We start from the raw sequence: 115,343 nt of genomic DNA, 5'->3' as shown, positions 1-115,343 counted from the left end.
CAGCACCGGTTATAACGGCAGCCCCACAGGATTGAGTCACTGTGCTCAAAAAGGCTGCCTCAGAATGCAGCTGGGTATTCCTTCCGGAGAACGGACGGAGATTTGCCGGGCGGTCCATGCGGAGCAAAATGCTTTGGTTCAAGCAGCCAAGCATGGGGTTTCTATTAATGGGGCGGATATCTATACCACATTTCAGCCCTGTGTGCTTTGCACGAAGCTTCTCATTAATGCCGGTATAAAACGGGTCTTTTTCCTTTATTCCTACCCGGATCCATTGGCTTTAGAGATGGCGGCTGAGGCTGAATTGGAGCTTATTCAGCTGGAATTTCCCAATTCAATATAATGCAGAAAAGGGCTAGGGATTTCCCTAGCCCTGTCAGCATATTTTAGTATTGAAAGGATCTGAAAGCTGATTCTCCAGGATTTTGTTTTACACCGGTCGCTTCATAAGCTGCGCGGACAAAACTACCGCTCAAGTCCTCCGCTCCGAAAGGTACCCCGCCAAATCGCTCCTGCTCAATGGCGGGTTGGAAACGTCCTGTTTCCAACCTTTCTCCGCTGCGTGCTTTTCGCGAAGTTTTGTTTCCGCTCGCTTAAAGTCGCTTCCCTTGTGTAAAACAAAATCCTTGGGCTGGTTTTCGAGTTTAAGCGGTACGGATGCTAGGCAGTTATCTGACCTAGCTCTGGAGCTATTGAGTACGTGAGATCTGATGTTAGAAAGCCTCTGGTGGAGGGTTTCAGGATCTCACGCCCGAAGGTACGTTGTGTGCAAAGCTACAAGACCCAGATATAAAGAAAGCTACTTTAAAGGCAAAGGAGCGTATTCAAGTGGAAGGTAAAAAGGTTATGGTAGTCTTCGGGACACGGCCTGAAGCGATTAAGATGGCTCCCGTTGTTCAAGCTCTGAAAAGAACGTCTCTGCACTGTGAGATTGCTGTGACTGCCCAGCATCGGGAAATGCTGGATCAGGTGCTGGAGCTGTTTCAGATTAAGCCGGATTATGACTTGAATCTTATGCAGGCGGGACAGACTTTAACGGATATTACAACCCGCGCCCTCCAGGGTCTGAAGGATGTGCTGGAACAAGCCAAGCCTGATCTGGTCCTGGTCCACGGAGATACCACAACCACCTTTGTGGCGGCTTTGGCAGCCTTTTATGCTCAAATTCCCGTAGGTCATGTGGAAGCGGGATTGCGTACAGGCCATAAATATTCTCCTTTCCCGGAGGAAATGAACCGCAAACTGGCCGGAGTTTTAACGGATTTGCATTTTTCGCCTACGGAAACATCGAAAAGAAATTTATTGGCTGAAGGGGTTCCGGAAGAGAAAATATATGTCACAGGCAATACGGTGATCGACGCCTTGCTGACTACCGTAAAAAAGGATTATACCTTCTCCGATGCCGCCTTAAGGGAAATACTGGGTCAGAGTGCAGGACAGCGCATGATTCTTGTCACCACTCATCGCCGGGAAAACCTCGGTGAGCCCATGCGGCAGATCTATCGGGCTTTAGCAGAGGTTTTGGAGCATTATCCGGATACCTATGTGGTGTTTCCTGTGCATAAAAACCCCTCTGTCCGCCAAGTCGTCAATGAAGTTCTGGGCCATAATCCCCGGGTCCATATGATTGAGCCTCTGGACTATGAACCCTTTGTCAACCTTCAGGCTCAAGCCAATATTATTCTGACCGATTCCGGAGGAATTCAGGAAGAAGCCCCTTCCCTTGGAATCCCTGTGCTGGTGGTCCGGGATACCACCGAGCGGCCCGAAGCGGTGGAGGCGGGGACCGTATCTTTAGTGGGAACCAGCTATGAAAAAGTTCTTCAGGAACTGAGCCGCCTCCTGGGTAATCAGGAAGCTTATGAGAATATGGCTCATGCTGTTAACCCCTATGGTGATGGCCGAGCGGCAAGCCGGATCGCGAAGATTACTGAAGATTTTCTTCAAGCATAGAGAGCTTTGGAAAAGACGACTAGAGAATGTTAGAGACCGTTGAAGCTTGTTGTGGGCTGTATTATTCGGGAGCGGCCTTCTTGCTTTCCTTAACTGGTGCGGCGAGGGCCTTTTCCTCCAGGCTTGATAAATAGTTCTTTGCTTCATCGTAGAGTCTGTCTGCCAGTTCAACGAACATGTTATAGCTAAAGACTAATTGCACATATTTAGGTAAAAGCTGATACCCCTTTTCCACCACGAAGCCGAATTTCTCTTCCCCGGTCTGCAGCGCATACTCCTCAGCCTGCTTCTCCAGCCTCAGCATCAGCGAGAGCACAATCTTCCCCGCCTTTGTCCTTCCCTGGCTGATTAGATAAATAATAAAGACTGCCACAACAAGCAGCAGCCCCCAAAAGTTCTGGATATAACCTAATGCGGTTTCCATGGCCGATCTCTCCTTACAATCCTAATTTCGCAGTCTCTATCCGGTCACTTCCGGCATAGTAGTAATTTCTGTTGCCGTTTATTCCTTGCACTCCAACCCAGTGCTTATGCTTGGCCTGGATTTTCTCTGCAAAGGCTTTATGGACCATCGGGCATTTCAGCTTAAAGCTGAGCAAAAGTGCAGCTCCGACATCTCCATCGGCATAGATTACGAGGTGATCCACGTCATGCTCTCCCTTCAAATCAGTAAATAACTCTGCCCAGGGAAACTTAGCCCCTGGGCAGTTTGGTCTGTTTATACTGTCAATTCTGTAATGACCAATGATATGCCGGTTATCAATGGCGATGGCTGGGTACTTGGCGATGAGCTGCTTGTGGAGCCATAGGGTGGACTGATACTGAGCTTCTGTCAGCTCATCTCCAGGCATTCCTTCGTGTTCAATGCCGATGGTATAGTAGTTGGGATTCGTTCCATCATACAGGTTCCAATCGGGTTTGCTCACTATGCCTGCATGCCAGGCTGTGTTTTCATCTTTGACCAGCTGCAGTATGCGGCCGTTTCTTAAAACCAAATAATGTGCACTTGCCTGGGAGCCAGGATGCTGCATCCAGTCTAAGCAGCCCGGATAATAACCGGCGGTGATATGATTGACAATGGCCAAGGGTTGGAGGCCGTTGCGACCATATCTAAAGTTGGGGGTACCTACCCATTCGATTTGCGGCATACTTACTCTTCTTTCTGCTCGATGCGGTCAATCCGCTTGTGAGCTTGTTTTGATGACTCTTCAACCCGGGTAAGGCGTTCACCCATAGCATCTACGCGCTGCCCCTGGGTACGCTGTTCAAGCCGGATATCATCTACCCCGCGCTTAAGATACTCCATATCTGTGCGGAGGGCGGTGTCGACTGCGGCATCTTTTCTGACTTCTTTCTCTGCTTCCTTAGCTCTTGCCGTCCAGCCTAAGATGATTCCGGACAAAGCAGCCGCTACCCCAAGGAGGGTTGTAATAAGTGTAAAGTCCAAGGGCTATCACCTACCTCTTTTGAAGATGAACCTTAAGACCGCAACCCGCCGTTTCCGGCGGGTTGCGAGTGTGAGAAACGCTCTATGTGGCGTTATGTGTTTATTCTTCGTAGGCTCGGCGCTGCGAAATAGACCGGGTTATCTATACTGGCTTTATTGGTCTGCACAAACACTTGAGGTCTTTTATTCTCACCCTGCCAACGAAATTCTATGGTAAACAGCCGCCAGTCATTGTTTATCTCTCGCGTGCCATCCTCGGAGCCTAGAACGTAGTCATAGCTCCCACCATCGTACGGAATAATAAAGCGCGCCTCAACATCACTAAATTCTGTTCCGTCTTTTCTTGTGTAATAAGATACCCGGTACATCTCTCCTGGTATCAATTCTGTAGTCGTTGTGCCTCTTAGCCACAGCCATGGCTGTGGCATTTTAAGCACCTGGCCTCCGCATTGAATTTGCTCTAAAATTTCAACCCCGGATTGACCTGGATCAAGTGAGGACCAAGTAAGTGGGGTGGGGTAGATGTTTGGCCCCTGCGCGCCTAAGATTATATCGCGCAAAAAGTCATCTACAGTCCCGGTATTTCCTTGCGTCAGCCAAAGATCATAGGCGGAGGCTCCTGCCGGACCAGGCTCTCCCTGAGGACCTTGCTTTCCTTCTACATTTTGCACATCAGCGATCAGCTGCTGCAAAATGGGAATTTCGTCCATGCTTTCAATCGCCTCGTCGTTTAAAAGAGCTTTTCGAACGTCAAAGGCAAAACGAGGAGTAGAAAGTAGTTTTTCCCCTGCCAACAGCCTTACCTCAGCATGCACCTTGCCGGCCACCGCGATCGTGTTTGTTTTTAGAGTACAGGTGATTTTTCCATTGGCGGCGTCCGTGATGGTTACCCCGTTGGCCAGATCCTGAATAACAGTTGTGCCGTCAGGTTTTGCGAAAACAATTTCGACGGTCAGCTCTGATAGGTCTACAGGATCATTCATCTCTCTAATTGAGATATCCAGAGCACAGGTTCCGATATCCCCCTGCACAAATTCCATAACAGGCGCGTGCATAGCCTTTTCACGCTTTATATCCAGAGAAAGTCCGTATTTTTTTAACAACATTTTTATTCTCCTTCCAAATAAAAATAACGCCCTTTAGGCGTTCGCGGTACTGCGCAAAAGGGGTCTATTGCGCATCAATAATCTTCTCCAGTTATCTCCTTATACTGCCCAGCCGTGATAACCCTGCCTACGGCAAGCTTCACCATTTGTTTTGTCCATAATCCCTTTTCATAGTTGCTCTTAATAATTTCAAATGACATAGCTTATTCCTCCTTTATTCCATCGGTATCATCATCATAGACTGAAATTCCATTGCCGCGGCTATACGCTCTTCCGCCGATGGCCCTGAAGCAGGTGGATTTTCTTCGAAGTAGGTAATTGCATCTAATACCTCTTGGTCAGTCATTTCATCAGTAATAGATGTACCCTGTTTCCTATAAAGTTCTTTTGTTGCTTCAAACTCCATAAACACTGTCATATTAACTGGTTGGTTAGCAATAACATATTTCATATTAGACAATCTTGAAGCTGGAAACTGATTGAATACTTCCTGTGGACTTAAAACTTCACCAATAGGTGTTATTAGTGTTTCTTGCTTATCCCAAATTTTGTACTTCATAATATTAACCTCCTATTATTTTGAAATAATTCCCTTTTTGTATTTTACATAACCAGTTACTCTTCCCGGATAGATCAATGTTGTATTTACATTGGCTACCTGTTCACTGCTCTCTGTAAATTTATATTTACTACCTTTGGTTACCAATATATTAGCTGTAAAATCACTTAAATAAGTATCTATATTTGAGTAATCTGAATTATACACAGGAAACAAAGTATATCCTCCAACATATGCATTTGAGAGATTACTGCCATTTTGCGATAGTAACAATGTACTAGGAGCAGTTCTAACAAGGGATGAATCATAAATATCTACTACGTTTGTTTGCTGATTGCCATACCAATCTATATACCCTCCAACAAACATAGCGTAACCGTACTCAGAGGCTCCTGAGGTATAATATCTGTTTTTTGATAGTGGTGGGGCAACAATACGAGTAAGAGACGTATTATAAGCATCTACCACATTATAGAGATCATTTGAATATTTTCCCCCAGTAAACAAAGCATAGCTACCATTTGAAGCTCCCGCAAAGTAATCTCTTTGTTGAGATAATTCAGCAGGAGAAGTTCTGACAAGGGATTGGTTGTAAGCATTTACCGCCTTTGTCTGAGCAAGTAAAACATAATCTCCTACGTTTGCTCTTGCTACTGTGTACCTTACTGTATTATCAATATTAAGAATAGTTCTAACAAGAGATTGATCGTACGCCTCAATTGTGTCATAACTTCCTCCCAAAAATAAGGCATAATTGCCTATCCTTGCTCCCATTAAATACCTCTTTTCTTGAGACAATACTGTAGGAGAAGTTCTGATAAGAGACGTATTGTAAGCATCAACTACGTTTGAGGAACTACTACTGTTAAGTCGTCCCCCAGCAAACAAAGCATAGCTACCATTTGAAGCTCCCGCTATCCCCTCCCTTGGTTGAGACAATACTGTAGGAGAAGTTCTGATAAGAGACGTATTGTAAGCATCAACTACGTCTGAGAGACTACTACTACCGCTAATTGCTCCCCCCGCAAACAAAGCATAGCTGTCATTTGAAGCTCCCGCTGCACCAGATCTTGCTTGAGATAACTTTATAGGAGAAGCCTTATTTATACCATTTACACTAGAATAATAGTTTACAAAGTCAACCTGTGCATATCCCCCCCCTCCGCTACGCAAGATAAAAGACGTGCCGTTGTATACAGCCTGATAAAAACCCACAGGGAGATCCCCAGCAGTTAACACTGAGCCTTCCGAAGACAGCAATGATTTAACTCCTGTGCCGTCTGCGTTGATTGTACAGGCTCCAGTGTTGACCGCGGTTTGTTGCCATTCCACCGCTGCCCCAGTAACTAACGCAAAACCAGGATTTGCAACAACAATTGCATTCACAGAGCCAGTGTTTGGTTTGTACATAAGCCTTGAGTTGAGGGCCTGGGCAACACGCTGCGCCGTAAATGCCCTGGCCGTTGTGGCGGTTAACGCTTCGGCCTCTGCTTGGCTGATAACCGTGCTACTGAGCTTTTTGTCTAATTCAACCTTTAGTCCAGCTGGGGTCACGGCTCTTTGGTTGTCTGTGCCTGCGGTTACCTCTGCAGCAGTAGCAATCTCAATGTGTCCGGCCTTGGTTTCCGTCGCATTTTCCGCAAAGTGCGTAGCAAGGGTATCTCCTTCGGCGTTAACCAATACATTCTCGGCAGTGGTAATCGGCAAAACGGAATCCCAGCCATTGTTCGTTGCATTGCGCTTTTTTATAACTGTGTTGTATGTGGCCATTTTAAGCCCTCCTAAATAATTGCATACCATAAGTCTCCACTGGAGGGAGACTCCGGTTCGGTGACATTTACTGTTATACTAGGCAACCCGTCGAGTTTTGATTTATCCACGCCGCTCATCAGACCAGCATTACCGCCTGCTGCGGCACCTGGAATTACGTCGGCACCACCCGTGATATGTGTTGCTCCGTGGGCAGAGGGTGTACCTGACGCGTGTGAGTGTGAAGATATCACTCCTGTAAGTTTGGCCTCAATCTCGGCTTTGGTGATGTCACTATTTTTCTGAGCATTAGCTGGAGCATGGGCGGATTGGCTATGATCGTAAGCTGTTTTTCCACGGTCACCGCGATAGGCTGTACTTGACGTTTCACCCAAGGCCAGTGAAGCACTAATTTCAACATAACCAGTACCACCCCAGCGATAGGTTTTATTCGTATCTATTGCGATATAGATTTTCCCAGTTTCGCCGCTCGAGGGAAATGCGGCCTGATTTGCGTATTCTAAAACATCGTCTACATAGGATGGCAATTGCGATGCAGGCACTTTGCCGCTTGCATCGAGTTCAGGATACCCGTTAGCCGTTCCTTTTTTACTCGCATTTTCCGGTGTAAAACCCAGAGCAGTTTGCTTACCATTCCACGATGCTTTTTCAGTATCTGACACAAACCTTTTAGCTGCGGATTCGGTTACGTTCTCGGCTTTTGTCTTCGGGTAGAGATTATCCCAAATTTCTCCGTTTCTTTGTTTGATTTGGACGTTTATATCTGCCATGGTATTGCCCACTCTTCCTTTATTAACCTTTTATAGGCTCAAACCAATAACCATCGGTTTCCGGTGGAGTAGTGCTGGTTTGAGCATTTGCAATATTTACTCCACCGCCATCAAAATTTACTTCAGATCCTATTGCAAACCACAGTGTTTTATGGTTCACTGCTGATGGCTCCTCTTCTTGCAAATATATACTTTCCGCCTTATGCGCAGCAAGTGCGCTCGCCACGGCCCCTGCTGCAGAGCCAGCGGCATCCGCGTAGGACTTGGCAGTAGCCTCCGCCGCATCGGCTTTGGCTTGAGCTCCGGCGATAGTTTCCGCATGATCATCCACAGCCTGAAGCATTTCTCTGATGGCTTGCCTTGAAACATTTTCATTTCCTAAGGGTAAGGGTATTCCTAATCGTGCTGATTGTTCTGGCATCAGCTAAGCACCTCCAGTTCATTCCAGGTAAGACCTTGAGCATCGAACTGAGCCCAAGTCCAGTTTTTAGCATCAAGCTCATACCACACCAGATAAGTAAATTCATAGATGGCTTTCAGATGAGCCGGTTTTATTTCCTCGATCGCATCTTTAAGATCATCCAGATTGGGCGGTATTCCTTTGGCCCCCACAAATTTCACAGTAAATTGATACTTGGCGTTATCTTCGGCAATTTCTACTTCCCCATTGCTGAAGCTTTCCGCAGCATTTTTAATCATCGCGCTTGTCGTTGAACCTTGGCCGCGTATCTTGCTTAATAGTCTGGTTCTGCGGTAGTCATAAGATTTTGAGACATCTGTTTTAAGTCCATAGGCCTGCTCCCAGTAGCTTAGTCCCCAGGTAGCTGTGTTGGCATCCAGTTGCTTAAACACATCGGCTTTAGCCGCCTCTGCAGCCGCAATCTGATTTCCCAAAGCCGCCTGCAGTTCTACGACTTCCTGACTGTTCTTGTAATTGGCCGGCAATAACTCAAGCAGCTCCGCCATCAACTGATCACCACCATTCCTGCAACAGGGACCTCATTAGCGGCGATGGTAATATTTGATGTTCCGCCATTGACGGTTAGATCTGTATAGTCAATGACCCCTTCGATATCCAGGAGCATAAAAGCAAGGCGATTGTAAATCAGTTCATACTTTTCAAAAGCAATGCTCTGCAAATAAGCGTTCAAGCTGTTCGCAAAAGCTTCCTTCACCGCGGACTTGGTGGTTGTACTTTCAATAGTAATCGTTGCCTCTACATTAATCGTAAGCGCCGAAGCACTTTCTACGGTCACCGTCGCTCCAATGGGCCTATTCTGTTGGATATGGTCAGCGCAACGGGTCACAACCTCTTGATCCACAGGAGCTTTAGCAGGGCTAACGATCAGGACCTTAACCGTGCCCGGTCCATTCCAGAGGGGAGCTACCTTTACCCCTCCCACACCATCAACAGCTAAAGCCCATTGTTCATAATGATAAACATTGCCGCTGGTTGTCGGCTTGCGAAGATAGGCATAGAGCCTTTCGACCAGGCTTTTATCGCTTTCCGGGTCTGTGCCCCCGACGGCAGCTTCATTGGTTACGCCGGTAAGTCCTGAGATGCTGACAATCTGCTGAGTAATGCTGCCGCCGGGAACATTGTAGGCTTCGCCTGTTTCAGCCGCTATGGCTGTGGTGCTGGCTGCTCCGGCGGTGAGCGTAACCGCCGACTCAGTGACAAATTCCAGGCCGTCACCTGTTAGAAAAACCGTCCCTTTAGGAACCGCCTTACCGTCGATTCCTGTGAAGCGCAGCACTGCGGAAGCCTTTGTACCGGATTTTCTGATGATCCCATAATGGGCAGCCTTTTTGTCAATATATACCCCAGAGGTTTCATCCACATAGACCATGGGGATAAGGGCATTCAAGCTGTCGTAAAGCTTCCAGATTGCTAAAGCAGTCGGGTTGACAAGATTATTCGTATAGCTTCCTTCCCGGACATCTACCAGCGCAAGTTCATTTAGGATATTTTCTTTGATACTTTCAGGCGTAATAGCTTCAAACATTGATATTCACCTCCCCATAAACCGTGATTATTCTGCAGCCAACCTTTACTGTTTCATTGGCAAAGTTAACTGTTATATCGGCTACATCTGTAATATATGGATTGATTAACAGGCATTCCCTTACAAATCGGGTTACCTCAGAACGTTTGAGGTCATCCGTAAAAGGCTGGCCAATCAACTGCTCCACTTCGTTGCCATAATTCCAAGTGTAGATCTCATACCGGTACCTGGGGGTATGGAGAGCATTCCATGCCCAAACCAAAACGGCCCGTGCCCCGTTGACAAAAGAGGGTGAGCCGTTTTTATAGATCGGTATATCCAGTTCAAAGTCCCAGTCCACTTCTCGGCAGAGGGGTAACGCTGTTTCAACCCTTGCCGCCCCCGGCTGAATCATCGGGAAAAGGCTCATAGGCTCACCACCTTGCAGAGTACGATAAATTTCTGATTATCCTCAAGGGAGAGCAGTAAAACACTGTCATCTTCAGCTAAGCTGCCCTCTATGCCGGCGGTAGCCGACATACTGCCGCCACTGATCGCCAGATTCCCTGTATCACCATGAAAAGTTCCGGTAAGATTTCCGGATAGTTCCGACATGGATAGGGCTTTAGTACGCCGCGCAATTCCCCCATTGATCAGCAGATCGTCCCCGGACAAAATGATGCCTGATGTACTTACTTTAAGGGGATTAACGTTAACGACTTTCCCTAAGCGATAAGATGTGGGCAGTTGTTCTTTAGCTTCACCGCGCATAGTCTCCAAAAGTCTAGTGTAAGGGTTATCTTCCATAGTTAAGTGTCATTCCTTTCGCTGCACTCAAGACCCAGAATTGAATGAAGGTCTTCAACCGGCTGCCTTTTCGCCGCTTTGGTTCGGCAATGTACCCACTTCCTTTTCGTCCATGATGTTCTTAAAATTGATAACCAGCTTGTTGAGATAAAGACCATTCTTCCAGGTATGAGTGTCACTATCGATGTAGAACAGTCCGTAAAGCCCGGTGTAGGGTTCCCGGACCACTACGGTGCCCCCGGAGACATTGGCCGCATTGCCGAGATTATTGATGGTAATCTTCTGTTGCAGGCCATTGTCATCCAGCATGTCCTGAGCTCTCTTTCCGGCATTCTCATCATCTGGCTGCCGGATATAGTCTTGCAGCAATCCGTACAGCCCAATGGATTCATCATTTTTGACACGGCGGATCAAATTGTCATCTTTATCGTAGATCGCAATTTGGTTGATCAGGCTCCTTATACTTTCTGAGGTGCTGGCCTCCATGAGATTGGAGCCGCCCTCAATCACCAGAGTCTCATCGGTAACCTTTTTTTCCAGGACATAAAGCTTTGGCCCTTTAAAGACCAGGTAGTATTTCTTCTTGGTCTGGTAAGAGGCCAGGGTGTAGGCAGTTTGGATGATATCATACAGTGTCGAACCAAGGAAATTACGGCTGATTTTAACTCCTGTATCAATGATTTCCCCGATTTCGATGTCAAAATCGGCACAGATCCTTTTGGCAATCGCCTCCGGAGCTTGATTTGTGAATTTATATGAGGTTTTGTTGCGTTTGAGATAGATTCCCCGGTCAAAGCAGGTAATATCAATAGTACTGCTTCCTGTATTCTTGGTGCGCTCAAATATATAGCCTTCGAATAATGTGTTGTTGTCCTGTATGAGCAGGATAGAATGGCCCAGGTTGCATGGGATCGTGGGTATATGCTTGTCGAGGGGAGAGGACAGCAGGCTGAAATCCAAGGTTCTGGCACATTGCTGATAGTCTCCGGACCACGTTATCTGGGGGACCAGCTGGCTTATATCGAATGTTCCCTCCGTGTTTTTCAAAAGCAGTTTAACCACTCTGACTGGTCACCTCCCCGATACCAATTGGCTTTTATCCGGCATGTTGAGTATTTGTTCGGGAAATATCAAATGCGGATTCGTTAGGCCATTGGCGTCAGCCACTTGGGGATAGAGACTGGCGTCCCCATAAAACTTTCGGCAGATGGAGCTCAGAGTATCTCCGCTTTCGACTGTATACGCTGTGGGCTTGTCGATGGCTGCGGCGGCAGGTCGGGGTTGGTTCTCAGTTCCGCTTTGCTCAACTTTTACGGCATTTAATTGCCGGTATTCGCGCAGAGTAAGGGTAGCGTAAACATCATGGGTCCCGTCCCGCTCTGAGTAAGCAATGGACTCCACTAAAACAGGGAGATTGACGGGGGTGTTCGGGATAACAAAGCGAATCACTTTGCGTTTATCGCAGAATTTTTGAAAGGTCTTCACATAGGTATAAGGATTCTCATCGGTAAGGGAAAAGGGGTAGGGTTGGGCAGGGAAGAGACAGTCTATTTTGATAGCGGCAAGGGTCCCATAGCCCGCTATATTAACATCACCAAGAGTATGAATATGGATGGTCTCTATCTTTATACCATGGGTAATCGTAAAGGACGGGGGCGTAACGGGAAGCAGGAGTTCCCGGTTTCCATCCTTGAAGATGAATTTTCGCAAACAATTCGCCTCCTTTTTGGGGTAGAAAAAAAGCACCCCCATTGTAGAGCGCTTGTAGGATAAGGACATTCACCTGTTCCTGAAGAGTGGCATAGACTATAGTGTATGCTTGGTTCAAAGTAATTTCTCTCAATAGGATTAGTGAAATTCCCAAGCGCTTGGGAATTTGGAATGAGAAAAGGCAGCCCAAAATCAAATGGCCAGTGCAGAGGCCCTCGTCAGGTTCCTGGCCAGTTCACGGGCTACTTTGCCAATATCTGCCTCTTCCCTGATGATGAAGCTGTTGCCGGTGATGCTTATAGTGCTTGCCCCGGAACCTTTTAAGGCCCGTGCCTCGCTGGCGGTCAGAACCCGCTCCCCTTCGTGGAGCAGCGCCGGGAAATTATCATAGGGTACATAGCTTAGGCCATAGGCTTGCTTGTCACCAGCAAAGAGTTTATTGAGCATATCTTCGCGCGTCGCCCCCCCGATTGGCGATCCTGTGCTTGGTGTGTTTGTGCTCGATCTCTGTGCGCTTGGTTCCCAAATGCTTGGCCTGCCTGTGCTTGATGTATTCGTGCTAGATGCTTTTATTTTTGAATTCTCAGCTATTGCAGACTCTATGCCCTTCGAAAACACAAGCCCCATCTCATACCCGGCATTATGATATTCAGCTCTTAAGGCCGCATCGTTTCTGATTCTGCCTACAAGCTTTTTATTCGAATCTATCATTAATTGCGCCCCATCGCTGGCGTTATACTCATCCTGCGCTATTGCCTGGGCTTCGGCAAGCAGCCCTCCCATCTTAGCTCCGGCTTCGTCAGAGTTGCTTGAGGCATATTCGGTGTATTCTTCATACAAGCCCATAAGTCTGTTTTTAATGTCGTCGCTAAAAATAGAGCTTATATCACCTGTCATAACTGCAGTTACCGCATCTCTTTCATATTGTTCAGATAAATTTTCTAATGACGCCCGCCACTCCCCGATCATGTGGTTAGCTTCTTTTAATTTCTCGCCACTCTCCCCCTCAAAGTAATCCGTCTGGGCTTGTAAGCCTTTTTTCCGTTCCTCTGCAAAACCCTCCCCCATGGCTGCATCCATATTATCTCGAGCATTCTCTAAGTTGCTCGAAAGTCCTTGGTAGCTTTGATTCAGTTTGTCCATATTCCCGGCATACTCTGCGCCCATATAATCGGCGATTGCTTTAGCGGCTTCGACACCGGAGATTTTCCCTGTGGAGACCATTTCCTGTACCTCAGATTCGGTTACAGTTTCAGTTACACTGAATGCCTTGGCAAGGGATTCCCACACCGGGATACGTCTTTCAAGCAAGGGATTCAGGAGCGCCTGTGTGGTTTGCTCGCTGGACCGCAGACGCCCCAAACTGGCGGCTACGTAGTTCATGTCCTCACTGCTCATACCCAAGGCCGTTCCGGCATCTCCGATTTTGGTAAGTTCCTCAAATAATTCGTCCTGCTTATAGCCGTTCTCGATCATCGTCTTGCTTATAGCGGCGAGCTGATCATAGTCAAAGGGTGTGGCTACGGTAAAGCCCGCCATCTCCGCCAGGAAATCCTTAGCAGCTTCATCACTGCCTAAGAGGGTTCCAAAGGATAGCTGTTTTTGTTCGCGGTTTCCTGCAATGCCTATTCCACGGGCAAGTGTATCTTCCTGGGATTGTTTAATGGTACTATACTGTTCCTGCACATAATTTTTAAAGGCATCGTCCTTTTTATTTTTGATGGATGTTGTCCCATTTAGCAGACCTAATCCTAAACCTGCAGCTGCTCCGGCGACTGTTCCAATAACCGGGGAACCAACCACTGATCCTATCGCCGCGCCTGAAATCACTCCACTTAGCGCATTTTGAAACATAGTACCTGCATCTGAGCCATATGCACTGGTGGCATACGCATTCGCAATATGTGTCACGGTATCTTCTAAAAGCTTTCCTGCCCCTGCCGTCGCCAACTCGCCTAGCAAACTTTTGCCAGCGCTCCCTCCGGCCCCTGCCCGGTTTTCGCTTTTGCTTATTGCACCGTATAGGCTAAGGATATCTTTCTCTGCTTGACGGGCACTATCTGCGACTAAACCGAAGTTTCTTCTGGCATTCTCATAATTCGCATTGTTTACTTCCATTTGTATTTTGTCAGCAGCATTTCTAGTTAAGGAAAATTGTTTTTCTGCTTCTTGTAAGGCTTGTTTTGCCTTGCCCATGTCGACCTTAAGACTGATTTTTGTTTTATTTAAAGCATCCAGTTTAAACGAAAGACCCATAAGATCCTTACTAAAGGACTGGTTAGCATTGCGTATCGTGGTAATCGCCTGAGTATAGTTATCCTGAGCTGAAATGTTTATACTAATATCACGAGACATATTTGGTATCCCCCTATTGTTTTACGTAGATGGGAAAATGGTACAATAAATTTATTTCTCCGACCTTTGTTCCATGTGTTTTTCAAAGAAGGCTCTTATCATCACCTTTTCCCCTGGAGGCAGGTTGTAATAAGAGCCTGGTGTTATGTTCTTTTCGATAAACAAATAATACATAAGCTGGATCTCAGGATCCGACTCTATTTTTTTTAACCTCTTCTACCGTAGTAACCCGATAGCCGCTCAGTTTCTCGATTTCCCGGGAAATATCCTCGATTTCGCCCGGAAGAAGCATGGTTTTGATCATTTCCAAGGGCGTAACCGCATTATATTTTTGCTTAAGATCCTCGGACTTCAGATCGGGGGAGATCACACCGGCCAAGAGAATGTGAACTTCCATATCGCCGCCGGCATGGCTGTTTTTAATCTCAGCCACCCGGTTGAAGCTGAGGGCCCGCAACCGGAAGATGATATCCCCGCCGCAGGCTTTGCTCAACCGCTTTAATTTAATCTCTTTCTCCGGCATATTGGGCCGCTCCCCTTTAAGCAACAGCTCTAAGGTATCCATTATCTCGCCTCCACAGCGTCAAGAAGTTCATAATCCGTAAAGGAAAAGGGAGCCTCGATCTTTCCGTTGGTGGCTACTTCCCAATCGGCCAGAGTCAGATCGTCGAAGCTTACATTTTTCAGTACAACCCGCTCAGCGCCATAGGCATCCGGGTCATTCAGCTTGGAGATCACCACAAAACGCAAATCTTTGCCGTTGCGGATCGAGGCGCCAATAGCGTTAGCCATCCGGCTGGAGACCTTGTGCATCCGCAAGGAGCCTGTGCAGCTGATACTGGAGACTTTCTTATCCGTAGCCATCCGACCGCAAATTTGCACATCTTCTTTATTAAAGCTTACTTTAGCCTGCATGCCATAGCATTCACCCACATAGGCGTTATCCAGCCAAACTTCCAATATGTTATCCTGCGGGCTGCTTTATCCCACAGTTCTATATGTTTCCACATAGTTCAGACTATATCTTCACCCGTTAAGGGTGGCGGGTACTCGTGTTGGGCTTATTGGTTGCCTTCCTCACCCATTAGTCGTTGCACCTTCCAGGCTACTTTCGGGCTTCGCCTGGCTCGGCTCAGAGTTGCCATAGCATAACAAAAGAAGTGCTCATAAAGCACTCCTTAGAATCAAATTTATCTCATCAATTTGAGTGTATGGTATTCTTAATAATGCAATGCCGTAACGAGAGCAGAATTCGTCCTTTATTTTCTCACTTCTTTTAATTGATGCAAGTTTTTCTTGGGCATTGACCCATCTTCCAACTTTATAATGCAATTCTCCATCGTATTCTATTAACAGTTTCAGTTCTCCCTTATCATTGAATACGGCGAAGTCAAAAGGTAAATAACTTTTATGTTTGCAACGTTCATCTCGATATTCTCTTACAAAGTTATAACTATGTTCGACTAAAAAGTCATAAATTCTTTTTTCACCTTTTGATTCAGCGCAGTGTGGGCATCTTACTCCTTGCAGAAAGTTGCCAGCTCGCATACTAAATTCTCGACCACAAAAGACATGTTCAAACTTAATGTGCACGGCATCACCTTTATATTTCCCCAAGACCTTATATTCATCTTCGACCAAGGATTTAACCTCTTCAACATATTGCTCGTGGGTCTTTTTCCTTAGGTCTCCAATTCGGCCATATCCACATATCGGACAGGTATGACCAGCTAAAACGTGTTTTGGTGAAGCTTCAAAAGTATGTCCGCAGTTTATATTCCTAAATAGCACCTTTTTACTGTTGTTTACATAGTCGCTTAAAGCGACACAGGCACCGTTTGTTTTATCTTTTAACCGGTTAACAAACTCCCTGTGCGAGTTAGCATTACATCTACCGATATGGTGGTGCGCGCAAATAAAGCATCTTCTCCCCCCTTGGAATGAATTCCATGTGGCTTGATAGATATGCCCTTTATTGCATTTAATGTCGAGCTTAGTATGCGCATTGATGTAATCCGCAGAGAGTAATTCGTACCCTTCAAGATGGAAATATGCACGCAACTCTGCTACAATTTTCTTTTTTGACATTGAAACAGCACCTCCGAAAGTGCGTTCGATAATTAAATTGTAGGAAGAAGGCTCGGAAAACCTTCTTTTTCAATGGGATTCGCGATTCCTATATGTTTATAATACCATACTTTTGTTGCTATACCTTAGGTTTTCTCTGAATTCTCCCGCTTTATTACCTGATTATTACTAATCAGGAGGGCAAAGTTTCACCCCATGTACCAGACATTACTCTTTTCGCACTATCCACTTGTCCATTCCTCCTTAAATCACAATATCCAGATCGATATCCTCAATAGCATCCAGGATCTTGATGCTGGCTTTGAGGTAGACCTTATCCCCGGTGTTGGCCTCTTTGATGTCCTGTTCGGACAGGGCGGAGGTATCCACTCCCGCGGACTGCAGATAAGCTTCCTGAGCTTCGGTATCGATACCTACCGAGCTGGTTCCTGGCTGCAGGATTCCGTCCAGCTCCAATTGAGCGAAATAGCCGCTGATCGCTGTGATCAGCAGGCATTTGTTATCGTAACTATTGGCATATTTGCCGATATAGTTATCCTGAGCGGTCATCTTAATATCGTTGCGGATCATATCCACAGCTTCCACAATCTTGATCTTCTTAAATATTTCGCTTTTGTCAGGGTTAGTCGTTTGCAGGCTATTCACTCCCCGCCCGACTTTAACTTTCTCACCATCGTGGAAAATAATAAACTCACCACGGTCAATTGCTGTATCCATGTCCGCTTTGGCTAGTCTGGTCACATCGGTAACCTCAGGCAGTGGAGCATAAGTGCAGCTGATGGTCATGGGAGTACCGGCAATCAGCCCGGCAATCCGGGAGCAGTAGCCCGAGGCGTCGTAAGTAGCTGTTCCCACTTGAATGCCGGAAGTTGTGAAGTTTATAATTGCTTGACTATCTTCAGCCTTGTGGGGCAGCACGGTTTTAGGTGTCAATCCGTTGGCGCGTTGAGCGGCTACCCATGAGGCAATCTCTGTCGCCTCGGCAGCATCACAGTCCGGGGGACCGACGACATAATCGAAAGTCTGCGTAGCTAAATAGCTTAAAGCGGCGGCAAGGTTTTCAGCCGTATCAGGCAGTACATAGACAAGCACCTTACGCGGCGGGTGCACATAGCCCAAAAACGAGCGACTGATATAATCCTTATTCAGTGTTCCCAGAGCTGCGGGGATCTGGGTCACATTGGTCAGTACATGCATCCCTTGAGCGGTCGTAGCAGCGTCCTTTAAAATAATGGCAACGGTTCCCTTTTGCGAACGCTTAATAGCAGCAGCAGCCGTTGTCTTAAATTCAATATTGATATTTGGGAGTCCCAATGTTTATTCCTCCTTTATGGCCGTATAGACCTCTTTCATTAATGGTGTGATATCCTGCCCATCTGAACAATCCTCAAAGTATTCAAACTGCAGATCCACATAGGCTTGATCAGCGTTGCGGCCTCCTGGGCTGGCGGCGACAGAGATTTTTCTGTCTTGGACGGATAGATACCCGGCGCGGAAAAGATCAAGCACACTTTGCTGGGTCAATAAGAGATTGGCTGTATTGTCAGGCTCATCACCCGTGATATCAAAGCAGGTAATAGTAAAATAGACTGCCTCATGGACGGTCCTGCAATTCACCGGGGAACGGTCCGCTGTCACAAGTTCAATCATGAAGCTGGGGCGCGCCAAGGGCTCAGGATGGAGATCCATGTAGATCGTATGGTCAGGGTAGCTCTCAGCCAAAAGCTGCTGGATCCCAGCCATAATGTGAATATTGTTTAAAATGTTGATCCCCCCTCAATGCGCTTTCCTATATTCTCCGCAAATTTTTGAGCTAAACGGAGCGCTTTGGCTTCGATAATAATTGGGGAGGTGTGTTCGCCTGCTTCTTCCGTCAGTTTCTCCAGATCTTCAAGAAGTTTATGGTGAGCTTGAGGCAATTCCCTGTGTAACTGATATAGGTCATTTGTGAAAGCGGCAAATTCTTTCTCATTCACGCTCACACCTTGTCTCGCCTCCTTTTTTTGATCTCTGAAATAATATTTAGCCGTCTTTCTCTACCTTGGGCCCTTTGGCCGGCCTTATGCCGACTTCGCCGGAGCTATTCGTCTGTACTCAACGGTCCATATGAAGTTGCCAAAGAACAAGGGATTTTAAAAAGAGCTTAGGCATTGACATGCGTCTGAAAATATTCTAATATTAGAGCGTGAAACAAACGCAAAAGTTGGTTGAGCGACCGGACTTTTCAATAACCCAAGCTGTTGGGACCATAATATCTGAAAATAAAACGTAAGTCAATAGTAAATCTGAATATTTTACGTAAATATTTTTCTGGAGGTGCTCTTTTTTGTTAGAAAAGATTCAGAGTTTATGTAAGACTCACAAGATAACCTTAACTCAGCTGGAAAGAGAGCTTGGCTTTGGGCGGGGCGCCCTATACAAATGGACCAAAAGCTTTCCTACGGCAGACAACCTTCAGAAAGTGGCCGATTTCTTTAAGGTATCTACGGATTATTTGTTGGGAATCTCTCCCTTCACCAATGCCAAAGAAGCGGGATGCTCGATTCGTGTTGCCGGAATGAAAGCAGCCCTTGATAGTCCTCAAAATAAGAAGCTTATCTGGGATGCAGCCAGGATTAATATTGATTCAGGTTTTTGGTTCAAAGACAGCACAAGAAAATACATAGAAAGTCTGCTCAAAAAAGAAGCGTTTACCGATGTTGAATATTACGACCTAAGCCTTTTTGTTGTTTGGGAGCTGATCTTACCCCCTGATTTCAGGGAGAATGCTCCGGTTGTTTTTGTCCTCTGGGGGCAAAGTATTACTTTCTATCTTGATTACTGGTCTATCCCCAAACTCACCATTGAGGATAAAGAAAGTAAGATCTTCTACAAAGAAGGTCCCGACGATGTTAATGGAGAAGTTTCTACTGAGTACATTCTGTCCGGATTCACTGACGATGGTGAGCAGTACTCAGCCGCGGAAAGTGTAAAAGAGCAAGACGCTTTGACCGGTAGTTACGAACCTGAAACCATAGCCGCTCATCACGACGGGGAGGAGTGGACCGACGAGGAATTAGCGGAAATCGAGAGGTTCAAGGAATTTGTGCGCTCTAAAAAGCGGGATAAATAGAGGTGAAGATATGACTTTGTACGAAACCCTTTGCGCTGAGCTGGCTCAACAGGAAGTTGGAGTTTATGAAGTCTCTCTGCTGCCCAAAATCAAAGGCTTATATTGCGATAAAATAATCTGGCTTAACCGCAATATCGAGACAGAACGGGAAAAAGCCTGTACCCTTGCTGAAGAGCAGGCCCATTACCTTACTTCGGTGGGAGATATTCTGGACCAGCATAAAGTGAGGAATCGGAAGCAGGAGCGATTGGCCAGACGCATGGCCTATGAAAAATTAATCCCCCTCCAGAGCTTTGTGGGGGCTTCCAGAGAGGGGATCAGGAGCAGATATGAATTTGCTGAATATATGGACGTGACGGAAGGCTTCCTGGAAGATGCTTTAGCTTATTACAAGGAAAAGTACGGTCCGCACGTTGAGTGGGCGAACTACCTGATCTGCTTTGAGCCGCTGGAGGTTGTGACGCTATTTGATGAAAGATAGTCATTCATCATTATTTTTTTCAATCGGTTTCCTGTGATTTATTAATTGCTTATTTCGAACTCGCTTATTGCGATAAGCATAAAAAATTGTTATGATAGGGAAGAGGAAAAAATAAATATTTAGAAAACGGCGTTATTATTTATATCAGGCATAAATTTTTACTATTTCCAATTCTTCGAAACACTCATTGGAGTCAGAAGGGAAGTAAAATGGGCGACAATCGCATGACCGTACTTAAGGCGATGGCTTTCGGGACAAGTATTGCGACCACTCTGGCCGGACTGGTCGGGGGAGGATTTCTGCTGGGGCGTTTTCTTGATCAGCGATTCGGCACTCAGCCTTGGCTTTCACTTCTCTTGATGATTTTAGGTTTAGGATTGGGAGGATGTTATTTGGTTGTTACACTGAGAAAGTTTGGCGTTACGGATGACAAAAAATAATTTAATCCTCCTGCTGGTAGGAACCTCTTTCATTCTTATGGGAGTGGCAGTGACAGGCAATTCCAATCTCTTAGGTGCGCTCCTGGGCTATGTACTAGGTTTTTTGCTTACTTTTTGGTTACATAGGGATACTCTGCGCAGCGTGGATGACGAAGTGGTTATCGCGATTAAACGCATGCGTCGGAGTTTTTTTGCGCGTTTGGGCATGGTAACTTTGGCGGTTGTTGCAGTGGGTCGGTTCCAAGCGGCCTGGCTGTTTCCTTTGGCTCTGGGTATAGCCCTGGGTCTTGCAATCTCTCTCATGGCAAGCATAAAGAACATTTTAAGCAGTGGAAAGGGGTGAATTGATAGACAATGCATGAAACGATATTGTGGGAAATCGGGGGCATGACACTCCATGGCAAAACCCTGATCATGACTTGGATAGTTATGGCAATTATCATAGTTTTTGTACTTTCAGGGGCTCGGCATCTGACCAGTGGTAAACCGGGAAAAATGCAAAATGTCCTGGAGTGGATGGTTGATTTTGTTCGCAAGCTCATCTCAGACAATATGGACTATGAAAAAGGTAAGCCTCTTCTTGGCTACTTAGTTACTTTGATTTTATTCGTCTTTGCCTCCAATATGTTTGGCTTGATTCCGAACTTTACTTTTGGCCTTTTGCATAATGTGGAGTTCGCCAAGTTGAACGAAATCTTCCATGGGGCTGCGCTGATGTCGCCAACCGCCGACATCAATACCACGATGGCTTTAGCGCTCATGACCATGGGTTTGGTCATCTCTATGGGAATAAAACATAAAGGATCTCATTATTTTCATCATTTTTTAGAGCCTTATAAGATATTTGCGGTGATTCACGTCATCGACTTATTGTCCAAGCCAATGACCTTAGCCTTTCGTCTTTTTGGAAATATCTATGCCGGTGAGGTCCTCATCTCTGTGATCCTGATGCTTCCCGGTATTTGGGTATTGGGAGGAATCCTGCCTGATGCCATTTGGCTGGCCTTCAGCGTCTTTATCGGGGCGATCCAAGCCTTCGTCTTTACGGTCTTGACCACAGCCTATGTGGCTCAAGCAGTGGCTGAGGATTAAGAATTTGTATCCATTCTTCGTTTATTTTCAGTGCTGAAACAGGCACTGAGGAATAATACTTAAAATTTTATTGGGGAAATAAGAAAGGAGGAAACTCTGTGGACGTATCTGCTGCTGCTGCACTGGGTGCAGGGATTGCTGCTGGATTAGCAGCCCTCGGAGCTTCACTTGGTAATGGTAGTGTTATCACGAAAACTGTGGAAGGTATTGCCCGTCAGCCTGAAGCTAAAGGGGCTCTGCAATCCACCATGTTTATCGGTGTCGGTCTGATCGAGGCTTTGCCTCTTCTGACCTGGGTACTTGCCTTACTTCTCATGTTCACAAAGTAGTCTGCAATACATGGGCGAGATCTTAAGTCCCAGCCCGTCAAGAACAAGGGGGAACAGTAAGTTCCCCCTTGAAAAAATCATCGCTGGACAAGACTTGAGAGGGGGGTAAATATTGAATCCCATACATTTTGATTTAACATTGGTCGTCCAGGTCTTATCTTTTTTGCTCTTGGTTTATATTCTCAGACGATTCGCTTGGAATCCCCTCATCACGATGATGGAGGAGCGCCGCAATCAAATTGAGGCTAACATCGCCAATGCAGAAAAAGAGCGCCTGCAGGCTGAACAAATAAAGCGCGAATATCAGGAAGAAATGCGCAAAGCCCGTCAAGAAGCTCAGGAAGTCATTGCCAAAGCAACCAAACTGAGCGAGCAGCGAGCTGCCGAGATTCTCGCGGCTGCCCATGGCGAAGCCGAAAAGATTAAACAGTCGGCTTTGGCTGATATTGAACGGGAACGGGATCGGGCCATTGCTCAGGTCCAGGCACAAGTCGCCGATTTATCTGTGGCTGTCGCTGAAAAAATTATTCGTAAGAACCTGGATGTCAGAGGCCAGGAAGATATGATTGAGCAATTTATTCAAGAAGTAGGGGAATTGCCATGTTAAAGGGAGCGATAGCTCAGCGGTATGCCCAAGCCTTGTTTGAACTTGCCGTCCAGGAAAACCTGGACGCTATCGAGGCTGAACTTCAGGAGCTGACACAGTGTATTGAACAGAATGCTGAGGTAGCCCACGTCCTTTATCATCCGCATATTTCTCTTTCCGAGAAGAAAGATCTGATGAATAAGATTTTCGCCGGCCAATTAAGTGTTACGGTGCGAAATTTCCTCAACCTGCTGATCGATCGCAGACGGCAAAACTATCTTTTGGAGATTGCCCGGGTCTTTGCACACCTTGCCGACGAAGCCCGCAATATTGTGGAAGCCAAAGTCTACAGTGCAATTCCCCTGAGTGAGACTCAAGAGCAGCGTTTGCATCAGGAATTGGTCCGCATGACCGGAAAGAATGTACGGATGGTTAAGGAAGTGCGCCCGGAGCTGATCGGCGGTGTCATGATTCAGATCGGGGACCGTGTGATGGATGGAACCGTGGCCTTTAAATTACAGAGGATTCGCCAAAGCCTCAGCCACGCATAAAAGGGTCGAGAGAACCTCAAAAAATAGGGGTGAATAGACGAAGATGAATTTACGTCCAGAAGAAATCAGTTCAATTATCAAACAGCAAATTGAACGTTATGATAGTGCAGTGGAGGTAGTGGATGTAGGTACCGTAATCCAAGTTGGGGACGGAATTGCCCGGGTTCATGGTCTGGAAAAGGCTATGTCCGGCGAGCTTCTGGAATTCCCCGGCGGCATTTACGGGATGGCCATGAACCTTGAGGAAGATAACATTGGCTGCATTATCCTCGGTAAATTTACTGAGATCAGAGAAGGGGACCAAGTGAAGCGGACAGGCCGTATTGTGGAAGTTCCGGTAGGGGAAGCCATGATTGGCCGCGTCGTCAATGCCCTCGGTCAGCCCATTGACGGAAAAGGCGAAATCAAAACCGACAAATTCCGTCCCATTGAAAGCACTGCCCCGGGAGTCGTTTATCGGAAATCCGTTCATGAACCACTCCAAACGGGACTCAAATCCATTGATGCCATCGTTCCTATCGGCCGCGGCCAGCGGGAGCTGATCATCGGTGACCGGCAAACCGGTAAAACAGCGGTAGCCGTGGATACCATCATTAATCAAAAAGGCAAGGATGTTATCTGTATCTATGTCGCTGTAGGACAAAAAGCCTCCACAGTGGCCGGGGTGGTAAAAACCCTGGCAGATCATGGCGCCATGGATTACAGCATCGTGGTTTCGGCCACGGCCTCCGAGCCTGCTCCCATGCTTTATATCGCACCCTATTCCGGATGCGCCATGGGTGAAGAATTCATGTACAACGGCAAGCACGTTCTGATCATCTATGATGACTTAACCAAACAAGCGGCCGCTTATCGTGAACTGTCCCTGCTTTTGAAACGTCCTCCCGGCCGTGAAGCTTATCCCGGAGACGTCTTCTATCTCCATTCCCGTCTATTGGAACGGGCAGCCAAACTCTCTCCGGATTTGGGCAGCGGTTCCATGACCGCCCTTCCCATCATTGAAACCCAGGCGGGAGACGTTTCGGCTTACATTCCCACCAACGTTATTTCCATCACCGACGGCCAGATCTTCTTAGAGACTGACCTTTTCAACGCCGGTTTCCGCCCGGCCATTAACGTGGGGATCTCCGTATCCCGGGTTGGCGGCTCCGCTCAGATTAAGGCGATGAAACAGGTGGCCGGACAATTGCGCTTGGATTTGGCTCAGTATCGTGAGCTGGCGGCTTTTGCCCAGTTTGGCTCCGATTTGGATAAGATCACCCAAATGCGCCTCACTCGCGGAGAGCGCATGATGGAAATTCTTAAGCAAAAACAATATGAACCCATGGTCGTCGAAGAGCAGGTCGTTGTACTTTATGCAGCGGTCAAAGGCTTCCTGGACGATATCCCGGTGGATAAAATTAAGAGCTTTGAAGAAGAATATCTGCGCACCATGCGCACCACTAAAGCTGATCTCCTCGCGAAAATCCGCACGGAAAAAGCCCTTAACGATGAGCTGAATGCTGAGATTGAAAAGGCTATCACTGAGGTTAAGGAAGGTTTCTTAGGGTAATTTTGCCCATAAAGTTTTTCATGCGGAATAACGAATAAAGGGGGTAGGTGAACCAGGTGGCAAGTGCACGTGATATACGACGCAGGATTCGTGGCGTACGGAATATGCAGCAGATTACCAAAGCCATGAAAATGGTGGCTGCATCCAAATTACGTAAAGCTCAGGAAAAGGTCATCGCTGCCCGCCCTTATGCCCGCCAATTACAGGAAGTTCTGGCACGTCTTGCTCAGGATCAAGCGGATGTAACCCATCCTCTCCTTATGGAGCGTCCTGTGCAGCGGGTAGGCTATATCATCATTACATCGGATCGAGGCCTCTGCGGAGGGTATAATACGAACCTGATTCGGATGACCAATAGTAGTATTGCAGAAGAAACTCACGACGTAAGACTCGTTGCCGTTGGACGCAAAGGGCGAGATTTCTACCGTCGTGGCAAAATTGAGACCATTGCCGAATTCGTAGGGCTAGGCGATAACCCATCCTATGGACAGGCTAAGGAAATTGCTCAAGAAGTGATCGGTCTTTATGAAAGTGGAGAATTGGATGAAGTCTATCTCCTCTATAATGAATTCGTCAGTGCAATTTCCCAACGTCCCACCCGGATCAAGCTTCTTCCCATTGAAAAGCCTAAGCAGGTTTCCAACACGGAGTATATTTTTGAACCTTCCGCCGAGGAGATTCTAACCACTCTCCTTCCTAAATATGTGGAGACTCAGGTATTCCGCACCTTGCTCGAAGGCAAAGCCAGTGAGATGGGAGCAAAGATGACCGCGATGGGGGCTGCAACGGACAACGCTAAAGAGGCTATCGAGCGGCTGACCCTGCAGTTGAATCGTGCTCGCCAAGCGGCGATTACCACGGAAATTTCCGAAATTGTCGGGGGCGCCAGCGCTCTCGAATAGTCCAAGGCCAAAACGCAAAAAGGAGGTTTCTCGCCTGTGAATATCGGCAAAATTGTGCAAATCATGGGAGCGGTAGTTGACGTTGAGTTTGCTTCCGAGGCACTGCCAGAGATTTATAGTGCTGTTAAAGTCACGGTTCCCGAGAAGAAGATCGATCTCACTCTTGAGGTCGCTCAGCACTTGGGCAACAATACAGTACGCTGTGTGGCCATGTCTTCTACCGACGGCCTGCAGCGGGGCATGGCAGCTCTCAATACCGGAGCTCCCATTACCGTCCCTGTAGGACCGGCGACTTTAGGGCGTATTTTTAATGTACTGGGAAAGGCCATTGATAATGGGGAAGAAGTCCACACGGACACCTCTTATCCCATCCATAGACCTGCTCCAGCCTTTGTGGATCAAGATCCATCAACGGTCATGCTGGAAACAGGGATTAAAGTTATCGACTTATTAGCCCCTTACTCCAAAGGGGGTAAGATCGGACTCTTCGGTGGTGCGGGTGTAGGTAAAACCGTATTGATCCAGGAGCTGATCAATAACATCGCCATGGAGCACGGCGGTCTCTCTGTTTTCGCCGGCGTCGGCGAGCGGACCCGTGAAGGAAACGACCTTTGGAACGAGATGAGAGAGTCCGGGGTTATCGACAAAATGGCCATGGTTTTTGGTCAGATGAATGAACCCCCCGGTGCCCGTTTGCGGGTAGGACTGACCGGATTGACCATGGCGGAATACTTCCGTGATGTGCAAAATCAAGACGTGCTGCTCTTTATCGATAATATCTTCCGCTTTACCCAAGCGGGTTCTGAGGTTTCCGCCCTCTTGGGACGGATGCCGTCTGCGGTGGGTTACCAACCTACCCTGGCCACCGAAATGGGTGCCCTTCAGGAGCGGATTACGTCCACCCGGAACGGCTCCATCACCTCCGTACAGGCCATTTACGTGCCTGCAGATGACTTGACTGACCCTGCTCCGGCTACGGCCTTTGCTCACTTGGATGCGACCACGGTTCTTAACCGTGCCATCTCTGAGAAAGGGATTTATCCTGCGGTTGACCCCTTGGATTCCAACTCGCGAATTCTTTCCCCGCAGATTATTGGTGAAGAGCATTATAAAGTGGCCCGCGATGTCCAGCAGATTCTGCAAAAGTATAAAGAACTTCAGGATATTATCGCCATTCTCGGTATGGATGAGCTTTCGGAAGATGAGAAACTCGTCGTCTCCCGTGCCCGCCGGATTGAGCGCTTCCTGTCTCAGCCCTTCCATGTGGCTGAAGTCTTCACAGGATCACCTGGTAAATATGTTCCGATTAAGGAAACCATCCGCGGCTTTAAAGAAATCGTGGAAGGTAAGCACGATAATCTGCCGGAAGCAGCCTTTCATATGGTGGGAACGATTGAAGAAGCTATCGAAAAAGCCAAAGCATTGGGGGCATAATTATGGCAGGGACGTTTACACTCCGTGTCGTTTCCCCGGAAGGCAATGTGCTTAAAGAAGAAGCGGAATTTGTGGTACTGCCCGGGGGAAACGGTGAAATCGGGATTTTGCCTAATCACGCACCTTTGATTTCCTCCATCGAAATCGGTGTTATTCGCTACACGGTTAATGGCAAAGTAGAAAAAATAGCCACCTCCGGCGGATTCGTGGAAGTATCGGATAATAAGGTAACCATTTTAGCTGATACAGCGGAACCCGGTGAGAGGGTTGATCTGGATCGTGCCCTGGCAGCTAAAGAAAGGGCTGAAAAACGTCTGACTCAGAGAGAAGGAATTGATGTCCGACGTGCTGAGCTGGCCCTCATGCGTGCTGTAGCACGGATCAATGCAGCCCAGGATTAGTAGCTTTATTATCTAAATTTATGTCACCATTCGATTGGAAAAGAGGTTGTCTCTAAACCGGAGTAAAAGCGATTTTACTCTTCCGAGGCAACCTCTTTTTGGTTTATGTGGATGAAGAATATTTTAATTCCTTGCAAAAAAACCGTTATCTTTTCGAGGCTTTGGCAAAACTAGAATTAAAGAGAGCAGAAAGCTGAACGAGAAGATAAGGTGTGAGGATATAGTGAAGAGAAAAGCTTCCTTGATGTATTTTCTAAATACCCCCTTAAGCGCTCAATTGCTTATCGTATTATTAGGAGTTGTCGTATTTACCCATGCTTTCCTAGGGAATCAATCATCTTTGGCCACGGCAGATTCACAGGATAAGCATCCCTTGCTGCTGAGTACAGGGCTGCTGGAAGCCCAGGAAGCAGAATTGCGCATCATCCTTTGGTTTGAAAAAGGTAAACCTCAGGAGAACTTTCTTAACCAGCTGCCTCAGGAAGATTGGGTCTGGCAGGAGTCTCATCCTGCCAATTCAATGAGTAGAGGTTATTCCCTGGCCGGATATACCAGAATTAGTCAGGAGTCGGAGCAAGCCATTTTTTCATGGTATCAAGGATTGGTACAGGATGTCGGCCAAGCAGGCGGTATCGCTTATCTTGACGAAAGAGTCCCGGAAGGGATGGATATAGCTCAATATGCTTTGCAACAGAATATTCTTCCCCGGCAATTTTCCTTGTCTGAGAGTGTCTCTTCAGTGGCAGGCTGGCAAGAATCCTTTTTGCCGAAAGTTGTTGCGGGTAACGATAAAGTCAATATTCAAGTGATCAGCCAAGGGTATGGTCAAGGCAGGACCGCCTTAGCAATACCGGTTTTGCTGGAAGAATTTTAAATCATGGCTGAACCCGGTAATAAGCAGGAAATTCGGGTGCTTGAGGAGAATATAAGCAGGTCGGATAAGTTTTGGATAAGCTTTTAAACAAATCCAGAGGATTTGTTGGCCTATAGATAGTTTTACATAATTGGGGGTGCCTGGACACTTGAGCAAAATTATTGTTGCTGGCGGTAGTTCCTTAGAGGGGAAAATCACCGTAAGCGGAGCAAAAAACGCAGTATTGCCTTTAATTGCTGCCAGCTTGTTGTCTCCGGAGCCGATACGCATTGACGATGCTCCGCATTTACTGGATGTGGACGTCATGTGTCAGGTTATAGGAGCATTTGGTGCATCAGTGAGGCGAGAAGGATCGCAATTGTATATAAATACACCGGAAATCACCAGTCTGGAAGCGCCCCATGATTTAGTGTCCCAAATGAGAGCGTCCATCGTTACCATGGGACCGGTGCTGGCCAGAACGGGCAGGGTACGGATTTCCCACCCCGGGGGATGTGCCATCGGTTCACGGCCGATCAATTGGCATCTCAAAGGCTTGGAAGCTCTGGGGGCGGAAATTCGCATGGATCATGGCTACCTGGATGTGAGCGCTCCTAAATTAAAAGGAGCCCGCATTTATTTGGATTTCCCCAGCGTGGGTGCGACGGAAAACATTATGATGGCTGCAGTCGGTGCCGAAGGAACCACCTTTATTGAAAATGCTGCCCAAGAACCGGAGATCATCGATTTAGCAAATTTTCTGAACCAAATGGGCGGGAAAGTCCGGGGGGCCGGTACCAGCGTGATTCGTATCGAGGGTGTTCAGGAGTTACATGGTGCCAATCACACCGTCATCCCGGATCGCATCGAAGCCGGCAGCTATCTGCTGATGGCCGCCGCTGCCGGTGGCGATATCTTTGTTCAAAATGTGATCGCCGACCACTTGAAACCCCTCCTGGCCAAGATGGAAGAAGCAGGGGTGTATTTCCGTGAGGAAGATGATGGCATCCGTGTGGTCGGTGAAGGTGTTTATAATGCTGTTGATATTAAGACCCAGGTTCATCCGGGGTTCCCTACGGATCTTCAAGCGCCCTTCCTGGCCTTCTTAACCCGGGCTAATGGGACGGGGGTGGTCACGGAGACCGTGTTTGAAAACCGCTTCATGCATGTGGATGAACTTAAACGGATGGGTGCCGAAGTTAAAATTGAAGGGCGCAGTGCCATCATCCAGGGAAATTCCAATCTAACTGCAGCCCCCGTCACCGCTACCGACCTGCGTGCCGGCGCAGCCCTTATCCTTGCCGCCTTAACTGCAGATGGTGAAACGGAAATTCAAGGTGTTCACCATATCGACCGCGGCTATGAGTATGTCGTGGAGAAATTAACCGGGATTGGTGCCCAGATTCGTAGAGTAGAGTAAACATATTGTCCCTCCCCTTTGCATAGTGTTAAGCATGGGCTTGGCCTATGAGAGGAGGAGGGACTTTGTGCGCAAAGAATGGATCAGAATTTTGGTTCTCTTGGTGATAATTATTGTTTTATTTCCTTGGACAGTGCTGCGCTGGTACAATCAAAGCGAAGTCAGGACCGAGGAGATTGCCATACGGGTCTTGATGCCGGATGGGCAAGTACAATCTCTGGACTTGGAAGACTATCTGGTGGGTGTGGTAGCCGCAGAAATGCCTGCCGAATTCGAAGAGGAAGCTCTCAAAGCTCAGGCCATTGCCGCCCGGACCTATGCCGCCCAACGCATCAGCCAGCGCTCCGGCAACGAAGCCGGCTATGATGTGGACACCACCGTCAACAGCCAGGTTTGGATCTCCGAAGATAAGATGAAGGAGAAATGGAACCTGCTCTCCTATTGGCGCTATCACAGCAAGATAGAAAAGGCGGTAACCGCCACCAAGGACCAGGTGTTGGTTGCCAGCGGACAATATATCGATGCTTTTTTTCATAGCAGTACCGGGCGAAAACCCACGGAGCGGGCAGAGGATGTCTGGAGTTCTTCCCGTCCTTATCTGCAGAATGTGTCGGCAGGTGAAGAAAAGCCCACCCGTTATGTAAAAACCTATACCTTTACCCCCGGCGACCTCTATCAAAAAGTTGGTCACTCTGGTACGGCTAAAGCTTTTACAGAAGCCGACTTTGTGATCTTGAGCGAGACGGCGGCGGGACGGGCCAAAGTAGTTCGTGTTCTGGGGAAGAACTACACCGGAGCTCAGATTCGCACCGTTTTGGGGTTGGCCTCCACAGACATGGAGATCACCATAACTCCCCAGCAAATCAAAATCACTACCTACGGTAACGGTCACGCCGTCGGTATGTCTCAATACGGCGCCAATGACCTGGCCAAGGCCGGTAAAACCTGTGCAGAAATCCTCCAACACTACTATCCCGGTACCCAGCTTCTGAACCTCACCAAAGCCTAGATGCCTTGTGATTTGCTGGTAGTTTGGGCATTTAAAGGGATCTGTCTACCGTTTCGTTTAAGGCTGAATATCTCTGGATAAGGGATATTCAGCCTTGAGCTTTTTTCCGGTGAGACTGTGTTATACTAAGAAGGAGGACTGTTCTTAATCTAAGACTGGAATAAACAAAAATTAGCTATAGGAGAGAACCAATGGGAAAGAGTTTAGTTTTAACAGAAAAACCCTCCGTGGGTCGTGATATTGCCAAATTATTAGGCTGCAATCAAAAAGGCAACGGCTGCTTCATCGGCTCCCGCTATATCGTCACTTGGGCCTTGGGGCATCTGGTGACCCTTGCCGATCCGGAAGCTTATGGAGAGAAGTATAAGCAATGGCGTCTGGAAGACCTGCCCATGCTCCCTAAGGACATGGAATTGGTGGTCATCAAGGAGACGTCCAAGCAATACGCTGCCGTCAAGCAGCTCCTGCGCCAGCCTGATGTGGAGGAGCTGATTATTGCCACCGATGCCGGCCGGGAGGGGGAGCTGGTGGCACGCTGGATTATCGGGAAGGCCGGTTGGAAAAAGCCCATCAAACGGCTCTGGATTTCTTCCCAAACGGATAAGGCTATCCGGGAGGGCTTTAATAATCTCAAACCAGGCAAGGCTTACGAGTCTCTCTACGCCGCCGCCGAGTGCCGTGCTCAGGCGGACTGGTATGTGGGCTTGAATGTCACGCGGGCCCTGACCTGTAAATACAACGCCCAGCTCTCGGCAGGAAGAGTGCAGACTCCCACCCTGGCTCTGGTGGTGGAACGGGAAAAGGAGATTCAAAACTTTGTTCCTAAGGGTTATTGGACAATTAATGCCCGGGTGCAAGGGTTTGCGCTGAGCTGGCAGGATAAGGGCAATGGCCAAAGCAGGATTTTTGATCAGAAGAAAGCAGAACAGCTTGTGCAGAAGCTAAGGGGGCATAAGGGCCAGGTTGCCGAGATTAAGAAAGAAGCTAAAAAGGAGCAGCCCCCCCAGGCCTATGATTTGACCGAACTGCAAAGGGATGCCAACCGAAAATACGCATTTTCGGCCAAGCAAACCTCATCCATCATGCAGCAGCTTTATGAACAGCATAAGCTGGTCACTTATCCAAGGACGGATTCCCGTTATCTTTCCGAGGATATCGTCCCCACCCTTCCGGAACGGCTCAAAACTATTGCCGTAGGACCTTACAGTGAACTGGCCCGCCGGGTTCTGCGCACCAAAATCACCCCCACGAAACGATTGGTGGATAACTCGAAAGTCACGGACCATCACGCCATTATCCCCACGGAACAAACAGTGTTCCTCAATAAACTCAGTCCGGAAGAGGCCAAAATCTATGACCTGATTGTGCGCCGCTTTATCGCGGTCCTGTCCCCGGCCTTTGAATATGAGCAGACCACGGTTAAAGTGGAGATTCAGGGAGAACTGTTCACCGCCAAAGGCAAAATCGTCAAACAAAAAGGCTGGCGAAGTGTCTATGAAGGCAGGGATGCTGCTGACGAGGAGGCCGATCATGAGGAGCAGGAACAAAATTTGCCGGATCTCCAGCCCAAGCAGACCCTTGAAGTCCTTGACCTAAAACTTTTGCCGGGCAAAACCAAGCCCCCCAAGCGCTATACCGAAGCCACCCTGCTTTCCGCTATGGAACATCCCGGACAGCGGGTGGAGGATGAGGCCCTGCGGGAGACTCTGGAAAAAACCAGCGGTTTGGGTACGCCGGCTACCCGGGCCGATATCATTGAAAAGCTCTTTAGTTCTTTCTATATGGAGCGCAACGGCAAGGAAATCGTTCCTACTTCCAAAGGGATTCAACTGATTGGCTTGGTTCCCCCTGAGCTGAAATCCGCGGAGCTCACCGCCAAGTGGGAACAACAGCTCAGTGAAATCAGCAAAGGTCGGGAAGACCGGCAGCGCTTTATCCAGGGGATCAGAAGCTATGCCACCCAGCTTGTCTCGGAAGTGTCCGGGAGCGGCCAGACCTATCGCCATGACAATATGACACGGGCCAAATGTCCGGAGTGCGGTAAATTTCTCCTGCAGGTGAAGGGCAAACGCGGAGAAATGCTGGTTTGCCAGGATCGGGAGTGTGGTTATCGTCAGGGGCTTTCCGTGCAATCCAATGCCCGGTGTCCCCAATGCCATAAAAAAATGAAACTGCAGGGAGAGGGAGAGCATAAGATCTTCACATGTGCCTGTGGCTATCGAGAGAAACTGTCTGCTTTTAACAAGCGCAGAGAACAAGAAGGAAGCAAGGGATCCTACAATAAGAAGGAAGTCAATCACTATTTGCAAAAACAAGAAAAGGACACGCCCTTAAATACAGCTTTGGCCGATGCCCTTGCTAAATTAAATCTACCCAAGTAAAAACTGGAGGAGCCCTGACAAAATGTCAGGGCTCTTATTTTTTGCAAAAATGTCAGGGCTGAAAAGCCTGACATTTTGTCAAACCGATTCTGAAGACAAGGAAGCCGTAGTTTTGCCAAAATCCCAATCTCGTCTATGCAGCCGTTTCCATAGGAAGAACTTAGAGCGAATCAGCCTAAAATCGTTGGCATGGCTTTTGCAAGATAAAAGAATCAGAACCAAGCAAAGTATAACTCAAGCTTTAACAAGCTATACCTGAAGGAACAGAAAGGAGCTAAAAACATGAAAAGGCGCGATTTCATTAAATCCATGGCCGCCGTCGGAAGTGTTGCAGCCATTGGCTTAGGAATAGAAAAAATTCCCCGGGTCATCGCCGACGAAGCCATTACCAATCCTACTCCTTATGATGGGGATGCCCTGCCGGCAGAGATGAAAATCGATAAGACCACCGGGGAAATCATTCTCAATCAGGACGTTGCGTTAAAAAACAGTGTCTGCCTGGGCTGTTGGAGCAATTGCGGCAATCGGGTGAAGGTGGATAAAAAAAGCGGCAAGATCTTGCGCGTGGTCGGGAATCCCTACCACCCCAGCTGTGCCGAACCTCATCTCCCCTTTGACACTCCGCTGAAGGAATCCTATCTTTCCTTAGGTCAGTACAAGGAGAATGGCCATATCCAAAGGGCTACGGTCTGCCAAAGAGGGAACTCAGCTTTCCAAATGGTCTACGAGCCCAACCGTATCCTCACTCCCCTTAAACGAGCAGGTAAAAGGGGCGAAGGGAAATGGCAGCCCATCACCTGGGAGCAGGCTTTAGAAGAAACCATCGAAGGGGGCCAACTCTTCTCCGAGCTCGGTGAAAGTCAGAGCATCGAAGGTCTGCGGCAGGTTCGTGACTTAGACACCCCCATCTATCCTGAGCAGCCGGGCTGGGGCGTAAAGGCCAATCAATTTGTTTTCATCGGCGGCCGGGATGACGGACGAACACCTTTCGCGAAGCGTTTCGTCAATAACTCCTATGGTTCTCCCAATCATTTCGGCCATGGCGGTATCTGCGGAATCAGCCGTCGGGTTGCCTATCTGGCCTTCCTGGATACCTGGGATAAAAAACCCCATATGAAGGCCGATTACATGGGAGCAGAGTTTATTATGTTCTTTGGCAATGCACCGGGTCAGGCCGGGGCCCCCTTTCAGCCTATGGCCCGGAAGTCTGCCTTAGCCCAAGCCGAAAACGGCATGAAAGCGGTTATCGTGGATCCCGTGCTTCAAAACGGCATGTACAACCCGCCGAAGGCAGAGGAATCCTCCTGGGTACCTATTCGTCCGGGGGGAGATGGCGCCCTGGCCATGGCAATGGCTCGTTGGGCCATCGAGAATAAAAAATACAATGAAAACTATTTGATATCCCCCAGCAAGGAAGCGGCCCAGAAAAAGAAGTTCCCCTCCTGGACCAATGCCACCTACCTGGTCATTCAAGAGGAAGGACATGCCGACTACGGGAAGTTTCTCTTGGGGGAACAGATTGGCCTGGCCGAAAAGGCTGATGAGAGCAATCCCAATTATGTGGTTATCGATCAAAAGTCCGGCGAGCCCACTCTCTGTAAAGCTACGGAGAATGGAACCCTCTTCTACACCGGTAAAATCGCCCTTGGCGATGCCATGGTTACCGTGAAGAGTTCCCTGCAGATTCTCAGGGATGAAGCCGCTTCCTATACCTATGAGGAATATGCCAAGGAGTCAGGTTTAAGTCAGGAACGGATCATCAGTTTAGCCAAGGAATATTTCAACCATGGCACCAAAGCAGCCACGGATCATCACGGCGGGGTATCCATGCACTCCAACGGTTTTTATGGCTCCCTGGCTGTAGCTACCCTTAATGCTTTAAATGGCAATATCAATAAAAAAGGCGGCTCAACCAAGAGCGGCGGCGGCTATATCGCCGATGATGCGGGCAAACGCTATGATTTTGCTAAGGTTCCCGGAGGAGTCAAGCCCAAAGGGGTCAAAATCAGCCGGGAAGGAAAAGCCTACGAAGAGACTCCGGAATACAAAGCCAGAAAAACCAAAGGAGAAAATCCCTATCCCGCCACTCTGCCTTGGAGTCCCTTAGCCGATAGTTTAGAGGGGCATGTGATTCCTTCCATGATGGCCGGCTATCCCTACAGCGCCAAAATTCTCATGATGTGGATGGCCAATCCTCTCTACGCCACTCCGGGACTGTTCCAGAAGGATGTGGAGGATTTTCTTAAAGATCCGGAAAAGCTTCCCTTGATTATTTCCATTGATATTATGATGGGGGACTCCACCCAATATGCAGATTATATTATTCCCGATACTACCTTCTATGAAAGCTGGGGAGTACCGGTAATTTGGAATTTGGTTTTAAGCAAGGCCCATGGAGCCCGCCATCCCATCATTGATCCTCTGGTCCCCAAGACCAAAGAGGGACACCCCTATTCCATGGAAGCCTACCTGATTGAGATTGCCAAACGCCTGAATCTTCCCGGCTATGGGGAGGAGGGCATTCTGGACGCGGAAGGAAAGCCCACCCCTTTGAACTCGGCAGCGGATTACTTCTTAAAGGCCATGGCCAATATCGCTTTTGATGAAACGCCCATTGCCGATATTTCAGCGGAGGAATTAGCCCTCACCGGCTTGGCGGGGGATCTGAAGAATGTAAGATCCAGCCTTTCCGCGGAAGAATGGCCAAAAGTCTATTATCTGCTGGCACGGGGGGGACGTTTCGAGGATTATGTGAAGAATTATGACGGGGATAACCTGACCAACAAATTCGGTAAAGTGGTCAACATCTACAATCAGAAACTGGGCACCAGCATCAACTGTATGACAGGCCAATACAATCCCGGGACAGCCTGCTGGATTCCCCCCACGTTTGCCGATGGGAGAACCGTGGATGAAGTCTATCCTATCCAGGAATGGCCCTTTATCGCCGTATCCTATAAGCCCCGTTATCGCACCGGTGCCTGCCTGAACAACGTCCCCCTGCTCAAAGGTATGCAGGATACCAATCACATCGAGATGAACCTAGACGATGCTTCAGCCCTGGGCATTGAGACAGGGGATAGGGTCAAGCTGATTACTCCCACCGGGGAAGTAGAGGGTATTGCTAAGGTACGCCGGGGCGTGGGCAAAGGCTCCATCGGCATCGAATACGGCTATGGACATTGGGGTCAATCCGGGGACCGGGGCTTTGAGATTGATGGCAAAAAGCGTGCCGGGGACGCCGGGGATGGCAAGGGAGTTCTTCTCAACCGCCTCGCCTTGCGGGATATCAGCTTAAAAACCCCTCATCCATTGGTAGATCTGGTGGGCGGATCAACAGATCGCAATACGGTGAAAGCTAAAATCCTTAAGCTCTAAAAAACTCATGATCTGCTTGAGCTGGATAAAACGTTTCATCCTCTGCCGATCCTGGGGCTCGGCATGGGGGGTGACTATGACAACACCAAAGAGGGAGGAGCAAACATGCTGAAAATTGAAGGAGGTGCCCGGGAGCGGGCTTTAGGCTATGAACTGCTGGCCAGTATTTTCCTTAATGAACCCACCTGGGAGCAGTTTAGAGTTTTAAAGAAATGGGCTGCCGATCTGGAGGAGTCCTGGCTGGAGGAGCTGCTGAGAGAGATCGAGGAAGGGGATCCTGAGCTGGAGGAATTGCGGCAGACCTATTATGATCTTTTCTTTGTTCCTGTCTCGGGACGCTTTGTGCCCCCTTTTGAAGCGGCTATTCGCGGGGCCCGGCGGCAGAAAGGCGGGAAGACCAAGTTCGGAGGATTTTGGGGGGATTCAACCCTGCAGATTAGGCAAATTTATCAGCAAATCGGCTTTGAACCGGAAAAAATGACGATCTTTCAACCCCTTAAAGAAATGAATATTCCCGACCAGATTGGCTTTGAGCTTGCCGCCCTGGCCTATCTTTGTCAAACTGAAGAGAGTTGGGAAAAAGCCAAGAAAGACCTGGGAGCCCTTTATCATTTGCAAAAGGTCTTGCTGGAAGAACATTTGAATCAGTGGCTGCCTCAGCTCAGGGAAGAGCTGGCCGGAGCCGATCCCACAGGTTTCTACACTTATTTCGCAGGGCTGGCCGCAGAATTCTGCCAGGAAGAGGCTAAGCTCTTAACCGGATCTCCAATACCGGAAAGCACCAGCAATGAGAACATCGAAGGAGAGGAGTGGCAATCGTGACTGAACAATCGATTCGTTACGGCATGGTCATTGACTTGCGAAAATGTGTGGGCTGCAACGCCTGCACTGTTTCCTGCAAAATCGAGAATAACGTGCCGGATGGAAAATACCGTACTTGGGTCAAGGAAATAGAAAAGGGCACCTATCCACAAGTGTCCCGTCATCGTTTGCCCCGCTTATGCAACCATTGTGATAATGCCCCCTGTAAGTCGGCCTGCCCTGTCCAGGCCACTTACCGGACCGAAGACGGCACTATTCTGATCGATTATGACCGCTGTATTGGCTGCAAATATTGTATGGCAGCCTGTCCTTATGATGCCCGCTTTGTTAACCCGGTGCGCAGAACGGCGGAGAAATGCACCTTCTGCTATCATAGAATACAAATGGGGCTGCTGCCGGCCTGTGTCACGACCTGTGTAGGAGGAGCCCGAATCTTTGGGGATTTGCATGATCCCAACAGTCTTGTTTCCCGACTGATAGCCAATAACCCTGTACAGGTTCTCAAGCCGGAGATGAATACCCAACCGATGATCTATTACATTGGTGCCGACCAGGCTTTGCTGGGAGCGGACTATACAGATTTAGAGAAGGGGGGGAAATAAAATGGAAATAACCTATTTAGCCAATGTAGAACATCCGGTTCAGCTGGGTTATTTAATTTCCATCTATTTCTTCTACACAGGACTTAGTGCAGGTTCCTTTGTCCTTTCCAGCCTGGGGACAGTTTTTGGCATCCAAAAATATAAGCCCATCGCTAAGGCCGGAGTGGTCATGGCCATTGCCCTGCTGGCTGTTGCCCCCTTGCATCTTATCGCTGATTTGGAGCAGCCCGCCCGTTTTTATACCCTATTCTTCCGCTTGAATCCGACTTCCGCCATTTCCTATGGCACCTTCCTGCTCACTCTCTATCCCCTGACCTGTATTTTTTATCTCTGGTTTATGATGCGTAAGGACTTTGCCCTGGGTGCCCAAAAACTAACGGGCTTTCGCCAAGGCCTTTATTCCTTGCTAACCTTTGGCAAAAAAGATCTCTCCCCAGATGCCCTGGCCAATGACCAAAAATGGATTAAGCGTTTGGGAACTTTAGGAGTCCCCCTGGCCCTCTCGGTCCATGGCTACACAGGGTTTATCCTTGCCAATATGCAGGCCAGGGCCCTCTGGCATACAGGACTCATGCCCCTTATCTTTCTCATGTCCGCTATGGTTTCGGGTACGGGCCTGCTGATCCTCACCCTGATCCTCACCCAGCGCTTTTTCTCCCCGGAGAAGGCACTTACCCACCAGCGCAGAGAGGTTCTTCAGGATATTGCCCGCCTGATGATGTGGTTTATCGTGGTGGATGGAGTTCTCATGGTGATTAATTTTATTGTCCTTTACTTCGGCAATGCCGCAGGCTATGCTGCCGCAGAAATGCTGCTTTGGGGCAGCCACAGCGCCATGTTCCTCGGCGTCGAGATCGGTTTGGGCCTGGTGGTACCCTTCATTATTACCTTTTGGTCCAAGACCCGGAAGTCTTTGGGGCTCCTATCCCTGGCCTCCATATTGACACTTCTGGGGGTTATTGCTATGCGGATCAATTTTGTGGTGGGGGGCCAGCAGATTCCTTTAAGCGGGAATGCTCTTAACCCTTATCATGTTGAACCCAGACATCTGGTGTTTTTAGGCTGCTTTGCAGTCCTCGAAATGGCAATTCTCTATCTGGCCTTTAAGTTTTTGCCGGTTTACGGCATAGAGCCCGCAACAGAAAGAACCCCCTCAGTCCGCTCAAACTGAAGATAGACCAAGGGACTGTAATTTTACAGTTCCTTTTGCTTATTTTGACACCTCTTGATAGACTAAAAGAGATTTATATCAGCGGAGAGCCGGGACAATGAATGGGCAAAGGAAAGGGAGAATGCCAATGAAAAAAATGATCGCCTTGCTTTGTAGTGTTATGGTCATAGCCATTCTTCTTTACGGTCACTTGAGCGGACTCTCCCCGACACCAAAGCAGCCGTATAAAGTCGGAGTCCTGGTCGCTAATGATTTAAGACTGGCAAAGGTGGACGGGTTGAAGGCCAGGCTCAGGGAAATGGGCTTGATCGAAGGGGAGAACATTGTTTTTCATATCGAAAATGCGGAGAGCGATCTCACTGACCTTACAGGGTTAGGGAAAAAGTTGTTGATGGAAAAACCCGATATCCTGGTGGCTTCGGGAGCGGTCGAGGCCCTAAGCCTCAAAGAGCTCATCTCAGCTTTGGAATCGCCCACGCCGGTGGTGTTCATGGGGACTCTTTCTCCTAGTGTGATTGGTTTGGTGGAAGACACCCTTCGCCCGGGAAACCATTTAACAGGCTTAAATAATTATCATTATGAACTGACGCCCAAACGCTTTGAGTTATTGCACCGCCTGCTGCCGGAGATTAAGAAGGTAGCCATTCTGGGAGATTCCCGGGTTCCCTTTTTCGAACAAACCCAAGCGGGTTTGGAGCAAGCCTCGCAGAAAATAGGCATTGAGCTGAGTACCTACACCCTGACCGACGCCCAGGAGATACAAGAGGTTTTTCGCAAAATTCAAGAGGCTAAGGACGAAGGCATTGTTCTTTTGCCCGGATTCTTCCTGGAAAACTATACCGAGGAAATCGTTCAATACGCGTTGACCCTTAAGATCCCCGTCTTTGGGGTTTATCCCCAGGATACGATGGCCGGCTGTCTGGCCTCTTACGGTACCTCCAATTGGAGCCAAGGCACCCAATCCGCCAATATGGTTTATAAAATTCTCCAGGGGCAAAACCCCGAGAAGATTCCTGTGGAGACACCGGACCGGATTATTTTTTCCGTCAATCTCCAAACAGCCCATCAGTTGGGAATCGCTCCCTCTCAGGCAGTATTAAGTCTTGCCGATGAGGTGATTGACGATGAGTGAGAAAAGATCTCCTTGGTGGATGCGGATTAAAGCCCGGGTTTTGGTTTTTGGAGTACTGATGTCGGCAGTGCCCTTGATCATTTTAGGTTTGGCAAGCTTTACAGCAGCCCAGGCTTATCTGGAAGAAAGCATCCAGAAACAAAATTCTGAGCGGGCTGTCCTTTTAGCCGGACAGATTCAGGATTTTATCCAGAATAACGCCGATAGCTTAATCCAGGTGACCACCACCAACGCTTTGGAATTGGTGGGAGCGGACCCGCTGGCCAGAGAAACCGTACTGGGAACAATGCTGCGCGGGATACCCTATCTGGAAAGTTTGCTGGTGGCTGACCCTCAGGCTCAGGTTCTTGGCAAGGTTTCCCGCCGGGAAGTGGATTACCCGGTGCAAGAGGGGGAAGCGCTCCCTTACCTGGAGTTCTCTGCCGCAGAGAGCTATTCCCTCAGTGAAGTCTTTTTCTCTGTGGATGGCCGGCCCCAGGTGTATTTGACGGTGAAGATCATTGATCCCCAGACCCGCAGGAATTTGGGGTACCTCCAGGCGAAGACGGACCTTAAGGCTCTTTTCAATAAATTTACCAGTATCCAAGTTGGGCAGGGGGGCATCATCTATCTTACGGATGGGAAGGGAAAGCTCATTGGTCATTCGGATTTTAGCCGGGTGCTAAGTCAAGAGGATATGACCCAAAACCCCAGCGTCCGCAATTTCCTGGCTGGGAAGCCCCCCAGCCTTGCCGAGAATGAGTACCGCAATACCGATGATATTCCCGTTCTTGGACTATATGCGCCTGTAGGCAGTCCCCCCTGGGGAGTGTTTATTGAGCAGCCGGTGCAGGAAGCCTATGAGCCCATTGCCCGGTTTGCTTTGCGGGTGATGGGGATGATGCTGGTTATTATTCTGGGGGTGACCTTGATCAGTATTTATTTTGGTCTGAAACTGACCCAGCCCATAGAGAATCTGGAAGCGGGAGTTCGCAGGATTATTGCTACGGAGGATCTGCAGGCCGAAGTGACGCAGGAAAGTGATGATGAAATTGGCCGGCTGGTGCAAGCCTTTAATACTCTTCTGCGCCGGCTTGCCGATAAGACGGCTAACCTGCAGGCTGAGCAGGAGCTGCTGGAAACGGTAGTCCATGGGATTGGGGCTGGGATGGCTCTTTTGGATCAGGAAAAACGACTTATCTGGTGGAATTCCCTATTCGCCGCGTGGTTTGGTTTAGAAAATAAGAACGTTAAGAAGCTGGCCTGTGAAGATCTGCTGCGCGGGGAAGGGCCGGAATCTTCCTTTGGAGAAAACGGCAGGGTACTGGCTTTGGAAGTGCAGGGAGACAAACGTTATCTGCGCCATTCTTATTACCGGCTCAGCTCCGGAAACCCGGAGAATGCCTCTTATTTGCTGCTTCTGGAAGATGTGACCCAACAGGTAGAGATGGAAGCCCGGGTCATTCAGACAGAGAAAATGGCGACAGTTGGGCTGTTAGCCTCCGGGGTGGCTCATGAAATCAACAATCCCCTGGCTATTCTTTCCGCCCACAATGAGGATTTGCTGGATCGGCTTCAGGAGGAAGGGGAACTGCCCGGCAAGGCTGAGATCCAAGGTATCCTGAATATCATTGCCAAACAGATTGATCGCTGCAAACAGGTAACCGGCAGGCTTCTGGGCTATGCCCGGCCAGGCAGGCATAGCCCGGACAGGATGGATGCCAATAACGCCATTGAGCAGACGGCGGCTCTGTTGGCCTATCGTCTTAAACAAAAGAAAATGGTCCTAATCAAAGAAAGTGAACCCGGTCTCTGGGTGGAGGGTGATGAAAACGAATGGCAGCAGGTGGTGCTCAATATCTTAACCAATGCTATCGATGCCTCTGAAGAAGGCAGTCAGGTCATCGTGCGGGCTCAACGGGTTAAGCGACCCTTGGCCCTGGCAGAGGCCTTGCCCATAGATAAAGGGGATGAAATACAAATTGAGGTGGAAGACCATGGGCAGGGGATTTCGCCCCAGTACCTTAAGAAGGTGTTTGATCCCTTCTTTACCACCAAACCTCCGGGTCAGGGCACGGGTCTGGGCCTTTTTGTCAGCTATGGTATCGTGCAAAAAATGCAGGGTAAGCTTTTTATTGAGAGTACCGAGGGGAAAGGGACAACCGTTCGCATTAATCTTCCCTTTCAGGGAAGGGGGGATAGACCATGAATGTTCATCAACGTGTCTTGATCTTAGATGATGAAGAGGATTTGCGTTCGATTCTCGCCCAGCGTTTAGGGCGGCGGGGATACGAGATTTTGGAGGCGGCGACGGCTCAGGAAGGGATGGCCTTGCTCCAGGAAACTATTTTTGAGGCAGTTCTTTTGGATATTCGCCTGCCTGACGGGGATGGGCTTCAGCTCTTGCAGGAAATGAAGAAGCGCCAGCCGGATCTTCAGGTGATTATGCTCACCGGCCATGGCACCTTGGAATCAGCCATTGAGGCGATGAAGGCGGGTGCTTATGATTACTTGACGAAGCCCTGCAATCTCTCTGAATTGGAGATTACGCTGCAGAAAGCTCTGGAGCAGAGAAAGCTCCTGGTGGAGAATACGGGGTTGCGGCAAGTGGTTCACCGGCAAAATGCCGAACTCCTGATTATTGGTGATAGTGAGAAAATGCAATCCCTTAAAGAAATAACCCGCAAGATCGCTCAGACGGATACTCCTGTTCTTTTGCAAGGGGAGAGCGGGACGGGGAAGGAGTTGTTTGCCAGGGCTCTCCATGTTTGGAGCCACCGCAGCGGCCAAGCCTATATTCCCTTAAACGCTGGAGCGGTTCATGAGACGCTGATGGAAAGTGAACTCTTTGGTCATGAGAAGGGAGCCTTTACAGGAGCGAATGCGGTTAAACTGGGATTGGTGGAAATGGCTGACCAAGGCACCCTCTTCCTGGATGAAATCGGGGAGATGCCCTTGAATCTGCAGGTTAAGCTCCTGCGCTTTATGGAGACCGGGGAGTTTCGGCGGGTAGGTGATAACCGCTTAAGGCGGGTCAACGTCCGTATTATCACCGCCACCAACCGCAACCTCCCGGAGGAAGTGGAGGCCGGGCGCTTTCGCAAGGATCTCTACTACCGCCTGACCGGCATGGTCCTGCATATCCCACCCTTAAGGGAACGGAAGGGGGATATTCTCCAGCTGGCGGAGTATTTCCTCAGGAAAGGGCTAAGGAGACACCTACAGGGAGGGAATCCCGCTCAAGATCGCCCACAAGGTCAAACAATTTATTTAGCCCCCGAGACACAGGAGGCTTTGCTGGCCTATGATTTCCCTGGCAATGTCCGGGAGTTGGCCCATCTCATAGAGCGGGGGCTGATTTTAGCCGAAGGCCCTTTGATTCGCATCAGGGATCTTTGGCCGGAGCATGGGGAAGGGCGCGTCAGCATTCCAACAGAAATTCCCTTGCCGGCCGAGGAAAGAGCTGCTGAAATGGATGAAAAAGTCAGCAAAACTGAAAGTCAGGGTGATCAGGAAAGGCAGGAAAGCGAGGGAGACCAGGAAGGGCAGAAAAGCGGGGGAGATCAGGCAGAACAGGAAAATCAGGAGGAGATGGAAAACCACGAGGAGCGGGAAAACCAAAGTGAGAGCTTAGAAGGATACCTCACTTTAGCGGAGATAGAGAAGGAGTATATCCTTGCCACCATGAAAAAAGTGGATGGAAATAAAGCGCGAGCAGCCAGGCTGCTTGGCATCAGTGTCCGGAATCTTTATCGGAAAATGGAGGAGTACAGCTGACCCGGATGGCTCATTGCCGCAACAGGGTTTAAGAAAAGAGATAGCATACGCTGACAAAATGATGAAAATTTGGTCTAATTCATGCTCCTCTGGGTAAAGATAGTCCTAGAGGTGATGATGTATGTGGGGATTGAAAGTCTTATCTGCCGTCCTTATGGCAGGATTGATCCTTTTTGGCGGGAGCGCCCTGCTGGCCGAGGGACAGGAAGACCCCGTAACAAAAAGTGAGCCTGTTGCGCGGACTCTTGAAGATTTCCCTAGTCCAATTCAAGGAAAACCCTTGCGTGTGGCAGGAGAATATTATTCTGAGGAATTAGAGACGACACTTTTTCACTCGGGAACGGATTATGCTCAAGCCGAGGGCGCTGTTATCAGGGTTAAGCATGCCGGCAGAGTGACTTACGCCGGACCGGATCCCTTCCTTGGTCATAAAGTTGAAGTGGATTGCGGTGAGGATTGGAGTGTCATCTACGGTGGTTTAAAAAACCTGCGCGTTAAAGAAGGAGATTGGGTGGACGTGAATCAGGCCATCGGGCAGATCGGTTACTACCCGGATATCTTTGGCAATATTGAGCAAACACACCTGCATTATGAGGTCCGGCATGGGGACCTGGTTCAGGTAAAATAATCTAAAAAAAGCAGACCGCTGCGGACTTTGAATCGAAAGCCCGTCAGTGGTTTTCTTTATTTTCGCGGTGTGATTTGACTCACGCCGGGCAGGAGGAATTTTCAGTACCATTGCTTTATATTGTATTATCTGCACTCTATTCGCTCCATTCAATGTTTGATTATGAGAGGAGGGAATTGAGTTGGATCTTATGGATAGTACCCCGATCATGGAAAATGAGCCAAAGAGGAGCAAAGTCATTAAATATCTGGTTAAATTTAAAGGGCATAAAAGAATCACGCCCCTGGTCTCCCCTGCTCCCGTAGACATTCTGATTACTTTACTTGGCACTATGTTAGGTATCTCATTCTTAAGCATCTTGCTGTTTATTTACGAAATTCCGATGTTGGCTGCTTCCCTGGGAGCATCAGCGGTCTTAGTCTATGGAGTTCCTGATGCCCCGCTGTCTCAACCCCGTAATGTAATTTTAGGGCATATGTTTTCGGCAAGTATAGGTGTATTAACCTATCAAATTTTCGGAATAACATGGTGGTCGGTGGCCTTAGGCGTCACTCTTGCTATACTGGTCATGTTGCTAACGAAAACGACTCATCCGCCGGGTGGAGCAACGGCCATGCTTGCCGTGCTTAATGGTGCCGGCCCGATGTTTATTGTTGCCCCAATGCTCTCGGGGAGTATAGTCCTGGTTTTGGTTGCAGTATTAGTTAATAATCTATCGCCTAATCGGAATTATCCGCGCTATTGGTACTAAGTTTAAGGGGGAGGGTGTTATTGTGTTTGCAAAGATTCTTGTCCCAACGGATGGATCGGAATATTCCCGCAGAGCATTGTTAACAGCTTTGGAGATAGGCAAAAAATTTAATGCCGAGGTTATATTACTCAATGTACTGATGACTCCTGAGGCACTGGGGTATCTGCTCACCGAGGATGCAACTGTGATGCAACAGCAGTTTAATCCTAATGGCGAGGCCACCTTAGCCGCTACAACTAAAAATGTGGATCTGGAAGGAGTAAGGCTGACTTGCCGAGTAAAACCTGGCTACCCTGCCTTAGTGATCTTGGAGGAGATTGTAAGTGAAGGTATCGATTTGGTTGTCATGGGTTATCGTGGGTATACTTCGCTGGCCGGAACATTCATGGGGAGCGTAAGCCAAAAGGTTCTAGCCAAAACATCAAGGCCGGTACTGCTTATTAAGTAAGAATTCAGCCCTAAAACCCTTTGCCAAAATGGAGTGATTTTAACGAAATGGAGTGGAAAACAGAAAAGTTCCCTTGCTAAACTAATAGTATCTTAATAAATTGCGCCTAAAGGCGCTTTTTTTACACTATCAGAAAGTATAAAAGCCTCTATCGGTAGATAGTATAAGTGCAACCAGCGACTTCGCCTTTTGTGAAGCGTGAATATATGAAGCTCGGCGAAGCCGGGTTTTCTTTAAAAAAGAGGATTAGCTTAGACTAACTCGAATATTAACATAGAAGATGTTTCATTGATAATAGACATTTGGATGCTTGTGGCAGGGGAAGGATGCCCTCCTATTTTCTTGAGGCAGCAAAGGAGCCTGCAGTAAGAAGGGAAAGGTGGTGTGAATGCGATGACTTTAGAAGAAGCTGCAGATCTGGGTAAAAATGTGTTCCCCATAGGCAAGGATGAAAGCTGTACCGTCTTCAGGCTCCAGGACAGCACCGGAGAAGGTTTAATGACGGTCTATCCGGTTTTTCCGGGAGTGAGCCTTCTCTATAATGATTTTCATCTGGAATCTTGTACGTCCTATTTTCGTCCCGGGACGGACATGTTTTGCATTGACCATTGCCGGGAAGGGCGGTTGGAGTGGGAGATGGACCATGGCCGGTGCCAGTATATGGAGGCCGGCGATCTGCAGATGAGCACCCGCGTGGATCATGCCGGAATGTTCCGTTTTCCCCTGCGCCATTATCACGGCATCACGGTTGCCCTATGTCTTGAAGAGGCTGGGGCAGTGCTGCCGGAAATATTGGCAGGCTTTTCAGTCGATGTGAACGCTTTACGAGAGAAATTCTGCAGCAAGAACCAACTCTTTATTATGCGGGCAGGGGCAAGTATTGAGCATATTTTTTCCGAGCTTTATTCCGTACCGGAAACGATTCGTGACACCTTTTTCAAAATTAAGGTTTTGGAGATGCTGCTTTTCCTGAGCACCCTGGAGATTCCTGAAGGAAGCAGGGAAAGACCTTATTTTTATAAAACTCAGGTCGAAAAAGTTAAGCGTATTATGGCCTTGATTAAGAAAAATCCCCAGAACCATTATACTCTGGAGCAATTGTCTGCGGAGTTTGATTTTCCCATTACCGCCATGAAAAACTGCTTTAAAGGAGTGTATGGAACCTCGATTTATGCTTATAGCAAGTCCTACCGCATGAATGCCGCGGCTATAAAACTCCGTCAGACCAAAGAAAGCATTACAACTATTGCTCAGCAGATGGGCTATGACAATGCCAGCAAGTTCTCCGCCGCTTTTAAATCGGTCATGGGCATGACTCCAGCGGAATACCGAAAATCGATTGTCTGAATGGAGTGCCGATATCTGGAACGGAGTGGTGAAGAAGTTAAAATAAAGGTATTTTAAAGATGGTTAGCAGATGCTAATCATCTTTTTTATAGGAGGGGAGAACATGAAAAGCAAACAAAGCGGAACCTTTGCCACTATTTTTTATTTTGCCCAGGAGTGCAGGAGCAGAATGCTTCTTTCTGTTTTATGCGCCCTAATCAGTGTGGCAGCCGGTTTGGTTCCCTTTTGGGGTGTATACCAAATCATGATGCTCTTTTTTGGTGGGTCACCGGGAGCAGAGGATATTTTATTTTGGTTTGGGATAAGTGTGGGAGGTTATGTGCTCAAGATCATGTTCTATGGAATTTCCACCACTTTATCACACCGATCAGCCTATCAGATCTTAGAAAATATCCGTCTGGGAGCGACAGAAAGACTGATGTCCGCTCCTTTAGGGGAGGTCCTTTCCCAACGGGCTGGTAAGATGAAGAACATCATTGTGGACCGGGTAGAAACCATTGAACTGCCGTTGGCGCATATGATTCCTGAGGGTATTTCCAATTTTCTCTTTCCCTTAGCCATTTTTATTTATCTTGTTTTTATCGATTGGCGAATGGCCTTGGCTTCCCTGATCTGCGTACCTTTGGGAGCTATTGTCTATGGGGTTATGATGAGGAATTTTAACAGTCAATATGCCGCCTATATGGAGGCCAGCAATCATGTCAACAGCATCATTGTGGAATATGTGGAGGGGATTCAGGTGATCAAGGCTTTCAATCAATCCACAGAATCCTATGAGAAGTTTGCCGGAGCAGTCTCCTCCTTTCGGGAATTCACCTTAGCCTGGTTTCAGAGCACCTGGAAGCTGATGAATCTGGGCAATGCTATTCTCCCCTCCACTTTGCTGGGAGTTCTGCCCGTGGGAGTACTCCTTTATATCGAGGGGAATCTGACTCCTGCTGAACTGACCCTCTGCATGATCCTATCCTTGAGTATGGTGGCTCCCATGATCTGGTTCACTGTTGCCGTCAATGAATGGAAGGCTGTTCAGTATGCCATTAAGGATGTCAACGAGCTCTTGGAGCTTCCCAGTCTTCCGGATGCAGCTTGCCCGGTTCATTTGGCCTCTTTTGATGTGGAGCTTAAAGACGTTTCTTTTGCCTATAAAGAGAGCAAAGGGGATGTGCTCCAGGGCATCAATCTCCAAATTCCTGAGGGCAGCTATATGGCCTTGGTCGGTCCCTCCGGTGGGGGGAAATCCACCATTGCCCGGCTGATTGCCCGATTCTGGGATGTCGGTAAGGGCTCCATCACCATCGGCGGCACGGACATCCGGAAAATTCCCCTTGCCCAGCTTTCCCAGCTGGTCAGTTTCGTCACTCAGGATAACTTCCTCTTCAATTGTTCTTTGTTGGAGAATATCCGTCTTGGCAAACCTACGGCCAGCGACGAGGAAGCCTATGCAGCCGCCCGAGCCGCCCAGTGCGAGGAGTTCGTTTCCCGTTTGGAAAAGGGCTGGGCTACACCTGCCGGTGAAGCCGGCGGCAAGCTTTCCGGCGGCGAACGTCAGAGAATTGCCATCGCCCGGGCCATCCTGAAGAATGCTCCGATCGTCATTCTCGATGAAGCCACAGCCTTCACCGATCCGGAAAATGAGGATAAGCTGCAGCGTTCCCTTGCTGTGCTGACCAAGGGGAAAACATTGCTGGTGATAGCTCACAGACTGTCGACCATAAAAAACGCCGACCAAATTTTTGTTCTTCAAGAGGGAAGAGTCGTTGCCGGGGGGACCCAGCAGGAACTTCTGGAAAAATGCTCCCTTTACCAAGACATGTGGCGGGCCCATACCGGGGCAAGGGCTTGGGCGGCAAACAGCGGCAGGAAGGGGGAAATAGCCCATGCTTAAAACCATACGCCGGCTGATTGCCTGGACCGGAACCCGGAAAAATCGTCTGTACTGGGGATTCCTCTGGTCTTTTCTCTCGACATTATTCACGGCCATGCCTGTTATGGCGGCTGCTTATGTCCTTAACCTGATGCTTGAGGATCAGGCCGGCCGGCTTGAATTGACTCCCATCTGGGCCCTTTACCTGCTGATTTTTATGGTGTTCATGATTTTGGGACGGTTTTTCTTCTCCTATCTAAGGGCTGTTTTTCAGGAAAGTATAGCCTATGAAGTGACTGCAGAGGAACGGATGGGCATCGGTAACCTGCTCAAGCGGGTTTCCTTAGGTTTCTTTGATCGCAATACCACAGGGGAGCTGGTGGGGGCAGTAACCACCGACCTATCCTTTGTGGAGATGTTCGCCATGAAAATGATCGACTCTGTGATCGGTGGATATGTCAGTGCCCTGGCCATGATCCTCTGCGTAGCCTTTTACAGCTGGGAGGTTGCAGTGATTTCAGTCCTGGGTATCCTTTTATCGGCCTTGGCCTTGGGTCTGATGGGATTTTTCAGCCGTCGGAATGCGCCTGTTCACCAAAAGGCCCAAAATGAGATCATTGCGGCTACCCTGGAATATATACGGGGTATCCCTGTGGTCAAAGCCTATGGAAAAGAAGGCGTCTCAGTGGAGAGTATACGCCAGGCTTACAGGAAGCACCGGCAGATCAATGTCAAGATTGAACAGGAATATGTCCCCTGCAGCTGCCTCCACCTTTTGGCTCTCAAATCAACATCGGTGGTCATCGTGGCGGTTTCCGCTTTTCAGGCGGTTCAAGGAAATCTGCCCATTCCCGTCTTTCTGATGTTGGCGGTGTTTTCCTTTATAATTTTTGGCCATGTGGAGCAGATCAACAATGCTACTCATGTCCTGCAGGTGATTGGCCCAACTCTGGATAAACTGGAGAAAATCAAACAAGCAGAGTTTATTGATGAGAGGGGCAAAGACAAGGTATTGGACAACTACACTATAGAGATGGCGGATGTGGTCTTTGCCTATGATAAACGCAGGATTCTGGACGGAGTCACTCTGACTGTTCCTCAAAATACCACGACGGCTATCGTAGGCCCTTCAGGCAGCGGCAAGACCACCATCTGCAATTTGATTGCCCGTTTCTACGATGTGGATTCCGGCAGTATTCGCATTGGGGGCACGGATGTGCGGGAGCTGACCTGTGATAGTCTCCTGAGCAATATCAGCATGGTTTTCCAGAATGTGTATCTGTTTCAGGATACCATAGTGAATAATATAAGATTCGGGAAGCCGGATGCCACCATGGCAGAGGTGATTGAAGCGGCCAAACAGGCCCGTTGCCATGACTTCATATCAGCTTTGCCGGAAGGCTACAATACCATGGTGGGAGAAGGGGGGTCCTCTCTTTCCGGGGGAGAAAAACAGCGGATTTCCATAGCCCGGGCCATCCTAAAGAATGCCCCCATTGTCATTTTGGACGAGGCGACCGCCAGTGTGGATCCGGAGAATGAGCATTTTATTCAAGGGGCTCTCAGTGCCTTGACTCAGGGCAAAACCATCATCGTCATCGCTCACCGGATGCCCACCATTGCACATGCCGATCAAATTCTTGTCCTGGATGAGGGGCGCATCATCCAAAAGGGTGCCTATAAGGAACTGGTGGTCCAGGAGGGATTGTTCCGGCGCTTTATCACTATTCGCCAACAGGCTGAAAATTGGAGTATTAATGATATCTAGATTTTATCGCAGATTGTAGAGAAAACGACTTGCTCCCGTTGTCATTGGGTACAATTATTTTCCATTTGTTATGCTAAATTAGAAGGAGAGAGGCATAATTCGCGAATATAGTATGCAGCAAATAGAGCTATGGTGAGTATAGAATGGTCTAAGTCCCGCGATAGGGCAGGATACAAAAGAAAAGGGTTTTTGGAATACGCTTCCAAGAACCCTTTTCTTTTCAAGGTTTAATCAGGAATAAGTTTTTAGGGTCTCTCCTTCACCTGCTATGACAAAGAAGTAGTATCCACCCAATCTTTGGCCTCGGCTACGGAATCCTCTGTGGGGATGGCTACCTTGGATTCGGATTTCAATTCTTTGATATCAGCCCGCCAGGCGGCAGTATCATGCCGTTCAACAGGGTTAGCCATGAACTTTTCTTTGGATTTATTATCGTTCATAAGTGAAGCCTCCTTAAATTCGACCCTGGATTTTGCCTCCGGGTTTAGTACGGCATTTCCGCCATGCGCTTAAGGGTCCGGTATTTATCCTGAGCATGCTCCTCCGCCGCTTTGAACATTTCATCGGCAATTTCGGGGAAGACAGTCTTGAGCGATGAATAGCGGATTTCCCCTTGGATGAAGTCCTGGAAGGAGCCTTTGGGCTCTTTGGAATCCAGGACAAAAGGGTTCTTTCCCTGTTCTTTAAGGCGTGGGTCATGACGCCACAGGTGCCAATAACCGGCATCCACGGCCTTCTTCATTTGCGCCATACTGGTACCCATACCTGTCTTGATTCCGTGGTTGATACAGGAAGCGTAGGCGATGATGATGGAAGGGCCTTTATAGCTTTCAGCTTCGGCAATGGCCTTTAAGGTGTGATTCATATTGGCCCCCATGGCAATTTGCGCTACATAGATATAGCCATAGGTAGTGGAGATCAGGCCCAGATCTTTTTTTCGGACTCTCTTACCGCCGGCGGCGAATTTGGCAATGGCTGCCGTTGGCGTGGCCTTGGAGGATTGGCCTCCTGTATTGGAGTAGACCTCTGTGTCAAAGACGAAGAGGTTAATGTCATCACCGCTGGCCAGGACATGGTCCACCCCATTGTAGCCGATGTCGTAGGCAAAGCCGTCGCCGCCAAAGATCCAGACGGAGGGTTTAATTAAGTAATCCTTCTTGGCCATAATTTCCTGGAGAAGTGGGTTGTCGGAAATATTCTCTTTCTTAAGAGCTTCCAGAACCCGTGCACTGGCTCTTTTGGATCCTTCACCTTCAGCGAAGTTATCCAGCCAGTCCTGGCAAGCTTCCTTTATTTCGCCGCCGATCCCGCTTTCGATTAACTGGTTCATCAATTGAGCGAGTTTTTCCCGAATTTGCTTGGAGCCAAGATACATACCATAACCGAATTGAGCATTGTCTTCGAAGAGGGGATTCATCCAGGCCGGCCCTTTACCCTCAGCATTGACGGTATAAGGAACGGAAGGAGCACTGCCTCCCCAGATGGAGGAACACCCTGTGGCATTGGCGATAATCATGCGATCTCCATAGAGCTGGGTAATGAGGCGGGCATAAGGTGTCTCACCGCAGCCGGGGCATGCTCCGTTGAATTCCAGAAGGGGCTTCGCAAGCTGGCTGCCGAAGAGGGTCTTGACATCCAGCAGATCCCGCTTTTCAGTAACGGTCATGGCGAATTCCCAATTTTCCGCTTCCATTTCGATTTCATGATCGGCAGGCTCCATCACTAAAGCCTTACCCGGTGCGGGACAGATATCGGCGCAGTTGCCACAGCCGGTACAATCCAGGGGGGACACTTGAATTCGGTAATGGTAGCCTTCCAGTTTTTTGTTGATGGGTTTCTTGGTTTTAAAGGTATCCGGGGCTTTGGCTGATTCCTGATCGTCCAGCAAAACAGAGCGTATGGTGGCGTGGGGGCAGACATAAGCGCATTGATTGCACTGGATGCATTTATCGATCTGCCATTCAGGCACATAAACTGCGATTCCCCGCTTTTCATATTTGGTGGTGCCTAAGGGGAAAGTACCGTCTTCCCTGCCTACAAAAGCGCTGGTGGGCAGGTTGTCCCCTTCATGGCGGGCCATGGGGCGCTGAATATCTTTGACGAAAGCAGGCTCCTCTTTGATGGGCATGTTTTCATCAGGAACATCAGCCCAGGCTGGAGGGACATCGACCTTGATCAGGGATTCAATTCCCTTGTCCACGGCTTTTTCGTTCATTTCCACAATCTTGGCGCCTTTTTTACCGTAGACTTTATGGATGGAATCCTTTAAGTAACGAATGGCATCGTCGATGGGGATGACATTGGCCAATTTAAAGAAAGCGGCCTGCATGACCATGTTAATCCGCCCGCCCAGACCGATCTCGCCGGCGATGGATATGGCATCAATGAGGTAGAATTTAATATCATGTTTAGCGAGATAGCGTTTCAGATAAGCGGGCAGGTGATCCTCCACTTCCTCAGGGGTCCAGGAGCAGTTCAGGACAAAGGTGCCGCCTTTTTTCAGGCCTTTGACAATGTCATAGTTATAAATAAAGGATTTGTTGTGACAAGCGATATAGTCGGCATCAAAAACCAGGTAGGAGGATTTAATGGGCTGCTTGCCAAAGCGTAAATGGGAAATGGTGGTACCGCCTGATTTTTTACTGTCATACTCAAAATAACCCTGGACATTCAGCTCCGTATTGTCCCCGATGATCTTAATGGCGCTCTTGTTGGCCCCTACCGTTCCATCCGAGCCCAATCCCCAGAACTTGCAGCGGATGGTTCCTTCCGGGGAAGCGTCAATAATCTCTTCTTCGGGCAAGGAGGTGTGGCTCACATCATCAATAATCCCGATGGTGAAGCGATCTTTGGGTTGGGCTTGGTTGAGGTTTTTAAAGACAGCCAGGATCTGCGAAGGAGTGGTATCCTTGGAGCCTAAGCCATAGCGGCCGCCGACGATCACCGGGCGGGCTGCTTGATGGTTAAACATTTGGATAATATCCAGGTAGAGGGGCTCACCGGTGGAGCCGGGCTCTTTGGTGCGATCGAGGACGGCGATTTTTTTCACGGACTTAGGCAGGACATCGAAGAAATACTTGGAGCAGAAGGGGCGGTAAAGGTGAACTTTGATCAGTCCCAGCTTTTCCCCTCTTTGCGCCAGGAAGTCGATGGTTTCTTCGATGGTGGTGCACACTGAACCCATAGCCACAATAATGTTCTCAGCATTAGGATCACCATAGTATTGGAAAGGATGATATTCCCGTCCGGTAATTTTCTTAAATTCTTTGAAATAGTCTTCAATAATATCAGGGACTGCTTCATAGAATGGATTGGAGACTTCCCGGCCCTGGAAATAAATATCCGGGTTTTGAGCCGTGCCTCTTAAAACCGGGTGGTTAGGGTTGAGGGAATTATCCCGGAATTGCTGAATCTTTTCGTAATCCACTAATTGGGCAATGTCTTTATAAGGAGTAACTTCGATCTTCTGCACTTCGTGAGAGGTTCTGAAGCCATCAAAAAAGTGAAGATGAGGAATCCGTGATTTAATGGCGGCCAGATGAGCTATGTAGGCCATATCCATGGCTTCCTGGACATCGTTGGCACAAAGCATGGCAAAACCTGTTTGGCGGCAGGCATTAATATCGGAGTGGTCACCAAAGATAGACAGAGCATGAGTGGCCAGACCCCGGGCACTGACATGGAAGACGGCGGGCACCAGATTTCCGGCCATCTTATACATTTCCGGGATCATCAGGAGCAGGCCCTGAGAAGCGGTATAGGTTGTGGTCAGGGCTCCGGCTTGAAGAGAACCATGCACTGCGGCTGCGGCCCCCGCCTCGGATTCCATCTCGACCACTTTGACAGGCTGATCAAAGATATTTCTGTGATTGTGGGCAGACCATTCGTCCACTGATTCAGCCATGGGCGAGGAAGGTGTAATGGGGAAGATGGTCGCCACCTCAGTCAAAGCATAGGATGCTTCGGCTGCGGCTTGGTTTGCATCCATCGTTTTCATTTTCTTTGCCACGAGACTACCTCCTTAAAACAATGAGCATTTGGATATAGGCTTAGTATTCGTTATTGGGAAACTCTCATACATTCTTTCTGCATTTTTGCTGGAATTTCACCCCATGCCGAGACCCAGGACAGCGAAAAAAGAAAACCGTTTCGAGCCTGACGGCATAGAAACGGTTTTCATCAATAGTCTGGATTGAACAGGATTTAACGCATGAACAGACGATTAGAAGAGCCGAAAGCACCTGCATTACCAAAACCAGCATTCCCAAATCCACCGGCATTACCAAAACCAAAATTGCCAGTATTAGCGAAACCCCTATCAACAGTAACGTTGCGTGTTACCTGTTGAACAAAAGGTTGAGGAACATCAACGATATTCTGACGATTAACCGTCACGACCGGTTGAATAACGGGGATAATTCTAGGGGTAAAAGTATCCCTTACGCAGTATTGTGGTGGGCAACAAATTGGATTACCAACGCAGCCATACATAGCGAAACACCTCCTTTTTATATTACAGTGTATGATGCAAAAACCAAATTGGCAATGATTTACAATTTTTTTGAAAAAAAATCTTGTTTTTGCGTTATACAGCATTTACCAGTCGAAGACATCCGCTGAGGATGTCTTTTTTGATTTTAAGCGCATATAAATGTATAAAATTTCGGTGCAAAAAAGGAGGGCTCAGGGTGCAGGAATATATCCGTAAACGGGTACTCGATATTGGGAATTATATAATGGAATCGAGCGCCACAGTGAGACAGACAGCAGATATTTTCGGAGTGAGTAAATCAACTGTCCATAAGGATGTCACGGAGAGGCTACCCCTGATCAATGAAAAGCTGGCCATGGAGGTTAAGCAAATACTGGAAAGCAATAAGGCAGAACGGCATATTCGGGGTGGTGAAGCCACTCGGAAAAAATACCAGGAGAGCTGAAGGCAGGTTTATTTAGATAAATGTTCGGGAACTATAAGAAAGCAAGTTTTTCTGGATCATGAGGAGAAATATTAAAGGAATTAGTATAGTTTCATCGAATAAAAGAATGTGGTATATTATGTATAATCTCCCGCAGGGGAGATTGTACTTTTCGTTTAGGGATATATCAAAAAGAGGGTTAAAACCGGGAATAGAAAACCAAGGCAGTCAGTGATGAAGGAAGATGGACAAGCCAGAAGAGTAAGAAAGGGGTACCACTACAAATGTTTGGTATTGACTTAGGAATTGATTTAGGAACGGCCAGTGTGCTGGTCTTCGCCAAAGGAAAAGGAATTATTCTTCATGAGCCTTCGGTTCTTGCGATCGATAAAAACACGAACAAAAGGATCGCCGTTGGGGAAGAGGCCAGGATGATGCTGGGGAGAACACCGGGAAATATTGTGGCTGTTCGTCCGATGCGGGATGGTGTCATTGCTGATTATCAAACCACAGAAATCATGCTTAAATACTTTTTGGAAAAGGCGGGGGCCCGGCGTTGGCCTTTGTTTAAGACCCGGGTGGTGGTCTGTATCCCCTCAGGAGTTACCGATGTTGAAGAGCGGGCAGTAAAGCAAGCCGCTTACCAAGCCGGAGCTAAACAGGTCAAAGTCATTGAAGAGCCCTATGCGGCAGCCTTGGGAGCGGGATTGGACATCTCCGGACCTACAGGCAATATGATCGTGGATATCGGTGGGGGAACGTCGGATGTGGCCGTTCTTTCCCTGGAAGGGATCGTCACCAAGCGCAGTTTACGGGTCGGTGGTGATAAATTTGATGAAGCCATCATCCGCCATATTCGGCGTGAATATAACCTGATGATTGGGGAGCGGACAGCGGAAGAGGTAAAGATTGCTGTAGGTGCAGCTATTCCCGAGGGCCGGCCTGATCATGCTGAAATTGATGTGCGGGGAAGGGATTTGGTCACAGGTCTCCCCAAAACCATTAATGTCAACTCCAAAGAGTGTTATCTTGCTCTGGAAGAAAATGTGGAAGCCATCGTGGGGGCGGTGAAAGAAGTACTGGAACGGACTCCGCCTGAGCTTTCTGCTGATATCCTAAGCAAAGGAATCGTCATGACCGGAGGCGGAGCCCTGGTCTACGGGTTTGATACCCGGATTTCCAGGGAGACCGGTCTGCCGGTAACTCTGGCTGAAGATCCTATCTCATGTGTTGCTTTAGGAACAGGCAAGGTTCTGGATCAAAGTTTCTAGGTCACTGATATCAGGCAGTTTTTTAACAATACATAGAATTCTGGTGTAGACAAGCTTTAAAGCCGAGGAAAGGGGCACTATCCGGTGAGCAGACCGGAGAAGCTATTTCTCGGCTTTTTCTTTAGGAATGTGAATGTTTTAGTTTGGAGAGGTTTACCATGAGAGCAGATATACTTGGCGTAAAAGTGGACCGGGAGTCGATGGCGGAAACCGTCCTTAAAATCCAAAAAGCAGTAGAGGCTCAAAAGCCTATTCAAGTGGTTACAGCTAACCCGGAGTTGATCTATGCCACGGGAAGGGACGTCCGCCTTAAGCAGCTGATTAATTCGGCTGAGATTGTTACCCCGGATGGGGTGGGTGTGGTCTGGGCGGCCAAGCGCCTGGGCCATCCGGTGGCTGAGCGGGTGACAGGGATTGACTTAGTTGAAGCTCTTTTCCCCATAGCAGCTGAGCAATCTTGGGGGATCTTTTTTCTGGGCAGCCAGCCCGGTGTTGCTGAAAAAGCAGCTCAGAAAGCTGCAGAAAAGCACCCCGGTTTCCGGTGGCAAGCAGCCCACGGCTATTTCAGCCGCGAAGAAGAGCCGGCTCTGCTGGAGCAAATCCGTGAATTTAAGCCGGATCTTCTTCTGATTGGTTTGGGAGCACCCCGTCAGGAGTTTTGGATGTTTTCCCACCTTGATTTAAACACGGTCAGCATTGGTGTAGGGGGCAGCTTTGATGCGCTGGCCGGAATCAACAAAAGAGCTCCCCAGTGGATTCGCAATATCCGTCTGGAGTGGCTCTATCGTTTGTTTAAGCAGCCCTCCCGTCTGAAACGTCAACTGGTTCTCCCTCGCTTCGCCTGGAAGGTCATATGCTCCGGTAAGGAGCAAAAGAGAACCCGGAAAGTAAGATAGTATTTCTTGAAAGCGGCAGTTTAACACTTTATTTTTCCGCACCGACTAAAGACGGCTCCACTAGGCGTACTAATGAACAGGAGGTTGAAAAATGCCTGAATGGGAATTCAAATGGTCCTGGGAGAAGATAACACTCGACCCACAGGCCAGAGAGGACTTTTTACAGGAGTCTCAGCCTTTTATTCGTCATGTTTCCATTCAGACGTGTCACCGCACCTTAGAATGGGGTAGAGATGAAGAATTATCCGAGGCTTTAATCGCCTTTAATGAATCTATTGAACATTATGAAGAAGAACGAGGCGTGCCTTTTTTAGCCTATGCCCGGCTCCTGATTAAACGTCGGCTCATCGATTATTACCGAAAGCAGCGTTTGCGGGAAGCCTTGCCTATGGACCAGGATGAGGTAGGGCAGGCTGTTGATATTCATGTAGGAATTAAGGAATTTCGTGAACGTCAACAAAATCAGGAAAGAGCGGCTGAGATTCAGGAATTTTCTTTAGCCCTGAAAAAATATGGGCTATCCTTTCAAGTCCTGGCTGAAGTGTGCCCCAAACACCGGGATAGCCGGGAAACCCTGCTCGGGGTGGCCCGAACCCTGGCGCTGTCCCCGGAATTATGGCAGCAAGTGGAAAAGACAGGCAAACTCCCTATGCAAGCCCTGACCTTGAAGACCAAAGTTCACCCCAAAGTACTGGAACGGGGGCGGAAATATATTCTGGCGGTAGCCTTATTGATCGCTAATCAACATGATTATATCTACTTAAGGGAATATGTACTCCCGGATGAAAGGAGGGCTGAAGGATGAGCCAAATTAAGGCTGTTGTCTTAGAGAAACATAAGAATTCCATTACCGTATTAACGGGGGATGGTGCTTTTCAAACCTTAAAGTACAAAGGGGATGCGGAGGTCGGGGAGGAAATTCAATTGCCGATCCAAAGCAGAGCCACCTTTTGGCGAATAGGGGCAAGTGCCGCTGCGGTAGTTCTGCTGGCATTGATGGGGATTTTCGGATGGAATGCCTGGCAGCCAAGGACCGCAGTGGCCATGATTTCTCTGGATATTAACCCCAGCCTTCAGCTTACCGTGGATCAAAAGGGAGAAGTTCTGGAGCTGGAATCCCTGAATTCCGAGGCTGAACAGCTGGTCACCGGACTAGCCCTTAAAGGAAAGTCATGGGGAGAGGCCTTGAATGAAATTATTCAAAAGTCGGTGGCCTTAAATTATTTGAACGAAGAAGAAAACTGGGTTGTCGTAGGATATTCATCTTCGGCAACGGACCAAAAGGAGCCCCCTGCTAAAGTCAGTGTGATTAATACTGAAGCCATAACCAAACAGGTTCAACAGGCTGTGCATGAGCAAGGGCTTAAATCTACCGTAGCGGTCTATGAGTTGACCTCTGAGCAAAAAAAGCAAGCCCAAGAGACGGGGCTCACCTTAGGAGAGTACGCTTTAGCGGATACCGCTCAGAAGGCAGGTATTAAGGTAGAGCCTAAGGATTTAAAAGCGAAGGAAGAGCGAACCCGTTTATTGGAAACTCCGGAAATTCAGGAGCAGATGCGTAAAGATAAGCTCATCATTGAAGCCATGAGTAATAAAACCAATCAGGGTGAGGGCAAGGATAAAAAGGAAGGCTACGCCAAAAGTAAGTGGTACAACCTGGACAGAGAGAAAAATAATCAAAAAAATACCAAGGAACAGCCCAGAAACGGCATAAGCACTCCAAAGCCTTCCCAGGACAGCAATAGGAGCACCAATAAAGATAACAATAAGGACAGCAACAAGAACAGCAATAAAGATAGGAGTAAAGATAAGGACAAAGATAGGGATTACGGTTCCGGCACGAAAGGGAAGGGAACCGACAAAGGGGATGACCTGGAAAAAGGCGAAGACAATAGGTCTGATAATCAAGGGAACAGCGGCCGCAATAATGATCAAAATACCGACAAAGAAAAGCGCGGGCAGAAAAAAGGGGCTCCCGACTCTGATCAGAAGCAAAGCCCAAAGCAGGATGAACCAGCAGAAAAGGCCGGTAAGAAAGATAATCAGGATACTAAACAAAACAGCAATCGCAAAACTGAAGGGGACTCTCGAAATAGCTCCCAGAATAAATGGAGTTTTGGGAACTTCTTGAGAATGAACTATAGTCAACGTACTTAAATATGAAGCTCTCCTGAGGCAGAGGGTTCCATCGGAACTTCTCCCCGGGAGAGCTTTGTGCTGTCAGCTTCCTTTTAATATTTCTTTATAAAAGTTCTCAGTTTGTCTGAGCATTTCCTGAACGCTGAAGTCCTGCCAGCGCTGAGCGCCGGAGTCTATGTAAGATTGGGCGAGATCAGGGCTCTGGAGAAGGGTGCGGCAGGACCCGGCAAGTTCCGCCGGTTGTCCCGGAGGAATCAAAAGGCCATCCAGAGAAGGGCGAATCAGTTCCGGTATCCCTCCTACAGCAGTGGCGACAAGAGGCAGATGAGCTTGCATGGCCTCAAGAAGAACAAGGCCCATGCCTTCGCTTACGGAAGGGAGAATAAAAATATCCATAGCGGGGAGGGCTTGATAGGCGTCAGGGAGATATCCTGTAAAAGTGTGGGGCAGCCCCCAAGCTTCAGCCTGTTCGTCAAGCTCCCTATGCAAAGGTCCGTCTCCAATGATCAGAATATGGAGATGAGGAAACTGGGGGCGTAAGATATGAGCAGCTTCCAAAAGTGTGTGAAGCCCTTTGGTGGGATGCAGCCGGGCGATAGTACCGAGAACCAGGGCATCCTTGGGTATTCCCCATGTCCGGCGGAAGCTTTCCCGCAACTCCGCCCGCTGCTCACTGGTGGCCAGCTGAGGCAGGGGAGGGATGCCATTATAGATGGTGCGAATCCTTTGCCCGCCACGGTGGGCCACTTCTTCAGCCAAGGCTTCGGAAACAGTGATAATTCCGGAGGTTAAGGGCAGGGTCAGCCGATCTAAGGCCAGGGCTAAGCAGGCTGCCGCAGGTGAAAGATAATCCTGCTTTAGGGAACTGTGGACCGTACTGACCACAGGTAGTTTCAAGCAACTTCCGGCCAGTCTCCCCAAAAGATTGGCCCGGGAGCCGTGGGTATGGATGAGAGAGAACTTTTCCTGACGTATATCGGCCATAAGTTTTGGCAAAGGGAATAAATCCAGAGCGTGCTTCATGGGAAAACGCAAGGTAGGAATGCCTTTCTCTTCAGTGGAGCGGGCAAAAGGTCCATCAATTAAGCAGCCTGAGGTTACGGAAAAGGCAGCCTTATCGATCCCTTGCAGCAAGGTCAGGACATGCTGTTCGGCGCCGCCGATTTCGCCGCCGCCGATTAATTGTAAAATTTTATGGGTTGGCACGGGGCTTCTTCCCTTCTTCCCGAAACTCGGTTATACTAAAGTATAAGTAAATTGTGACTAGGTATCAAAATAGTGGTTTTGGCAAAAAACGAAGCGTATAAAATGTTGATAAAAAAATTAAAAATCAGGAGGTCTTTTTATGTTAGAAAGTCAAGAGATTCAAAAAATAATACCCCACCGCTACCCCTTTTTGCTGGTGGATAGGATTCTGGAGTTGGAAGATGGCAAACGGGGGGTGGGCTTGAAGAATGTTTCCGGCAACGAGCCTTTCTTCCAGGGGCATTTTCCCGGCTATCCAGTCATGCCCGGTGTGCTGATTATGGAAGCTCTGGCCCAGGTAGGGGCTGTGATCCTTTTGAAAATGCCGGAATACGCAGGACATATTGCCCTTTTTGCCGGGCTGGAAGACGTACGGTTCCGCCGGCAGGTGATCCCCGGCGACCAGCTTCGGCTGGAAGTTGAGTTATTAAAACTCAAGCGGGGGCTTGGTGTGGCACAAGGAAAAGCCTATGTAGGGGGAAATTTAGCTGCCGAGGGCACCTTAAAGTTTGCTGTCGGTCCTAAATTAGAGGATTAAGGAATGCCGCTGAGTCCAGTATAGCATAAACATTACATTACCTATAGCGAGTGAGCGGGCCATCATTTCTGAAAAGACAAATTGCCCTAACCTAAACTCTTGCATAGTTTAGGTTAGGGGGGAGTATGATGGGTGTACAGCTTACCGGACTAGGGGTAATTGTGGCTTTGTTATGGATTATCACGGATTATTGGGAGTGGACGGTTCCGGAAGGAATCGGCCATAAAATCACCGATTGGAAGAGAAAGTCTTATCGCTCCCAAATCACCGTTAAATTTACTAATCAAGAATCTATCTACCGGCAGGAGCAATTTGCTTTTTCCTTAAAACGCTTTCTTGGGGAGATGGAGCGGAAAATGGGGTTGCCCGTCCATTGTGAGATTGAGCTGTGGGGGGAGCAGGATGAGTATACTGAGGAAGAGCTCCTCTACATTAAATGCTTGAATCAATCCTTCTCCGGATTTACATGGTCCATTCAACAAAGAATCCCCCAACCGCAGTTGGGGGATCAGGGTTCCAGTTAAGAAGGGTCATTGGGTAAGGCGCAGGCTCGATGAAGATTTTGCGTCGGGTGTTTCTTTTGAATCGCCCTTGGGTTTGTTGTCGCGATCTTTATGATGCTTTTTCCCAAAATCGACCTTGCCGTTGGCCAGGTCCTCTTCTACTTTCTTTTGCCGTTCTTTAATCGCATCTTTGATCTTTTCAGCCTTTTCCTTCTCCAGGATTCCGGCTTCCACTTTCTTATCGATCATTTGCACCTTAAGCTCGACCATTTGTTGATGGAGAGCTTTGATTTCTGCCAGCTTGGCAGGATCCGGTGCCGTAGTGGTTGCCCCAAAAGCTGCTCCGGCGCCAAAGGTAAGGAAGGCGAGGGTCAATAAACTTACCGCGAACTTCTTCAACAATTTACACTCCTCCTTATAATAGACAACTTTTTAACTGGAACGTTTTATAGAATACCCAGAAAAAGAAAGAAACATAGTGGTAATCCTTGGATGAATTATTAAAATAAGCAGGGAATAGACAGTTCGGAAAAGAATACTATATTTATCGATCAATAAAACCCTTCTTATGGGATGCAAAGAGAGGGTTTTTTATGTTTTACTTTTTTGTTGCCGATTCAGGGGAAATGACACTTTCCCCCTTAATAGATGATAAGCACTTGGCTGAGGAGGCTGAGGTCTTGCGGCCCGGGCTCCCTTTGAGCTTTGCCCAATCCCTGCTGGGAGAGATTGACGAGCAAAGGAAAGGAGCAAGAAGAGCCGGAATATGGCCCTTATGGGGAGGCTATTCAAGAGAAAAAGCAGAGGATAAGAAGCGGGATGGGGCTTGGGTTAAAAGGGCAATTCTTAGAACCTTGAAAGGCTATCCGGGACTAAGGGATCAAAATTGGCGGTGGGAGAAGGGGAACTCTCCGGAGGCCTCTTGGCAGAATGGGCTGAAGGATAATCTGAGGAGTATAACAGATAAGGAAAGGGTTGGGGATTTCCTGGCCAGAACTGAGGGAAGATTATTAGCCAAGGCTGACTTGCAGCGGCTGGGGCAGGAATGCAGCTTATCTTATCCGGAAATTTTGAACCTCTGCCATGAGCAGGCCCGGAAAGGGGATGCCCAATGGATTCCGGCCGTGGCAAGAGAAGGAAAAGGCTGGAGATGTGAGCGCTGCGGGGAGACTAAGGTCGAAGAGTGGATAAGCATCTATGGGCCGGTTGCTACTTGCCCGGCTTGTACCGCCTTGGGAGCAGTAAGTTCACTCCATGAGCTTTACCGAAGCGGGGGGGCCTCTCAAACTATGGTTTCCTCCTCTACAAAGGCAGACCACCTGGGCTATTCCTCTTTTTCCGACTGTGGGAACATTGCATGGGTATTTTCACCCCGTTGGGAGCTTAGTCCTGCTCAAAAGATTGCTGCCCAGCAGGTGTTGGCCTTTGTAAAAGAAGGTGCCGGCGAAAGGGGTGTTATTCAAGAAGCAAATTCTAAGAATGAAACCCTGCTCTGGGCTGCTTGTGGAGCGGGGAAGACCGAGGTCTGTTTTCCGGCAGCAGCATGGGCCCTTGAACAAGGGAAAAAGGTATTATTCGCGGCACCTCGTCAAGATGTGGTTTTGGATGTAGCCCCTCGCCTTCAACAAGATTTTCCAGGCTTAACGCTGAGTGTTCTCACCGGAACAAGTCAGGAGCGTTTTACACCGGCCCCCTTTGTTCTGGCTACCACGCACCAGATTCTGCGTTTTTCCCAGGCCTTTGATTTAATCTTCCTTGACGAAATGGACGCCTTTCCCTATTATGGCAGCACCGCCCTGGCTTGGGGAATGGAGCGGGCATTGAGAACGGGAGGTAAGACAGTCTATCTGACGGCTACTCCCTCACAGGAAAGTTTAGAGAAGGTTAAAGCAGGCAGGATGAAACTGATCCGTCTGACGGCACGCCACCATGGCAAGGCAGTTCCGGTTCCACAGTGGCGCAAGATTGGGGGAAGTATGGCACCTGAGCACGGATGCTCTGGAGAGCAGGGAGAAAAGGTTTTTCAGTGGCTGAAGGAACTAGCCCTATGGGGCCCGGTGCTCCTCTTTGTGCCCAAGATATCCTGGGTCAACCCTTGGGTCGAAATCCTGAAGAAGGAGTTCCCCCAATGGTCAATCTCGGGAAGTTACAGTGCCGATCCCAGCCGCGCTGAAAAAATCGCGGCACTGCGGGAGGGAAAATTCCGTATTTTTGTCTGCACTTCGATTCTGGAACGGGGGGTCACCCTGCCTGATGCCCAAATCATGGTTCTGGAGGCGGATCATGGGGTCTTTGACGAGAGAGCCTTGGTCCAAATGGCTGGACGGGTGGGGAGGACCCAGGAGAATCCCAGCGGCAATGCCCTTTTTCTATCCCGCCAAAAGACATCTTCCATTGAAAAAGCGCTGGATTGGATTAAGGAGCAAAATGAGCTGGCCTTCGCTCAGGGTTTAATTGACAATTAAGGAGGTTCTTTATGTCCGGCTCTATTTTTTCTCTATGGCAAGATATAAAAGACCTTGCCCGATCTCTGCTCTATGAAAAGGAGTCAACCTGTCTTCTCTGTGAAACCCATGTGTCAGGGTGCCAGGTTTTCTGTGATGATTGTAAGCAAACTTATTTCCGGCCGGATTTAAACCGGTGTAGCCATTGCGGCAAGCTTCTTGAACCTCAGCATACAGAATGTGAAGACTGCGTTGCGGGCAGAGGGCCCAAAGGTATGGAGCAGGCTGTGGCCTGGGGACATTATACGGGGGCTTGGCGGGAGTTCATTCAGAATGTAAAATTTAAATCCCAGCCTTATTTGCTGAAACGGCTTGGCCCGTCTCTGGGGGATTTTGCCCTTCGCCATTTACCGCCTCCCCATTGGATTGTGCCTGTTCCTTTGCATGATGAACGATTAGCGGAAAGAGGCTTCAATCAGGCGGCAGCTATTGCCTCCCTTCTGCATTGGGAACTGGGGATTCCTTTGTGGGAGGGTTTGCACCGGGTTCAACCCACTACCCCGCAAGTGGGGTTAAGCCGGAAAGAAAGGCTGGATAATCTGGAGTCGGCTTTTCAAATAGTCTCTTCATCACAAGGGCTTAAGCAAATCCAAGGAGCCAGGGTTTGGCTTGTTGATGATGTGACCACTACCGGTGCAACTTTGGAGCATTGTGCCAAGGTGCTGAAACGGGGTGGAGCAGCTCAGGTGTATGGGCTCGTTTTAGCTGCAGGTTTGGAGAAAGGACAGAAAAAGGACTATTCAGTCTCAGAATTCGGTGTTATAATAGGGGCGGATAGGCGTGAGTCTGTTACTATTTTTTAAGGTAAGGGGATTTTCTTCATGGCGTTTCAAGACAAAGAACTAGTATGCAAAGATTGCGGAACCACTTTCATTTTCACTGTAGGTGAACAAGAATTCTATGCAGAAAAAGGCTTTGAAAACGAGCCACAGCGTTGCAGAGACTGCCGTAATGCACGTAAAACCAGCCGCAACAGCGGTGAAAGCCGTCAACGGGAAATGCACACAGTAGTTTGTGCAGAGTGCGGCGTTGAAACTCAAGTTCCATTTCAACCTACATCTGATCGTCCCGTTTACTGCCGTGATTGCTACCAAAACCATCGCGTAGGTCGCTAATCAGAGTAAACGAGAATATATGTGAGAGCATTGGAGTAAATCCAATGCTTTTTTTATAGTCTTCTTAATAAACAATTCTAATTATTATAAGAAAAAGATGTTGAATAAAGTTGCATCGTTATGTATAATAATCAATATCCATAAGACAAGTAAGAAACTTTATTAAAAAAGTAGCATGTTTTGCCAATTGGATAAGTAAAGTAAAGAGGAAGATTAAAAGGAGAGGGATAAAAATGAAAAAGAATGTACGTAATGGGATCATTGCTGCGGTTATGATGGGCCTGCTTGCCCTTACAGGCTGCGGCGGTCAAAGTCAGCCTCCGGCCAACAGTGGAGCGGATAATGGAGGGAATGCAGGAGAAGAAAAAGTGCTGAAGATCGGCTCCGCTATTGAGTATGCACCTTTTGAATTTATGGACAAAAAACAAAATCCTACAGGTTTTGATATCGATTTGATGAACGAAATCGCCAAGGACTTAGGCTATACCGCGAAGTTTGAATCATCCTCCTTTGATGGGTTAGTCGCAGCAATTGGCCTGGGAAAATATGATGCCGTCATCTCGGCGATGACCATCACCGACGACCGTGCAAAATCGGTTCTTTTCAGCGACCCTTATTTTGAATCCGCTCAAATAATCGCTGTTAAAAAAGGTTCAGCAATTAAATCCGAGCAGGATTTAATCGGCAAAAAAGTCGGTGTTCAGCAAGGAACCACCGGTCAGTTTGCCGTTGAAGATCTGGGAATCGATCCCAGGAAATTCGATACTATCGGCGATGCCATCAACGATATGATGATTGGCGGCTCTGAGGCAGTGGTTGCCGATACCCCCACTCTTTACTACTTCATTACCCAGAACCCAAAAATGGATATTGAAATAGTCCCCAGTGCTTTCGAAAAAGAGTATTTTGGCATCGCCTTTAAGCTTGACAATAAAGAATTAGCCGATCAAGTGAATGCTACTTTAAAGAAGTTTATGGACAATGGCAAATACAATGAGATCTATAAAAAATGGTTTAATGAGGATGCTCCTAAGTTCTAAGCCCGGCTCAGAATGATGATGACTCAAAACGCCTAGCAATGCTGGGCGTTTTGTTTCAGTATGGTACTTATTTTTAGCGGCTGACAGAAAGGTTTCTGGAGAAAAATGTCTGAACTATAATTCTTGAATAAACTTGCGATGAAATGTATAATTACGAAGGATTAAAGAAGGATTCATGACACGGGATTAAAGGAGGATATAGGTGTGGAACTCCGTTGGGAATTAATGCTTGAGAGCGTCAATCCCTTGCTGAAAGGAACATTGATCACTCTGGAGCTTACGGCCGGGGCTGTGGGGATAGGGATTGTGATCGGCCTGTTTATGGCATTGATGCGTTTATCCAATAGCCGGATTTTACGTGGCTTATCCATAGCCTATATTGATTTCTTCAGAGGGACGCCGCTTTTGGTTCAGCTTCTCATGGTGTATTTCGCTCTCCCTCAGCTCTTAAATTTCCAGGTTCCTGATAATTATCAATTTATTGCCGCGATTACGGCCATGGGTCTTAACTCGGGAGCCTATATTGCGGAGATTTTTCGGGCTGGGATTCAGTCCATTGATAAAGGGCAGGGAGAAGCGGCGCGGTCTTTGGGAATGACTCAGGGCCAAGCCATGAGACATGTTATTCTTCCTCAGGCCTTTAAACGGGTTATCCCTCCTCTGGGCAATGAGTTTATTGCTCTGCTTAAGGATTCTTCCCTGGTATCTTTTATTGCCCTTCAGGATCTTATGTATTCCGGAAAGCTTATCGTAAGCCGTACCTATCAGCCCTTTGTTATTTATTTAGAGGTTGCGTTGTTCTATCTGGCTATGACTCTGCTCCTTTCTCGGTTCGTGAATTATACAGAGAGGAGGTTCGGTAAGAGTGATAACCGTTAAAAATCTGCACAAGCATTTTGGTAAGCTTGAGGTCCTGCGCGGCATTGATTGTCATATTAAAGAAAAAGAGGTTGTAGTGGTTATTGGTCCCAGCGGCTCGGGAAAGAGCACTTTCCTGCGCTGCCTCAACAAGCTGGAGGAGCTCACGTACGGAGAAATCGTCGTGGATGGCATTCCTTTGAATTCGGAAACCAATGTCAATGCTATACGGCGGGAAGTGGGCATGGTCTTTCAAAGGTTTAACCTGTTTCCCCATAAGACGGCTATGGAGAATATTACCTTGGCTCCGGGAATTGTTCGCAAGACCAGCAAGCAGGAAACAGAATGGATGGCCATGGAGCTCTTGAAAAAAGTGGGCTTGGAAGATAAGGCACATGAGTATCCCGATCGGCTTTCCGGAGGGCAGCAGCAGCGGGTTGCTATTGCCAGGGCTCTCGCTATGCGCCCTAAAGTCATGCTCTTTGACGAACCTACCTCAGCCCTTGATCCCGAGATGGTAGGTGAGGTTCTGGCTGTCATGAAAGATCTGGCCAGGGAAGGCATGACCATGGTTGTGGTCACTCATGAAATGGGCTTTGCCCGGGAAGTAGGAGACCGGGTGATCTTTATGGATGAAGGAAGAATCATGGAGGAAGGGTCCCCGGCAGAACTCTTTGGCAACCCTCAGAATCCGCGCACTCAATCCTTCCTGAGCAAGATCCTTTAGATTTTTAATAGTGCAGGTATTGTCTGCACTATCTCTTCGGAAAAGCTATCTCTTCAGAAAAGCTGATGCTGTGGTCTATAGAGCCCTGCATCAGCTTTTGGGTTACGAAAAGAGCTCTTTTAGGGCTAAAGACAGTATGAAAAAGTTTACCAAAAACAGGTTTAAATTAGAGTCCTCCTGGGCATCCTTCCTAAGAGACTAGCTTTTTGGCAGATGGCCGGAGCTGTCAAGGAATCAAGGAGGTTTTTTTCTGTGTTGGGTAAAGTAAAGTGGTTTAGCAAACAAAAAGGGTATGGATTTATCGAAGGGGATCATGGACAGGATATTTTCGTTCATTTCTCTTCCATCATGGGTGACGGCTTCCGTACTTTAGAAGAAGGTCAAGGTGTGGAATTCGATATTATCCAAGGCCCGCGGGGAGAACAGGCTTCTAATGTGCAAGCGAGATAAGTGATAGGGAAAAGGAAGAGCTGCTTCATGGAGTTTTGACAAAGTTACTATCACATGAATAAAAAGAAGAATTGTTGGCATAATTTACAACGATTCTTCTTTTTTGCATATGGAAATTTAGTTTAAGAGAAAAGAAAATTGTGGAAGGATTTTTTACATGAAGAGGGAATAATATAGTAAGCAGATATTAAGGGGGTTTTACTATGAACATCAGCGTTCGCGGCAAACAAATGGAAGTCACCGATGCCCTGAAAGAGTACGTTTTAAAAAGGGTAGGCAAACTGGAGAAATACTCTGATGAGTTTATGGATGTTAAAGTAACCCTGCTGGTAGAGGAAGGTCGTCATCGCGTTGAGGTCACTGCACCCCTCCAGGGTATGATTCTTCGCGGCGAGGAAGAAAGCGGAGATATGTACGCTTCCATCGACCTGGTCGTCGAAAAGCTGGAGCGCCAAATTGATAAATACCGCACCCGGATTAACAAACGCATGCGCACTAAAGTCCTCAAAGATCATGAAATTGAGCATCCCGTCCTCTATGAAGATGATTCTGAAGAGGTTGTCCGTCGCAAAAAATTCGGTACCAAACCCATGTCCGTGGAAGAAGCCATTATGCAGATGAACCTGGTAGGACATAACTTCTACGCCTTCACCAACATGGATACCAATGCCATCAACGTGGTATATCGCCGGAGAATAGGTGATTATGGTCTCTTAGAACCCGAAGACTGAGACAGAATTGAATAGGATTATTTAAAACGAATGGTCTACGAGGGTAGACCATTCTTGTGTGCATATGGTTGTTTCAGGGCGCTCCTACAGAAATTAACAAGGGATTTGCGCCGGGGCGAGGTGCTCTTGGCTTGCACCCTTTTGGTTAGAGTGATAAAATGAGTTGATACCCTTGGACAGATGGAAAGGTGGTCAATAATGGGTTTCTTAAATAAACTTTTTGATGACAATGCTCGTGAGGTTAAAAAGTATCAGAAAAAGATTGCTGCGATTAATGACTTGGAGCCGGAAATCAAGGCGTTGTCTGATGAACAGCTCCGTGCCAAGACCGATGAATTTAAACAACGGCTGGAGAATGGAGAGAGTCTGGACAGCCTTTTGCCTGAGGCATTTGCAGTGGTTCGTGAGGCCTCCTGGCGTGTCAATGGACAACGGCACTATGATGTGCAGCTGATCGGGGGCATGGTCCTGCATGATGGCCGCATTGCCGAGATGCGTACTGGGGAAGGAAAAACATTGGTGGCAACCCTTCCATCCTATTTGAATGCTTTGACAGGCCGTGGCGTTCATATCGTTACCGTCAACGACTATCTTGCCCGGCGTGACAGCGAAATGATGGGCCGCATTCATCAGTTCCTGGGATTATCGGTGGGTCTGATCGTTCATGGCTTAAACTATGCTCAGCGGCGGGAAAGCTATGCTGCAGATATAACCTATGGTACCAATAATGAATTTGGTTTTGATTATTTACGTGATAATATGGTGACCCGTCCTGATGGATTGGTTCAACGGGAACTTCATTATGCTATCGTAGACGAAGTGGACTCCATTTTGATCGACGAAGCCCGTACTCCATTGATTATTTCCGGGGAGGCGGACAAGCCTACCGAGCTCTATAACCGGATTGCCATGATTATTCCCCGCTTAAAGCCGGAAGAAGATTATAATGTCAATGAAAAAGACCGGGTGGTTACCTTGACTGAGCAAGGGGTCAGCCGGGTTGAAACCATGCTCTCCGTAGAGAATCTCTTTGACGATCTGCACACAGAGCTGGCCCATCATGTGAACCAGGGCTTAAAAGCCCATGCCCTCTTTAAACTGGACCGGGATTATGTGGTTAAGGATGGGCAGGTTATCATCGTTGACGAATTTACCGGACGTCTCATGTTTGGGCGCCGTTATTCAGAAGGATTGCATCAGGCGATTGAAGCTAAGGAAAAAGTGAAAATCGAAAAGGAATCCCAAACCTTAGCGACCATTACCTTCCAGAACTATTTCCGGATGTTTGAAAAACTTGCCGGTATGACCGGTACTGCCATGACGGAAGAACCGGAATTCAAAAAGATTTACAAATTAGACGTAGTGGAAATTCCCACCAATATGCCGATGGTTCGTGAGGATTTGCCTGATGTGGTCTATCGGACTGAGGAAGGTAAGTTCAAGGCTGTCGTTGAGGAGATCATCCAACGCCACAAAAAAGGACAGCCGGTTCTGGTGGGAACCGTATCGGTGGAGAAGTCCGAGCGCTTAAGCAGTATGTTGGAGCGCCGCGGGATATCTCATCAAGTCTTGAATGCCAAGTTCCATGAGAAAGAAGCCGAGATCATTGCCGGAGCAGGCTTGAAGGATATGGTGACCATCGCCACCAACATGGCGGGCCGTGGTACGGACATTATCCTGGGAGAAGAAGTAGCCGGACTGGGTGGTCTGCATATTATAGGTACAGAGCGCCACGAATCCCGCCGGATTGATAATCAGCTGCGCGGTCGTGCCGGGCGCCAAGGAGACCCTGGATCCTCCCAATTTTTCCTCTCCCTGGAAGATGATTTGATGCGCCTTTTTGGTGCGGATAATATCACCGGTATGATGGATAAATTAGGAATGGACGATTCCGTCCCCATTACCTCCAAGATGATCAGCCGTTCTGTAGAAACGGCTCAGCGTCGGGTGGAAAACAGAAACTTTGAAATCCGCAAGCATGTTCTTGATTATGATGATGTCATGAATCTGCAGCGGGAAGTTATCTATGCCCAACGCCGTCAGGTGCTTATGGGTGGCAACATTCAGGAGAGCATTGCGGATATGCTGGAAAAAGTGGTTCGGGAAACGGTGGATATGTTCGGTGCCCAGAGCCCCTATCCTGAAGAATGGGATCTTAACAGCTTCCTGGAGTATGTGGAAAATGGCTTCCTGCCCAATCATGATATTACGGCAGAGCAAGTAGGAAGCATGGAAAAAGAAGAGATCGTGGAAATGCTTCTGGAGAGAGCACAAGCCCATTATAAAACCCGTGAAACAGCTTTTGGCGAAGAGATCATGCGGGAAATCGAGCGGGCTGTGATGCTGCAGGTCGTGGACAAGAAGTGGATGGATCATTTGGATGCCATGGATATGCTCCGGGAAGGTATTGGCCTGAGAGCTTATGGGCAAAAGAACCCCTTGGTGGAATATCGCCGTGAAGCTTATGATATGTTCCAGGGCATGATCAGCTCAATTCAGGAAGACACCATCCGCTATATTATGAGAGTGACACCTCAAGTGACGGAGCAAAAACCGGAAGAACCTCAGCATGTCCGCACCAACCGGGATGAGGAGCAACCGGCCCGTCCGGTTCATAATGAGGGGCCCCAAATCGGCCGCAACGATCCCTGTCCCTGCGGCAGTGGCAAGAAATACAAGAAATGTTGCGGAGCAGACAGTTAGTACAAGGCAAGGTTTAAATGTTACAGAGGACCAGAATAGTTTACAGGTAAGGCATAATGAGGCCCTCGGCTCAATATGCCTTACTTTTCGAAAACCATAAGGTGGTGAAAGTTAAGTGATATTTGAATGGAAAAAAGAGCTGGAAAGTTTAGAAGTGCGCTTAGCAGATTTGAGGGTTTCACTTTGACGTCCCTCAGCGTGAGGATAAAATCAGTATTTTAGAGATTGAGCTGCAAAGGCCGGACTTTTGGGATAATCCGGAAGGGGCTCAAAAAGTGATGCAGGAGCTTTCTTATCAACAGGAGAAAGTCAAAACCTATTACACCTTGCAGCAGCAGCTGGATGATCTGCTCACCCTTTATCAGATGGCAGTGGAAGAGAAAGATGAATCCCTCGAGCCTGAACTTGAGGAAGGAATCCTGGCTCTGCAGCAACGGCTGGATGGTTTGGAACTGGAGATTCTGCTCAGCGGTCCCTATGATCGGAATAATGCCATAGTTACCCTGCATGCGGGAGCCGGCGGCACGGAAGCCCAGGATTGGGTATCCATGCTGTATCGGATGTATATCCGCTATGGAGAACGCCACGGTTATAAAGTGGAAACCATGGATTTCCTGCCCGGCGATGAAGCAGGGATTAAGAGTGCGACCCTATCCTTTGCGGGAGAAAATGCCTATGGCTATTTGAAAGCGGAGAAAGGAGTTCACCGTTTAGTGCGGATATCTCCCTTTGACGCTTCGGGACGCCGTCATACCTCTTTTGCCTCTGTAGATGTCATACCTGAGGTGATGGAGGATAATGCTGAAATTCAGATTCCGCCCGAAGATCTCAAGGTGGATACCTACCGTGCCAGCGGTGCGGGGGGACAGCATGTCAATAAGACCAGTTCTGCGGTCCGGATCACTCACTTACCCACGGGGATTGTGGTTCAGTCCCAAAGTGAGCGTTCTCAGATTCAGAACAGGGCCTACTGCTTGCGCATCCTGCAAGCCAAGCTCCTGGAGCTGAAGCGCAAACAGCAGGAAGATGAAATTTCGGAGATTCGCGGCGAACAACAGGATATCGCGTGGGGAAGCCAGATTCGTTCCTATGTGTTCCATCCTTATAATATGGTTAAGGATCACCGGACCAATGAGGAAACAGCGAATACCGGAGCTGTCATGGACGGAGAGATGGACCAGTTTATCGCCGCTTATCTGCAAAAGACCAAAGCTGTTCAGTAAATTAAGAATAAAAGCAGTAAGCAAGATAAAAGGATCAGCGTGAAGCAAGAAGTGTCATGCAGCAAGAAGTGTAAAGAGAGGCTTGGCTCATGGCCAAGCCTTAAATCTTCAAAATGAGACGTTTTGTCAACCACATAAATGGAGGGATTATGGTGAGGGTTCTTGAACTGAAACGGATGGCCAATCAAATACGTCAGGATATTATTACCATGCTTGTGCCGGCTAAATCAGGTCATCCTGGGGGCAGCTTATCGGCAGCGGATATATTGGCCGCCCTGTATTTTCATGAAATGAGAGTTAATCCGGAGGAGCCCCATTGGGCGGATCGGGATCGCTTTGTATTGGCGAAGGGACATGCGGCACCGGTCCTTTATGCAGCTCTTGCTGAAAAGGGCTACTTCCCCAAAGAGGAAATCCTGGGACTGCGGCAAACCGGCCGCATCCTGCAGGGGCACCCGGATATGCGGAAAGTACCCGGTGTGGATATGTCCACAGGCTCTTTGGGCCAAGGCCTTTCCGCAGCCAATGGAATGGCTCTTGCCGGAAAAGTGGACAAGAAAGATTTTCGGGTTTATGTCGTTTTAGGAGACGGTGAAATGGCGGAAGGCCAAGTGTGGGAGGCGGCTATGGCTGCAGCACACTATAAGCTGGATAATGTCACCGCCGTTCTCGACTACAATGGTCTGCAAATTGACGGAACCACTGATAATGTGATGGCCTCTGATCCCCTGGACGACAAATGGCGGGCCTTTGGCTGGCATGTCATCGAGGTGGATGGACATAATATGGAAGAGCTGCTGGCTGCTTTTGCCGAAGCCAAAACTATTAAGGGAAAACCGACGATACTTATTGCCCGGACGGTCAAGGGTAAAGGGGTGTCCTTTATGGAAAACCAGGTAGGCTGGCATGGAAATGCCCCCAATGCTGAACAAGCAGAGCAAGCCTTAAAGGAATTGAGAGAGGAGGCGGCACGCCTTGGCTAAACAAGCAACACGGGATGCCTATGGTAAAACCTTAGTGGCCTTAGGGGCAGAAAAAAAGGATATCGTTGTTCTGGATGCAGATCTGTCTAAATCCACGAAGACCGCGGATTTTGCCAAACACTACCCGGAACGGTTTTTTAATATGGGAATTGCGGAAGCCAACCTTATGGGCACAGCGGCAGGTTTGGCAGCGGCGGGTAAGATCCCCTTTGCCAGTACTTTTGCTATTTTTGCCACAGGACGGGCTTTTGAGCAGATTCGCAATTCCATCGCTTATCCTAAACTAAATGTTAAGATTGCCGCCACTCATGCTGGTGTTACCGTTGGTGAGGACGGAGGATCTCACCAGGCGGTGGAGGATGTGGCCATTATGAGGGCTGTACCTAATATGACCGTATTGGTTCCTGCCGATGGGGTGGAAACCCAGCAAGCCATCCGGGCTGCCGCAGCATATGAAGGCCCTGTCTATATTCGGATGGGCCGGCTTGATGTTCCTTTGCTTTTTGACGATCAGTATCAGTTCGAGATCGGTAAAGCCAATGTTCTTCGGGAAGGCTCGGATTGTGTTGTTTTTGCTAACGGAGTCATGGTGGCTGCTGCTTTGGAAGCTGCCCAAGACCTTGAACAGGAAAATATCCAGGTTGCGGTGGTTAATGTAGCCTCTGTAAAGCCTCTGGATGTGAAGACCATCGTCGCCTGCGCTCAAAAGACCGGTGCGGCGGTGACTGCCGAAGAGCATACTATTATTGGCGGCCTGGGAAGCGCAGTAGCTGAAGCCTTAAGTGAACATGCGCCTACTCCCTTGGTCCGGGTCGGGATTAAGGATACCTTTGGAGAATCAGGCCGCCCCTTGGAATTGCTGGAGAAATACGGCTTAACCAAAAAAGAAGTCATGGCGGCAGTAAAAGCGGTTATTGCCAGAAAATAGACTCCCAAGACAGGAGCAAGGATAGTGAGGCAAAGATAGTGAGCTTTGGACGGCTGCCAGGAGTAGGCAGCCGTTTATAGTATTTCTTGTATGGTTTTTAAGGAGGGATAAGCTTTGAGCAATCCGTGCGGTACGACTAGGGCCAATATTCTTCGACAATCTGAAATAAATGGGATTCCTCTTTATTTTGGTACAGGAGTCAATCCTGTGAATTCTCCGGCACAGTTTTTTGTGGCATGGGGCGAGACTGTAAAAAAGGGGCTGATTCACACCTTTAATCGGGAGGAACTCCATGAAGGCTGCCTCTGGTTCATTGATGAGGATGAAGCGGAGAGAAAATTCTTAGCACAGGAGGAAGCTCTGAAAGAGATCTTATAGCATAGAGTATGAGCCCGATGCTTCTGAGTCGGGTTTCCTTTTTTACTTCCAACTTCTTTTTTGTCATAAGTTTTTAGCCCTTCTTCCGTCATTAATAACAGGAGATCCATACCTCGTGTCGAATTAACTTATAGGTTTGGATAAAATGGGAGCTAACGGAGAACTCAAGGAGGCCTGGGAAAAAAATGATCCAAATAACGAATGTATCGAAGATCTATCCGAACGGTGCCAAGGCCCTTGTCGATATTAGTCTAAAAATAGACAAAGGGGAGTTCGTTTTTCTGGTAGGACCCAGTGGTGCAGGGAAATCCACCCTGATCCGCTTGCTCTACCGTGAGGAATTGCCCACCCGCGGTCAAGTGACCATGAATGGGAAAAGTATGATTCGGATGCGGGAACGGGAAGTGCCCCATTTGCGCAGAAATATTGGCGTTGTTTTTCAGGATTTTCGCCTTTTACCGAATAAAACGGCCTTTGAAAATGTAGCCTTTGCCTTGGAGGTCATCGGTGTCGGCAATCGGGAGGTTAAGAGTCGGACCAAAAAGGCTCTGGAGCTTGTGGGTTTAGCCAATAAAGAGAAAGCCTTTCCCCATGAGTTATCCGGAGGGGAGCAGCAGAGGGTTTCTGTAGCCAGAGCCATTGTCAATAATCCCTCCCTTTTAGTCGCGGATGAACCTACGGGCAATCTGGACTCGGAGACTGCCTGGGAGATTATGGAGCTTCTTTATAATATTAATCGTCGAGGGACGACGATTGTGATGGCCACCCATGCCCGGGATATCGTCGATCAAATGCAGAAGCGTGTCATAACGATTGAAGATGGCAAAGTTGCACGTGATCAGAAGCAGGGGGCTTACGGATATGGCACTTAACTCTGTAGAATACATATTTCGTGAAGTATTCAACTCTATTCGCAGAAATGTATGGCTAAGTATTGCTTCAGTGCTGACCGTGATGATTTCTATGGTCATTTTGGGGGCGTCGGTGTTTTTCTTGCTCAATGCCTCTAACCTGGCTTCGAACTTTGAATCCGAACTGGAGATTGCTGTATTTGCCCAGGATGATTTGAATTCCGCGGATGTCAAGGCTTTGGGTGAGAGGCTCACAGACCTGGCAGGAGTGGATACCATTGAGTTTGTTCCCAAGGACCAGGCTTTGAAGAATTTTACCGGCTCCCTGAATTCCACCACCATTGCAGCGGATTTAGGAGATACGAACCCTTTTCCGGATAAATATACCGTCCATGTGGTGGACCCCCAGCAGGTAGAAAATGTGGCCGGCCAGATTACTGAGCTAACCGGTGTGGATAATGTGGTTTATGGTAAAAACTTAGTAGAGCCCTTGCTGAAGTTTACCAAGTGGCTCCGCTGGGCAGGAACAACGGTGGTAGGATTGTTTGCCATTGCCTCCCTGATTTTGATTTCTTTAAATATTAAGATGAATGTTTTTTCTCGTCGCAAGGAAATTGAGATTATGAAGCTTGTCGGGGCGAGCAATGCCTTTATCCGCTGGCCTTTTATTTTGGAGGGGATGTTCCTGGGATTGGTTGGAGGTCTGCTGGCCATCCTGCTGGTGGGATTTGGCTATGATTGGCTGGCAGATTACATTCAAACCACCCTGGCTTTTATGCCCGTAGTTAATGAAACGGAACTCATCGGTAAGGTTCTGGGTTCTATCGTCCTGTTAGGGATGGGAATAGGTGCAGCAGGAAGCGTGATCTCCTTAAGGCGCTTCTTAAAAGTTTAACAATGAAGGAGGGGAAAAACATGACCAAGAGAAGGGGGCTCATAGCCCTTTTGCTCACAACAGTATTGCTGGCAGGTTCTGTCATTCCACTTCAAGCTGGAGAATTAGAGGATGCCATAAAAGAACAAAGGGATCTGCAAAAGAAAGGGGAACAGGCCCGCAATCAGTTAAACAACCTGACGTATTCAGCCGATAAACTGCAAAATCAGATTAAGAATTTAGCAACTCAGATCACAGTAGCCTCGAATAGCTTGAGTGAGAAACAGATCGCCTATAATCAGGCGGTGGAAGCTGTGAACCAATCCGAGCAGGAGCTCAAGCAGCGCGAGGAAGACCTGGCCAAGCGCCAGGAGGTTTTGCGGAATCGGGTCAAAGAAATCTATCAGATTGGTCAAGTCAGCTATCTGGAAATCCTTTTTGAAGCAGAAAACCTCAGTGATTTTATTACCCGCCTGGAATACTTTAACCGCCTGGTTGATAATGATCAAAAGATCCTTGCGGATATCGGTCTGGAAAAAGCCAGAATCGAAGAAGAAACGAAAGTGCTGGAAGCCCACCGGGATGAGGCTGCCAAGCTGAAGGCTGAGGCGGAGCAGGCCAAAAAGGAACTGGATGCCAAGAAGAAGGAGCATCAGGTAGCCCTTGACTCCAACAAAAAAGCTCAGAATGATATCTTTGAGCAAATCGCACAAATGGAAGCCGACTCTAACGCCATTGCTGAAAAAATTCGCAAATTAACCAGCAATTCCGGCGTGGTCCATGGAACTATCAGCACTTATCCGTTACCGGGATATTATGAAATCAGCAGTGCTTATGGCTGGCGGATTCATCCCATAACGAAGCAGAAAAGCTTGCATACCGGGGTGGATTTACCGGCACCCACCGGAACCAAGGTTTTGGCGGCGGGGAACGGGGAAGTTATTATGGCCGGCTGGTATGGAGCTTACGGAAACGCTGTGATCGTGGATCATGGGGGCGGATATACCACCCTATATGGCCACAATTCCAAGCTGGCCGCTAAAGTAGGAGATATGGTGCAGGCCGGTGATCTGATATCCTATGTGGGCTCAACAGGCTGGAGTACAGGACCCCATCTTCACTTTGAAGTGCGTATCAATGGGGAAACTACGGATCCCATGCAATTTTTTCGCTAAATAGCAAGAATGAGTCTGCGGAAGCACAAGGGCAACCAAAGGCTTTGCATTCTTATGTATTCTATGAAGCGACAAATGCAAAACCTGGTTTACTATGAAATAAGTATGTCCTGGAGTGGATAGGCATATAATAAAGAAAAAATAAGGAAAGCCCGCCACTTATCTCCTATCAAAGATCAAGAGATGAGTCACGGTAATGAGAAGGGGATATGGATTTGCAGGAGAGTCGTTGGAAAGAGTATTTAAAAAACCTGGGATGGGTTCTTGCCATAGGGTGTTTGATTTTTACGGTGGTTGTCGGGGGGTTCATTGTAACCAACCTGGATCATTTAGGACGCTTGGCAAGAGTAGTCAAGCTTGTTGAAAGTGATTATTTGGAGGAAGTGTCTGTAGACACCCTGATCGAAGGTGCCACTAAAGGAATTGTCGATTCTTTGGGCGATCCTTATTCAAGTTACATGAATGCTCAAGAGAATGAAGAGCTTATGCAACAAATCGAAGGGAAATTCGGCGGCGTGGGGATCATTTTAAGTCTGAAAGATCCTCAAAAACTTGTGGTCCTGAGACCCATTAAAAACACTCCGGCTGCTAAAGCCGGACTACAGCCTGGGGATGTGATTATTAAGATCGATGAAGTGGACGCCACCACCATCGACCAGGAAAAAGCCGTGTCCCTAATGCGCGGGAACCCAGGGACCAAGGTGACTCTGGTGGTTTATCGGGAAAGCATTAAGCAGAATGTGACCGTTCCTTTAACCCGGGAAAATATCGCAGTACCCACGGTGGAAGGATTGGCGCTGCCGGGAAATACGGATATAGCTTATATCGGAATTTCCCAGTTCTCCTCCCATACAGCTCTTGAACTCAATGAAGTTCTGCGCAATATGGATATCAGCAAATACAAAGGGATGATCTTGGATTTGCGCTATAATCATGGCGGGGAATTAGAATCTGCTGTAGGAGTAGCCAGTTATTTTGTTCAGCCCGGCCCCATTGTCTATATTGTGGATAAAGGAGGCAATGCTGTAACCAAGGCTTCGGAAGGCAATTATTTAGGCATTCCCTTTGTGGTTTTAGTCAATGAGGAAAGCGCCTCCGCAGCTGAAATTGTTTCCGGGGCGATCAAAGATCGGGGAACAGGCACCCTGGTGGGGACCAAGACCTTCGGTAAAGGAATCGTGCAGACGATTTATCAATTAGATAGGGGGACCAGCGTAAAGCTGACCACCGCCAAGTATTTGACGCCGAATAAGATCGATATCCATAAAAAGGGCATCGAGCCTGATGTGGAAGTGAAGCTGAAGGATGGAGAAGAAGCGACTCTTTCTCCTACTACGAAAACCTTTGATACCCAGCTAACGGAAGCTCTTAAGGTGCTTCGCCAACAGATCAAATAATGGCAACGGGACAGCGCGCTGTCCCGTTTTTGCTTTTTCAGCAAATCCTGTGACCCCTGACCCTCCTTGTGCATACACTACACAGCAAGCAAATTTCAAGGGGGAAAGGACATGGGGAATAAACCCAGTGGACGGCATTACTTTGCAGAGGGGATTACCAATCGCGGCTATATATCACTTCTACCCAATATGATGTCAGAATGGGAACGTACTTATGTCCTGATTGGAGGACCGGGCACAGGTAAATCCACCACAATTAAGATGATTGGGCTGGATCTCCTTGATCGCGGGTATGAGATTGATTTTCTCCGTTCTGCCCGGGACCCGGACTCGATGGCGGGGGTGCTGATTCGCCGCTTCAACTGGGCGATCCTTGATCACTATGAGATTGCTCCCCTGCATTGGCGTGCACCAGGGGTGATTGAGCACTTTATTGATTTCTCTAAATACTGCAATCAGGGAAAGCTTGATCAACAAAGGCTGGGAGTTCTTGATTTTGAAGAGAAGATCAAACGCGGCCAACAAAGAATAGGTGAAATTCTAGCTGAGGAATTTGGAGGAAGAATTCGCGAGCGGTTTTATGCCAAGGCTGATGAGGGCAGGCCCTGGCTGCCCAAACTTTATGCCTCAGATTTATTTAAAGAAGCAAAAGGTCCTTGGAGCAAGGCTCAGGACGCTTTGAAAAAGATCAAGAAGAGCGCTGTTCAATCCTTTTTTCTTCATGGAATCAATCCGGAGGGCTGGTTGAACCTGGCTCCTTACTTCTTGACGGACTATGACCAGATTCGTTTCGATGGGGAAGAGGCTCATGAAGCCATGGAATGGGTGTTGCAAGAAGCGGAACAGCTGGGGCAGGTTATTGATATTGTTTTACATCCACTTTACCCTGATGAAATTTTAGGCATTGTCTTTCCAGAAAGAAATCTGGCCATTTGGCAAGGGAATCCGGAGCATCTGGAGGAACAAGGATTAGGATGTCCTTTTAGTAATGATCTTAAAGAAGCTCTGCTGGACACCCAGAGGCTGAGAGATAAACTTAAAGCTGTTTATACAAAAACGGTTGACTTTGATCAAGTCGATAGCATGAAGACGGATTTATTAAACTCTATTTTAAGAGATATGGACAAAAAAGGTCATACCATTGATTGACAGCAGTTGCCTTTCATATTTCATACAATCAAGGGAAGACTAGATATACTCATGATAAGCACCAAAAACGGTGCTTTTTTGATAGTGCAAAACACAAGGTGTTCATAAAGTGGATCGACCCTGGAAAGGAGCGTGTTCCATGAAAAAAGTGCTTTCCATGATCATCGTGTTACTTCTAAGTATGGCCTTAACCGGCTGTAACATGCAATCTCTTTTGGGCGGCTTAATGGGGAGCAAGGAGAAAACCTCGAGTAAATCCTCTCAGCAAGAAGAGAAAAAAATAATAGCGGTGGCTTTGAACCAGGATGATCCCAACAAAGATATGTTTCTGCTCGGCATTCAGGAGTTGGCTGAAAAAGAAGAATTGGAAGTTAAGGTTTTGACGTCAAAAGAAGAAGGCGATGCCAACGCTCTTAAGGATGCCAAAGTTCTCATCGTTCAAGCTGGGGAGCAGTCCTTTTTAAAGGAAGCGGAAAAGGGAGATATACCTATTCTGGCGTTAAACGGGCTGCCGCCTGGAGTGAAAGCCAAGGGAGTCATCCTGCCTGATCCGGATCAAGCAGGTAAGCTGATGGCTCAGCAAATTCAAGGAAAGGTTTCTGAAGGGCAGGTCGTATACCTGCAGGGGGAAGCAGAAGATGCCGTCGCTCAAATGAATGTAGCGGCCTTTAAGCAAGAGCTGGCTAAGAATCCCAAAATAACGGTACATAGCATTACCAATCCTCCGGAGTCGGAAACCATAGCCATGCAAAGCCTTATGGAACATTTGCAGAAGAACCCCGGCCAAGTGAAGGCCATCTGCGCTAAGAATGAGAAGCTCCTTGCCTTGGCTTATGAACTGCTCAGATCCATGCAGCTTACCGATAAAGTTCAGCTTATGGGAGGACAAGCTAACTCCAAATCCTTGCAAAGGATTGCTGCAGGCAGTCAAATCGCAGATATTGATACATCACCCTATGTTCAAGGTGTTAATGCCTTTCAATGGGCGCAAAAATTAATGGATAAGCAGTCCGTAGACATAACTCAATCCATTACCGGCGATCAAGGTGAAGTGGCGGCGAAGATCATTCCGGTCAAAACGGTGACAACAGAAAATCTCGCCCTTATTCAGAAAAGCTATGCTAAAGCAGCCGAAGCTCAAAAAGAAATGGAAAAGAAAAAGTCGGAGTCTCAGGCGAAGGGCTCTGAAAGCCAAGGGAAGCAAAAGAGCACGGAAAAAAGCAGCAATGGCAATAGTGGAAAAGGGCAGAGCGGTGAAGGGAAAGATGGGGAGTCCAAAGAAAAGAACCAGGAAGGCTCTTCCTCAGCTCAGGGGCAGAGCGGAGGACAGGGAGTTATGCCTGAAGGAGTAAGCAAAGTGACTGAAAAAGTTCATACAGAAATTCTCCGCGAATATCTGGATGAAAAGGGCAATGTTTTAGGAACAGAGAAAAATGCCAATGATCAAGTTCGCACCATCCCTCCGGAAATGCTCCTGAAAGAACAGCAGCAACAGCAACAACAGCAGCAACAAGGAGGACAAGGGCAGCAGGGGGAAGGGCAAGATAAGCAGCAAGGTGGGAATAGCTCAGATCAAGCCAAGCAAGGGGAATAGAGGAACAGACTTCTTAAAATTACCAGTAAAAAACAGCGAAAAGCCGAAAATATGTTCGGCTTTTTTGTTTTGTTTCTTAGAGAGAAGTGGTATAATCTTGCTTAGAATGATTTGAAGACTGGAACAAGAAATAAACCAGAAAATAAACCAGGATTTTAGAAGAGAAAGGAGATTGGAGCACCCCATGGAGTTCTGTTTACGCGCTCCCTACAAGCCTTCCGGGGATCAGCCTCAGGCCATTGACGCTCTGGTCGAAAGTATACATTCCGGCAGGCGTCATCAAACCCTGCTGGGGGTGACAGGTTCGGGAAAAACCTTTACCATGGCCAACATCATTGAAAAAGTTCAACGGCCCACTCTGATTCTCGCCCATAATAAGACCTTGGCAGCTCAGCTTTACACTGAGTTCAAGGAATTTTTCCCGGAAAATGCAGTGGAATATTTCGTCAGTTATTATGATTATTATCAGCCGGAAGCCTATGTTCCTTCCAGCGATACCTATATAGAAAAGGATTCTTCGATCAATGATGAGATCGATAAAATGCGCCACTCCGCTACGGCGGCCTTATTCGAACGGCGTGATGTGATTGTGGTGGCCAGTGTGTCCTGTATTTATGGTTTGGGTTCACCTGAGGAATACCGGGATTTGATGGTTTCCTTGCGGCAGGGGCAGGAAATTGACCGCAATGACATTCTTAAAAAGCTCATCTCCATTCAGTACGATCGCAATGATCTGGCTTTTGAAAGGGGAACTTTCCGCGTCCGGGGAGATGTGGTCGAAGTCCATCCCGCCGGCTCCAGTGAGCATGCTGTTCGGATCGAAATGTTCGGGGACGAAATCGAACATATCTACGAGATCAATGTCCTTACCGGTGAAATTTTGGGAGAACGCCGTCATGTCTCTATTTTCCCGAATTCTCACTATGTCACGGCACGGGATAAAGTACTGGTAGCTGCTGAGAATATTGAAAAGGAATTGGAAGAGCAGCTCAAACGGTTTAAGGATGAAGACAAACTTTTGGAAGCTCAGCGTTTGGAGCAGAGAACCCGCTATGATCTGGAGATGCTGAGGGAAATGGGATTTTGCAACGGCGTCGAAAACTATTCCCGCCATTTAACCTTCCGGGAGGCCGGAGAAACTCCTTATACCCTTTTGCACTTTTTCCCTGAAGATTACTTGATGATGATCGACGAATCCCATGTCACGCTGCCACAGGTCCGGGGGATGTACGAAGGGGACCGTTCCCGTAAAACCACTCTGGTAGACTACGGATTCCGGCTTCCTTCTGCTTTGGACAACCGCCCCTTGAAATTCGCTGAATTTGAAACAATGGTTCCTCAACGGGTCTATATCAGTGCCACACCCGGTCCCTATGAGCTGGAACATTGCCCTCAGATTGTGGAGCAAATTATCCGCCCTACCGGGCTTTTGGATCCGGAGATTTCTGTCCGGCCCACCAAGGGTCAGATCGATGATCTGATCGGGGAAATCAATCAAAGGATTGCCCGGGATGAACGGGTGCTCGTCACCACCCTGACCAAAAAGATGGCGGAAGATTTAACAGATTACTTGAAAAATCTCAATATGGCCGTTAAATATCTCCACTCCGATATTACGACCTTGGAGCGGGTGGAGATTCTGCGGGAATTGCGTTTGGGAGATATCGATGTCATCGTGGGCATCAATCTGCTCCGGGAGGGCTTGGATCTTCCCGAGGTTTCCTTGGTGGCTATTCTCGACGCGGACAAGGAGGGCTTTCTTCGTGCCGAGCGTTCCCTGATTCAGACCATTGGCCGCGCCGCCCGGAATGCCCAGGGAAAAGTCATCATGTATGCGGACCAAATGACCCGCTCCATGGAAGTGGCCATCGGTGAAACCAACCGCCGCCGGGCCATCCAGGAAGCCCATAATGAAAAGCACGGGATTACCCCCCAGACCATTCGCAAGAAAATCTACGAAATTCCTGAAGCCACTAAGGTGGCGGAAAAGAAAGCAGCCTACGGCTCAAAAATGCCGGCTGAGGAATTGGCTGAGCTGCTTAAAAGTCTGGAACAAGAAATGCGCTTAGCCGCCAAAGATATGGACTTCGAACGGGCAGCGGAGATCCGTGATGCCATGATCGAGCTCAAGGGGGAAGAGAATAAGTATAAGCGGCCCACCCAGGGCCGTGCCCGCAAGCGAGAGGCGGCGGCTCCGGCAGTGCGCAAGAGTGCGCCCAGGAAGCGGGGCGGATAGTTCCCTTTCTAAGATGAACAAAAGAATTCTCTCCAGATTTTGCGTTACACCGTTCGCTCAAAAAGCTGCGCGGTGCCAAACTAACGCTCAAGCTCTCCGCTCCAACGGGTCCCCGGCTAAGTCGCTCCTCGAAAGCACTGCTTTCGCACTTGTTATCCGTAGCCGGTTGGGAACGTCCTGTTCCCAACCCATTTCCGCTGCTAGCTTTCGCGAAGCTTGGCATCCTGCTCGCTTTGAAGTCGCTTCACTATTGTAACGCAAAATCCTTGGGCAGCATCTTAAAGTACTTGGGTATTTTTTTATGTATCGATGTTATGGCTATTCTTAAAAGCAGTAATGCTGTCTAGAAGTTTAGATTGATTCACTCTTGAACCAAGGGCAGCTATCCCCTTTCTTCAAAGCTGTTCTTAAAGGAGCTTCAGAAACTGCCCAAGGATTTTGATTTGCAGCAGAGACCGGATTTAAGCGAGCAGGTAAGCAATCTTCGCGAAAAGACCGTAGCGGAGTCGGGTTGGAAACAGGACGTTTCCAACCGCCCATTGATAACAAGTGCGAAAGCAGTGCTTTCGAGGAGCGATTTGGGCGGCGTCCCGACGGAGCGGAGGTCTTGAGCGATTAGATTGCTCCGCGCAGCTTATGGAGTGAACGAGGCAAACAAAATCCTGGAGACTGTACCTATAAACAACGCTGATAAACAATGCTAAAAGACCACTTGCTAACAATCTAATTTTTACCGAGGAGGCCCCCTATGACCCAGAACTTTATCAAAGTCCGCGGCGCCCGCGCCCATAACTTGAAAAATATCAATGTGGATATCCCCAGAGACCAGCTGGTGGTTGTCACCGGCTTATCCGGCTCTGGAAAATCCTCGCTGGCTTTTGACACCATTTACGCTGAAGGTCAACGCCGCTATGTAGAATCTCTGTCTGCCTATGCCCGTATGTTTCTTGGGCAAATGGACAAGCCGGATGTGGATTATATCGAAGGGCTGTCGCCGGCTATCTCCATTGATCAGAAAACGACCAACCGTAACCCCCGCTCTACAGTGGGAACGGTGACGGAAGTCTATGATTATCTGCGTCTTCTTTATGCCCGGGTCGGCCACCCCCATTGCCCCCAATGCGGCAGAGAAATCAGTCAGCAAACGGTACAGCAAATGGTGGATCAGATTATGGTCTACCCGGAACGCACCAAGCTGCAAATTCTTGCCCCCTTAGTCAAAGGGAAAAAAGGTGAGCATGTCAAAGTGCTTGAGGATGCCCGCAAGGCGGGATATGTGCGGGTAAGGGTGGATGGTGAAAATCGGGATTTAAGCGAAGAGATTAAATTAGTAAAAAATAAGAAACACTCCATCGAAGTTGTGGTGGACCGTATTGCTTTAAAACCTGATAGTGCGGTCCGTTTGGCCGACTCCCTGGAGACGGCTTTGAAGCTGGGGGAAGGAAATGTCCTTGTGGACATTATTGATAATACGGAAATCCTGTTCAGTGAAAACTTTGCCTGCCCGGACTGCGGCATAGCCCTTGAAGAGATTTCACCCCGGCTTTTCTCCTTTAACAGCCCTTATGGAGCCTGCCCTGATTGCACAGGCTTAGGGGCGAATCTGGAAGTGGATATAGACCTGATCATTCCCAATAAGAATCTGAGTCTCGGTGAAGGAGCTATTGTGCCCTGGGCCAAATCCCAATCCAGCTACTATCCGGCCATGATGGCGGCGGTCAGTGAAGCCCTTGGTTTTACCATGGATACCCCCTTGGCAGAACTCTCTGAGGAGCAATGGAAGGGCCTGCTTTACGGCATTGAAAAGCCCATAAAATACACGTTTATGAGTTTCTTTGACGAGAAGCCGAAAATTCATTCAGGACCTTTTGAGGGGCTTATTCCCTTTTTTGAGCGGCGCTACAAGGAATCCACTTCCGATTATGTCCGAACTGAAATCGAAAACTTTATGAGTGAGCATGATTGCCCTGCATGCAAAGGAAAGCGCCTCAAGCCGGAGGCTTTAGCGGTGACTGTAGGGGAACTATCCATCGATGATTATACCCGCTTGCCGATTACGGAAGCGTTGGAGTTTATCACCCAATTGCAGCTTAGTGAAAAAGAGCAGACCATCGCCCGGCAGATTCTCAAGGAGGTTCGGGAACGCCTGGGCTTCTTAGTCAATGTAGGGCTGGATTATCTTACCCTGCATCGGGCGGCGGGGACCCTCTCCGGCGGGGAAGCGCAGCGGATTCGGCTGGCCACTCAGATTGGTTCCAGTTTGACAGGGGTTCTCTATGTCCTGGATGAGCCCAGCATCGGCTTGCATCAGAGAGACAATGAAAAGCTCCTGACGGCTTTAAAGCATTTGCGGGATTTAGGCAATACTTTGCTGGTGGTTGAGCATGATGAGGATACTATGCTGACTGCGGATCATATCATCGATATCGGTCCGGGAGCGGGAGCCCATGGCGGGAAGATTATTGCCGAGGGAAAGATCGAGGAGATCAAAGCCAATGCGGAGTCCATCACCGGGCAATATTTGAATGGCACCCGGAGAATTCCTGTTCCTGCGGAAAGAAGAAAGCTCAACGGCAAATGGCTGGAGGTTAAAGGAGCCCGGGAAAATAATCTGAAGAACATCAATGTCCGCATTCCCCTTGGGGTTTTCAATGTGGTCACAGGTGTATCAGGTTCGGGAAAAAGCACCTTGGTTAATGAGATTGTTTATAAGACCTTGGCCACCAAGCTTAATAAAGCCACCAAGCTGCGCGCCGGACTCCATAAGGTTGTTGAAGGTCTGGAGCATCTGGATAAGGTCATAGATATCGACCAATCCCCGATCGGCCGGTCACCCCGTTCCAATCCTGCCACTTACACCGGAGTATTTGATTATATTCGTGAACTTTTCTCCCATACTCCCGAGGCTAAAATGCGTGGTTACGCTACCGGGCGCTTTAGTTTCAATGTCAAGGGCGGGCGCTGTGAAGCTTGTAAAGGGGATGGCATCATCAAGATTGAGATGCACTTTCTCCCGGATGTCTATGTTCCTTGTGAGGTTTGCCGGGGAGCCCGCTATAATCGTGAGACCCTGGAAGTAAAATATAAAGGGAAGAGCATTGCGGAAATCCTCGATATGACGGTGGATGAGGCGGTTGAATTTTTCCAGGCTGTTCCCCGAATTTTACGGAAGATGCAAACGCTGCAGGATGTAGGGCTGGGTTATATCCGGCTCGGTCAGCCGGCGACTACCCTGTCCGGTGGTGAGGCGCAGCGGATTAAACTGGCCACTGAACTTAGCCGGCGCAGCACGGGCAAGACGATCTATATTTTGGATGAGCCGACCACAGGGTTGCATATGGCCGATGTGGATCGTTTGCTGGAAGTGCTGCATCGCCTTGTGGATGGGGGCGATACCGTCCTGGTCATTGAGCATAACCTGGATGTGATCAAAACTGCGGATTATCTCATTGATCTTGGTCCGGAAGGAGGCAATGGCGGAGGCCGGGTGGTGGTTACGGGAACCCCGGAAGAAGTTGCCGCTTGCCCAACATCCTACACCGGTAAATTCCTCAAAAAATATCTGAGCTGATCATTGAACGAGACTTCTTTCAGCGGGGGATTCGAACCCTCTGAAAGTTAGTCGAGTCCATACTGGACTTAGCCGCCCTTGGGACCCGCCGCCTAGGCGGGGGTCTTAGGGCGGGTTAGTTCGGTGATACGATGCGTATGACTGTGAAAGATTAGCGGACGATTCCTCCAAATAGGTTATTAAAATAAGTCATAAGCTAGAATTGAACTGCACTCCCATTGCTGGCAAATAACAATGGGAAGTGCAGTTCAGTTTTTTGTCTTCTTTTTTGTTTTGGACAGAGATTCTCTGGTTCTTATTTTAGACAGATGTCTTTGGCGGTTTTCTTTATACTGGAGATGGTTTTATGGGTGGTCTTAAAATCAGGGGTGTTATGGGGTTATTATAATCCGATAGTAACAGGTTGTAACATGGCTTGAGCTTCAGGGCTTATGCTTTAATGGGGACACGTTTAGTAAGATGACGAATGCAGCAGAGGATAAAACCGATAACTAGAACAGAACCGAGGAAGGAGGCTGCCATAGGTAGAGTGAGAGAGAGGAGCAGCCTTCCAAAGGGTAAGAAGAATCCTACAGGCGTTCCCCAAAAAGAACTATAAACCATGCCGAGCAGGATGCTCAGCAGGATTGTTCCCAGTCCAACCAAGCCATTATAGCGGTAATAAGCTGAACCGATCATCCACCCGACCACATAGTAAAAGTATTTTCCTAAGGTGGCGAGGCTGATTCCGATCAGGGAAAAGCCGCTGGCTTCCAGAGGAGAAGGAACGATGAGGGTCTGGATGAGGTTAGCGATGAAGACCTCTTCAGCCTCCAGCTCAATGGCGGAAGAAGATTCCAGGACAAGGGGCAGGTTCAAACCGCTAACAAGCAAATGTTCTAAACCGGCCAACAGCAAAGTGACCAGAGTGATAGCCACAGCCAAGGCAAAAGAGCCTAAGGCTATACCTTTAAAAAAGTCTTTGCGGGTTACACCATTCTGAACATAATAAGGGAGAAAAGAATAAGCGGCGATGATTCCGATGACCAGCATATAGATTCGCGAGGAAACATGGGCGGATACGAAAAAGCTGGTGTTGGCATTCCCTGTATTGAGGGCGATGATATGCTGGATGATTTGAACAAGGACAATAATGCCGAGAAAGAAGAGGGTCCAGACTCCCTGGGCCATAAATGAATCTACCGCTACTTTAGGATAAACGGCTTTTTTGGTGTTCATATTATTCCTCCTCCTTGGTCAAATGTATGAACAGCTCCTGAAGTGAAACAGGCCCAATCTGCAATCCTTTGGCCTGAGCGGCGCGCTGCAGCCCCTCGCTAAGGGTACCGTAGACCATGACTGATTTAGTGTTGCCAAGTCTTTGCTCGTTAAGCTTCTGCAGTCCGTGCACGAATTCATCCACCACCTCGGCAGGACCGGTAAGGGAAGAACCCCGGGAGATAAAGTCTTCATAATTTTCCTGAAGGATGAGACTTCCCCGATCCAGGATCAGCACTTCATCAAAAAGGTAATCCATTTCCGAGACCAAGTGGGTGGAAAGGATAAAAATACGGGGATGGCTCTCCTGATCTGCCAGCAGTTCCTGATAGAAAAGTTCCCTGGTGGGAGCATCCATGCCCAGATAAGCCTCATCCAGAATGGTAATGGGGCAGCGGCTGGCCAAGCCTGTAACTACGTTAAAGACGGATTGCATTCCCCTGGAGAGGCTTTTCAGTGGTTTATTCATCGGCAGCTTGAAACGTTGTATAAGCTTATGGGCGTAGTCCTTATCGTAGTGGGAGCGATAGCGCTCTGCTGTTTCCAATAAAGAAGAAACATTTTCCGATTCGTCTTTATAGTCTTTCTCGTAGATAAAGCAGACTTGCTCCATCACGGAGGCGTTTTCAAAGGGCTCTTCCCCATTGATGAGAATTTTTCCTGAGGTAGGCTCCCGGAAGGAGGCCAGCAGGGAAAGCAAAGAAGTTTTTCCGGCACCATTGCGACCGATGAGACCGTAGATCTTACTCTCTGCCAAGGTAAAGGAGATGTTTTTTAAAGCAGGAAAATTCTTATACTGAAGAGATACATTCTGAACCTCAATTTGAATGTTCATAGAATCCCGTCCTTTCATCGCAGTAATTAATCGCTCTTCATCTTGTGGATGAGTTCGATGATTTCTTCCGTGGATATTCCCAGTTTACCAGCCTCCTGGAGTAAGCCTACGAGATACTCATTGATAAAGGCATCCTTACGCTTTTCCAGAAGCCGAGCCCGGGCTCCCTCTGTGACAAACATGCCTAAGCCTCTTTTCTTAAACAAAATACCCTCGTCGATCAATTGATTAACCCCCTTGGCTACCGTTACATGGTTGATCTTATAGAAATTGACCAGTTGATTGGTGGAAGGAGCTTGCTCTCCCTCTTTAAGCTGATTGTTAACAATTTGATCTTCAATCAATTCCCGGATTTGAATGTAGATGGGTTTGCTATTATCCAATGGTTGACTCAAGGAGTAACACCCCCCTTCATAGAATACAATAAGTGTTTAACGCCGGTTGAACGGAACTTCTTTCAGAGAGAGATTCGGCCCCTGCTGAAAACTAGTCGAGTTCATACTGGACTTAGTCACTCTTGGTACCCGCCGCCTATTGAGGCGGCGAGGCAAACGCGGTTAGTTCAGTGGTAAAGCATGTAGTATTATGGTTATATACTTATGTATATAACCATAATACAAAAAATATCCGGCGTCAAGAGGAATTGGGGGAATTTTCAAGGATTCCACCTTCAACATGTCGAATTAAACAATCAAGGAGTTGAAGTCACTTGAAGATTAAATTGGTAGCCACAGATTTGGATGATACTTTATTAAGGGATGATTTAACCCTTTCGGAGCGGGTTGTTGAAGCTATTCGGCAGGCCAGGGGACAAGGTGTTTATGTGACCTTTGCCACTGGAAGGATGCCCGTTTCAGCCAGGCCCTATGCTGAGCAGTTGGGTTTGGATGTTCCGATTATTACTTATAATGGTGCCATGATTCAGGAAGCGATCAGCCGGGAGATTTTGTACCGCAAGGTCATCCCGGTGGCTTTAGCCCGGGAAGCGGTCGGTTTCCTGCTGGGAGAAGGGGCTCATCTTCATATGTACCGCAAGGATAGGGTTTTTGTTCAGAAAATGAATGAATGGTCTCAGGCCTATGGGCAAAAAACCAAAGTCACCGTCGAAGAGGCTGACCTTATAACAATCCTGGAAGAGGAAAAAGAGGGCGTGGAGAAGCTCATCGTCTTTGGTCCTCCGGAAGAGCTGGCAGATTGGCGGCAAAAATTAGGTCAAAGATTGCCGGGTAGGCTTCACTTGACCTCTTCCAAGTCTTATTTTCTGGAAATGGGTCATCCGGAGGTCAATAAAGGGAACACCTTGCTGACCTTTGCCCAAGGACTGGGCATCAAGCCGGAAGAGGTCATGGCGATTGGCGACAGTCTCAACGATCTGGAGATGATCCGGTGTGCAGGTCTCGGGGTGGCTATGGGTAATGCTCTGCCAGAGGTAAAGGATGCAGCTGATGTGGTGACTGCTTCCAACGAAGAGGATGGCGTGGCCAAGGCTATTGAGGAGTATGTGCTGCTTACGCATCGATGAGCCCGTACGATGATAAAAGGACATAAAAATGCCAAAGAGGGTCTTTGAAGACTCTCTTTGGCAAAATTCAGGGTTGAAGTCGGTGAAAGGGTTAAGGTGATATGACGCGAATCTGCGGGGAAATTTCTAAGGTCGCTGTGCCCGTCACGCCGGTCTGGGGATCGGTAATCGTTACTGTAACCCCGGTCAGGGAGTAAGCATCCAGATTCGGACCGAAATCCACTTTCAGCAGGCCCTTGTAGGTTGTGGCAGCAATACCCACATCGCTGGCAGCCTTTAGATTAGCGGCAAGAGGTGTGTTGGTGATATCACGGCCATCTTGATCCTTTACAATATAGGTTGCATAACCCATATCGTTACTGCTGCCATCGCTCCAAGCTATGCCCAGTTTTGTTGATGTGAGCGTGATTTCACTGATTTTTTGGTTGGGGCCAGGGGGCGGAAGTTCAGGTAGGGGAGTGTTGATGGGATAGGTGCTGCTGGAGGAACCTGTGCCGGAGGTTGAATCAAGAATGACCACTATACCGCTCATTAGGTCGACAAGTGTGATGATCATGGGTTTATCCGTATCGGCAGCAGAGTTAAGCGCTACAGTTCCTATCCCTTTGCTGGGATCGAGGGAAATGGTGGATCTCATGGAGGCCACCGCAGATAGCTGAGAGGTGGGAATTGTTGCAGTAATATCTTTACCCGCCTCATCAAGCAGTTGGTATCTAAAAGTAGCAGTATCGGCACCGGTTTTTGTATAGTTGCTTAAATTCATCGTCATATGTTTTCCGGCTAAGCCAATCACGGTAACAAGGCAGGAAGCTTGGTTGCCGTCCTTTGTCTTTACTGTAATAGAGGTTGATCCATTATTTATCCCCACAACATTCCCCTGATTTACTGTTGCCACAGCGGGGTCGCTGGACAACCAAACAAGCTCATTGCTGTTTCCTTCAGCTGAACCTGCCGGCTTATCCAGTATAGCTGTCAGAAATTCGCTTTGTCCTATGGTTAGGGCGATGTTGCTTTTGTCCAGTCTGATTCCTGCCGGTAAATCGGCGGGGGGATTTAAATCCTGTATGACCTTATCCGCAACGATCCCTGTTCCGCCAAACACAATAATGGTATCTAAGTTCGTTAATTGCTGATAATACTTTTTCGTGATATCAGGAGTAGCGTTATTGACGAGAAGAATCGGCTGGGATTGTTTGGCGGCCAGTGCGGAGCCGGCAAGAGCGTCGGCAAATCCCTCGCCGCTGGCGATGCAAAGGGCCTCGGTACTGAACAAGCTATTGAATTTTTCATTGACGGCACTATTTCGAGCATATTTATCGGCCCCGACAATGCGCTCAACATGAGGGAATTGACTGGCGACCTGATCCCTGATAACATCTGAATAGCCAATGACAAAGGTTTTGGTGATATGAGCCGCATTTAAATCAAGGTATTCTTGGACGGAGCTTGCTAAAGAGTCGCCGGAAACCAGAATAATTGGAATCTGTTCGATGGCCGCAATGGGTGCCACAGAGAGAGCATCCGCAAAATCATCACCGGTGCAAACGAACAATTGGGATGGTGAGCTTTGAACTTGGTCGGCAATCTTCAGAGCGGTCTCATAGCGGTTCTGACCAGCCAGCCGGGTTGCAGAAATTCCCATGGCTTGTAGTTCTGCTTCCATAGAAGGTGCAATAACTCCGGTACCGCCAACGATGATGACCTGGTTCACCTCTAAATCGGCTAAAGCCTGTTTCGTGGGAGCCGGCAAACTATCTGAAGCAGTTAAGAGGATCGGTGCCTGATGTTTTTGAGCCAGGGGTGCACTGGCAAGAGCATCCGGATAGTTTTCACCGGAGACAAGAATCGCATAATCCGAATGTGACCATTGCCTGGCAATGGTTGCGGCCGTTTCATACCTGTCCTGGCCGGCCAATCGGTTCACTGTAGGCGTTGTGCTTGCCAAGGTCTGCCCGGGAAAGATCAAAGCAAAGAGCATGATTAATGTCAAGACAGCACTTGCCATTCTTTTCTCAAACATGTTTATTCGCCTCGCTTTTCTATAATTTTACAATTAATAGTATAGCATCTCGGGTTTTTAATTCAACCGATCAAAGGAGACTGGGGTACCGGGGCTGATGATTGTTTGATAATTGCTTGCAGGGCTGAACTTCCCTGAGCCGCCTATCATCATGGTTGAGAAGGAAAAGGTACACTTTGACATTGGAAAATATTAATTTTTTATTAACTCCCATTTTCGCGGAACAAAAGGATTGCGTTATACGTCTATTAATGTAAAGGATTCTTGTATATATAAGAAATCTTGACGTACAGGGGAGACAGGCAGTAGAAAAGAGGCGTATAATCGTGAAAAAAGACAGCAGCAAATGGAGAAGATTAGGACTAATAGTGCTCATTATCGGAACCCTTACTTTAATGGGGTGCAGTTCGCTCTCCTTAGAATCCTTTAAAACAGTCAAAGGCTCTAATATGGATCAAGAGGATAGGCAAGGCGCGGGTGGGCAAGGTGAATCTCCGCCGGAAGGCTCCCAGAAGGAGGATGTTCCCGCGGAAGAACCTGCTTATGAAGAAGATAATCCCATACAAGAGGGGAATGAAGGTTCCGACACCAATGCAGAAGGGACCGGCAATCCTGTTTTTACAGAAATCCCTCCTTCCCAAAACCCCCAGGAGAGTCCGGTGACTGCATCTCCGGAACCGGCCCCGCCAGGGACCCCGGTGCGTACTTTTTATGAATTATCCGGCACACCTCCTACGGCTCCGGGCTTAGCCATGAAGCACCGTGTGTTTAAAGAAGAGCCGCCGAAAATTGTCTACTTAACCATTGATGATGGACCATCGGAAAATACAGTCCATATCTTGGATATACTCAAGCAGGAAGAGGTTAACGCTACTTTCTTTGTGATTGGAACCCAGGTTGAGAGATACCCTGAGCTGCTCAAAAAGGCTTATGAGCAAGGCAACGCGATTGGCAATCATACCTATTCTCATAATTACAGTGAAATTTACCGCAGTCCGGAAGCCTTTGTAGCCAACCTGAAAAAGAATGAGGAGTTAATTTACAAACTTATTGGTGTGCGCCCCAAGGTGATCCGTACCCCGGGGGGAACCCATGGCAATTTTCATATCAGCTACTACAATGCGGTGGATGCGCAGGATTATCTGGTTTATGACTGGAATGTGAGCACAGGGGATGCTTCAGCTCCTTTGGTGCCGGCGGAGACCCTGATCAAGAATGTCAAGGAACAAGCCCCCGGCCGGGACCGGATCATTCTTTTAATGCATGATGCGCCAGGCAAATGGACGACAGTGGATGCCTTGCCGAAGATTATTCGTTTTCTTAAGGAGCAGGGTTATGAATTTGGGGTGCTGTCCCCTGAAGTTGCCCCCATTCTTTTCCCGGGGGGATTTTACAGTTAGGATTGAGGATAGGATCATCATGAAGAGAAAAGCGGCCTTATCTACCTTTCAGAGTAGGATAAGGCCGCTGCTTATTTGTTTTTTGCTCTGCTTTAATAGGAAAAATTCAATGAAAGGATAATGATGGTTCTCCAGGGTTTTAATTGCGGCGTTCACTCTATAAGCTGCGCGGGGCAATCTGCTCAGTCAACACCTTCTTTAAGCTCTACTCCAAAACTCTACTCCAGCCGGTCCCGAATCACGGTATAAATCTGCGGATCATCTCCGCCGGGATGCCAGATGGATATGCCCCGAAGGTTGTACTGATTGACGATGTCCACGAAAGTAGCAAAGTTTAGGGCATTGGTAAACCAGACCTGGTGAGCTATGCCGTCGGCATCAGTATAGTTGAAGTGGGGGCCTCTTTGGGGATCCTGAATAATTTGGGCTCCATGCTGCTGAGCCAGACGGATGGCGTCGTCATAGGTAATGCTTCTCCGGGTGGTTCCCCAATCATAGCCATAGGTGGGCAAACCGGCTTCCAGTTTGGAGGGGGGGATGACGGTTACTGCATAATCAAGAACCTGGCGAATCCAGCTGGCTGGGGCAATGGGGCCGGGATTATCCCAGCTGTAATCATAGAGCATGAGGCGAACAACATCCACCGCAGCGCCAATCCCCCCATAATCAAGGCCGCTGCCGATGGGCTCATCGGCACGGGTTTTCGCTTGAATAGCAACATAGAGTTTTTTGTTATAAGGCGCCAGTGCAGCTTTAAGCTCTCTCAGGAAAAGGACAAAGAGCTCCCGGTCGGCGGCGGCAATATTTTCATAATCAATCTCGATTCCGGTATAATTCATGGAACGAACCTTATTAACGATTTGGGCGACATTGCGTTGACGGAGGTCAGGGTTGTTCAATACGGTGGAGATCAATTGCCGATCGTAATTATTGGCGACGAGAGGGATCAGCTCGATGCCCCGGGAACGTGCGAATTCGATGAGGGAGGAGTCTTCGGCATTGGGATAAAGGAGCAAATCGCCTGTAGGGGTGAGTTCATACCAGAAGGGAGAAAGGGTTGTCATGAGTTCGGCATGCTGACGAACGACGGCCATGGCCTCCTGCTGTACCCAATAAGGAATCCAGGCCGAAAAAGTATGTCGTCTTCCCGGTCCTTTAGGTATCTTGACCTGCTGGCCGATGCGCAATTGGTAGGGATCGACGCCAGGGTTGGCGGCGATAATCTCATCGAGGGATACTCCGAAGGCCAGGGAAAGCTTGTAGAAGGTATCTCCGGCTTTGATGGTATAGAGGACGTAGCCTGGTTGCGGCCCGGGCTGAAAGAGGGCCTGATAAGTAAGGGGGCCGACAATACCGTCGGGGTTCAGTCCCCGGTCCTTCTGAAAGCGGATGACCGCCGCTTCCGTCTTAGCGCCAAAGATCCCATCAATGGGTCCGGGGATGTATCCCAGCTCACTTAAACGGACCTGGACTTCGGCGACATCGTTGCCGCGGGACCCTCTGCGTAACATTCTCATCTTATCACCTCTGAATACAGCGCTCTATGACAGTATATTCAGAGGCTTGAGGAAAGGGTGAATGTATAAAATTGTTAATTGCTTTTAAAAATTTTATATATGGGGAGAGTTGGCATAGGAATTGCAATAAAACCAGGATAAGGCTATACTAGAGAGGAAGGGAGTCGATCCTTTTTGCGAATTGTGTTGGTCGCTTTAAATGCCAAGTATGTGCATACCAATTTAGCCATACGCTACTTACGTGCCAGTGTCCAAGGTGAATTCCCCGATGTTGACCTGCGGGAATTTACTATTAATGAGTCCATGGAGCGGATTGAAGCAGAATTATATGAAGCCAAGGCAGATGTCATTGGCTTTTCATGTTATATATGGAACTTGAAGGAGACTCTGGCCGTCATTCGTCAGCTAAGGCCTGTCTCTCCCCATACCCGGATTGTGGTAGGGGGACCGGAGGTTTCCTTTGAAACGGAAGCCTTTTTAAGAGAGAATCCTGAAATTGATGGGGTGGTACTGGGGGAAGGTGAAATTACCTTCCTGGAACTCCTGCGGGCCTGGGAATCAGGCGCCAGCCTCTCCCAAGTACAGGGACTGGCTTGGCGGGCGTCCTCCCGGGAGATCGTCCTCAACCCGCCGCGCCGGCAGCTGGCCATGGCTGAACTGCCTAATCCGTATAACCATGAAGAAGAGCTTAAAGGGCGCTTGGCCTATGTGGAGACAACCCGGGGCTGCCCTTTTAACTGCCAATACTGTCTTTCCTCCACCTTTCAAGGGGTCAGGTATCTTCCTCCGGAACGTTTTCGCCAGATTCTGCGTCAAACGTTGCGCTATGGAGCGCGGACCATTAAATTAGTGGATCGCACTTTTAATGTGAATAAAGAGCATTCCTTGAGGATTTTGGATATTGCCCGGGAAGAAGCGGCCCATTACCCACCGGAGGCAGGTATTCGGGTCCATTGCGAGATGGCGGGGGAGCTGTTGGATGAGGAGTGGCTTCTTTATTTGCAGGATTATCCTCAGGACCTGGTGCAATTTGAGATGGGGGTGCAGTCCACACATCCGGAGACTCTGGCCGCGATTCACCGCCCTCAGCATTTTGAGCGCTGGGCAAGGTATGTCCGGGAGATTCAAAGGTTGAATAAAGCCCATCTGCATCTGGATCTCATCGCCGGTTTGCCTAAAGAGGGCTGGGAGAGTTTCCGCAGATCCTTTAATGAGGTCTATAACCTTCAACCGGATATGCTTCAGTTAGGCTTTTTGAAAGTGCTTAAGGGGTCAGGACTGCGTGAGCAAAGCGGGGAATATGGGCTCGTCTTTGCTCCGGATCCTCCTTACACTATTTTGCAGACCGATGATTTAAGCCATGACGAGCTGCTCCGGCTTCACCGGCTGGAGGAACTTCTGGATCGATATTATAACTCGGGCCGCTTCAGTCATACTTTGGCTTGGGCCGTCGGGAACTATCCCACTCCCTTTGACTTTTATCATGAGTTTGCTGAGTTTTGGCACGGGCAGGGATGGTTCAGGCAGAGTTGGTCGGCTAAAGCGCTTTTTGAAAAGCTCTGGGATTTTGCTACCGCGCAGAAAAAAACCTGGGGTTCTGATCTGACTGCGCTGCTGAGAGAACAGTTGAGATTGGATTATTATCTGTGGGAACGGCCCAATGGTGTTCCGGACTATCTGCTTCCAACCGAGGGGGATCTGCCGTCAAACTATGGGGAGATAAAATTTTCCCTTCAGCAGAATCAGGGCTGGGAGCAAATCATACCGGAGTTTCGCGGGATGGACCGCCGGCAATGGAGCCGGGCTACGGCGGTGGAGTATTTTGGGGAGCCTCAGCCCCGCTGGCGGCTGTTTTTTTATAAAAATGGCCAGACTCAAACCTATCCCGTCCCGGGCGATTTTTTCAAAGAAGTAGATTAGACTTCAGCATAGTGTTGGATTCTAAATGAAAGAGTTATGAGACAAAGTATTTAGAGAAGTATAAGGAGAATGTCATGGTTAAGGGTTTAGTTAAACAACTCCGTCATAGAATGCTAATAAGCGGATTGCTGATAGTTATCCTTCTGCTGGCGGGCTGCGGGGAGGATCCCCGGCAAGGGTTGCCTGGGGGGGCTGCTCCGGCGGTGATCGAGATTTGGCATTCCCTTGCCGGGGCGGAAGGGGAGGCCTTGGCTAAAGAGGTCCAAAGAATTATGGACGGTCACCCCGAAGTGCTCATTCATCTGGAATATATAGCAGAAGGGGAAATAGCCCAGCTTGCTTATCTTGCTCAAGCCGGCGGGGAGGGGCCGGAGTTGTTCTTAACCACCGCTCAGGCCTTAACTGAGCTCTTCCAACAGGGAGCCCTGTCCCCTGTCCTGGGCAACGGGGATTCCTTTATTGGTTTAACGTCGCAATTTAAATATGGGGAAAAGCTTTACGCCCATCCCTTAGCCACGGATGTTCCTCTTTTTTTCTATCGGACGGATTTAGCCCAGTTGCCTGCTACTCTGGCGGATTTCCATACAACCAAGGGAGTGCTGGCCTTAACGGCTCTTGACACCAGGAATTTGACTCCCTGGTGGTCGGCTCAAGGCGGGAAATTAACCGGCAATGGGCAACCTGTTCTCCAGGATCCGGCCAATCTGATTTTTCTCCAACAGCTTTTGGCTTGGCGGGAAGGAAATCTTTTGCTGGTCGACCCTAATGCCTGGAATCTGTTCCTTAATGCTCAGGCTGCTTATACCATCGCTAATGCCAGTCAGGCTCAAGGATTAACCGCAGACATACCCTGGGGAAGTGTGCCTTTAACTCAATTGACTGCCGGACAGGGGGAGCTTTTGACGACGAGAACCCTCGGGATCGCCAATTCATCCATCAAAACTTCCGAGAGTTTAAGCCCTCTGATCCGCTTAGTGGAAGATGAATTGCTCTCCGCCGATTCACAATGGGCGATTGCCAAGGCGGGCAAGCGTTTTCCTGCCAGCAGTTCATTCTATAGCCGCGAAGAAGCTCAGGCGGGAATTCTCCGCCAAGTGGGGTTAGGCCTGGCTCAAGTCTGGTCCTTACCGGGAAATGCCTTGGAAGGGAAGCTGATCCCTATCCAGGACAGGGCCTGGCAGAAGGCCTGGAGCGGGGTTGTGCCGGAGGAAGCGTTGGCCGAGGCTCAGACGGAGGCCGTAAAAGCCCTTGAAGCAAAATAGCTTCAGGGTATGCAGTGTAGAGAAGGGGGAGTGGTTATGCTGTCAAAGCAGGTACGATTGCTGGTGATTACGGGACTTTCGGGAGCAGGTAAGACCCAGGCGCTGCAAAGTCTTGAGGATCAGGGATATTTTTGTGTGGATAATCTGCCCCCATCCTTAATTTTGAAATTTGCTGAGCTCTGTACTCAGTCCCAAGGCAAGGTGACTCGTGCGGCGATCGTCTGCGATTTGCGGGGCGGGGAATTTTTCTCCTCACTGGCGGAAGCTTTGGGGGATTTGCATAGGGAGGGATTTCATTATGAAATACTCTTCCTGGAAGCCTCGGATGAAGTGCTGGTGGGGCGCTATAAGGAATCCCGGCGCCGGCATCCTCTGTCTCCCAGCGGCGGAATTTTGGAAGGGATTCAAATGGAGCGGCAAATGCTGACTGAGCTCCGCGGGGTAGCTCACAAGATTATGGATACCTCTAATCTGTCTTCCCAGCAGCTGCGCCATCAGGTGGCTGAGAGTTTCGGGAGTGAACAGGCTTCAGGAGATTTAGCAGTCTCCGTAGTCTCGTTTGGTTTTAAATATGCCATTCCTTTGGATGTGGATTTATTGATCGATGTGCGCTTTCTTCCCAATCCCTTCTATGTTGCTGAGCTGCGGCCTCTTACCGGAGAGCACCCCCAGGTGCAGGATTATATCTTCAGCAACCCGGTAGCCCAGGAGTTTGTGGATAAGTATCTGGGCCTCCTGGAGTTTATCCTTCCTTATTATGTGAAGGAGGGCAAGCGGCATCTGGTCATTGGGGTAGGCTGTACAGGGGGACAGCACCGTTCGGTGGCTATTGCGGAACGGATTGGGCTTTTTCTTCAGGAACGCAATTATACGATGAGTGTTAAACACCGGGATGCTGCCCGCAATCGGAAGGGTGATAAATCAAAATGAAAGTTAAATTGCTTAAATCACTCCCCAGATCCCTGAAATGGCTTTATCCTAACTTAGGTGTTAAACGCTGGTTCTTACTAGCGGTGCTCGGCGTGTTCATCTTTGCCGCAGGCTTTTCCGTGATGAATGATGGCATCGCCCTGGGCTACCTGGAATTGCAATTCCGGGAAGGAATTTACCGCCTGACGGGCAGTGCGCCCCGTACGGCTGTTCCTATGGGCCTGTTCATCAGCGCTTTGGGAGCGGGGGCGATGGTGATTGGTTTTAAAAGGATGCTTCATTCCATTATTTCGGTGCTCTTGCCTGATGAAGAAGCCCGGATTGTGGATGTTATGTATTCACGGCAGCATTTGCGGCGGGGGCCGAAAATCGTGGTCATTGGCGGCGGGACGGGCTTATCAACCTTGCTGCGGGGATTGAAGAATTATACCCGAAATCTCACAGCCATTGTCACCGTAGCCGATGATGGCGGGAGCTCAGGCAAGCTGCGCAGTGAAATGGGCATTCTCCCGCCGGGGGATATCCGCAATTGCCTGGTGGCCTTATCGGATACGGAGAATATTATGGAGAAGTTATTCTCCTACCGCTTTGATACGGGAACCTTGAAAGGGCATAGTCTGGGAAATCTGGTTTTAGCGGGGATGGCGGATACCTTTGGGGACTTCAAAAAGGGCATCGAGCATGTGGGTGAGGTGTTTGCCCTGCGGGGCAGTGTCTATCCCTCGACCATGGAGCAGGTGGTTTTAACGGCGGAGTTAGCGGATGGGACTATCGTCAAGGGGGAGACTCAGGTCAGAGATACTCAAGGACGGATTAAACGGGTCTATCTGGAGCCGGAGGATTGCCAGCCGGTTCCGGAAGCGTTAAAGGCTCTGGAAGAAGCGGATCTGATTGTTTTAGGGCCGGGCAGCCTTTATACCAGCGTCCTCCCCAATCTGCTGGTGAAAGGACTTAAGGAAAAGATTCAGGAAGTGGATGTTCCCTGTATTTATGTCTGCAATATCATGACTGAACCGGGGGAGACGGACCAATTCCAGGTTTCGGACCATCTCCAGTCCCTTATGGATCACTGCGGCGCCGGGTTTGTGGATGTGGTGGTGGCCAATAAACAAGGGATACCCCAGGAGCTGCTGAAGCGCTATGAGGAGGAAGGCTCCTATCCGGTACAAGGGAATAGGGATAGTGTGGAGTGGCTGGGGGCTAAGTATGTGGAAGCGGACCTTTTGCAGGAAGGGGATACCCTGCGCCACCACTCGGACCGTCTGGCGCGGCTCCTGATTCGCTTGCTTTTTAGTTTAAAACCCATGGGAGAGCGGATTGCTCTAGTGGATTCTTATTTGCTGAACCAGAAGCTCAGAGAAGAGTCCTAGTGCTTGAGCCAATGGGGCTATGAAGTACTGGTAAAGGAAGTGGAAGAATGTCCTTTAGTGCTGAAACCAAAGATGAGCTGGCTCGGATCGAGGAAGGGAAGCGATGCTGCAATCTGGCCGAATTGGCTGCCTTAGTGCGGATGGATGGGACATTGCAGATTGCCAATAATTCTTATGCCTTGAATGTGATCACTGAAAGTGCCCCGGTGGCGCGCAAAGTGTATCGCTTGGCTAAACACCTGCTGGGATTGCCGGTGGATATTATGGTGCGGAGAAAACTGCGCTTAAAAAAGAATAACTCCTACATGGTAAAAATCTATCCCCGGACGTTACAGGATCTTCAGCAGTTGGGGCTTCTGGATGAAGAGGGCGAAATATTACCGGGTATTCCTAACGTTTTGGTGAAAAAGAAATGCGATAGAATAGCCTACCTGCGCGGGGCCTTTTTGGCCGGAGGCTCCATCAATAATCCCGAGGGAACGTACCATCTGGAGATCATCACTAATGATCCTCTCCATGCTGAGGCCTTAAGCAAGCTGCTTAATAAATTCCATTTAGGGGCCAAGGTCAGCATGCGTAAAAACTGGCATGTGGTTTATATTAAAGAGAGTGAGCATATTGTTGAGTTTCTGGCCTTTATCGGTGCCCACCGGGCTCTGTTGGAATTCGAGAATGTCCGTGTTCTCAAGGATATGCGCAATCAGGTCAACCGCCTGGTCAACTGTGAAACGGCTAACCTTAATAAAACGGTGGACGCAGCAGTGCGGCAAGTGGAGAATATCCAAAGGGTAGCCCACACCATCGGTTTGCAGGCCTTGCCGGAGCCGTTGCGGGAAATTGCCGAGCTGCGGCTGGAATACCCTGATGCCAGTTTGAAAGAGTTAGGGGAGATGTTGGTCCCCAAGGTAGGAAAATCGGGAGTCAATCACCGGATGCGCAAGATCGACGAGCTTGCCGAAAAGCTGGAGGAACAGAGTAAACGAGTCAAGAAAGGAGGATAAATGTGCGCATAGGATATGGCTTGAACCTGGAGCAGACACAGAAGTTGATCATGACGCCGGAGTTGCGTCAAGCGATTGCCGTTTTACAGTTATCCGCTTTAGAACTCTCCGGTTATGTGGAGCAGCAGATGCTGGAAAACCCTCTTCTCGATGTGATTGACGATTCCGCCGACAAAAGCGCGGAGAATACCCAGGAAGATTCCCCGGCTCAAGAGAAGAACGAGGGGGCGGACGAAGGGACCTGGGATATGAACTGGGAAGAGTATTTTCAACATCAGGAAGAACGCGTCAGCAAGGAGTATGATCCGGATGCCGGGCAAAGCACCCGCTTTGAGCCTTTTTTAGCGTCAGGTCCTTCCCTTCAGGAGCATTTGCTGGAACAGATTCATATTCAAAGGGTTCCCATGTCCCAGAAGCTGCTTGAATATATTGTTGGCAATTTGGATGATAACGGCTATTTAACCCTTTCTTTAGAGGAAATAGCGAAGCAGCTCCAGCTTCCCCTTGAAGAAGTGGAAAAAGGCCTGGCAGTGATCCAAGGCCTGGACCCTTTGGGAGTGGGGGCAAGAAGTTTGGAAGAATGTCTGTTCCTGCAGCTTCCCCTGCTGGCGGACTACCCTCCGGAGCTGCCTGAATTTCTTAAGTATCTGGAGGATTTGGCCGCCGGTCGTTTACAGAGGATCGCCGGCCAGCTCAAAATTACCCCCAGTCAGGTTCAGGATATGGCCGATTTAATCCGCACCCTGGATCCTAAACCCGGACGGAGCTTTGCCGGTACCGGCGAGGTGCGCTATATCGTTCCCGACGTTGTGGTTGAAGAGGTTGAGGGCGAATATATTATCCTGGTCAATGATGTGACCGTACCTCGTTTGGGAATTAATCAGGTCTACCGCAAGGCCCTAAGTCAGAATAATGAATCAGAGATTCGCAAATTTGTCGAGCAAAAACTCAATGCGGCGGCCTGGCTGATTCGCAGTATCGAGCAAAGGCGGCTTACCCTTTATAAGGTTGCGGATGCTATTGTGAGACGCCAGGAAGAGTTTTTGAGACGGGGCATCCGCTATTTAAAACCCCTCAATCTCAAAGACATTGCGGAAGAAATCGGGGTTCACGAGTCTACGGTCAGTCGGGCTACGGCTAATAAATATATCCAAACCCCCCGGGGGATTTTTGAGTTTAAGTTCTTTTTTGCTACGGGGCTGGGCAGTGAACAGGGCATGACCACGGAAGGAATTAAACAAGCCCTGAAAGAGATCATCGCCGCCGAGGATCCCAAGAGTCCCTATTCCGATCAAAAGCTTTCCGAGATTCTTAAAGAAAAGAATATGGAGATTTCACGACGAACCGTGGCAAAATACCGCGATGAACTGGGGCTTCCGTCCACGGCGCTGCGGAAACGCTATTAAAAGCTACTAAACGCTATTAGCCGATGATGAGCAGCCGCAGATTGGCAGGGATGAGGAAGGAATTTTAGAAAAGGGTGCTGAATAATAACAGTAACCTTTTGTTAATATTGCCCAGGATGTGATGGGTTTGGTCACAAGAGTAGAATTTTCCTTGGAGCGGTATACTAAGATGATAGAAAGTGCTAAACTTAGACAGGTTGAATTGATATGAAATTGCTGTTGGCATATACATAGACATAAATAGCAAGTCTAAAGAAGAGATATACTTTAAAAATGATTAAGCAAACGAGGAAAGGAGAAACATACCTAATGAATAAGAAAGGGCTTAAGGACATTACGGTACGTGGAAAACGTGTTTTTGTGCGGGTTGATTTTAATGTGCCTATGGATGACCATGGCAATATTACCAACGACACGAGGATTCGGGCGGCTCTGCCTACCATTCACTATCTGATTGACGAAGGGGCTAAAATTATCCTCGCTTCCCATTTAGGACGCCCCAAGGGAAAAGCGGATCCGAACTATTCCCTGGCTCCGGTGGCCAAACGTCTTGGTGAATTGCTCAAGCGGCCGGTAGCCATGGCCCCGGATTGCATCGGTCCGGAAGTAGAAAAAGCAACAGCCCAATTGCGGGAAGGTGAAGTCCTTCTTTTAGAAAATGTCCGTTATCATGCCGAGGAAGAAAAGAATGAACCGGAGTTTGTCAAGCAATTAGCCCGCTTAGCCGAAGTGTATGTTAACGATGCTTTCGGTACAGCCCACCGGGCCCATGCTTCCACAGAAGGAATCGCTCATCATCTTCCCGGGGTGGCCGGCTTCCTTCTCCAAAAGGAAATTGAAAGTATGGGCAAGGCTCTGGGGAATCCGGAGCGGCCTTTTGTGGCCATCATTGGCGGAGCCAAGGTCAGCGACAAAATCGGGGTCATTGAGAACCTGCTCCATAAAGTGGACGCCTTGATCATTGGCGGCGGCATGGCCAATACCTTCCTGAAAGCTCAGGGCTATTCTCTGGGTAAGTCCCTGGTGGAAGGCGATAAATTATCCCTGGCTCAGGAGATTCTTGATCAAGGGCGGGAACTCCAGGTGGACATTCTTTTGCCTCAGGATGTGGTTGCGGCCAAAGAATTTAAAGCCGATGCGCCCTATCGGGTCACTGCTGTCCGGGAGATCGCCGAGGACGAAATGGCTCTGGATATCGGACCGGAAAGTGCCGGACTGTTCAGTGAAAGAATACAAAAGGCCCGGACTATCGTCTGGAACGGCCCCATGGGTGTTTTTGAAATGGAGCACTTTGCCAAGGGGACGGAGAAAGTTGCTCAGGCTGTGGCCTTATGTCCGGGTCTGACCATTGTCGGCGGTGGAGATTCCGTGGCCGCCGTAGAAAAAATGGGTGTAGGACAGCAAATGAGCCATATCTCCACAGGAGGGGGAGCTTCCCTGAAGCTCCTGGAAGGCAAGACCCTGCCCGGTATAGCGGCACTACAAAACATCTAAACTTATCCCATCTTGAAAGGAGCTCATTTCATGGCCAAACGACATCCTATTATCGCTGGAAATTGGAAGATGAATAAAAGTCTCCGGGAGACTCAGGAATATGCGGTAAAGCTCTTAGGAGTGCTTGGCGAAGTCACTGCAATCGATGTTGTCGTGTGTGCGCCCTTTACAGCCTTAAATGTTCTCAAGAATGAGCTGGAGGAGAGCGTCATTCATATTGGAGCTCAGGATATGTTTTATGCCCCTGATGGGGCTTATACAGGGGAGATCTCTGCGGCAATGCTGGTGGATGTTGCCTGCACCTATGTCATCCTCGGGCATTCGGAGCGCCGGGAAATTCTCCGTGAAACGGATGAAGAGATTGCCAAAAAAGTGAAGGCGGCCCTTAAGGCAGGGCTCACTCCCATTCTCTGTGTGGGTGAAAACTTAGCCAACCGGGAAGAAGGCAAGGCCTTTGCCATCGTGCGCGGCCAGGTGGAAAAGGATCTGACGGATCTTTCCGCGGATGATTTGAAACGGGTGGTCATTGCCTACGAACCCATTTGGGCCATCGGCACGGGTAAAACAGCCTCCAGTGAAGATGCCCAGGAGATGTGCGCCATGATTCGCTCTACGTTAGCCGGAATTGCCGGTGTGGTTGCCGATGAGGTCAATATCCTCTATGGGGGCAGTGTTAAGGCGGACAATATTGGGGAGCTCATGGCTCAGCCGGATGTGGACGGCGCTCTGGTGGGCGGGGCCAGCCTGGAAGCCGAAGGATTTGCCCAATTGGTTCAGAATGCGGTGGCTGCTCTATGAAGCCTCTGCTCTTGATGATTCTGGACGGATGGGGTTATAATCCCCAGACCGCAGGCAATGCTGTGGCTAAGGCCCAAAAACCCCATTTCGACAGACTGCTTGAGGAGTATCCCCATACCCTGATCGTTGCTTCAGGGGAGGAAGTGGGATTACCGCCAGGCCAAATGGGCAACTCGGAAGTGGGGCATTTGAATATTGGGGCAGGCCGGGTGGTCTATCAGGAATTCACCCGGATTTCCCAAGCTATACGGACCGGTGAGTTTGCCCGGAATACCGTTTTGCAGGAAGCCATGGAACGGGTCAAGGATGGACCCAACGCCCTGCATCTGATGGGGTTGCTCTCGGATGGAGGGGTTCACTCCCATAGTGAACATCTTTTCGCCCTCCTGGCTATGGCCAAAACCATGGGGGTTAAAAAAGTGTTCATCCATGCCTTGTTGGACGGCCGGGATGTGCTGCCCCAAAGTGCCAAAGAGTTCATGACCCAACTTAATATCAAATGCCAGGAATTAGGTCTTGGCCAGGTTGCCACCGTCAGCGGCCGTTATTATATGATGGATCGGGATAAACGCTGGGAACGGGTGGAAAAGGGTTACCGGGCTTTAGTGAATGGGGAAGGTCTGAAAGCGCCTAACCCTTTGGCAGCTATTGAACAATCCTATGATGTCAGGGTCACGGATGAGTTTGTGGCACCTACAGTCATTGTCGACTCGGCAGGGGAGGCTGTGGGACCGCTTCGGGACGGTGACAGTTTTATCTTCTTCAATTTCCGCTCCGATCGGGCCCGGGAGATCTCTTATGCTCTCTTAGATGAAGAGTTTACCGGCTTTGACCGGGGAAAACCTTTGCATCTCCATTATGTGTGTATGACTGAATATGACGATAAGCTGAAAGGGACGGCCGTGGCTTTTCCTGCTCAGAACTTAGATAATACCTTGGGAGAGGTTCTGGCCAAATATCAGAAAAAGCAGCTGCGCATCGCTGAGACAGAAAAATACGCCCATGTCACCTTCTTTTTTAATGGTGGGGTAGAGGAACCTTGTCCAGGGGAAACCCGCTGTCTTATTCCTTCTCCCCAAGTCGCTACCTATAATCTGCTGCCGGAAATGAGTGCTTATGGAATTACCGAGGAGCTCTTAAAGCGTCTGGAAAGAGAAGAGGATGAGGTGATCATTCTGAACTTTGCCAACGCGGATATGGTGGGTCATACAGGAGAGTTTGAAGCTACGGTCAAAGCCATCGCAGCGGTGGATCAGTGTATCGGGCAAATCGTTCCCCGGGTATTAGAGCGCCAGGGAACCGTCATTATAACTGCCGATCATGGCAATGCTGAAGCGAAAGTGGACCTGCAAACCGGCCAGCCCTTAACGGCCCATACGACCAATCCGGTGCCCTTGATCCTGGTTAATGATCAGCTTAAGGGTAAAACCTTGCGGGAAGGCGGAGCCTTGCGGGATGTGGCGCCGACGATGCTCCGGCTGCTGGAGATTCCGCAGCCCCAGGAGATGACTGGAAAATCCTTGATTTGATGAATACTATATTTAGGAGGTAAACCCTATGAGTTATATCGAAGAGATTTATGGACGGGAGATCCTGGATTCCCGGGGCAATCCTACCGTTGAGGTCGAAGTCCTTTTAGAGGACGGTTCCATGGGCCGGGCGGCTGTTCCTTCCGGTGCTTCCACAGGTGCTTTTGAAGCCGTTGAACTGAGAGATGGGGATAAAGGCCGTTTTCTGGGTAAAGGCGTTCTTAAAGCCGTAGAGAATGTCAATGAAGTGATTGCTCCGGAATTAGAAGGGTTAAACCCCTTTGATCAGCCGGCTATCGATCGGGAGCTTATTGCTCTGGATGGCACTGAGAACAAGGGCAAGCTGGGAGCCAATGCCATTCTGGGGGTTTCCCTGGCTAATGCTAAAGCGGCTGCGGAATGCGTTGGACTTCCTCTTTATCAATACTTAGGCGGGGTTAATGCCAAGGAACTCCCCGTTCCCATGATGAACATTCTCAACGGTGGTCAGCATGCCGATAATAATGTGGATATTCAAGAGTTTATGATCATGCCTGTCGGTGCCAAGAGTTTTGCCGAAGCGCTGCAAATGGGAACCGAAGTGTATCATAGTCTGAAAGCTGTTCTTAAGGAAAAGTCACTGGCTACTGCCATTGGGGATGAGGGCGGGTTTGCTCCCAGCCTGGAATCCAATGCCGATGCCCTCCTGGCTATTATGGACGCCATCCAGCGTGCCGGCTACACGCCTGGGAAAGATATCGCTCTGGCCTTGGATGTAGCGGCTACGGAACTTTATCGTGATGGCAAGTATCATCTTGAAGGAGAAGGCCTGACCAAGACAGCGGATGAGATGATTGCCTACTACGAAGAGCTGGTTGAAAAATACCCCATCGTTTCCATCGAGGATGGTTTGTCCGAAGAAGACTGGGAAGGATGGAAAAAGCTTACGGAGAAACTGGGAAGCAAGATTCAGCTGGTCGGGGATGATCTATTTGTCACCAATCCCGCCCGCTTGGCCAGGGGCATCAAAGAAAAATGCGCCAATTCGATTTTAATTAAACTCAATCAGATCGGGACCCTTACCGAAACTCTGGATGCCATTGAAATGGCTAAACGTGCCGGTTACACAACGGTCATCTCCCATCGTTCCGGGGAGACCGAGGATGTGACCATGGCTCATGTGGCTGTCGCTGTGAATGCGGGACAGATTAAAACAGGAGCTCCCGCCCGGACAGAACGTGTGGCAAAATATAACGAGCTTCTTCGCATCGAGGAAGAGCTGGGGGAAACCGGAGTCTATCGCGGTCATGAGGCTCTGGGCCGTTAAAGGCCATATATTGACAGCTAGGGTATAGACTATTGCCATTTGTCAAATTTTTATGCTAAAATAGCGGTACTGACTAAAACCATAGGGAATGACCGCCACACCCCATTCTGTTGCCAAAAACAGGAGAGAAGTGGCGGTTTACCTGGTCTAGGCAGGCGATTGCTTCCGATTGGTTTTCAATAGATTTAGGAGGTGAATAGGTATGGTGATTTTTCTAACCGTAATATTAGTTCTTAGTTCCTTAGGTCTGATCGCAACGGTTTTACTTCAATCCGGTGTGAGTGCAGGTTTGGGAGCTATTGGTGGTGCCAGCGAATCCTTCTTTGGGAAAAAGAAGGGCTTGGACGCTGTCTTTCAAAAAGTTAGCATAGCTTCAGCTGCAATATTTTTGCTGAGTTCTCTGGGGGTAGCCTGGCTCATGAAATAAGGCCAGGTCCCCTTTTTCCCTTTATTCAGCTTCCGTAGAAATAGAAGATCATCGCAGAAAGATAATCCTTTTAAAAACACATCCATTACCTTACCAAAATCAATAATGAACAATCCCAGGTTGTAATTTTAATGGCGCCAAACGGAAACTGAATTAGTATTTAGGGGAACACCTGGCTCATTACATAATTATAAAAATTATTATTATTTTAGGGGGGTTTATTGACAATGGATTTTGCTTCAACGCCTATATGGGCTGTCCTAGCAGGTCTCGTCGGGCTGGCATTTGCCTTCTATTTCGCAAGTAGCGTTTTAAAGGAAAGCCCGGGAAATGCAAGGATGCAGGAGATTTCTCTCGCGATTCAGGAGGGTGCCATGGCATTCCTCAATCGTCAGTACAAAACACTGATTCCCTTTGTAATCATAATCTTTCTTATTCTAACTTTTTTGAAAAGCTGGCAAACGGCTGTATCTTTCCTGGTGGGAGCACTGCTTTCCGCTGTGGCCGGTTATGTGGGCATGGGAATTACCACCCGGGCTAATGCCCGGACCACGGAAGCTGCCCGGACCAGCCTGAACAAGGCTTTGGGCGTATCCTTCCGCGCCGGGGCGGTTATGGGTCTTTCGGTTAACGGCTTAGGTCTCATTGGGGTTGCCGCTCTTTTCCTTTGGTTCCAGGATGCGGAGACCATTAACTCCTTCGCCTTTGGTGCCAGTGCCATTGCCTTGTTTGCTCGTGTCGGCGGTGGTATCTATACGAAAGCAGCCGACGTGGGTGCGGACCTGGTAGGTAAAGTCGAAGCCGGTATTCCTGAAGATGATCCCCGTAACCCTGCTGTTATCGCCGATAATGTAGGGGATAATGTGGGTGATACTGCCGGAATGGGCGCCGACCTGTTTGAATCTTATGCTGCCACCACTATTGCGGCGATGCTGATTGGCGCCGTAGCTTTCAAATCCGTAGGGGGCGGAGTCTCCGGGCTCATGCTGCCGCTGATGATCGGTATCGCGGGAATACTTTCCTCGATTATCGCCAGCTTTTTCGTGCGCACCGGGGAAAATGCCAATCCTCAAACAGCTTTAAACAAAGGCTTATGGGGAACTAACCTTCTAACGGCTATTGCTTCCTTCGCCATCGTCCAACTGATGATCACTGAACCTATCCAGGTAAGTGAAAGTTTAACGCTGACTGCTAACAACATATTCATTGCCATTATTTGTGGATTGGTTGTGAATATCCTGATCGGCTTATTGACAGAGTACTATACTTCGAATCAGAAGGCCCCGGCTCAAGCAATAGCTAAAGCTTCTGAGACCGGTGCCGCCACCAATATTATTCAAGGTCTGGCTACCGGTATGAAGAGTACGGCACTCCCTGTTATTGTCATCTGTGTTGCGACCTATGTTTCTTTTGCGGTAGCCGGTATCTTTGGTATTGCTATGGCTGCTATGGCGATGCTTTCCACGGCAGGTATGGTGGTGGCCATTGACTCCTTTGGACCAGTTGCCGATAATGCCGGTGGTATTGCCGAAATGGCTGAATTAGAGCCCGAGGTCCGTAAGACCACGGATAAACTGGACTCTGTAGGGAACACCACTGCGGCGGTGGCGAAAGGATTCGCTATCGGTTCCGCGGCCTTGACCGCCTTAGCTCTCTTTAATGCTTACTCTGAACTTGCTCATCTGGATCGAATCGACATCCTGGTACCCACCACGATTATCGGTCTCTTCATTGGTGCAGCCCTGCCCTTCCTCTTCTCTGCTTTTGCTATGGAAGCTGTAGGTAAAGCTGCTTTCGAAATGATCGGTGAGGTTCGCCGCCAATTCCGTGAGATTCCTGGTCTTATGGAAGGAAAGGCTAAACCGGATTATCGCGCTTGCGTGGATATCTCCACTAAAGCTGCTATTCGTCAAATGATTGTTCCTGGACTCTTAGCCATAGGCTCTCCGATCCTGGTAGGATTTTTACTCGGTAAGGATGCTTTAGGTGGAATGCTGGCCGGCGGAACAGTTTCCGGATTGCTGATGGCCATCTTCATGGCTAACGCCGGTGGAGCCTGGGACAATGCCAAGAAGTATGTTGAAGCTGGAAATCTCGGCGGTAAAGGAACCCCCACCCATGCTGCAGCTGTCATCGGGGACACTGTAGGGGACCCCTTCAAGGATACGGCCGGTCCATCCTTAAACGCTTTGATTAAGGTTATGGGTACGATTTCTCTGATTATCGCTCCGTTCTTAATTTAAAACGACTTAGGCAGGGAAGCAGGGGAGTGAGTTCCTCTGCTTCTTTTTTGCATTGAGCCGGTATCGGGCTGGGCAGGAAGGCTGTGCGGGAAGGGAGACTGCGCCGGACGGCGGCCTCTGCTGGAAAAAGGCGAAAGTCTATGCTATACTGAAGATCTGAAAGTTTACACTGTACGTGATAACGCATAGAGAGGAGGAGCCTTGTGGCATCTGAAGGAATAAAAGTCATCTCTGACAATCGCAAAGCCTATCATGATTATTTTGTAGAAGAGAAGCTGGAAGCCGGAGTTATCCTTACCGGAACCGAGATCAAATCCATTCGCAACGGACGTGTCAACCTCAAAGACAGCTATGCCCGGATCGAAAACGGTGAAGTCTGGCTTTATCAGCTGCATATCAGCCCCTATGAGCAGGGGAACCGTTTTAATCATGATCCCCTGCGCAAGCGCAAACTCCTCCTCAATCGCTCCGAGATCATCAAGCTGATCGGGAAAGTGCAGCAACAGGGGCTGACCCTGGTTCCCACTAAGATTTACCTTAAACACGGCCTGGCGAAAATCGAACTCGGGGTTTGCCGGGGGAAAAAGAACTATGATAAACGCCAGGATATTGCCGAGCGGGATGCTAAACGTGAGATTGAACGGCACTTCCGGGATCAGGGCAAGGGATATTGAGCTGATAAAAAGACTTCTCAATGCGGCTTACAACGGCATAGGGGAGTCTTTTTGATGTCATCCCACATTTCCTCCCGAACTATGTCCGGTTTCTTCAGAAGATCATACATTCACACATCCCTGCTGGTGCCCACTTTCGTAATATCGGGAAAAAGGCAATTACTGAAAACCAATAAAGATTAACAAAAGCTAATAATAAATAACGAAGACGATAAAGATCAATGGAATAAAACCTAATGAAACCTAATGTAAAACTATATAAACTAATAAAAATTAATAAATGTTAATATTTTTTTAATAGAATTAGCTATTTATTAGTGATATAATGATGACCATAATTTTATATGAGTATCCGAGCCTGCCGACCTATCCCTTAGTTTACGGTTTTCAGGCCTGAACAGTATCGCTGCGCGCCTTGGCAGCGCGATACAGGTTCACGGGGTGGTATTGGAAACGATGCCGCCTTTCACGTTGAGAAGGAGAAAGACAAGACTTGTGCATCTATCATTACTGATAGGTGTTGTTTTGCGGCTGTATCTTTCGAGACGGGAGATACGGCCTTTTTATTTAGAAATTTTTGATTTGATTTTGGAGGAAAGTTTATGGTCAATTCAGAGCGGCAAAAAAAAATACGGGCGGCACATTTTAGACTGATGATTTTAGCTGCTATGCTGATTATCGTTTTCTTGGTCTCATTCAACATTGGGCGCTTCGAGGGCATTCCGTTCAAGGATACTGTTTTGATCATGCTCTCGGCGGTTTTTCCGATTGACGCAACCTGGCCCCAAAACCATGAAACGGTGGTTCTCTTTATCCGCTTCCCGCGCATTATGGCCGCGGTTCTGATCGGTGCAGCTTTGGCTCTGTCCGGCGCCTGCTATCAGACAGTGTTCAAAAACCCGCTGGTTGCGCCGGATATTCTCGGTGCTTCCGCCGGAGCGTCCTTGGGAGCGGCCATCGCTATCTTCAGCGGTCTTGGCTATTTTTATATTCAGCTGTTTGCTTTTGTTTTCGCTTTGGGGGCGGTGGCCTTAGCCTGCCTGGTCGGCACACGGATCAAGCGCGATCCTTCCCTGTCCCTTGTCCTTTCAGGCATATTTATCTCCTCCCTGGCCAGCGCCATTGTCTCTTTGATCAAGTTTCTCGCCGATCCGAGGGACAAGCTGCCCGCCATTACCTATTGGCTGATGGGGAGCCTTTCCAATATCACCCTTACTAATATCAAGTGGGCCATCATCCTCATGCTGATTGGCGCCGTACCGCTCTTTTTGGTACGGTGGCGGCTCAATGTTTTATCCATGGGCGATGATGAAGCCAAGACTCTCGGCATCGAGACAAAGCAGCTGCGCCGTCTCGTGATCGTCTGCTCGACATTATTAACAGCGGCTTCGATTTCCATCGGCGGCTTGATCGGCTGGGTGGGCCTCGTCATTCCCCATTTGATGAGAAGGTTGGTGGGACCGGATAACAAGGTGCTCATTCCGGCAACGGTCATGGGTGGCGGTGTCTTTCTTCTCCTGGTGGATAATGTGGCAAGATCCCTCACTGCCGTGGAGATCCCCCTGGGTGTGCTCACCGCGATCATCGGCGCTCCGTTTTTTATCGGTCTTATGATGTACGGAAGGGAGGGCTAGACATGCTCTTTGAATTAAAGGACGGTGTTTGCGGTTATTCTGC

The 115,343-nt window shown here is 48.6% G+C and carries 108 protein-coding genes and 1 riboswitch (2 of these 109 cut by a window edge); of the genes, 76 read left to right on the top strand and 32 right to left on the bottom strand.

Annotated features, from left to right (window positions below; translation table 11 throughout):
• Both BUA14_RS09045 and wecB read left to right on the top strand, forming a co-directional pair.
• Positions 1-343: the 3' portion of a deoxycytidylate deaminase gene (locus BUA14_RS09045; RefSeq protein WP_072772317.1), read on the top strand. The gene continues 125 nt to the left of window position 1, outside the view; only the last 343 of its 468 coding nucleotides appear in the window; its start codon lies off the left edge, out of view; its stop codon occupies positions 341-343.
• 419 nt (positions 344-762) lie between these two features.
• On the top strand, positions 763-1,953 hold the full coding sequence (wecB, locus tag BUA14_RS09040; RefSeq protein ID WP_072772316.1) for a non-hydrolyzing UDP-N-acetylglucosamine 2-epimerase: 1,191 nt from the start codon (positions 763-765) through the stop codon (positions 1,951-1,953).
• Between the two features lie 61 nt (positions 1,954-2,014).
• Here the strand turns inward: wecB and BUA14_RS09035 are convergent, their stop codons facing one another.
• The 22 genes from BUA14_RS09035 to BUA14_RS08930 form a co-directional block, all read right to left on the bottom strand.
• Positions 2,015-2,377 (bottom strand): hypothetical protein, encoded by a 363-nt coding sequence (locus tag BUA14_RS09035; protein WP_072772315.1) that lies wholly within the window; start codon positions 2,375-2,377, stop codon positions 2,015-2,017.
• 13 nt (positions 2,378-2,390) lie between these two features.
• Positions 2,391-3,101, bottom strand: a complete 711-nt coding sequence (locus BUA14_RS09030) for an N-acetylmuramoyl-L-alanine amidase (RefSeq protein ID WP_072772314.1) — start codon at positions 3,099-3,101, stop codon at positions 2,391-2,393.
• Between the two features lie 2 nt (positions 3,102-3,103).
• Entirely contained in the window at positions 3,104-3,400 is a 297-nt protein-coding gene (locus tag BUA14_RS09025; protein ID WP_072772313.1) for a hypothetical protein, read from the bottom strand.
• Positions 3,401-3,492: 92 nt separating this feature from the next.
• Positions 3,493-4,506 (bottom strand): BppU family phage baseplate upper protein, encoded by a 1,014-nt coding sequence (locus BUA14_RS09020; protein ID WP_072772312.1) that lies wholly within the window; start codon positions 4,504-4,506, stop codon positions 3,493-3,495.
• A gap of 74 nt (positions 4,507-4,580) precedes the next feature.
• Complete coding sequence (locus BUA14_RS09015) at positions 4,581-4,706, bottom strand: XkdX family protein (protein WP_072772311.1); 126 nt, start codon at positions 4,704-4,706, stop codon at positions 4,581-4,583.
• 14 nt (positions 4,707-4,720) lie between these two features.
• On the bottom strand, positions 4,721-5,065 hold the full coding sequence (locus BUA14_RS09010; protein ID WP_072772310.1) for a hypothetical protein: 345 nt from the start codon (positions 5,063-5,065) through the stop codon (positions 4,721-4,723).
• A 15-nt stretch (positions 5,066-5,080) separates the two neighbouring features.
• Positions 5,081-6,835, bottom strand: a complete 1,755-nt coding sequence (locus BUA14_RS09005; RefSeq protein ID WP_072772309.1) for a hypothetical protein — start codon at positions 6,833-6,835, stop codon at positions 5,081-5,083.
• Positions 6,836-6,846: 11 nt separating this feature from the next.
• Positions 6,847-7,605, bottom strand: coding sequence for a hypothetical protein (locus BUA14_RS09000; protein WP_072772308.1), 759 nt, complete (start codon positions 7,603-7,605; stop codon positions 6,847-6,849).
• A 22-nt stretch (positions 7,606-7,627) separates the two neighbouring features.
• Positions 7,628-8,026 carry a hypothetical protein gene (locus BUA14_RS08995; protein ID WP_072772307.1) on the bottom strand — a complete coding sequence of 133 codons (399 nt, stop codon included), beginning with the start codon at positions 8,024-8,026 and terminating at the stop codon, positions 7,628-7,630.
• The gene (locus BUA14_RS08990; protein ID WP_072772306.1) at positions 8,026-8,571 is read right to left on the bottom strand and encodes a putative phage tail protein; all 546 of its coding nucleotides are present in this window, start codon (positions 8,569-8,571) and stop codon (positions 8,026-8,028) included. The genes BUA14_RS08995 and BUA14_RS08990 overlap by 1 nt, the downstream gene beginning before the upstream one ends.
• Positions 8,571-9,611, bottom strand: a complete 1,041-nt coding sequence (locus tag BUA14_RS08985) for a baseplate J/gp47 family protein (protein ID WP_072772305.1) — start codon at positions 9,609-9,611, stop codon at positions 8,571-8,573. The genes BUA14_RS08990 and BUA14_RS08985 overlap by 1 nt, the downstream gene beginning before the upstream one ends.
• Complete coding sequence (locus BUA14_RS08980; protein ID WP_072772304.1) at positions 9,604-10,020, bottom strand: DUF2634 domain-containing protein; 417 nt, start codon at positions 10,018-10,020, stop codon at positions 9,604-9,606. The genes BUA14_RS08985 and BUA14_RS08980 overlap by 8 nt, the downstream gene beginning before the upstream one ends.
• Positions 10,017-10,361 (bottom strand): DUF2577 family protein, encoded by a 345-nt coding sequence (locus BUA14_RS08975; protein ID WP_242954614.1) that lies wholly within the window; start codon positions 10,359-10,361, stop codon positions 10,017-10,019. The genes BUA14_RS08980 and BUA14_RS08975 overlap by 4 nt, the downstream gene beginning before the upstream one ends.
• Before the next feature lie 90 nt (positions 10,362-10,451).
• Entirely contained in the window at positions 10,452-11,459 is a 1,008-nt protein-coding gene (locus tag BUA14_RS08970; RefSeq protein ID WP_072772302.1) for an XkdQ/YqbQ family protein, read from the bottom strand.
• 9 nt (positions 11,460-11,468) lie between these two features.
• The gene (locus BUA14_RS08965) at positions 11,469-12,107 is read right to left on the bottom strand and encodes a LysM peptidoglycan-binding domain-containing protein (protein WP_072772301.1); all 639 of its coding nucleotides are present in this window, start codon (positions 12,105-12,107) and stop codon (positions 11,469-11,471) included.
• A 192-nt stretch (positions 12,108-12,299) separates the two neighbouring features.
• Positions 12,300-14,462 (bottom strand): tape measure protein, encoded by a 2,163-nt coding sequence (locus BUA14_RS08960; protein WP_072772300.1) that lies wholly within the window; start codon positions 14,460-14,462, stop codon positions 12,300-12,302.
• Between the two features lie 184 nt (positions 14,463-14,646).
• The gene (locus BUA14_RS08955; RefSeq protein WP_072772299.1) at positions 14,647-15,027 is read right to left on the bottom strand and encodes a phage tail assembly chaperone; all 381 of its coding nucleotides are present in this window, start codon (positions 15,025-15,027) and stop codon (positions 14,647-14,649) included.
• On the bottom strand, positions 15,027-15,422 hold the full coding sequence (locus BUA14_RS08950) for a phage tail tube protein (RefSeq protein ID WP_178371658.1): 396 nt from the start codon (positions 15,420-15,422) through the stop codon (positions 15,027-15,029). The genes BUA14_RS08955 and BUA14_RS08950 overlap by 1 nt, the downstream gene beginning before the upstream one ends.
• Positions 15,423-15,626: 204 nt before the next feature.
• Positions 15,627-16,550: a zinc-ribbon domain-containing protein gene (locus BUA14_RS08945; RefSeq protein WP_072772297.1), complete on the bottom strand. Its 924-nt coding sequence runs from the start codon at positions 16,548-16,550 to the stop codon at positions 15,627-15,629.
• 243 nt (positions 16,551-16,793) lie between these two features.
• Positions 16,794-17,864, bottom strand: coding sequence for a phage tail sheath C-terminal domain-containing protein (locus BUA14_RS08940; RefSeq protein WP_072772296.1), 1,071 nt, complete (start codon positions 17,862-17,864; stop codon positions 16,794-16,796).
• Between the two features lie 3 nt (positions 17,865-17,867).
• The gene (locus BUA14_RS08935; protein WP_072772295.1) at positions 17,868-18,293 is read right to left on the bottom strand and encodes a phage tail terminator family protein; all 426 of its coding nucleotides are present in this window, start codon (positions 18,291-18,293) and stop codon (positions 17,868-17,870) included.
• 14 nt (positions 18,294-18,307) lie between these two features.
• Positions 18,308-18,526, bottom strand: coding sequence for a hypothetical protein (locus tag BUA14_RS08930; RefSeq protein ID WP_242954612.1), 219 nt, complete (start codon positions 18,524-18,526; stop codon positions 18,308-18,310).
• A 350-nt stretch (positions 18,527-18,876) separates the two neighbouring features.
• Between BUA14_RS08930 and BUA14_RS08925 the strand changes: the two genes are divergently transcribed.
• The 29 genes from BUA14_RS08925 (at position 18,877) to BUA14_RS08780 (ending at position 50,760) form a co-directional block, all read left to right on the top strand.
• Positions 18,877-19,662: a helix-turn-helix domain-containing protein gene (locus BUA14_RS08925; protein ID WP_072772293.1), complete on the top strand. Its 786-nt coding sequence runs from the start codon at positions 18,877-18,879 to the stop codon at positions 19,660-19,662.
• Between the two features lie 10 nt (positions 19,663-19,672).
• Positions 19,673-20,143, top strand: a complete 471-nt coding sequence (locus BUA14_RS08920; protein ID WP_072772292.1) for an ImmA/IrrE family metallo-endopeptidase — start codon at positions 19,673-19,675, stop codon at positions 20,141-20,143.
• Positions 20,144-20,352: 209 nt separating this feature from the next.
• A complete protein-coding gene (locus BUA14_RS08915) occupies positions 20,353-20,583 on the top strand; it encodes an AtpZ/AtpI family protein (RefSeq protein WP_072772291.1) in 231 nt (76 codons plus the stop codon).
• A complete protein-coding gene (locus BUA14_RS08910) occupies positions 20,558-20,926 on the top strand; it encodes a hypothetical protein (protein WP_178371657.1) in 369 nt (122 codons plus the stop codon). Before BUA14_RS08915 ends, BUA14_RS08910 begins: the two co-directional genes overlap by 26 nt.
• A gap of 11 nt (positions 20,927-20,937) precedes the next feature.
• Positions 20,938-21,675, top strand: coding sequence for a F0F1 ATP synthase subunit A (atpB, locus tag BUA14_RS08905; protein WP_072772289.1), 738 nt, complete (start codon positions 20,938-20,940; stop codon positions 21,673-21,675).
• A 98-nt stretch (positions 21,676-21,773) separates the two neighbouring features.
• Entirely contained in the window at positions 21,774-22,004 is a 231-nt protein-coding gene (gene atpE / locus BUA14_RS08900; protein WP_005815466.1) for a F0F1 ATP synthase subunit C, read from the top strand.
• Positions 22,005-22,116: 112 nt separating this feature from the next.
• Positions 22,117-22,611 carry a F0F1 ATP synthase subunit B gene (gene atpF / locus BUA14_RS08895; protein WP_072772288.1) on the top strand — a complete coding sequence of 165 codons (495 nt, stop codon included), beginning with the start codon at positions 22,117-22,119 and terminating at the stop codon, positions 22,609-22,611.
• Positions 22,605-23,141, top strand: a complete 537-nt coding sequence (locus BUA14_RS08890; RefSeq protein WP_072772287.1) for a F0F1 ATP synthase subunit delta — start codon at positions 22,605-22,607, stop codon at positions 23,139-23,141. The genes atpF and BUA14_RS08890 overlap by 7 nt, the downstream gene beginning before the upstream one ends.
• A 43-nt stretch (positions 23,142-23,184) precedes the next feature.
• The gene (atpA, locus tag BUA14_RS08885) at positions 23,185-24,693 is read left to right on the top strand and encodes a F0F1 ATP synthase subunit alpha (RefSeq protein ID WP_072772286.1); all 1,509 of its coding nucleotides are present in this window, start codon (positions 23,185-23,187) and stop codon (positions 24,691-24,693) included.
• Positions 24,694-24,749: 56 nt separating this feature from the next.
• Positions 24,750-25,595 carry an ATP synthase F1 subunit gamma gene (atpG, locus tag BUA14_RS08880; protein WP_015945468.1) on the top strand — a complete coding sequence of 282 codons (846 nt, stop codon included), beginning with the start codon at positions 24,750-24,752 and terminating at the stop codon, positions 25,593-25,595.
• A gap of 36 nt (positions 25,596-25,631) precedes the next feature.
• Positions 25,632-27,029: a F0F1 ATP synthase subunit beta gene (atpD, locus tag BUA14_RS08875; protein ID WP_072772285.1), complete on the top strand. Its 1,398-nt coding sequence runs from the start codon at positions 25,632-25,634 to the stop codon at positions 27,027-27,029.
• Positions 27,030-27,031: 2 nt separating this feature from the next.
• Positions 27,032-27,430 (top strand): F0F1 ATP synthase subunit epsilon, encoded by a 399-nt coding sequence (locus BUA14_RS08870; RefSeq protein WP_072772284.1) that lies wholly within the window; start codon positions 27,032-27,034, stop codon positions 27,428-27,430.
• Between the two features lie 223 nt (positions 27,431-27,653).
• On the top strand, positions 27,654-28,304 hold the full coding sequence (locus tag BUA14_RS08865; RefSeq protein ID WP_072772283.1) for a hypothetical protein: 651 nt from the start codon (positions 27,654-27,656) through the stop codon (positions 28,302-28,304).
• Positions 28,305-28,452: 148 nt separating this feature from the next.
• Positions 28,453-29,703 (top strand): UDP-N-acetylglucosamine 1-carboxyvinyltransferase, encoded by a 1,251-nt coding sequence (murA, locus tag BUA14_RS08860; protein WP_072772282.1) that lies wholly within the window; start codon positions 28,453-28,455, stop codon positions 29,701-29,703.
• 67 nt (positions 29,704-29,770) lie between these two features.
• On the top strand, positions 29,771-30,712 hold the full coding sequence (gene spoIID, locus BUA14_RS08855; protein WP_072772281.1) for a stage II sporulation protein D: 942 nt from the start codon (positions 29,771-29,773) through the stop codon (positions 30,710-30,712).
• Between the two features lie 191 nt (positions 30,713-30,903).
• On the top strand, positions 30,904-33,093 hold the full coding sequence (locus tag BUA14_RS08850) for a DNA topoisomerase III (protein ID WP_072772280.1): 2,190 nt from the start codon (positions 30,904-30,906) through the stop codon (positions 33,091-33,093).
• A 282-nt stretch (positions 33,094-33,375) separates the two neighbouring features.
• Complete coding sequence (locus BUA14_RS08840) at positions 33,376-36,471, top strand: tetrathionate reductase subunit A (protein WP_072772278.1); 3,096 nt, start codon at positions 33,376-33,378, stop codon at positions 36,469-36,471.
• Positions 36,472-36,576: 105 nt separating this feature from the next.
• Entirely contained in the window at positions 36,577-37,293 is a 717-nt protein-coding gene (locus BUA14_RS08835; RefSeq protein ID WP_072772277.1) for a TorD/DmsD family molecular chaperone, read from the top strand.
• On the top strand, positions 37,290-37,895 hold the full coding sequence (gene dsrO / locus BUA14_RS08830; protein WP_072772276.1) for a sulfate reduction electron transfer complex DsrMKJOP subunit DsrO: 606 nt from the start codon (positions 37,290-37,292) through the stop codon (positions 37,893-37,895). Before BUA14_RS08835 ends, dsrO begins: the two co-directional genes overlap by 4 nt.
• A 1-nt stretch (position 37,896) precedes the next feature.
• Positions 37,897-39,066 (top strand): NrfD/PsrC family molybdoenzyme membrane anchor subunit, encoded by a 1,170-nt coding sequence (gene nrfD, locus BUA14_RS08825; protein WP_072772275.1) that lies wholly within the window; start codon positions 37,897-37,899, stop codon positions 39,064-39,066.
• A gap of 97 nt (positions 39,067-39,163) precedes the next feature.
• Entirely contained in the window at positions 39,164-40,198 is a 1,035-nt protein-coding gene (locus tag BUA14_RS08820) for an ABC transporter substrate binding protein (RefSeq protein WP_084078532.1), read from the top strand.
• Positions 40,191-42,386, top strand: coding sequence for a PAS domain-containing sensor histidine kinase (locus tag BUA14_RS08815; protein ID WP_072772273.1), 2,196 nt, complete (start codon positions 40,191-40,193; stop codon positions 42,384-42,386). Before BUA14_RS08820 ends, BUA14_RS08815 begins: the two co-directional genes overlap by 8 nt.
• Positions 42,383-43,954, top strand: coding sequence for a sigma-54-dependent transcriptional regulator (locus BUA14_RS08810; RefSeq protein ID WP_072772272.1), 1,572 nt, complete (start codon positions 42,383-42,385; stop codon positions 43,952-43,954). The genes BUA14_RS08815 and BUA14_RS08810 overlap by 4 nt, the downstream gene beginning before the upstream one ends.
• A 121-nt stretch (positions 43,955-44,075) precedes the next feature.
• Positions 44,076-44,582 (top strand): murein hydrolase activator EnvC family protein, encoded by a 507-nt coding sequence (locus BUA14_RS08805; RefSeq protein WP_072772271.1) that lies wholly within the window; start codon positions 44,076-44,078, stop codon positions 44,580-44,582.
• 190 nt (positions 44,583-44,772) lie between these two features.
• Positions 44,773-45,333: an HPP family protein gene (locus tag BUA14_RS08800; protein ID WP_242954626.1), complete on the top strand. Its 561-nt coding sequence runs from the start codon at positions 44,773-44,775 to the stop codon at positions 45,331-45,333.
• Between the two features lie 22 nt (positions 45,334-45,355).
• Positions 45,356-45,781 (top strand): universal stress protein, encoded by a 426-nt coding sequence (locus BUA14_RS08795; RefSeq protein WP_072772269.1) that lies wholly within the window; start codon positions 45,356-45,358, stop codon positions 45,779-45,781.
• A 393-nt stretch (positions 45,782-46,174) separates the two neighbouring features.
• Positions 46,175-47,128, top strand: a complete 954-nt coding sequence (locus BUA14_RS08790; protein WP_072772268.1) for a helix-turn-helix domain-containing protein — start codon at positions 46,175-46,177, stop codon at positions 47,126-47,128.
• Positions 47,129-47,231: 103 nt separating this feature from the next.
• A complete protein-coding gene (locus tag BUA14_RS08785) occupies positions 47,232-49,013 on the top strand; it encodes an ABC transporter ATP-binding protein (protein ID WP_072772267.1) in 1,782 nt (593 codons plus the stop codon).
• Positions 49,006-50,760 carry an ABC transporter ATP-binding protein gene (locus tag BUA14_RS08780; RefSeq protein WP_072772266.1) on the top strand — a complete coding sequence of 585 codons (1,755 nt, stop codon included), beginning with the start codon at positions 49,006-49,008 and terminating at the stop codon, positions 50,758-50,760. The genes BUA14_RS08785 and BUA14_RS08780 overlap by 8 nt, the downstream gene beginning before the upstream one ends.
• Positions 50,761-51,026: 266 nt before the next feature.
• Here the strand turns inward: BUA14_RS08780 and BUA14_RS08775 are convergent, their stop codons facing one another.
• The 3 genes from BUA14_RS08775 to BUA14_RS08765 all read right to left on the bottom strand — a co-directional run bounded on the left by BUA14_RS08775 (position 51,027) and on the right by BUA14_RS08765 (position 55,251).
• On the bottom strand, positions 51,027-51,200 hold the full coding sequence (locus BUA14_RS08775) for a CDIF630_02480 family spore surface protein (RefSeq protein ID WP_072772265.1): 174 nt from the start codon (positions 51,198-51,200) through the stop codon (positions 51,027-51,029).
• 44 nt (positions 51,201-51,244) lie between these two features.
• A complete protein-coding gene (gene nifJ, locus BUA14_RS08770; RefSeq protein ID WP_072772264.1) occupies positions 51,245-54,769 on the bottom strand; it encodes a pyruvate:ferredoxin (flavodoxin) oxidoreductase in 3,525 nt (1,174 codons plus the stop codon).
• 194 nt (positions 54,770-54,963) lie between these two features.
• Positions 54,964-55,251 (bottom strand): hypothetical protein, encoded by a 288-nt coding sequence (locus tag BUA14_RS08765; RefSeq protein WP_072772263.1) that lies wholly within the window; start codon positions 55,249-55,251, stop codon positions 54,964-54,966.
• A 197-nt stretch (positions 55,252-55,448) separates the two neighbouring features.
• Between BUA14_RS08765 and spoIIID the strand changes: the two genes are divergently transcribed.
• From spoIIID to BUA14_RS08740, 5 genes are all read left to right on the top strand, one after another.
• Positions 55,449-55,697: a sporulation transcriptional regulator SpoIIID gene (gene spoIIID, locus BUA14_RS08760; protein WP_014795808.1), complete on the top strand. Its 249-nt coding sequence runs from the start codon at positions 55,449-55,451 to the stop codon at positions 55,695-55,697.
• A gap of 263 nt (positions 55,698-55,960) precedes the next feature.
• Positions 55,961-56,947 carry a rod shape-determining protein gene (mreB, locus tag BUA14_RS08755; protein WP_072772262.1) on the top strand — a complete coding sequence of 329 codons (987 nt, stop codon included), beginning with the start codon at positions 55,961-55,963 and terminating at the stop codon, positions 56,945-56,947.
• A 158-nt stretch (positions 56,948-57,105) separates the two neighbouring features.
• Positions 57,106-57,843: a WecB/TagA/CpsF family glycosyltransferase gene (locus BUA14_RS08750; RefSeq protein ID WP_072772261.1), complete on the top strand. Its 738-nt coding sequence runs from the start codon at positions 57,106-57,108 to the stop codon at positions 57,841-57,843.
• A 91-nt stretch (positions 57,844-57,934) separates the two neighbouring features.
• Positions 57,935-58,648, top strand: coding sequence for an RNA polymerase sigma factor SigI (sigI, locus tag BUA14_RS08745; RefSeq protein ID WP_072772260.1), 714 nt, complete (start codon positions 57,935-57,937; stop codon positions 58,646-58,648).
• Entirely contained in the window at positions 58,645-60,000 is a 1,356-nt protein-coding gene (locus tag BUA14_RS08740; RefSeq protein WP_072772259.1) for an anti-sigma factor domain-containing protein, read from the top strand. Before sigI ends, BUA14_RS08740 begins: the two co-directional genes overlap by 4 nt.
• Before the next feature lie 63 nt (positions 60,001-60,063).
• Here BUA14_RS08740 and BUA14_RS08735 read toward each other — a convergent pair whose 3' ends face one another.
• Entirely contained in the window at positions 60,064-61,188 is a 1,125-nt protein-coding gene (locus BUA14_RS08735) for a glycosyltransferase (RefSeq protein ID WP_072772258.1), read from the bottom strand.
• A 139-nt stretch (positions 61,189-61,327) separates the two neighbouring features.
• Between BUA14_RS08735 and fabZ the strand changes: the two genes are divergently transcribed.
• Both fabZ and BUA14_RS08725 read left to right on the top strand, forming a co-directional pair.
• On the top strand, positions 61,328-61,765 hold the full coding sequence (gene fabZ, locus BUA14_RS08730; RefSeq protein ID WP_072772257.1) for a 3-hydroxyacyl-ACP dehydratase FabZ: 438 nt from the start codon (positions 61,328-61,330) through the stop codon (positions 61,763-61,765).
• A 125-nt stretch (positions 61,766-61,890) separates the two neighbouring features.
• Entirely contained in the window at positions 61,891-62,289 is a 399-nt protein-coding gene (locus tag BUA14_RS08725) for a hypothetical protein (protein ID WP_084078530.1), read from the top strand.
• Positions 62,290-62,295: 6 nt separating this feature from the next.
• Here the strand turns inward: BUA14_RS08725 and BUA14_RS08720 are convergent, their stop codons facing one another.
• A complete protein-coding gene (locus BUA14_RS08720; RefSeq protein ID WP_072772255.1) occupies positions 62,296-62,670 on the bottom strand; it encodes a DUF2680 domain-containing protein in 375 nt (124 codons plus the stop codon).
• A gap of 191 nt (positions 62,671-62,861) precedes the next feature.
• Between BUA14_RS08720 and BUA14_RS08715 the strand changes: the two genes are divergently transcribed.
• The 21 genes from BUA14_RS08715 (at position 62,862) to uvrA (ending at position 88,755) form a co-directional block, all read left to right on the top strand.
• A complete protein-coding gene (locus BUA14_RS08715; RefSeq protein WP_072772254.1) occupies positions 62,862-64,733 on the top strand; it encodes a helicase-related protein in 1,872 nt (623 codons plus the stop codon).
• Between the two features lie 11 nt (positions 64,734-64,744).
• Complete coding sequence (locus BUA14_RS08710) at positions 64,745-65,575, top strand: ComFC family protein (protein WP_072772253.1); 831 nt, start codon at positions 64,745-64,747, stop codon at positions 65,573-65,575.
• Between the two features lie 18 nt (positions 65,576-65,593).
• Positions 65,594-65,887: a zinc-ribbon domain containing protein gene (locus tag BUA14_RS08705; RefSeq protein WP_072772252.1), complete on the top strand. Its 294-nt coding sequence runs from the start codon at positions 65,594-65,596 to the stop codon at positions 65,885-65,887.
• 233 nt (positions 65,888-66,120) lie between these two features.
• Positions 66,121-66,927, top strand: coding sequence for a basic amino acid ABC transporter substrate-binding protein (locus BUA14_RS08700; protein ID WP_072772251.1), 807 nt, complete (start codon positions 66,121-66,123; stop codon positions 66,925-66,927).
• Positions 66,928-67,131: 204 nt separating this feature from the next.
• Complete coding sequence (locus BUA14_RS08695; protein ID WP_072772250.1) at positions 67,132-67,806, top strand: amino acid ABC transporter permease; 675 nt, start codon at positions 67,132-67,134, stop codon at positions 67,804-67,806.
• Positions 67,793-68,512, top strand: a complete 720-nt coding sequence (locus tag BUA14_RS08690; protein WP_072772249.1) for an amino acid ABC transporter ATP-binding protein — start codon at positions 67,793-67,795, stop codon at positions 68,510-68,512. The genes BUA14_RS08695 and BUA14_RS08690 overlap by 14 nt, the downstream gene beginning before the upstream one ends.
• A gap of 252 nt (positions 68,513-68,764) precedes the next feature.
• Positions 68,765-68,962: a cold shock domain-containing protein gene (locus BUA14_RS08685; RefSeq protein WP_014795793.1), complete on the top strand. Its 198-nt coding sequence runs from the start codon at positions 68,765-68,767 to the stop codon at positions 68,960-68,962.
• Between the two features lie 203 nt (positions 68,963-69,165).
• Positions 69,166-69,693, top strand: coding sequence for a ribosome hibernation-promoting factor, HPF/YfiA family (hpf, locus tag BUA14_RS08680; RefSeq protein WP_072772248.1), 528 nt, complete (start codon positions 69,166-69,168; stop codon positions 69,691-69,693).
• Between the two features lie 198 nt (positions 69,694-69,891).
• Entirely contained in the window at positions 69,892-72,396 is a 2,505-nt protein-coding gene (gene secA, locus BUA14_RS08675) for a preprotein translocase subunit SecA (RefSeq protein WP_072772247.1), read from the top strand.
• Between the two features lie 115 nt (positions 72,397-72,511).
• Positions 72,512-73,619, top strand: a protein-coding gene (gene prfB, locus BUA14_RS08670; RefSeq protein WP_143153443.1) for a peptide chain release factor 2 whose coding sequence is annotated in 2 segments (ribosomal slippage) — positions 72,512-72,580 and positions 72,582-73,619 — 1,107 coding nt in all. Because the reading frame shifts where the segments join, the coding sequence is not laid out codon by codon here.
• Positions 73,620-73,768: 149 nt separating this feature from the next.
• Entirely contained in the window at positions 73,769-74,602 is an 834-nt protein-coding gene (locus BUA14_RS08665) for a transketolase (protein WP_242954611.1), read from the top strand.
• Positions 74,595-75,530: a transketolase family protein gene (locus BUA14_RS08660; RefSeq protein WP_072772244.1), complete on the top strand. Its 936-nt coding sequence runs from the start codon at positions 74,595-74,597 to the stop codon at positions 75,528-75,530. The genes BUA14_RS08665 and BUA14_RS08660 overlap by 8 nt, the downstream gene beginning before the upstream one ends.
• A gap of 114 nt (positions 75,531-75,644) precedes the next feature.
• On the top strand, positions 75,645-75,908 hold the full coding sequence (locus BUA14_RS08655; RefSeq protein ID WP_072772243.1) for a hypothetical protein: 264 nt from the start codon (positions 75,645-75,647) through the stop codon (positions 75,906-75,908).
• 185 nt (positions 75,909-76,093) lie between these two features.
• The gene (ftsE, locus tag BUA14_RS08650) at positions 76,094-76,780 is read left to right on the top strand and encodes a cell division ATP-binding protein FtsE (RefSeq protein WP_072772242.1); all 687 of its coding nucleotides are present in this window, start codon (positions 76,094-76,096) and stop codon (positions 76,778-76,780) included.
• Positions 76,770-77,654, top strand: coding sequence for a permease-like cell division protein FtsX (ftsX, locus tag BUA14_RS08645; protein ID WP_072772241.1), 885 nt, complete (start codon positions 76,770-76,772; stop codon positions 77,652-77,654). The genes ftsE and ftsX overlap by 11 nt, the downstream gene beginning before the upstream one ends.
• A gap of 20 nt (positions 77,655-77,674) precedes the next feature.
• Complete coding sequence (locus BUA14_RS08640) at positions 77,675-78,808, top strand: murein hydrolase activator EnvC family protein (RefSeq protein WP_072772240.1); 1,134 nt, start codon at positions 77,675-77,677, stop codon at positions 78,806-78,808.
• A gap of 209 nt (positions 78,809-79,017) precedes the next feature.
• The gene (locus BUA14_RS08635) at positions 79,018-80,205 is read left to right on the top strand and encodes a S41 family peptidase (protein ID WP_072772239.1); all 1,188 of its coding nucleotides are present in this window, start codon (positions 79,018-79,020) and stop codon (positions 80,203-80,205) included.
• Between the two features lie 66 nt (positions 80,206-80,271).
• A complete protein-coding gene (locus tag BUA14_RS08630) occupies positions 80,272-81,354 on the top strand; it encodes a hypothetical protein (RefSeq protein WP_072772238.1) in 1,083 nt (360 codons plus the stop codon).
• 139 nt (positions 81,355-81,493) lie between these two features.
• Positions 81,494-82,948 (top strand): sugar ABC transporter substrate-binding protein, encoded by a 1,455-nt coding sequence (locus tag BUA14_RS08625; RefSeq protein ID WP_072772237.1) that lies wholly within the window; start codon positions 81,494-81,496, stop codon positions 82,946-82,948.
• 184 nt (positions 82,949-83,132) lie between these two features.
• The gene (gene uvrB, locus BUA14_RS08620; protein ID WP_072772236.1) at positions 83,133-85,184 is read left to right on the top strand and encodes an excinuclease ABC subunit UvrB; all 2,052 of its coding nucleotides are present in this window, start codon (positions 83,133-83,135) and stop codon (positions 85,182-85,184) included.
• A gap of 748 nt (positions 85,185-85,932) precedes the next feature.
• Positions 85,933-88,755, top strand: a complete 2,823-nt coding sequence (uvrA, locus tag BUA14_RS08610; RefSeq protein WP_072772234.1) for an excinuclease ABC subunit UvrA — start codon at positions 85,933-85,935, stop codon at positions 88,753-88,755.
• A 429-nt stretch (positions 88,756-89,184) separates the two neighbouring features.
• On the opposite strand, the gene BUA14_RS08605 is transcribed toward uvrA, so the two are convergent.
• The 3 genes from BUA14_RS08605 to BUA14_RS08595 are packed head-to-tail and all read right to left on the bottom strand — an operon-like array spanning position 89,185 to position 91,242.
• Positions 89,185-89,973 carry a hypothetical protein gene (locus BUA14_RS08605; protein ID WP_072772233.1) on the bottom strand — a complete coding sequence of 263 codons (789 nt, stop codon included), beginning with the start codon at positions 89,971-89,973 and terminating at the stop codon, positions 89,185-89,187.
• Position 89,974: 1 nt separating this feature from the next.
• Positions 89,975-90,847: an ATP-binding cassette domain-containing protein gene (locus tag BUA14_RS08600; RefSeq protein ID WP_072772232.1), complete on the bottom strand. Its 873-nt coding sequence runs from the start codon at positions 90,845-90,847 to the stop codon at positions 89,975-89,977.
• 26 nt (positions 90,848-90,873) lie between these two features.
• A complete protein-coding gene (locus BUA14_RS08595; RefSeq protein WP_072772231.1) occupies positions 90,874-91,242 on the bottom strand; it encodes a GntR family transcriptional regulator in 369 nt (122 codons plus the stop codon).
• Between the two features lie 314 nt (positions 91,243-91,556).
• Between BUA14_RS08595 and BUA14_RS08590 the strand changes: the two genes are divergently transcribed.
• On the top strand, positions 91,557-92,369 hold the full coding sequence (locus tag BUA14_RS08590; protein ID WP_072772230.1) for a Cof-type HAD-IIB family hydrolase: 813 nt from the start codon (positions 91,557-91,559) through the stop codon (positions 92,367-92,369).
• A gap of 91 nt (positions 92,370-92,460) precedes the next feature.
• Here BUA14_RS08590 and BUA14_RS08585 read toward each other — a convergent pair whose 3' ends face one another.
• Positions 92,461-94,389, bottom strand: coding sequence for a cell wall-binding repeat-containing protein (locus BUA14_RS08585; protein ID WP_072772229.1), 1,929 nt, complete (start codon positions 94,387-94,389; stop codon positions 92,461-92,463).
• Positions 94,390-94,715: 326 nt separating this feature from the next.
• Between BUA14_RS08585 and BUA14_RS08580 the strand changes: the two genes are divergently transcribed.
• The gene (locus BUA14_RS08580) at positions 94,716-95,789 is read left to right on the top strand and encodes a polysaccharide deacetylase family protein (RefSeq protein ID WP_072772228.1); all 1,074 of its coding nucleotides are present in this window, start codon (positions 94,716-94,718) and stop codon (positions 95,787-95,789) included.
• A gap of 218 nt (positions 95,790-96,007) precedes the next feature.
• Here the strand turns inward: BUA14_RS08580 and BUA14_RS08575 are convergent, their stop codons facing one another.
• Entirely contained in the window at positions 96,008-97,306 is a 1,299-nt protein-coding gene (locus BUA14_RS08575; protein ID WP_072772227.1) for a glycosyl hydrolase family 18 protein, read from the bottom strand.
• Positions 97,307-97,480: 174 nt separating this feature from the next.
• Between BUA14_RS08575 and BUA14_RS08570 the strand changes: the two genes are divergently transcribed.
• The 15 genes from BUA14_RS08570 to BUA14_RS08500 form a co-directional block, all read left to right on the top strand.
• The gene (locus tag BUA14_RS08570; RefSeq protein ID WP_072772226.1) at positions 97,481-99,226 is read left to right on the top strand and encodes a B12-binding domain-containing radical SAM protein; all 1,746 of its coding nucleotides are present in this window, start codon (positions 97,481-97,483) and stop codon (positions 99,224-99,226) included.
• A gap of 74 nt (positions 99,227-99,300) precedes the next feature.
• On the top strand, positions 99,301-100,488 hold the full coding sequence (locus BUA14_RS08565; RefSeq protein WP_072772225.1) for a type 2 periplasmic-binding domain-containing protein: 1,188 nt from the start codon (positions 99,301-99,303) through the stop codon (positions 100,486-100,488).
• A gap of 36 nt (positions 100,489-100,524) precedes the next feature.
• The gene (rapZ, locus tag BUA14_RS08560; RefSeq protein WP_072772224.1) at positions 100,525-101,418 is read left to right on the top strand and encodes an RNase adapter RapZ; all 894 of its coding nucleotides are present in this window, start codon (positions 100,525-100,527) and stop codon (positions 101,416-101,418) included.
• Positions 101,415-102,788, top strand: coding sequence for a gluconeogenesis factor YvcK family protein (locus BUA14_RS08555; RefSeq protein WP_072772223.1), 1,374 nt, complete (start codon positions 101,415-101,417; stop codon positions 102,786-102,788). The genes rapZ and BUA14_RS08555 overlap by 4 nt, the downstream gene beginning before the upstream one ends.
• Positions 102,789-102,835: 47 nt before the next feature.
• On the top strand, positions 102,836-103,789 hold the full coding sequence (gene whiA, locus BUA14_RS08550) for a DNA-binding protein WhiA (protein WP_072772222.1): 954 nt from the start codon (positions 102,836-102,838) through the stop codon (positions 103,787-103,789).
• Positions 103,790-103,791: 2 nt separating this feature from the next.
• Positions 103,792-105,195: an RNA polymerase factor sigma-54 gene (rpoN, locus tag BUA14_RS08545; RefSeq protein ID WP_072772221.1), complete on the top strand. Its 1,404-nt coding sequence runs from the start codon at positions 103,792-103,794 to the stop codon at positions 105,193-105,195.
• A gap of 309 nt (positions 105,196-105,504) precedes the next feature.
• Positions 105,505-106,689, top strand: a complete 1,185-nt coding sequence (locus BUA14_RS08540) for a phosphoglycerate kinase (protein ID WP_072772220.1) — start codon at positions 105,505-105,507, stop codon at positions 106,687-106,689.
• Between the two features lie 30 nt (positions 106,690-106,719).
• On the top strand, positions 106,720-107,487 hold the full coding sequence (tpiA, locus tag BUA14_RS08535) for a triose-phosphate isomerase (protein WP_072772219.1): 768 nt from the start codon (positions 106,720-106,722) through the stop codon (positions 107,485-107,487).
• Complete coding sequence (gene gpmI / locus BUA14_RS08530; protein ID WP_072772218.1) at positions 107,484-109,016, top strand: 2,3-bisphosphoglycerate-independent phosphoglycerate mutase; 1,533 nt, start codon at positions 107,484-107,486, stop codon at positions 109,014-109,016. The genes tpiA and gpmI overlap by 4 nt, the downstream gene beginning before the upstream one ends.
• A gap of 28 nt (positions 109,017-109,044) precedes the next feature.
• Positions 109,045-110,322, top strand: coding sequence for a phosphopyruvate hydratase (gene eno / locus BUA14_RS08525; RefSeq protein ID WP_072772217.1), 1,278 nt, complete (start codon positions 109,045-109,047; stop codon positions 110,320-110,322).
• Between the two features lie 202 nt (positions 110,323-110,524).
• On the top strand, positions 110,525-110,749 hold the full coding sequence (secG, locus tag BUA14_RS08520) for a preprotein translocase subunit SecG (RefSeq protein ID WP_005815654.1): 225 nt from the start codon (positions 110,525-110,527) through the stop codon (positions 110,747-110,749).
• Between the two features lie 227 nt (positions 110,750-110,976).
• Positions 110,977-112,992 (top strand): sodium-translocating pyrophosphatase, encoded by a 2,016-nt coding sequence (locus BUA14_RS08515; RefSeq protein WP_072772216.1) that lies wholly within the window; start codon positions 110,977-110,979, stop codon positions 112,990-112,992.
• 203 nt (positions 112,993-113,195) lie between these two features.
• Positions 113,196-113,666: an SsrA-binding protein SmpB gene (gene smpB / locus BUA14_RS08510; RefSeq protein ID WP_072772215.1), complete on the top strand. Its 471-nt coding sequence runs from the start codon at positions 113,196-113,198 to the stop codon at positions 113,664-113,666.
• 338 nt (positions 113,667-114,004) lie between these two features.
• Positions 114,005-114,164, top strand: a riboswitch (molybdenum cofactor riboswitch).
• A gap of 104 nt (positions 114,165-114,268) precedes the next feature.
• Complete coding sequence (locus BUA14_RS08505) at positions 114,269-115,300, top strand: FecCD family ABC transporter permease (protein WP_072772214.1); 1,032 nt, start codon at positions 114,269-114,271, stop codon at positions 115,298-115,300.
• Between the two features lie 2 nt (positions 115,301-115,302).
• A protein-coding gene (locus BUA14_RS08500) for an ABC transporter ATP-binding protein (protein WP_072772213.1) crosses the window boundary here: on the top strand, positions 115,303-115,343 show its beginning. It continues 751 nt past the right edge of the window; 41 of the gene's 792 nt are visible here — the first part of the coding sequence; it begins with the start codon at positions 115,303-115,305; its stop codon lies off the right edge, out of view.

Source organism: Desulfitobacterium chlororespirans DSM 11544, assembly GCF_900143285.1.
Lineage (GTDB): Bacteria > Bacillota > Desulfitobacteriia > Desulfitobacteriales > Desulfitobacteriaceae > Desulfitobacterium > Desulfitobacterium chlororespirans.
This window is presented reverse-complemented; position numbering and strand designations above follow the sequence as displayed.

Excerpts from the sequence above, each read along its gene's own strand:
- BUA14_RS09035 (WP_072772315.1), bottom strand. The coding sequence starts at position 2,377 with ATGGAAACCGCATTAGGTTATATCCAGAACTTTTGGGGGCTGCTGCTT.
- BUA14_RS09030 (WP_072772314.1), bottom strand. The coding sequence starts at position 3,101 with ATGCCGCAAATCGAATGGGTAGGTACCCCCAACTTTAGATATGGTCGC.
- BUA14_RS09020 (WP_072772312.1), bottom strand. The coding sequence starts at position 4,506 with ATGTTGTTAAAAAAATACGGACTTTCTCTGGATATAAAGCGTGAAAAG.
- BUA14_RS09015 (WP_072772311.1), bottom strand. The coding sequence starts at position 4,706 with ATGTCATTTGAAATTATTAAGAGCAACTATGAAAAGGGATTATGGACA.
- BUA14_RS09010 (WP_072772310.1), bottom strand. The coding sequence starts at position 5,065 with ATGAAGTACAAAATTTGGGATAAGCAAGAAACACTAATAACACCTATT.
- BUA14_RS09005 (WP_072772309.1), bottom strand. The coding sequence starts at position 6,835 with ATGGCCACATACAACACAGTTATAAAAAAGCGCAATGCAACGAACAAT.
- BUA14_RS09000 (WP_072772308.1), bottom strand. The coding sequence starts at position 7,605 with ATGGCAGATATAAACGTCCAAATCAAACAAAGAAACGGAGAAATTTGG.
- BUA14_RS08995 (WP_072772307.1), bottom strand. The coding sequence starts at position 8,026 with ATGCCAGAACAATCAGCACGATTAGGAATACCCTTACCCTTAGGAAAT.
- BUA14_RS08990 (WP_072772306.1), bottom strand. The coding sequence starts at position 8,571 with ATGGCGGAGCTGCTTGAGTTATTGCCGGCCAATTACAAGAACAGTCAG.
- BUA14_RS08985 (WP_072772305.1), bottom strand. The coding sequence starts at position 9,611 with ATGTTTGAAGCTATTACGCCTGAAAGTATCAAAGAAAATATCCTAAAT.
- BUA14_RS08980 (WP_072772304.1), bottom strand. The coding sequence starts at position 10,020 with ATGAGCCTTTTCCCGATGATTCAGCCGGGGGCGGCAAGGGTTGAAACA.
- BUA14_RS08975 (WP_242954614.1), bottom strand. The coding sequence starts at position 10,361 with ATGCGCGGTGAAGCTAAAGAACAACTGCCCACATCTTATCGCTTAGGG.
- BUA14_RS08960 (WP_072772300.1), bottom strand. The coding sequence starts at position 14,462 with ATGTCTCGTGATATTAGTATAAACATTTCAGCTCAGGATAACTATACT.
- BUA14_RS08955 (WP_072772299.1), bottom strand. The coding sequence starts at position 15,027 with ATGGATACCTTAGAGCTGTTGCTTAAAGGGGAGCGGCCCAATATGCCG.
- BUA14_RS08945 (WP_072772297.1), bottom strand. The coding sequence starts at position 16,550 with ATGTCAAAAAAGAAAATTGTAGCAGAGTTGCGTGCATATTTCCATCTT.
- BUA14_RS08935 (WP_072772295.1), bottom strand. The coding sequence starts at position 18,293 with ATGGCTGGGATCCAGCAGCTTTTGGCTGAGAGCTACCCTGACCATACG.
- BUA14_RS08920 (WP_072772292.1), top strand. The coding sequence starts at position 19,673 with ATGACTTTGTACGAAACCCTTTGCGCTGAGCTGGCTCAACAGGAAGTT.
- BUA14_RS08915 (WP_072772291.1), top strand. The coding sequence starts at position 20,353 with ATGGGCGACAATCGCATGACCGTACTTAAGGCGATGGCTTTCGGGACA.
- atpB (WP_072772289.1), top strand. The coding sequence starts at position 20,938 with ATGCATGAAACGATATTGTGGGAAATCGGGGGCATGACACTCCATGGC.
- BUA14_RS08890 (WP_072772287.1), top strand. The coding sequence starts at position 22,605 with ATGTTAAAGGGAGCGATAGCTCAGCGGTATGCCCAAGCCTTGTTTGAA.
- atpA (WP_072772286.1), top strand. The coding sequence starts at position 23,185 with ATGAATTTACGTCCAGAAGAAATCAGTTCAATTATCAAACAGCAAATT.
- BUA14_RS08870 (WP_072772284.1), top strand. The coding sequence starts at position 27,032 with ATGGCAGGGACGTTTACACTCCGTGTCGTTTCCCCGGAAGGCAATGTG.
- BUA14_RS08850 (WP_072772280.1), top strand. The coding sequence starts at position 30,904 with ATGGGAAAGAGTTTAGTTTTAACAGAAAAACCCTCCGTGGGTCGTGAT.
- BUA14_RS08840 (WP_072772278.1), top strand. The coding sequence starts at position 33,376 with ATGAAAAGGCGCGATTTCATTAAATCCATGGCCGCCGTCGGAAGTGTT.
- BUA14_RS08835 (WP_072772277.1), top strand. The coding sequence starts at position 36,577 with ATGCTGAAAATTGAAGGAGGTGCCCGGGAGCGGGCTTTAGGCTATGAA.
- nrfD (WP_072772275.1), top strand. The coding sequence starts at position 37,897 with ATGGAAATAACCTATTTAGCCAATGTAGAACATCCGGTTCAGCTGGGT.
- BUA14_RS08820 (WP_084078532.1), top strand. The coding sequence starts at position 39,164 with ATGAATGGGCAAAGGAAAGGGAGAATGCCAATGAAAAAAATGATCGCC.
- BUA14_RS08815 (WP_072772273.1), top strand. The coding sequence starts at position 40,191 with ATGAGTGAGAAAAGATCTCCTTGGTGGATGCGGATTAAAGCCCGGGTT.
- BUA14_RS08810 (WP_072772272.1), top strand. The coding sequence starts at position 42,383 with ATGAATGTTCATCAACGTGTCTTGATCTTAGATGATGAAGAGGATTTG.
- BUA14_RS08805 (WP_072772271.1), top strand. The coding sequence starts at position 44,076 with ATGTGGGGATTGAAAGTCTTATCTGCCGTCCTTATGGCAGGATTGATC.
- BUA14_RS08800 (WP_242954626.1), top strand. The coding sequence starts at position 44,773 with ATGGATAGTACCCCGATCATGGAAAATGAGCCAAAGAGGAGCAAAGTC.
- BUA14_RS08790 (WP_072772268.1), top strand. The coding sequence starts at position 46,175 with ATGACTTTAGAAGAAGCTGCAGATCTGGGTAAAAATGTGTTCCCCATA.
- BUA14_RS08785 (WP_072772267.1), top strand. The coding sequence starts at position 47,232 with ATGAAAAGCAAACAAAGCGGAACCTTTGCCACTATTTTTTATTTTGCC.
- BUA14_RS08780 (WP_072772266.1), top strand. The coding sequence starts at position 49,006 with ATGCTTAAAACCATACGCCGGCTGATTGCCTGGACCGGAACCCGGAAA.
- BUA14_RS08775 (WP_072772265.1), bottom strand. The coding sequence starts at position 51,200 with ATGAACGATAATAAATCCAAAGAAAAGTTCATGGCTAACCCTGTTGAA.
- BUA14_RS08765 (WP_072772263.1), bottom strand. The coding sequence starts at position 55,251 with ATGTATGGCTGCGTTGGTAATCCAATTTGTTGCCCACCACAATACTGC.
- mreB (WP_072772262.1), top strand. The coding sequence starts at position 55,961 with ATGTTTGGTATTGACTTAGGAATTGATTTAGGAACGGCCAGTGTGCTG.
- BUA14_RS08750 (WP_072772261.1), top strand. The coding sequence starts at position 57,106 with ATGAGAGCAGATATACTTGGCGTAAAAGTGGACCGGGAGTCGATGGCG.
- sigI (WP_072772260.1), top strand. The coding sequence starts at position 57,935 with ATGCCTGAATGGGAATTCAAATGGTCCTGGGAGAAGATAACACTCGAC.
- BUA14_RS08740 (WP_072772259.1), top strand. The coding sequence starts at position 58,645 with ATGAGCCAAATTAAGGCTGTTGTCTTAGAGAAACATAAGAATTCCATT.
- fabZ (WP_072772257.1), top strand. The coding sequence starts at position 61,328 with ATGTTAGAAAGTCAAGAGATTCAAAAAATAATACCCCACCGCTACCCC.
- BUA14_RS08725 (WP_084078530.1), top strand. The coding sequence starts at position 61,891 with ATGATGGGTGTACAGCTTACCGGACTAGGGGTAATTGTGGCTTTGTTA.
- BUA14_RS08715 (WP_072772254.1), top strand. The coding sequence starts at position 62,862 with ATGTTTTACTTTTTTGTTGCCGATTCAGGGGAAATGACACTTTCCCCC.
- BUA14_RS08710 (WP_072772253.1), top strand. The coding sequence starts at position 64,745 with ATGTCCGGCTCTATTTTTTCTCTATGGCAAGATATAAAAGACCTTGCC.
- BUA14_RS08705 (WP_072772252.1), top strand. The coding sequence starts at position 65,594 with ATGGCGTTTCAAGACAAAGAACTAGTATGCAAAGATTGCGGAACCACT.
- BUA14_RS08700 (WP_072772251.1), top strand. The coding sequence starts at position 66,121 with ATGAAAAAGAATGTACGTAATGGGATCATTGCTGCGGTTATGATGGGC.
- hpf (WP_072772248.1), top strand. The coding sequence starts at position 69,166 with ATGAACATCAGCGTTCGCGGCAAACAAATGGAAGTCACCGATGCCCTG.
- secA (WP_072772247.1), top strand. The coding sequence starts at position 69,892 with ATGGGTTTCTTAAATAAACTTTTTGATGACAATGCTCGTGAGGTTAAA.
- BUA14_RS08665 (WP_242954611.1), top strand. The coding sequence starts at position 73,769 with ATGGTGAGGGTTCTTGAACTGAAACGGATGGCCAATCAAATACGTCAG.
- ftsE (WP_072772242.1), top strand. The coding sequence starts at position 76,094 with ATGATCCAAATAACGAATGTATCGAAGATCTATCCGAACGGTGCCAAG.
- ftsX (WP_072772241.1), top strand. The coding sequence starts at position 76,770 with ATGGCACTTAACTCTGTAGAATACATATTTCGTGAAGTATTCAACTCT.
- BUA14_RS08640 (WP_072772240.1), top strand. The coding sequence starts at position 77,675 with ATGACCAAGAGAAGGGGGCTCATAGCCCTTTTGCTCACAACAGTATTG.
- BUA14_RS08635 (WP_072772239.1), top strand. The coding sequence starts at position 79,018 with ATGGATTTGCAGGAGAGTCGTTGGAAAGAGTATTTAAAAAACCTGGGA.
- BUA14_RS08625 (WP_072772237.1), top strand. The coding sequence starts at position 81,494 with ATGAAAAAAGTGCTTTCCATGATCATCGTGTTACTTCTAAGTATGGCC.
- uvrB (WP_072772236.1), top strand. The coding sequence starts at position 83,133 with ATGGAGTTCTGTTTACGCGCTCCCTACAAGCCTTCCGGGGATCAGCCT.
- uvrA (WP_072772234.1), top strand. The coding sequence starts at position 85,933 with ATGACCCAGAACTTTATCAAAGTCCGCGGCGCCCGCGCCCATAACTTG.
- BUA14_RS08605 (WP_072772233.1), bottom strand. The coding sequence starts at position 89,973 with ATGAACACCAAAAAAGCCGTTTATCCTAAAGTAGCGGTAGATTCATTT.
- BUA14_RS08600 (WP_072772232.1), bottom strand. The coding sequence starts at position 90,847 with ATGAACATTCAAATTGAGGTTCAGAATGTATCTCTTCAGTATAAGAAT.
- BUA14_RS08585 (WP_072772229.1), bottom strand. The coding sequence starts at position 94,389 with ATGTTTGAGAAAAGAATGGCAAGTGCTGTCTTGACATTAATCATGCTC.
- BUA14_RS08575 (WP_072772227.1), bottom strand. The coding sequence starts at position 97,306 with ATGAGAATGTTACGCAGAGGGTCCCGCGGCAACGATGTCGCCGAAGTC.
- BUA14_RS08565 (WP_072772225.1), top strand. The coding sequence starts at position 99,301 with ATGGTTAAGGGTTTAGTTAAACAACTCCGTCATAGAATGCTAATAAGC.
- rapZ (WP_072772224.1), top strand. The coding sequence starts at position 100,525 with ATGCTGTCAAAGCAGGTACGATTGCTGGTGATTACGGGACTTTCGGGA.
- BUA14_RS08555 (WP_072772223.1), top strand. The coding sequence starts at position 101,415 with ATGAAAGTTAAATTGCTTAAATCACTCCCCAGATCCCTGAAATGGCTT.
- whiA (WP_072772222.1), top strand. The coding sequence starts at position 102,836 with ATGTCCTTTAGTGCTGAAACCAAAGATGAGCTGGCTCGGATCGAGGAA.
- BUA14_RS08540 (WP_072772220.1), top strand. The coding sequence starts at position 105,505 with ATGAATAAGAAAGGGCTTAAGGACATTACGGTACGTGGAAAACGTGTT.
- tpiA (WP_072772219.1), top strand. The coding sequence starts at position 106,720 with ATGGCCAAACGACATCCTATTATCGCTGGAAATTGGAAGATGAATAAA.
- gpmI (WP_072772218.1), top strand. The coding sequence starts at position 107,484 with ATGAAGCCTCTGCTCTTGATGATTCTGGACGGATGGGGTTATAATCCC.
- eno (WP_072772217.1), top strand. The coding sequence starts at position 109,045 with ATGAGTTATATCGAAGAGATTTATGGACGGGAGATCCTGGATTCCCGG.
- secG (WP_005815654.1), top strand. The coding sequence starts at position 110,525 with ATGGTGATTTTTCTAACCGTAATATTAGTTCTTAGTTCCTTAGGTCTG.
- BUA14_RS08515 (WP_072772216.1), top strand. The coding sequence starts at position 110,977 with ATGGATTTTGCTTCAACGCCTATATGGGCTGTCCTAGCAGGTCTCGTC.
- BUA14_RS08505 (WP_072772214.1), top strand. The coding sequence starts at position 114,269 with ATGGTCAATTCAGAGCGGCAAAAAAAAATACGGGCGGCACATTTTAGA.